Below are 115,343 nucleotides of genomic sequence, written 5' to 3'. Positions count from 1 at the left end.
GGTAGTTGCCGGCAAATTCCACCGAACGCGTTTGCAGCACTTTGGAACCCAGCGAAGCCAGTTCCAGCATTTCTTCAAAGGTGATGGTCTTCAGGCGGCGCGCCTCGGAGACCACGCGCGGGTCGGTCGTGTAGACGCCGTCGACGTCCGTGAAGATCAGGCATTCGGCCGCCTTCATGGCGGCGGCGATCGCCACTGCCGAGGTGTCCGAACCGCCGCGGCCCAGGGTCGCGATGTTGTCGTGTTCGTCAACGCCCTGGAAACCGGTAATGATGACAATCTTGCCCGCATCGAGGTCGCGTTTGACTTTTTCGTCATCGATCGACTGGATGCGTGCCTTGGTAAAGGCGGAATCGGTCTTGATCGCGACTTGCCAGCCAGCATAGGATACGGCTTGTTTGCCGATCGCCAGCAGTGCCATCGACAATAGGCCGACGGACACTTGTTCGCCTGTCGAGGCGATCATGTCAAGTTCACGGGGATCGGGTTGATCCATGATTTCCTTGGCCAGTCCAATCAGGCGGTTCGTTTCGCCCGACATGGCGGATGGCACCACCACGATTTGATGCCCAGCGTCGTGCCACTTGGCAACGCGCTTGGCGACATTCTTGATACGGTCAGTCGAGCCCATCGACGTACCGCCATATTTGTGGACGATTAAAGCCATAAGAGTGAAGTTTCCGCTCAAGAAGAATAAAAAAGGAGGGCTTTACTCTACATGCCGCAATGCAAAATAACAAGCTAAAAAGCGCATTAGCTCATACCGATTGCGCATATGGAAATAACCAATCCATGCAGTCCAGCTGGCTTGGGCAGCCGCTTGGCGGCCACCCCGGGAGTGGCCGTGGCGGCTGGCCCTACGCTCAGCAGGAGACCCAGCGCAAGGCGACGCGGGGACGGTCCAGCAGACTCAGGCAATGGCAATCGAGGCCGATACCGGCCGCGAACAGCAATTGTTGCGCCGCACAGACAAGGGGCAGGCGTGCGCGCTCCCAAGCGGGCACGTCAAACGCCTGGTAGTGGTATTTCAAGCTCTTGGTGGGGCGGTTCAAGGCCAGTTTCAGGCGCTCGCCACCCTGGCGGAAGTCTATCGTCAAGGTTTGAGATTGCAGCCAGGCAATATCGATACCTTGCCCGCCCTCTTCCACCGCATCGAAATGCAGCACGCCGCCATACGCGGGAAAGGCCAGGCTGGCCTCGCCTAGCCAGCTAAATTGCTGGCTGGCCTTTTCCAGGCCGGGAATGCCCGCGTCGCTTTTGTCGCGCATGCCGGCCAGGTCATTCAGCTTCGGCGTCAGATACAAACGGTCGCGGTGGCGCCGCACGTGGCATTCGGGATGCGTGACCAGCAATTGCGCATCGGGCCGCGCTTCCAGCAACTGCGCCAGCATTTCCGCCAGCCACGCCGTCGACGGCATGCGCAAGCCGCGCGTGCCGAACCAGTGGCGCAGCAGGTTGTAGCAGCGGTCCGCGCTCAACTCGCGCAATTTCGCCAGCTCGATGCAGTCGCCATCGAGGCACGCCGCCAGATCCTGCGTCGCCAGTTCCGTCAGCAGGCGCTGCGCCGATTGCGCATGCTGGGCGCTGCGGGCAAAGCGTTCCTGGAAACCGGGAAACGCCTGCGCCAGCACGGGCATGACCTGATGCCGCAATGCATTGCGGGCAAAACGGGGATCGTCGTTCGATTCATCGTGGATGTGCGCGATCGCATGTTTTTCCACGTAGCTTTCCAGCTGTTTGCGCGACACGGGCAGCAAGGGGCGCGCCATCACCAGATCCGGGTTGCCCAGCAGCTCGGGCGCGCTGTTGGCGCCATCCATGCCCGACAAGCCCGCCGTGCCGGAGCCGCGCAGCAATTGCAGCAGCACCGTTTCGGCCTGGTCGTCCTGGTGGTGGGCGGTCAGGAGCAGGCGCACGCCGTGCGCGGCGCACAGCTCGCCCAGGGCCGCGTAACGGCGCTTGCGGGCCGCCTCTTCCGTGCCCGTCTTCGCATTCTTTTCCAGGGTGACACGGCGTGCCTCGAAGGCAATGCCCATGCCTTCGCACAATTGTTCACAGTGGGCCAGCCAGGCATCCGCATTCGGGCTCAGGCCGTGATGCACGTGGAAGGCGTGCAAGGCCACGCCATGCTCTTGCGCCCAGGCATGCGCCAGGTGCAGCAGGGCCGAGGAATCGAGGCCGCCGCTAAGGGCGATGCCGACCGTCTCGCCGGCTTGGGGTGCGCAGGCGTCCAGCGCATGGGCAAAGATATCGGCGACGGTGGCGGTTTGTTGCTTTTTCAATCAGGACTCCGGGAATGCAAAGAGGGACAGGCTGCTAAACGGATGATGTCGTTTAGCGGACTGTCCCTGGTGTCGTTTTAACCCAAGACCTTGAAAAGCCGGGGTCAGACCCTGAGGGTCTGACCCCAGACTCTGCCGTTGGGTTTAAATATTACTCGCTCGGCGTCGTTTCCTTGAACTTGCCGTAGCTCAGCAGTTTTTCATGGCGCGCGGCCAGCAAGTCCTTGGTTTTCATGCCGTGGAACTGGCGCAGGGTGTCGGCCAAGGCGCGTTTGAGCAAGGTCGCCATCTGTTTCGGATCGCGGTGGGCGCCGCCCAGCGGTTCGTTGATGATCTTGTCGATCAGGCCCATGGCTTTCAGGCGGTGCGCCGTCAAGCCCAACGCTTCGGCTGCGTCGGAGGCGCGCTCGGCGCTCTTCCACAGGATCGAGGCGCAGCCTTCCGGCGAGATCACGGCATAGGTCGAGTATTGCAGCATCAGCACGGCGTCGCCCACGGCAATGGCCAGTGCGCCGCCGGAACCGCCTTCACCGATGATGGTGGCGATCAGCGGTACTTTCAGTTCGGCCATCACGTACAGGTTGTGGCCGATGGCTTCCGACTGGCCGCGCTCTTCCGCGTCGATGCCGGGGAAGGCGCCTGGCGTGTCAACGAAAGTAAAGATCGGCAGGTTGAACTTTTCAGCCACCTTCATCAGGCGCATGGCCTTGCGGTAGCCTTCCGGCTTCGGCATGCCGAAATTGCGCATGGCGCGCTCTTTCGTGTCGCGGCCCTTCTGGTGGCCGATGACCATGCACGGCTGGCCATTGAAGCGGGCCAGGCCGCCCACGACGGACAGATCGTCCGCGTAGCTGCGGTCGCCATGCAATTCGTGGAAATCGGTAAAGATTTCATTCACGTAATCCATGGTGTAGGGGCGCTGCGGGTGGCGCGCGATCTGCGCCACTTGCCAAGGGGTCAGCTTGGCGTAGATATCTTTGGTCAGCTGCTGGCTCTTCTTGGCCAGGCGGTCGATCTCTTCCGAGATGTCGACGGCCGAATCGTCTTGCACGAAGCGCAACTCTTCGATCTTGGAATCGAGTTCCGCGATCGGCTGTTCAAAATTGAGGAAAGTCGTTTTAGTCATTGTACCTCCAGGTTTTACCGGCCACGGCGCCAGGGCGCGCGGCGTCATCTATGTTTATTTTACCGTACCGGCTGGTGCGCCGGGGGCTGCATCGGGTGCGGCAGGGGCGGCTGCAGGGTCGAGACTGCGCCACAAATACCACGTCGCCACGGTGCGCCACGGTTCCCAATTGGCGGAAACTTCGCGCGCATCGCTGCGGGAAACTGGTTCGCCGGAGAAGTAATTGACGCTGATGCCCTGGATCAAACCGGGGTCGTCGAGCGGCAAGACATTCGGCCGGAGCAGATTAAATATCAAAAACATCTCGGCTGTCCAGCGGCCGATGCCGCGGATCTGCACCAGTTCGGCGATGACGGCTTCGTCATCCATCTGGTCCCACTGGCTCGCGTGCACGCGTTTGGCCTTGAAATGGTCAGCCAGGTCGAGGATGTATTCGGTCTTGCGTTTGGACAAACCACAGGCGGACAGCTGCTCGGCGCCCGCCTTCAGCACTTGCGAGGGCGTGCATTTCGGGCAAGCCAGCAGCAGCTTTTTCCAGGCGGCATCTGCCGCCTTGGGCGTGATCTGCTGCCCCACCAGCGAACGGGCCAGGGTGGTAAACGGGTCGCTATGGCCGACCAGGTGCAGGTCGCCAAATTGCGGGATGAGCTTTTTCATGATGCGGTCGCGCTTCATCAGCTCGATCTTCGCCTCTTCCCAGTAGTGCGGCACCTGGATCACTTGCGCCAAGTCCGTCACCTTGGGGGCTTCCCCGTTTTCCCTGGACGTAGGCATCATGCGCGGCGCCAGTTGGTCGAGCCGTCAGGCTTGTCTTCAAGAATGATGCCCGCCGCCAGCAGTTCGGCGCGAATCTTGTCGGACTGCGCAAAATCGCGCGCCTTTTTCGCCGCGCTGCGCGCCGCGATGGCCGCTTCGATGCCTGCAGCCTCGTCCTGGCCGCCGGCGGCGGCGCCGACGGTTGCTTGCAGGAATTGCTGCGGCGTGCGTTCCAGCAAGCCGAACACGCCCGCCAGGCCCTTCAATTGACGCGCCAGGGCCGGCGACTTGCTCTTGTTCACTTCCGTTGCCAGGTCGAACAGGGCGGCCACGGCCAGGGGCGTGTTGAAATCGTCGTCCATCGCTTCGCGCACGCGCAGGGCATGGGCTTCGCTCCAGTCGATGGCGCTCTCTTCCACCGCCACGTCGGCCAGCGCCGTGTACAAGCGGGTCAGCGACAGGCGCGCGTCATCGAGGTGCACGTCCGAGTAATTCAGGGGGCTGCGGTAGTGCGCGCGCAAGATGAAGAAGCGGATCACTTCGGCATCGAATTTTTGCAGCACTTCGCGGATGGTGAAGAAGTTGCCGAGCGACTTGGACATTTTTTCATTGTCCAGGCGCACGAAACCGTTATGTATCCAGTAATTGACGCTGGTATGGCCGAACGCACCTTCGGACTGGGCGATCTCGTTTTCGTGGTGCGGGAATTGCAAGTCCGCGCCGCCGCCATGGATGTCGAACTGTTCACCAAGCAAGGCGCAGGACATGGCCGAGCACTCGATATGCCAGCCCGGGCGGCCGCGGCCCCACTTCGAATCCCATTTGACTTCTTCCGGTTCCGATTCTTTCGACGACTTCCACAGCACGAAGTCGAGCGGATCGCGCTTGCCCGTGTTCACGTCGACTCTTTCGCCCGCGCGCAGGTCGTCGAGCGACTTGCCCGACAGCTTGCCGTAGTGGGGGAAATTGCGCACGGCATAGTTCACATCGCCATCCGCGCCCTGGTAAGCCAGGTCCTTCGCTTCCAGCTGCTCGATCAGGCGCAGCATCTGCGGCACGTATTCGGTGGCGCGCGGCGTGTGATCGGGCGTCAAGATGCCCAGCGCGGCCGTGTCTTCATCCATGTACTGGGTGAAACGCGTCGTCAGCTGGGAAATCGTCTCGCCGTTTTCCACGGCGCGGCGGATGATCTTGTCGTCGATGTCCGTAATGTTGCGCACATAGGTGACGTCGAAACCGGACGCCTTCAGCCAGCGGTAGATGACGTCGAACGCCATCATCATGCGCGCATGGCCGATATGGCAATAGTCGTAGATGGTCATGCCGCACACGTACATGCGTACCTTGCCCGCTTCCATCGGGACGAATACCTGCTTTTCGCGAGCCAGGGTGTTGTAAATCTTTAGATTGCTCATCGTGCTTTGCAAGTGGAGCGGCCGCCAGCCTGGCAAAACGACAGACAGGCGCGGACACCGGGGGTGCCGCGCCACTGAACTGCCGTGTGCGCCGAAGACTGGTCGACCCGCTATATTGTTGTTCTTGTTTGTTAGAATTAGGGCGTTAGCGGTCAAGTATAACATTGATAAAAACCATACTGGCCCGATATGAATCAGGTTTTTACGATGTTCAACCGAAACTCATTTCTTTAGCACGACAGCAAGTTTAAAGAAAAATAACGATCAAGGACGCCTTCATGCAAGAAATCAAATCGAAACGCCTGTCTTTCCTGGCCCGCTTTTGTACCGTGTTTGCCGGCCTGACCCTGGGCAGCGCCGTCGTGGCAGCCGCTCCGGCGACCGCCCTCGACCCGACGCCGCACGTGGCCCTGAAAACCAGCATGGGCGAGATCGTGCTGGAACTGGACCAGGAAAAAGCGCCGAAAAGCGTGGCCAACTTCCTGCAGTACGTCAACAGCGGTTACTACAAGGGCACGGTGTTTCACCGCGTCATCGACGGCTTCATGATACAGGGCGGCGGCTTCGACAAGAACATGAAGCAGAAAGCCACCAAGGCGCCGATCAAGAATGAAGCGCAAAACGGCTTGCAGAATGTCACTTACAGCATCGCCATGGCGCGCACGGGCGACCCGCATTCGGCCACTGCGCAATTCTTTATCAACGTCAACGACAATGGCGCGCTCGACTATCCTGGCCGCGACGGCTTCGGCTACACGGTGTTCGGCAAAGTCGTCAGTGGCATGGACGTGGTCGACAAGATCAAGGCCGTGCCCGTGGCCGACAAGGGTCCGCACCAGAACGTGCCGGTCACCCCTGTGGTGATCGAATCGGCGACTTTACTCAAGACAGCGCCCGCAAAACTGTAAAATAGCGTTTTTGCGGCCCCGAACGACACGGGCCGTTGAATCATTTATCATCCAATTTATTAAGGATCATCATGACCTCCGTCATCATCACCACCAATCTGGGCAAGATCACCGCTGAACTGGACGCCGAGAAAGCGCCGAAAACGGTTGCCAACTTCCTGGCCTACATGCAAGCCGGTCACTATGACAACACGATTTTCCACCGCGTCATCGACGGCTTCATGATCCAGGGCGGCGGTTTCGAGCCAGGCATGAAACAAAAGCCAGCCGACACCACCGTGGAAAACGAAGCCAAGAACGGCCTGAAAAACGACACGTACACGCTGGCCATGGCCCGCACGTCGGATCCGCATTCGGCATCGGCCCAGTTCTTCATCAACATCAAGAACAACAGCTTCCTCGACTACCCAGGCCAGGACGGCTGGGGCTATGCCGTGTTCGGTAAAGTCACCGAAGGCAAGGAAGTCGTCGACGCCATCCGCGCCGTGAAAACCTCGCGCGCCGGCATGTTCGCCGATGTGCCAGTGACGGATGTGATCATCGAGAAGGTAGAAGCCGCGTAATCAGGCTTCAGCATCATGAAAAACAGGCATTGCAGCGTTTGCGCTTTTCCATGCACATCACTTTTTGGGAGCGTTGAACGATGACAATGCCTGCCGCACTCTTTATTTCCGACCTGCATCTGCAGAGCTCGCACCCGCGCACCAGCGCGGCGTTTCTTTCTTTCCTCGAACACCATGCGCAATATGCGCAAGCGCTGTATCTATTAGGCGACCTGTTCGAGTACTGGGCCGGCGACGATGACCTGGAAGACCCGTTCAATGCGCGCATGACGGCCGCCATCCGCGCCGTCAGCGATGCGGGCGTGCACGTCTACTGGATCGCCGGCAACCGCGATTTTCTCGTCGGCTCCGGCTTTGCGGCCGCCGCCGGCGCTACCCTGCTCAGCGAACCGCATGTGGCCACGCTTGCCGGCCGGCGCGTCGTCTTGCTGCATGGCGACGCCGAATGCACGAAAGACGTACAATACATGGAGTTTCGCGCCATGGTGCGCCAGCCCGCCTGGCAAAAACAGTTCCTGTCCATGCCGCTGGCGCAGCGCAAGGCCATCATCGACGGTTTGCGCCAAAGCAGCCGCGAGCACAATGGCGAAAAGTCCATGGACATCATGGATGTCACGCCCGATTCTGTCGCGCAAGTATTTGCCGAACATGCGAGCACTGTCATGATCCACGGCCACACGCACCGCCCCGCCCTGCACCAGGTCGGCCATACTCTGCGCTACGTCTTGCCCGACTGGGAATGCGATGTGACACCGCCGCAACAGCCGCGCGGCGGCTGGATCGCCATCGATACGCGCGGCAACATCACGCGCCACGACCTGAACGGCGACATCATCGACTAGCTCTGCGCCGACGGCGGCACGGGCGTTTGTCCGATAGCCGCGCCCGCCTGGCCCTGCTGTAATGGCGCCATGCACCCTGTTTACATCGGCACGGCCGGCTGGAGTATTTCCAGCGCCGCCGCCAGCCACTTCCCCCTCGATGGCAGCCATCTGCAGCGCTATGCCCAGGTGCTCAGCTGCGTGGAAATCAACAGTTCCTTCTACCGTTCGCACCAGAGCGCCACCTATGCGCGCTGGGCCGCCAGCGTACCCGACCACTTCCGCTTCAGCGTGAAATTGCCGCGCAGCATCACGCACGAACGGCGCTTGCGCGACTGTGCAGCCGAACTCGATCGTTTTGCGGGAGAAGTGATGCAACTGGGGAATAAACTGGGCTGCGTGCTGGTGCAGATGCCGCCCAGCCTGCGATTCGAAGCGGACGTGGCCTTTGACTTCCTGACTGCGCTACGGCAACGCTTCGACGGCATGCTCGCGTGCGAGGCGCGCCACCCCAGCTGGTTCGAGGCAGGCGCCACCGAGCTATTGAGGATGCAGCGCATCACCCGCGTGCGCGCCGATCCGCCAGCCGGGCAGCCGGGGCCGCACGTGCCGACGACCAGCGTGGCCTACCTGCGCCTGCACGGCAGCCCGAGAATATACTACTCGGACTACCCTGCCGAGTACCTGGCGACGCTGGCCGTCGAATTGCGAACTCAGATGCACCCGGACAGCTGGTGCATCTTCGACAATACGGCGGCCGGGGCCGCCCTGTTCAATGCGCTGGACTTGCAGGCGCGGCTGTCGGACTCATTAGCCGCGCCTGCGCATCGTTCCATTTAAGGCACCGGCATCTGGACGATGGCGCGGGCGGTATAGCCATACAAGGTACCGTTGCCAAAAGCCAGAACCTCCACGATGGGATTGCCCCATGCCAGTTGCGGTGAGGAAATGACCCCGGCCGTATCGATCTTGCGTACGCCATCCTGGCCGCTCAGGTACAGGTTGTCGGCCTTGTCGACGGCCAGACTGGGCATGCCGGCAAAGGACAGGCTGCCCACGCCAGGCCCACCATCGGCATTTTTAGTCGAGTACAAGGTGCCGGCAAACACCGTCACGGTGCCGGAACGATCCGCCTTGAAAATCACCTGATGATAAAAGTCATCAAAATACAAATCACCTTTGCTGTTAAACACCATGCTGTAAGGCAAAACATCTTGCAAGCCGAGATCGCTATCGCCGAAGGAGCGCGTGAGCGTTTCAAAGGACACAAACAAGGAAAATACGCCACCAGGCGGGCGCCGATAAATCCCCCCGCTCAAAGCCTCCGTCCAGGTGACATAGCCATCCTTGTCCACCGCCAGAATATACTGCTGAAGGCCAAAACCGCCTGCCGGCAATGGCTCGACGGTGGACATGATCCCGTCAGCATTGATCTTGCGCAAATTAAAGGAAGGGGAATTCAGCGCCTTGTCCGCCACATACACGGCGCCATCCGCACCACAAGCGATCGCCACGGGGCCGGCCATGGTCGCGCTGAGCCGCGCCCCATCGTCGATGCCGGCGCGGCCGGCAATCCCCGCATAGACATCCAGCTTGCCGTTCGGCGCCAGCCGGCGCAGCACTTTGCTGGCCGCATCGAGCAGATAGACATTCCCGGCTGGGTCGCTGCACATGTCCGAGGCCCTGACATTGCCCACGCGGGCGGCGGCGCCCACGCCGTCCGCCGGCCCCATACTGCTCAGCATGAGAGGAATAGTCGCGATCCCGTTGCCGGCATCCACCCTGCTCAAGCGCAGCAGGCTGGCATCGAAGACCAGCATGTTGCCTGCATCCCCGATCGATATCTGGGTCAGGCTTTTCCAGTCGAGATATTTTCCTCCCGCGTCAGGCACCAAGCGCCCCACCACCGTCGTCACCTCGCCAGCGGGCGTCATGCGGCGGATGGCATCGCGGTCGGCCAGTAACAAATTGCCGCTACGCTCAAACACCATGCCGCGCACGCCCCTGAAGCTGGCATTGACGCCCTTGCCGTCATAGCCGGTCGTCATCGCATTTCCGGCAACCAGGGAGGCCACGCCATTATTATCAAGGCGATATATCTTGCTGCCGTTAGTGTTGCTCAAGTAAATGACACCGTTGGCATCGACTGCCATCTGGCCCACTCGTCCTGCGCGCGGCAGGCCATTCGGCTCGGCCAACATGACAATGTAGGAACTGACTACGCCAGCTGGCGTCACACGGCGAACCTGGAGCTGTCCATCGTCGACGAGCAGCAAGTCACCGTTCGGATCCATGACCATGCTGGCGATCACGCCAAACCGGGCTTGCGTCCCCGGCCCATCGGCATGCACAGGCACGCCATCCGGCTCTGCCGGTGTCGCACTGCAATTGGCACGGCGCTTGCCGGCCAGTGTACTGACCACGCCAGCCGGCGTAATTTTCCTTATCTGACCATTGCAGGTGTCGGCCACATACAGGTTCCCCTTGCCGTCGATCACCAGCGGTGCACGGCCCCCCATGTAAAAAGTCGCGCTGGCGGCAGGCCCATCAACGGCGCCAGCCTTGCCTGGCATACCGGCATAGATACTCAGGCTGCCGTCAGGGGCCAGCTTGTGAATCACCTGCGTGGAAGCATCGGCGAAGTAATAATTGCCCGCGCCATCCTGCGCCATGCCATCGACACGCTGGATCCGCTCCTGCACGCCGGCCAGCAGAGTCGGCAGGCAACGCACGGCAAGGCTGCTGACGTCCGCGCTGCCCATGGTGGCCGCGCCTTGCGCGATGCTGCAAGCGAGGCCTGCGGAAGCGCTGTCAACCTTGCCTTCATAACTGGCGCCCGCCGCCAGCTTGCCGGCAAAGCTGAAGGGGCCGTTGGCCGTGACGGTCACTTTATCCGTGCCGTTCGCCAGCACGACACTGGCGCCAGGCAGCAGGCCGCTGACCGTGCCGCCCAGCAAATAGCGCGACGTCTCGACCGGCGCCACGGGTGTCGGTGGCGGCGTGGACGTGCCGCCACCGGAACCTCCGCCACAGGCGCTCAGCAGCGCCAACAGGACGACGCCGCCACCGGCACGCCTGAACAGTTTTTGTACTTCCCCAAAGCAATTTATCATTTCTGCTTTCATGGTTGCGGCGACATGCACGCCAAAAGTTATCAAGTAAGATTTTCAAACACGCAATATTATAGTTTCCTTGTGGATAGAAAAACATGAATATGTTGACATTTTGATTTTCACTGTTATAGTTAACTACAACACCAACTCAATACATCACGGAGCTTCGATGCCTACAGCATTTTTCATGCGCCGCACCGCCCCGCCCTTGTCGGAGCGCATCCCATGAGCGCGGAATGGAATGACAATAGCCCCATCTACCGCCAGCTCAAGGCCAGAGTGGTGGGCATGATGCTCGATGGCGTGCTGCAATCCGGCGACGCCTTGCCTTCGGTGCGCCAGGTGGCGGCCGATTATCAATTGAATCCCATCACGGTCTCGCGCGCCTACCAGGAACTGGTCGACGATGCCCTGGTGGAAAAACGCAGAGGACTCGGCATGTATGTACTGGAAGGCGCCCGCGACAAATTGCTGGCCAGTGAACGCGAACGCTTCCTGCGCGAAGAATGGCCAGCCTTGCTGGAACACATCACGCGCCTGGGCCTCGACCTCGATCAACTGCTGCAAGCGAGCCGCGACGCCGGCGCACACGGAGAGAACGCATGAATGCATTGAACAAGGACAGCGTCATCAGCGCGCGCGGCCTGCGCAAGCAGTATGGCAAGCAGGTGGCCATCAATGGCATCAGCTTCGATATCGCGCCGGGGCGCATCGTCGGCTTGATCGGGCCTAATGGTTCCGGCAAGACCACCACCCTGAAAGCCATCCTGGGCCTGACGGGCTTCGAGGGCGACTTGTCGGTGCTGGGGCGCGATCCCCGCGTGCAGCGCGACGCGCTGATGGAAGACGTCTGCTTCATCGCCGACGTGGCGATTTTGCCGGGCTGGCTGCGCGTGGCCGACGCCATCGATTTCGTTGCCGGCGTGCATCCACGTTTCGACCGCAGCAAGGCCGAACGCTACCTGGCCCACACCAAGCTGTCGCCGAAGATGAAGGTCAAGGCCATGTCGAAAGGCATGGTGGTGCAGTTGCACCTGGCACTGGTGATGGCGATCGACGCCAAACTGCTGGTGCTCGACGAGCCGACCCTGGGCCTGGACATTCTTTACCGCAAGCAGTTCTACCAGAACTTGCTGGAAGACTATTTCGATGAAAACAAGACCATCGTCATCACCACGCACCAGATCGAGGAAGTGGAACACATCCTCAGCGACCTGATGTTCATTCGCGACGGCCAGATCGTGCTCGCGTCGAGCATGGAAGAAGTAGGCGAGCGCTACATCGAGGTGATGGTGGGTCCGCAGCACGTCAATCCGGCGCGCGCCCTGCAGCCGATCAGCGAACGCAGCGTGTTCGGCAAGTCGGTGATGCTGTTCGATGGGGTCGCCCGCACCCAGCTGGCGGCCCTCGGCGAAGTACGCACGCCCAGCCTGGCTGACCTGTTTGTCGCGACCATGAAAGGATCGTACCAATGAGTATTTCCCCTGTAAACAAGATGCAATGGCTGCTCCGGCGCGAGTTGTGGGAACACAAGGGCATGCTGGTGTGGACGCCGGCCCTGATCGGCGTCGTCATGACGGTGCTGGGCTCCCTGATGGCGATAGGCACCATCGCCAAGACCAAGATGCGCACGGCACTCATCGTCAACGGCGAGGAAATTTCCTGGAGTACCGTCTTCAATACGCGCTCCTTCGGTCCGCGCCGCACGGAAATCATCGACGCCGTCGCCAACAACTATACGTACGCGGCCGCGCCGCTGTTCCTGGCGCTGGGTTTCCTCGTGTTTTTCTATTGCCTGAGCGCCCTGCACGACGACCGCCGCGACCGCAGCGTGCTGTTCTGGAAGTCGCTGCCCATCTCGGATGCGCAGACGGTGCTGTCGAAAGCGGCCGTCGCCCTGCTGGTCGCGCCGCTGATCGTGACCGCCGCCGCCAGCCTGACGTCGCTGGCCCTGATCCTGATCCTCAGCGGCGTGCTGGCGGCCAACGGCATCCACGTGTTTGCCGAACTGCTGGCCACCCCGGGCCTGTACCTGGGACCGCTGCGCGTGTTCGGCTTGCTGCCCGTGTATTGCCTGTGGGCCTTGCCGACCGTCGGCTGGCTGCTGATGGTGTCGAGCTGGGCCAGGTCGAAAGTCTTCCTGTGGGCCGTCGGCGTGCCGCTGCTGCTGCTCATCCTGACAGTCTGGGCAGGCAAGCTGACGCAGACGGAAAGCGGCGTCGAGTGGATACAGATGAATGTCATCGGACGCGCCCTGCTGGGCACCCTCCCCGGCAGCTGGTATCTGTTCGAGCCGGAACTGCTGCCGCGCATGCACGCCCTGGCGGAAGGGAGTTCGCACATGACACGCATCGATGTGTTCAGCAATTCCTGGTCCAGCCTGGCCTTGCCTGCCGTCTGGCTGGGCGCGGCGGCAGGTGCGGCGCTGATTTACGCCGCCATCCGCCTGCGCCGCTGGCGCGAAGAAGGCTGACAGCGCACTGTCTCTTCCCCTAAAAACGCCCCGCCCGTCGGGGCGTTTTGCATTTTCCGCCCCATTCAAGTCAATGAAACAATAACTACTTTACTGATAGTTATTATGAAAAATCCTCTTCATTCAATACCGGCTATCCGATCGATAGCAATAAATCGATATGATAATTACAAATAATTATTTCTATCGTATTTTATTCCCAATCACATTTGATAATCACCACACAAAAAAGCAACAACTAGCAATTCGATAGCGATATGTTTTTTGAATAAAAGACGCAGAAACACTGGCGCATGTTGGCGAATTCAGCCGGAAAGCTCCATTTCGTGACAATTCGTGATGTTTTGGGAAAGCAAAGCTTGACAGAATAGAGTCATGAAAAATGATCAAAATGAAATTGAAAGTTTCAAAATTGAAACTATCATCAGAGTGGAAGCAGATAGGTATCGCCTGTAAATACCGCATTCCGCGAGTGAATGTCAGCCGGCAATCCAGTTGCAATAGAAACAAAATACAAAAAGATGACGCCATATGAAACAACTATAAAAATGGCATTTTTATAGTTTCTGAATAAATGTTCTGTTGTGCCAGCGTTTTTTTGCCAGTTATGTTTTACTTGCCATTATCGACATCGGTAACACCCAAGTTCGACCACGGCCCAAGCCTCGCCGGAGCAAGCAAGGAATCGAATCAGATTATTGATTTTTTATTATTTTAGAAAATTGAACGAGTACATAACCTTTTCCGGAGACTTCCAAATGGCCACCACCCAAAATCCAGCCCAAGTTCCCGTCAATGCCGAAGGCGCAGTCGCCAGGATCACGACGCCGGCAAAAAAAGCCGTCAATCCAAAAGACGGCGAGCGCAAGCAGTATGACGAAGACGAACTGATCAAAGGGGCCGATGCCAGCGCGACCATGCCGCCTGAAAATGTCGTGGAAGTCACGGGAAGCGCCGAGAGCGGCAATGCCGCCGCCCTGGGCACGGCCGCGGCGCTGGCTGCGGCAGCCGCCCTGGCAGCCGGCGGCAGTGGTGCGGCGGCCGGTCAGGCGGGCAACGGCGGCGCCGATTCCGGCACGCCGCAAAGCGACAACAACGGTGGCGCCGCTGGCGCCGGCGCCGGGGCGGCCGGCATCCCCAGCGGCAGTGTGGTCGATGTCGCCGGGGCTTCGGCTGGCGCGGGTGCAGGTGCCGGCGCTACAGGCGGGCTGGGCGGACTTGGCGTGCTGGGCGCGCTCGGCGGCCTTGGCCTGGTTGCCGCCGCGGCAGGCGGTGGCGGAGGCGGTGGCGCTGCGGCCGGCGGCTCCGGCACCGGTGGCACGGGCGGTACCGGTGGTGGCACCGGCGGTGGCACGGGCACCGGCGGCACTGGCGGCGGTACGGGCACTGGCGGCACCGGCGGTGGCACGGGGACAGGAGGTACAGGCGGTACCGGTGGCACGGGCGGCTCGACCGGCGGTGGCACCGGCAATCAATCCACCACCACCGTCGTCACCGACGCAGCCATACTGGCCGCCGCCGCGGCTGTCGCCGCCGCCAGCAATGCTTTGGCCGATGACGCCGCCGCCGCCGCGGCAGCGGCCACGGCAGCAGCTTCGCTGGCAGCGGCGAATGCCGCCATCCTGGCCGACCAACTGGCGGCGCAGGCCGCCGCTGCGGCGGCGGCAGCTTTGCTCGCCGCCAATACCGCCACCAGCGACGACACGCTGGCGGCCAGCACGGCGGCCGTCGTCCCCGGCGCGCAAGCGGCCGCTGGCGCCGCCACGGATGACGACAGCGCGGCCGCCGCCGCTGCCGCCACCGCCGCCATATCCCTTGCCGCCACCACCTCGGCCCAAAATGCCGATGCGGCCGCCGCCACGGCCGCCGCCAACGCCGCCGCCGCGCACGCCGCTGCCGATGCGGCGCAAACGCAAGCGGACCAGACCAACGCCCCGGCGCTGCAAGCCGTCGCCGATGCCGCCGACGTGGTCGCCGCCGCGGCCAACACCCAGGCAGCGCTGACCGATGCGGCAGCCCTTGGCGTCATCGCGGCCAACGATGCCGCCGCCGCTGCCGCCGCCACGGCGCTGGCCAATGCCACGGACGCCGCCGCGCTGGACCTGGCGGCAACGGCCGCCGCCAACGCCGCCGTCGCCGCAGGCATCCAGGCCAGCTTTACCGATGCCGACGCCCTGGCCCTCATCTCGGATGCGGATGCCGCCGCGTCTGCCGCCGCGACCGAACTGGCCGATGTGACCGATGCCGCCGCCCTGGCCGCCGCCGCCAGCGCCGCCGCCACGGCCGCCGCCGATGCGGCGACAGCGGCCAATGCCAGCGACGCCACGGCACTGGGCATCGCCGCCACCGCCGCCGCGAACGCAGCCACCGCCGCCGCCACCCAAGCGGGGCTGACCGACGCCGTCACCTTGAGCATGGCAGCCGATGCCGCCGCCGGCGTTGCCGCCCAGGACGCCACCATCGCCAACGCCACCGACGCCGTCGCCCTGCAAGCGGCAGCCAATGCCGCCGCGACAAACGCCGCCAATGCCCAGACACAAGCGAACATGACGGACGCGCCCACCCTGGGCCTGATCGCCGATGCCGCCACCCTGGCATCGGACGCCGCGCAACTCCAGGCCGGCCTGACGGATGCGGCCGCGCTGGCCCTGATTTCCGATGCCGATGCCGCCACGGCGGCCGCCGCCGCCCTGGCCGCCAGTAGCGATGCCGCCGCGCTCGACGCGGCCGCTGCCCTTGCCGCCACGGTGGCGGCGAATGCCGTCGTCACGGCCAGCCTGAGCGACGCGGCCGCCCTGCAAATCACGGCCGATGCAGCCGCCAGCACAGCCGCCAGCGCCGCCACGCAAGCGGCATTGACGGACGCGGCCGCCCTGCAAGTGATTTCCGACGCCGATGCCGCCGCCGCGCTGACGGCGCAAACGACGGCCAACCAGACGGATGCGGCCGCCCTGGCCGCTGCCGACGCAGCCGCCGCCAGCGATGCCGCGAATGCGCAAACAGTGGCTGACCAGACCGATGTCGTCGCCCTGCAGCAAGCGGCCGACCAGGCCGATGCCGATGCCGATGCGGCGAATGCGCAAGCCAGCCTGCTGGACGTCAATGTCGCGCTCAATGCCTTCAATCTCGCCAACCTCGCCGCCCTGGCCGCCAACGTCACGGCTGGCCAAACCAGCGTGCTCGACCTGACGGCCACCGTCAATAGCTTGCAGCTCGGCGCCGATAACGCCGATATCACTGCCGCCCTGTTCGATGCCACCATTCTTGCCGGCATCTCCACCGCCGATGCGCTGACGGCCACCGGCCTGCAAGCCATCGCCGCCGCGACCGATGCCGATGCACTCATCGCCACGGCGGCATCTGCCGTCTCGGCGGCGGAAATAGCCGCCGGGCTGGGCGGGGTCGACATCTCGGCCGTCAGCGCGGCTGCCGCGGCGCAGGCCACCGCCACTGCCGCAGCCGCCACTGCCGCATTGACCGATGCCGGCGCGCTGGGCCTCGTTTCCACCACCGACGCCGCCGCTGAACTTGCCGCCCAGACCGCCGTCAACACGCTGAGCGCTGCCAATACCTTGGCACAAGCGGCAGCCACGGCTGCGCAAAACACGGCCAACCTGACCGACGCCGTGGCCCTGGGCCTCGTCTCGACGGCCGCCGACGCGGCCGCGGGCCTGGCCTTGACGACGGCTGGCCAGACCGATGCCACCGCGCTGAGCCTCATCTCGAATGCCGATGCGCTGGTCGCCTCCTCGGCAGCCAGCCTGGCGGCGCTGACGGACGCCACGGCGCTGGGCCTGATCTCGACCGCCGATGCCACCGTGGCCGCCACCCTGCAGACAACGGCCAACCTGACGGATGCCGCCGCACTGGGCCTGCTCGCCACGGCCGCCGCAGCCGCCGCCAATACGGCGACGAATGTTGCCAACCTGACCGATGCGGTGGCCCTGGGCACGCTCTCGACCGCTGCCACCACGGCCGCCAATACGGCTGCCGCCACCGCCGCGCTGACCGACGCCACGGCCCTGGGCCTGGTCGCCACGGCCGACGCGGCTGCCGCTGCCGCCCTGCAAACGACGGCCAACCTGACCGACGCCGTGGCGCTGGGCCTCGTGTCGACGGCCGCCAACACGGCCGCCAGCACCGCTGCCGCCGTTGCCGGCCTGACCGACGCCGTGGCGCTGGGCACCGTCTCGACAGCCGCCACGGCCGCCGCCAACACGGCAGCGGCCACGGCCGCCCTGACCGATGCCGTCGCCCTGGGCCTGGTAGCGACCGTCGATGCGGCCGCCGCCACCGCGGCGCAAACGACGGCCAACCTGACGGACGCCGTCGCCCTGGGCCTGGCAGCGACAGTCAATGCCACCGCCTCCACGGCCGCCGCCGCCGTCGCCGGCCTCACCGACGCCGTCCTGCTGGGGACGGCCCACACGCTCAACGTCACGGCCGCCACCGTGGCGGCCACCAAGGCCGCCTTGACGGATGCCGCCGCCATGACCACCGTCGCCAACAACGATGCCGCGAATGCCGCTTCCCTGGCCGCTTATTCGCAGGCCCATCCTTTCGATGTGGCGGCAGCGCTGGCGGCCACCCTCGCCGCCACCACGGCATCCTTGTCGCTCGCCGCCGCGCAATCGGCGCAGGCCGATGACGCGGCTGCCGCCTCGACAGCAGCCACGGCGGCGGCATCCCTGACCGCCCTGAACAATGCGCTGGCGGCCGACAGTGCCGCCACCGCCGCTGCCACCCTGGCCCTGACCTCGCAAGCTGCGGCCACAGCAGCGGCGCTCGACGACACGCTCGCCGCCACCGCCGCCGGCGTGGCTGCCACCTCGCTGGCAGCGGCCCAGGCTGCGCAAGCGGCCGATGCCGCCGCCGCCGCGACAGCCGCGACGGCCGCCAATGCCCTGGCCGCCCTGAATGCGGCCCTGCAAGCGGATGCGAATGCGGCCGCCACGGCCGCTGCCGCCATCACGGCGAGTGCGGCCACCGCTGCCGCCGTCGCCGACGATCTGGCCGCTGCGACAGCCGCCACTGTCGCCAACGTCTCGCAAGCGGCCGCGCAAGCGGCGCAACTGGCCGACAATGCCGCCGCCAGCGCCGCCACCATCGCCGCCAACGCGCTCGCGTCCCTGAATGCAGCCCTGGCCGACGACGCGGCAGCCGCTGCGGCTGTGCTGAACTCCACCAATGCCACGGCCGCCGCGGTTGCCGCCGCCACCGCCGACACGGCCGCCGCGGCCGCCGCCGCCGTGGCAGCCATCTCGGCCGCCGCCACGCAGCATGCGCAGGCGGACGATATCGCCGCTGCCACCGCCGCCCTCACGGCGTCCATCTCGCTGGCAGCCACCCAGGCCGCACAGGCCGCCGATCTCGCCGTCGGCACGACCGCGGCAGCGGCAGCGAGCGCGCTGGCCGCATTGAACCAGGCCCTGAACGACGACAGCCTCGCCGCGGCGGCAGCCACGGCGGCGGCCAACGCGCAAACGGCACTGAATAACGCCACGACGGCACTCAACGCGGCGATATTGACGGCCAGCGCCTCGCTCGCGGCCGCCAATGCCGCCGCGGCCGACGACGCCACGGCGGCAAGCACGGCGGCGGCCGCCGCAGCGGCACAGCTCCTTGCCAATGCGGCCTTGCTGGCCGATACCGACCTGGCCTTGCTCGCCACGGCGGCCAACAACGCATTGAAGGCCGCCAGCCTGGCCCTGGCCGCCGACGATGCCGCCGACGATGCCGCGCACACGGCCGCGCTCTCGGCGGCCGCCACCCTGGCGGCGCAACTGGCCGATACGGCAGCCCTGAACGCCCATGCCGCACTCAACGCGGCCATCGCCAACCTGACCGCCGCCGTGACGGCCGATGTCAACGCCACGGATGCCGACAATGACAAGACGCTGAAACTGAACCTCCTGCTCGCCGCCCAAGGTGCGGCCGATGACGCGGCCCAGGCCAATGCCAATGCGGCTGCCGCCCATGCGGCGCTGGCGGCAGCCCAGGCCGACGACACGGCGGCCGCCACCGCTGCCGCCAATGCGGTTGCCGCGCATGCGGCGGCCGTCGCCGCGCAAAACGCCGATGCCGCCGCGGCAGCGGCAGCGGCGCAAGCGGCCACCTCGATGGCCAACACGCTCAATGCCCAGGCCGACGACGCCACGGCGGCAGCGGCCGCCACGGCCGCCGCCAATGCGCAACTGGCGCTGGACGCCGCCATCGCCGCCGACGCCAACGTCGCCGCCACCGCGGCCGCAGCCGCAGCCGCCCAGCTGGCGGCGCAAAACGCGCACGACGCCGATGTCGCGGCAGCGGCAGCGGCCGTTGCCGCCGCCATCACCCTGGCAGCCACGCAGGCGGCGCAGGCCGACGACGCGGCAGCCGCACTGGCAGCGGCCAACGCCGCCAACGCCCAGGCGGCGCACAACGCCGCCGTCGCCGACGACCAGGCCGCCGCGGATGCCGCCGCCACCGCAGCGCTGGCGCAAGCGGCTGCCACCGCAGCGGCAGCGGCCGATGCCGCCGCCACCGCCAGCGCCGCCGCAGCGGCGGCATCGCTGCTCGCCGCACAGGCGGCGCAGGCCGACGACACGGCCGCCAACCAGGCAGCGGCCAATGCCGCCGCCGCCGCCGCCGCGCATACGGCCGCCATCGCCGCCGATGCCCTGGCCGTCAGTACGGCAACCGCGGCAGCGAGCGCACTGGCTGCCGCCACGGCAGCGCAGAACGACGACGACGCTGCCGCGGCCGCAGCCGCCCAGGCAGCCTCCTCGCTGGCCGACACGCAGCAGGCACAGGCCGACGATGCGGCGGCGGCAGCCGCCACGGTCAATGCCAATACTGCGATCGCAGCGGCAGCGGCGGCCCATGCGGCCGATGCGGCCGCGCCGCTGGCGCAGGCGCAGGCCGCCGCCTCCCTGCTGGCCCTGCAAGCGGCGCAAGCCGACGATGCGGCCGCCGCCAGCGCGGCCGCTGCGGCGGCGCAAGCGCACGCCAATGCGAATGCCGCGCAGGCGGACGACGCGGCAGCGGCCCAGGCCAATGCCGACGCGCAGGCTGCCGACGTGGTCCTGGCACAAGCGAACGCCCTCGCCGCGCAGACCGACGCCAGCGCCCTGGCCGTGGTGTCGAATGCGGACGCCGCCGCTGCCGCCGCCGCGCAGGCGCTGGCCGACCAGACCGATGCCGTGGCACTCACCCAGGCTGCCGATGCGGCGGCGGCAGCGGCGCTGGCGGCGGCGCAGACGGCCGCCCTGACGGACGCCAATGCCCTGCACCTGGCAGCCGATGCGGCGGCCGCCGCCGCCGTGCAGGCGCAGGCGCAGGCAGACCTGACGGACGCCAGCTCGCTGACGGTGGCGGCGAATGCCGATGCCGCCGCGGCGGCGGCGGCGCAGGCGCAAGCGGACCTGACGGACGCGAGCCAGCTGTTCGTGCTGAGCCAGAATGCCCTGCACAACCCGCTGACGGTAGCCGACTTCAGCACCGGTCTGCCGGCCGCCGGCGGCGACGTGATCGACATGTCGGCCATCGCCGACCTGACGGCTGCCGTGGCCGTGGGCGTCAACCTGAGCACGGACTTTGGCAACGACAACCTGTTCATCTTCGACGGCACGTCCGTGTCGATCGGCGCGGCGGCCAGCGCTATCGCGGCCGACAGCAGCGTCTTGTCGGGCCAGGGCTACATCGTCATCGCCGATGCGCAAAACAGCGGCGCCGTGACGGTGTATCACTCGAGTGACCTGAGCAACGCCAACGCCATCGACACGGCGCTGGTGCTGCTGAGCGGGGTGAACATCACGCAACTGACGGCGGCCAACTTCGTCGTCTGAAGCCGGGCACCCACGCCAGGCGCCGCGCCTGGCACGGCGGCGGGAGCGCAACGCAACACGGCGCGCTCCCGCCACACCTAGAAATGCGTCAGGCCTGGTGCCGGAAAAATACGGGATGAGATTACGCGGTTTCCCAGCATTGTCTTCACTGCCACGCATCGCGGCCCTGCTGGCGGCCGTGGCCATGGCATCGGTATCGTCTTTCGCCGGCGCCCAGGGCGCCACCGCCTGGAGCTTCGACCAGGTCTTGCAGCAGGCGCTGCAAAACCATCCCGCCGTGCAGGGCAGGCGCTCGGCGCAGGCGGCCGCGCGCGCCGAACTCGATGGCGCGCAATGGCAGCGCTATCCCAGCCTGTCGGCGGAAGTGCCCACCGGTTCGCAGGAAACGGGCGGCGTGGTGCGCATCGAGCAGCCGCTGTGGAGCGGCGGGCGCATCGACGCCGGCATCGATGCGGCCGGCAGCCGGGTCGACGCGGCCGGCGCCGCCATCGAGGAAGAACGCCTGAGCCTCTCGCTGCGCGTGATCGCCGCCTACACGGAAGCGCTGCGCCAGACGGCGCGCGTGCGCTCGGCGGAAGGGGGACTGGCCGAGCACCAGCGCCTGCTGGACATGATCAAGCGCCGCGTGGCGCAGTCGGTCAGCTCGCAAACGGACCAGCGTCTGGCCGAATCGCGCGCCTACCAGGCGGCCAACGACGTATCGAATGCGCGCCAGGCGCTGGAAAACGCGCTGGCGCAGCTGTCGCAACTGGCCGGCAAACCCGTGCGCCTCGTCAGCGCCGCAGGCATCGGCGTGGGCGAACCGCTGCCCGACGCCAGCCTGGATCGGGTCATGCGCCAAGCCATCGACTACTCCCCTACCCTGCACCGCCTCGAGTTCGAGGCGCAGGCAGCCGATTCCGACATCACCCTGCAGCGCTCGGCCTACATGCCGAAAGTGGTGCTGCGCATGGAAAAGCCCACGGGCGGCGGCATCAATGCCGACAACCGCACGCGCGCCATGCTGGTGCTGCAGGCGCAGCCGGGCGCCGGCCTGTCGGCCAAGGCCGGCGTGGATGCCGCCGTGGCCCGGCGCGAAGGCGCGCGCGCCGCGCACGATGTGGCCGAACGCGAGGTGCGCGAGCGTTTCACCCTGGACTGGAACGAGGCCGAGGCGAGCCGCCAGCGCCTGGGCAACGCGGGCGAAGCCAGCACCACATCGACGCAGGTATTCGAATCGTATGCGCGCCAGTACGTGATCGGCCGCAAGAGCTGGAACGACGTGCTCAATGCCGTGCGCGAAGCGACCCAGGCGCAGTTTTCGCTGGAAGACACGCGCGCGCAGGCGATTGCCGCCAGCCTGCGCCTGGCAGCGCAAACGGGCACCCTGGCCGGGCGCACTGCGCCGGCCGGCATGATGCGCGCGAATTGACACCGACATGATGCACACAGGAGACAGCGTGGATACCTCCATCAAACATGGCTTGCTGACACTCGTCGAGCGCGCCGCCCGCCTGACGGGCCAGCACGTGCCTGCCGCGCGCCTGGCCGACCTGCAGCGCCAGCTCGATGACATCGACGACAACGGCGCGCCCAGCGCGGTACTGACCACGATCTGGCAGGCGGCCGGTCTGGAAGGCGCGGCGCGCCCGCTGCACGAGCCGACGCCGGGCGAGCTGCCGTTCGCCGTCTACAGCGCCAGCACGGGCTGGGGCTTGCTGCAGTCGCGCGGCGCCGACGGCGCCTGGCGCGGCGAAGGCATCGATGGGCGCGCCTTGCAACTGGCGACACTGGCTGGCCTGGCTTGCGTGGGCCTGCCGCGCCGCAGCGAAAAAAGCGGCGCCCGCCCCGGCGCCCTGGGGCTGGTGCGCAACGCCCTGTGGCTGAAGAAAAGCGTGTTTGTCGACGCCGTGCTGGCCACCGCGCTGGTGACCCTGCTGACCATGGCCACCTCGCTGTTTTCCATGCAGGTGTACGACCGCGTGATCCCGAACCAGAGCTTCAGCACCCTGTGGGTGCTGGTGGTGGGCGTGGCCCTGTCGATCGGCCTGGAATTCATCCTCAAGCAGGTCCGCAGCCGCATCGTCGACCACTCGTGCAATGACGTCGACCATGAATTGTCCGAGTGGTTTTTCCAGCGCATGCTGGGCATCCGCATGGAGGCGCGTCCCGCTTCCGTCGGCACCCTGGCGGCGCAGGTAAAAGGTTTTGAAATGGTGCGCGGCGTGCTGACGTCGACCTCGCTGTTCGTGCTCACGGACGTGCCCTTCGCGGTGATTTTTCTCGCCATGATCACCATCATCGGCGGCTGGCTGGTGGTGGTGCCGCTGGTGGCCCTGCCGCTGGCCCTCGTGTGCGGCCTGATGTTCCAGCGCGCCATCGAGAGCCATACGCGCAAGAACCTCAACGCCAGCAACCGCAAGGCGGGCTTGCTGGTGGAAGCCGTCGATGGCGTCGAAACCCTCAAGGGCAGCAGCGCGGAATGGATGATGCAGGCGCGCTGGGCCGAACTGGTGGCAGAGAGCAGCCACGCGGAGCAGAATATCCGCGACTATGCGGCCCTGTCGCAAAACATCACGGCCGCCTTCCAGCAGCTGACCAACGTGGCGCTGATCTCCATGGGCGCGTGGTTCGTGGCGGAAAACCAGATGACCATGGGCGCCCTGATGGCGTGCACCATCATCAGCAACCGCGCCCTGATGCCCATCGTGCAACTGCCCGCCGTGATGGTGCAGTGGGCGCATGCGCGCGCCTCCATCGACGGCCTGGAACAGGTCATCAGCCTGCCCAACGAAGCGGACAACGCGCAGTTCGCGCTGACGCCGCGCAGCCTCGATACGGGCTTGCGCTTCGAACGCATCCGCTTTACGTATGGCGGCGCGCAAAAGGTGGCGCTGGAAGTGGAAAGCCTGGCCATCCGCCCCGGCGAACGGGTCGGCCTGGTGGGCGCCATCGGCTCGGGCAAGAGCACCCTGCTGAAACTGGCCTCGGGCCTGTACCAGCCGGCCGAGGGCAAGGCCTACCTGGGCGACGTCGACATGGCCCTGCTGGCGCCGGCCGTGGTGCGCGAAATGGTCGGCTATCTGCCGCAGGAAACGCGGCTGTTCAGCGGCACCCTGCGCGACAACCTGCTGTTGGGACTGGCCGACCCGGGCGAGGAAGCGATCCTGGCGGCGGCCAAGCGCACGGGATTGATCGAACTGATACTGGGCCAGCCACGGGGGCTGGCGCTGGGCATCACCGAGGGCGGGCGCGGCGTGTCGGGCGGCCAGCGGCAATTGATCGCCGTCACGCGTTTGCTGCTGGCCAAGCCGCGCATCTGGCTGCTCGATGAACCGACGGGCGCCATGGATGCGAAGACGGAAGCGCGCATCGTCGGCCTGCTGGGCGAACTGGCGGCCGAAGGCGTGACCATGGTCGCCACCACGCACAAGAACGCCCTCTTGCCCCTGCTCGACCGCCTGGTGGTGCTGCAGGCGGGAAGAGTACTGCTCGACGGTCCGCGCGATGCCGTGCTGGCCAAGCTGTCGGGCAAGCCGCAGGCCGTGCCCAGTTCCGCAACCGCGCCGGTGGCGCAAGGAGCCGTCGCATGAAGCTGGCCAGGGTCGAAGCGAAAGAGGAAGCGAAACGGGGCCGCGTGCTGATCTGGAGCTGCACGGCGGCGCTGGCCGGTGTCATCGCCTGGGCTTCGTGGGCGGAGCTGGACCAGGTCACGCGCGCCAACGGCCAGGTCATTGCCAGCTCGCGCAACCAGATCATCCAGGTGGCCGATGGCGGCGTGCTGGCCGAGCTGCGCGTGCATGAAGGCAGCGTCGTGAAAAAGGGAGCATTGCTGGCGCGCTTCGACCGCACGCGGGCCGAAACGAGCTACCTGGAAAGCACGGCCAAGGCGGCCGGTTTGAAGGCGGCCGTGGCACGCCTGCAAGCCGAGGTGTTTGGCGGCGCGCCGAAGTTCCCGCCCGAACTGCAGGCGTTCCCGGAATTTCGCGCCAACCAACTGGCCCTGTTCAGCAAGCGCCAGGGCGCCGTGCAGGCGGAAGTGAGCTCGCTGGAAAGCGCCATGAAGCTGATCAAGGAAGAGCTGGAAATGAATCTGCCGCTGCTGCAAACGGGAGATGTGAGCCGCGCCGAGGTGCTGAAACTGCGGCGGCAAGTGGTCGACATCCAGGCGCAGATCACCAACCGGCGCAACAAATACCTGCAGGACAGCCAGACGGACTTGGTAAAAGCCCAGGAAGACCTGGCCGGCGTGCTGCAGACGGTGACGCAGCGCAAGGAGCAGCTGGGCTCGACGGATATCTACGCGCCCACGGACGGCATCGTGCGCAACGTGCGCCTCACTACCCTGGGCGGCGTGGCCAAGCCGGGCGAGGAAATCCTGCAAATCGTGCCGACGGACGATGACCTGATCATCGAAGCGAAAGTCAAACCGGCCGACATCGCCTTCATCAAGCCCGGCCTGCCCACGGCCGTGAAACTCGACGCCTACGACTACGGCATCTACGGGCGCCTGCGCGGCACCGTCAGCTACATCAGCGCGGACACCTTAAGTGAGGACAACAAGGGCAACGAGCAGCCCTACTACCGCGTGCAGATCAAGACCAGCGGGCGCAATCTGATGGGCAAGAATGGCGAACCGATCCTGATCCAGCCCGGCATGACGGCCACCGTGGAAATCAACACGGGCCGCAAGACGGTCTTGCGCTACCTGACGAAACCGATCACCAAGACGTTCTCGGAATCGATGGGAGAGCGGTAAGCTGGCGGGCTGTTAACCGGCAGGCTTCAGGCGGCCAATAACGCTGGCCACCTTGGCCGTGATCATGTCGACCGCGGGGCCATTCGCGCCATGCGGCAAGATGACATCGGCATTGCGCTTGGTCGGCTCGATGAATTGCTTGTGCATCGGACGCACGGTTTCCAGATACTGCTCGATGACGCTTTCCACCGAGCGGCCGCGCTCCGTGATGTCGCGTTGCATGCGGCGGATGAAGCGCACGTCGGAGGCCGTGTCGACAAAAATCTTCAGCGACATCATGTCGCGCAAGTTCTCGTCATACAGGGCAAACAGGCCTTCGATGACGATCACCGGCGCCGGCTTGACGGGTATGGTCCGGCTGGAGCGATTGTGCAGCGTGAAGTCGTACTCGGGCATCTCGATCGCTTCGCCATTGCGCAAGGCCTGGATGTGCTGCACCAGCAATGGCCACTCGAACGCCTGCGGATGGTCGTAATTCTGCTGGCGCCGGACTTCAGGGGAAAGATGGGTTTGGTCGCAGTAGTAGTCGTCCTGCATCACGACCGAGACCATGTCGGCGCCAAAGGACGCCAGCACTTGTTGGGATACGGTGGACTTGCCACTGCCGCTTCCGCCAGCGACACCAATAACAAACGGTTGGAAGGAAATAGTATTCATGCCGAATGATACCGGAAACATGAGCGGACTGACAGGGAGCGGCTGCAAAGCCGGGCCTGTCACGCGCCATGCACCAGCCGCGCATACAGCTCGGCCACCCGCTCTGCCGTGATGCCGTCGCGCTGTTCGATGGCCAGCGGATGCTCCGTCGGCTCCAGCTCGATGGATGGGCGCACGCCATCGTCGCGCAGGTGGACGCGGGTTTTCAGGTTCAGGGTATCCGGGTACACGGGCAGCTGCGTGCTGAGCCAGCCGAAGAAGGGGCCGATGTGCGCCCGCTGCGCGTCATTGAAGCAGGCATCCCAGGAGTCGAAGCTCTCGCCGCTCAGTGACACCCACACGCCCCAGCTGAACGGCTCATCCGAGCCATGCACGGGGATGTCGATGGTGGCGCGCACGAAACAGTGTTCTTCGTCGACGATGCAGGCGTCGCTGTCGAGCTGGCAGCGCGCTTCGCGCTCTGCGGGCGCCATCTGCTCATACAGCCACGGCGCATCGGCGCCGAAGCTGGGCATGCCCGTGTGGGTTTCGCCGCAGGAGCGGCACAGGAAGGAAAAAGTCATGCGTGCAGTGACGTTATTCGAACTGCTTGCGGAATGCCTCGAACTGCGCCGCCAGGCCATCGAAGTCGCTGCGCAATTGCAGCACTTCCTGTTCCAGCTGAGCGACACGGCTGCCCTGCTGCGGCGCGCTGACGGCACCCGCAAAACCGGCCGCCGTCTCGATCTGCGCCAGCGCCTCTTCACCGCCGAGCAAGTGTCCGTAGCGCGGTTCCTTGGCGCCAGGAGCGACGGCCAGCTTGGCCACCAGCGGCGGGTATTTGTCGATCAAAAATTGCAGGCCGGATTCCACTTCCGCCACGGACTTGAATTCATGTACGCGGCCGCTGCGGCTGCGGATCTCGCCCGCCGTCTGCAAGCCGCGCAGCATCAATATGGTCAGGATGGCCAGCTTGTCCTGTTCCAGCGACCACTTGATGCGCATGCGGTGTTCATACTTGGCGACCCGCGCGCCCGCCTGCGTGATGCCGTTGACGAACTTGCGCTGCATCAGCCGCTGCAGCACGTCGTAGACGGTTTCCTCGGACAGGGCCATGACGGGGTCGCGGCTCGATAGCTGGTTGCAGCCGTTCGTCAGCGCGTTGAGCGACAGCGGATAGCTGTCCGGCGTCAGCGCTTCCTTTTCGGCCAGCACGGCCAGCACGCGGATCTCGAAGGGGTCGAGCAGATTCGGATTGTCAGTGCTTTTTTCTGCTGCGTTTTCAGCTATGTTTGCGTCTGTAGTCATGCCTGTATCCTTAATCAACCAGCTTGTTCATTTGCTCGGAATCGAATTTATCACACTCGGGCACAGCCTGGCAGCAGATACCGGCCGCCTTCAGCGTGGCGAGGATGGTTTCGATGCGCTGTTCCTGCGCCACGGCATGCGTGATCAAGCCTTGCAGGGCTTTCGACAGCGGATCGTCGCCGTTGGGCGTGACGCCATACGCGGCGAACAGGTGGGCCGTGCTGCCCTCGCGCAGGGCGCTGACATCCTTTTGCACGATGTGCGCGGGGTTGCCGACGGCCGTCGCGCCGGACGGCACGGGTTTCAACAGCACGGCGTTCGAACCCACCTTGGCGTACTCGCCCACCGTGAAGCTGCCCAGCACCTGCGCGCCGGCGCCGACGATGACGCCGCGCTCCAGGGTCGGATGGCGCTTGGCGCCGCTGTGCAGCGAGGTGCCGCCCAAAGTAACGCCCTGGTAGATGGTGCAGTCGTCGCCGACGACGGCCGTCTCGCCGATCACCACGCCGAAGCCGTGGTCGATGAAGACGCGCCGGCCGATGACGGCACCCGGATGGATCTCGATGCCCGTGATGATGCGGGCGATATACGAAATGAAGCGCCCCACCCACTTCATGCGCCGCGTCCAGCACCAGTGCGCCCAGCCATGCATGACGATGGCGTGCAAGCCCGGATAACAGGTCAGCACCTCCCAGCCATTGCGGGCGGCCGGGTCACGTTCGATGATGCTGTTGATGTCTTCGCGCAGGTGGTGGAACATAATGACAATGGATAAGGTGGAACGCAAATGGTAGCGTATTCGGAGGGGGAGTGCTGGAGGGGCTGACGTCGAGAGGCTCCTCAACGGCAAGCTGGGGTCAGACCCGACGGGTCTGACCCCAAGTGACGCTAGCTTATGCTTCTAAAGCAATCCGCTGGCGGCGCGCTTCGTAGAGACAGACACCGGAAGCGACCGACACGTTCAGACTCTCGACGGAGCCGAACATCGGGATGCTGACGAGGATGTCGCAGGTGTCGCGCGTCAAGCGGCGCATGCCTTCGCCTTCGGAACCCATGACGAGAGCCGTCGGGCCCGTGAAATCGGCTTCGTACAAGCCTTTTTCGCCGTCGTCCGAGGTGCCGATCAGCCAGATGCCGCGATCCTTCAATTCACGCATGGTGCGCGCCAGATTCGTCACGGTGATGTACGGGACGGTTTCGGCGGCGCCGCTGGCGACCTTGGCGGCCGTGGTATTAAGACCCACGGCGCGGTCCTTCGGCACGATGACGGCATGTGCGCCGACGCCGTCGGCCACGCGCAGGCAGGCGCCCAGGTTGTGCGGGTCGGTGATGCCGTCGAGAATCAACAGCAGCGGCGGGCCATCGATGGCGTCCAGCAGCTCATCGAGATTGCGCGCCAGCGACAGTTGCGACGCAAACGCGATCACGCCCTGATGGCGGCGCGTGCCGACGATTTTATCGAGACGCGACGAATCGACGGGCATGACGCGCACGTTGGCAGCCTTGGCGGCGGCGATCATGTCCTTCATGCGGCCGTCGACGCGGCTGGCATCGACGAAAATTTCTTCCACGGACGACGCTTCATGACGCAGACGCGAGGTGACGGCGTGGAAGCCGAAAATCATTTTATTCTTCATTTGTTATCGTTTCTTTTATCGCTTGTTCTTGCTTGATTTTGATACAGTTTTTGCTGCACGTGGTGCCGCCGCAGCGGGTGCCACGGCTGGTTTCTTGCTGCGCTTCGGCGCGGCGGCCTTGGGGGCTTCCTTCAGCGCTGCCTTGGCTGCAGGCTTGGCTTGCGCCTTGGCGCCATTGGAACGGCCGCCGGAACCCTTGCCGGGTTTGCCACCGTTGTTGCCGCCGGTGTTGACGCTGGCTTTGATCTCGTGGCGCTGCTCGGTCGCGGGACCGGGCTTGACCATCGATTTCTTTTCGCCCTTGCGCTTGCCGCCAGCTTGCTTGGCTGGCGCTTCTTCGCCCGCCAGTTCCGCATCGGTGACCAAGCGCAGGTCGATCTTGCGCGTTTCCAGGTCGACACGTGCCACTTGCACCGTCAGACGGTCGGTCAATTGATAACGCTTGCCCGTGCGTTCGCCGCGCAATTCATGGCGCGCATCGTCGTACTGGAAGTAATCGGTGCCCAGCTCGGTGACGTGCACCAGGCCTTCGACAAACAGGGTGTCGAGTTGCACGAACACGCCGAAGGTGGTCACGCCGGTGATCGTGCCGGTGAACTCCTCGCCCAGTTTGTCTTGCATGAAGTAGCACTTCAGCCAGGCTTCGACGTCGCGCGACGCTTCGTCGGCACGGCGCTCGTTGGCCGAGCAATGCACGCCCAGCGCGTCCCAGATCGTCAGATCCGTCTTCTTCGGCTTGCCGTCGGCCTTGTCCTTGGCCTGCTGCTTGCGCGTGGCGTTCGACACGTTCGTGTTCAGCACGGTCTTCTCGGACAACTTCGGCTCGTATTTCTTGCCTTGCAAAATGGCCTTGATGGCGCGGTGCGTCAGCAGGTCGGGATAGCGGCGGATCGGGCTGGTGAAGTGGGCATATGCCTCGTACGCCAGGCCGAAGTGGCCGATATTGTCCGGGCTGTAGACGGCTTGCTGCATCGAGCGCAGCAACATCGTTTGCAGCAGGGCCGCGTCGGGACGCTGCTTGATCTGCTGCATCAGGGTCTGGTAATCGGATGCCGATGGCGTGTCGCCGCCCGTCAGGTTCAGGCCGACTTGCTTGAGGAAGGTGCGCACTTGCGTGAGCTTTTCCTTGGTCGGGCTGGCGTGGATGCGGTAGGTGCCTGGATGCTTATTACGCAGCAACAGATCGGCCGCGCAGACGTTGGCCGCCAGCATGCACTCTTCGATGATCTTGTGCGCTTCGTTGCGCGTGCGGGGGATGATCTTTTCGATCTTGCCAGCCGTATTGCAGACGATATAGGTTTCCGTCGTCTCGAAATCGATGGCGCCCCGCTCCGTGCGCGCTTTCAGCAAGGCGCGGTAGACGGCTTCCAGATTCTGCAGGTGCGGCAGGATGTCCGCGCGGCGTGCCGCTTCGGGGCCCTTGGTGTTGCCCAGCACGGCAGCGACTTCGTCATACGTGAGACGCGCGGCCGAATGGATCACGGCCGGGTAGAACTGGTACGCCTTCAGCTCGCCCTTGTCGCTGACGACGGCGTCGCAGACGAGGGTCAAACGGTCGACGGCCGGGTTCAGCGAGCACAAACCATTCGACAGTTTTTCCGGCAGCATCGGGATCACGCGGCGCGGGAAGTAGACGGACGTGCTGCGTTCGAGCGCATCGGCATCGAGCGCGTCGTTCGGTTTCACGTAATGGCTGACGTCGGCAATCGCCACGATCAGGCGGAAGCAGTTGGCGCGGCCGATCTTGACGGGTTCGCAATACACGGCATCGTCGAAATCGCGCGCGTCCTCGCCATCGATGGTAACGAGCGGCACGTCGCGCAGGTCGACACGGTCTTTCAGGTCGGCGGCGCGCACTTCGAACGGCAGCTTTTCAGCTTGCTTGAGGGCAGCGGCGGAAAAGATGTGCGGCACGTTGAATTTGCGCACGGCAATTTCAATTTCCATGCCGGGATCATCGAGCGCACCGAGCACTTCGACGATCTTGCCGACCGGCTGCTTGAAGCGCATCGGTTGCTCGGTCAGTTCGACGCTGACGATCTGGCCGGCTTTTGCCTTGCCGACCGAACCGGTGACGAGGATGTCCTGGCCGATGCGCTGGTCTTCCGGCGCCACGACCCAGGTGCCGTTTTCATGGATCAAACGGCCGATGACGTGGGTATTGGCGCGGTAGGTGACTTCGACGATCGTGCCTTCAGGGCGGCCGCGGCGGTCCGTGCCGACGATGCGGGCCATGACCTTGTCGCCATGCAGTACTTTCTGCATTTCTTTCTCGGGCAGGAACAGGTCGGCGCTGGCGTCGTCGGGAATGACGAAGCCGAAGCCATCGCGGTGGCTGGTGACGCGACCGGCGACAAGCGCGCTCTGGTCGGCCAGACTGAAAACACCGCTGGCGTCAGACTTGAGCTGGCCGTCGCGCTCCATCGCCTTCAGGCGACGGACCAGGACATCCATGGAATCGGCATGCACTTGCAGCGTTTTCCCGAGAGACTGCGGGTCGAGAGGCGCGTTGACGCTGCGGAATATGCCGAGAATGTCCTCCCGGCTGGGGATGGTGTGGGTATTTTGGCTCAAAAGTATTTCTATAGTTGTTATTGACAGTGATCAAACGGAAGACAAAGACCGATGACATCACCGTCAATATTGACACGGTGATGTCCGGTAGTGTACCGGAGGACGCCTTGGTTTGCCTAACGGACAGCGTAGCGGAAACCGAACAAGTGCCCCGCCGATGAAAAAAAGGAGAAAAGCTGCGCAATGCATTTGACTTCGGCAAATATTGCTCTATAATCTCGGTCTCTTGCAGCGACAAACCTTCACGGGAATGCAGTTGCAGGAAAGCGGTACAGGGTTGATGTGCAGTATGGAGCGAAAGCTCATCTGGCGCAAAACTCTTCAAGTCGCTATAATAGCAGAATTGTTGTGAAGTTATTTTTCAACAAGTAGTAATAGCAGCATCAGTGCCCACGTGGCGGAATTGGTAGACGCGCATGGTTCAGGTCCATGTGCCTTCGGGTGTAGGGGTTCGAGTCCCTTCGTGGGCACCATTACCTAATTCGCAAAAAGGCCGCAAACTTTCACGAGTTTGCGGCTTTTTTCATTTCCGCAGCAAAAAGCACCCTCCCCCCAGGCAGCCGGATCACCTGACACGCGTACGGACGGAAAGCTGCGGAAAAGCGCTGAAAAAAGAGGCAGATCCAGCCATTTTTCATAGGGAACAGCCCTTTTCAGACGAAAAAACATGTTTCTTGAAGAAAAGTGCAAAATGTTGATTGACCGAATGCGCGCCAGCCCTTATGATTTTGTCCTCGCTGCAGAACACGCAGCGACAAGCAGCAAGCAGTAACAATGCCCACGTGGCGGAATTGGTAGACGCGCATGGTTCAGGTCCATGTGCCTTCGGGTGTAGGGGTTCGAGTCCCTTCGTGGGCACCACCAGCAACAAGTTGTTCATTGTTGTGATCCGCAGTACAGTAGTAAGATAGCAGCAACAAGCAGCACAATGCCCACGTGGCGGAATTGGTAGACGCGCATGGTTCAGGTCCATGTGCCTTCGGGTGTAGGGGTTCGAGTCCCTTCGTGGGCACCACCAGCAACGGGTTGTTTTCGTTGTAGTCCGCAGTACAGTAGTGAGATATCGTTGTAAGCAGCATCAGTGCCCACGTGGCGGAATTGGTAGACGCGCATGGTTCAGGTCCATGTGCCTTCGGGTGTAGGGGTTCGAGTCCCTTCGTGGGCACCATTACCTAATTCGCAAAAAAGCCGCAAACTTTCACGAGTTTGCGGCTTTTTTCATTTCCGGATGCCGTGCTGCCACGGCATCCTCCCTCCCCTTACTTCGCCAGCGCCACCTTCACGGCGTCAAGCAGGCTCGTCGTCGGACGGCCGATCAGCGCGCTCAATTGCTTGCCATGGTCTTCCAGGCCGCCCTTGGCCGTGCCCGCATCGGAATCAGCCAGCAGGTCGGCAAAGCCTTCCGGCACACCCACGCCCACCAGCGCCGCCTTGAAGTCCGCCTGCGGCAAATCCTTGTACACAATCGGCTTGCCCGACTGGCGCGCCACTTCGGCCGCATATTCCGCCAGGGTAAAGCCCTGGTCGCCCGCCAGTTCATAGATGGCTTGCGGTTTATCCGCTGTCAGCACGGCAGCGGCGGCGGCAGCGTAATCAAGACGCGCGGCCGACGAGAAACGCCCGTCTTGCGCCGCGCCCAGCACGACGCCATGCTCGAGCACGGGCGCCAGGTGTTCCGTATGGTTTTCCAGGTACCAGCCGTTGCGCAGGAAACTGTAAGGCAGGCCGGATGCGCGAATCGCCGCTTCCGTGATCACGTGCTCGGCGGCCAGGCCCAGCGGCGACGTGTCGGCGCGCAAGACGCTGGTGTAGGCCAGCAGGGCCACGCCGGCCCGCTTGGCCGCATCGATGACGTTCTGGTGCTGCTGCGCGCGCTGACCCACTTCGCTCGACGAAATCAGCAGGATTTTCGTCGCGCCCTTGAATGCCGCATCGAGGCTGGCGCCATCGTTGTAATCGGCCTGGCGCACTTGCACGCCCTGCGCGGCCAGATTGCCGGCCTTGGCCGGATTGCGCACGGCGGCGATGATGCTGGCTGCGGGGACGGACTTGAGCAGGCTGGCGATGACGTGCTGGCCCAGATTGCCTGTGGCGCCGGTGACGACGATCATGATTTCTCCTTGGTACGTGGGTGGTAAAACCCTATAATAGGACTATTACTTACTTATTGTAAGTACGTACCTTTTGGTAAGTATGAGTGAAATCTCAATTAACAAGGCCAACTATCATGTCCACAGACACTCCCGGCGCCAGCCTGCGCGCCGCCCTCGCCCGGCAAACCCAGGGCGCGCACCTGCTGGCGGCCGCCTGCCCGTCGCGCGCCGTGCTCAGCCATCTCACCAGCCGCTGGGCCGTGCTGGTGCTGGTACTGCTGCTGAGCGGCACCCGGCGCTTCAGCGAACTGCGCCGCGAAGTGGGCGGCGTCAGCGAAAAAATGCTGGCGCAAACCCTGGAAGCGCTGGCTGGCGACGGCTTCGTGCTGCGCCAGGCGTATCTGGTGATCCCGCCCAAGGTGGAATACAGCCTCACGCCGCTGGGACGCGAGGCGGCCGAACGCCTGGCCGTGCTGGTCGACTGGATCGAGGATAATTACCCGCGCATCGAGCAGGCGCGCGCCGATCTGGCGCCGCAGGCCGCACAAAACGCCGCCTGAACGAGTGCTGCGACCCTTGCTTTTGGTCATCAAGAATTATCGTTTACTCCTACTTGCCTTGATGTAATACTAGGCCCATGAAACGCGTAAGGGCGCGATACCATGAATCAGTTGATTTCTTCCATCACCGACCGGGCCAATGTGCTGCTGGTCAGCAATTCGCCGAACGAAGTGCGCGAACTGCTGTATGTGCTGGACCGGCATAACCTGGGCACGGGACTGGCGGGCGATATCGACGAGGGCGTGGAACTGGCGGCCGGCGGCACGGACCTGATCCTGCTTGACGCGGCCCTGGCGGGCTCGAATATCGGCGCCACCTGCATGCGCCTGCGCAATGCGGGTGGACGCCACAGCGTGCCCCTGCTGCTGATGTCGGCCACCCCCAGCGCCGAGGAGCAGGGCCGCAGCGTGGGCGCCGGCGCCAGCGACTACATCAAGATGCCCTTCAATGCACGCGACGTGGCGGAAAAAATCCTCATGGAACTGGCGCTGCACAGGGCCGAGGCGCCCGCGCCGCATGCCGTCACACCGCCGCGCCCCCTGCATCCGCAAACGCTGGAAGTCAATTACCACTCCATCCTGGCCGGTTCGCCCGACGCCGTGCTGCTGTTCGATATCGACAACGGCCTGCTGATCGACGCCAACCACCTGGCCGAGGAACTGTTCGGCATGCCGCTGGCCGAGCTGCTGCAAGGCGGCATGGAACCGCTGTTCCCCAGGCATCAGGGCGATGGCCGCGCCTCGCCGCAACTGCTGGAAGAAAAGATCCGCGATACCTTGCAAGGCAAGATCGTCGTCTTCCGCGCCAGCTGCTGCCACCGCGACAACCACCCGATCGCCTGCGAAATCCGCCTGATGCGATTGTCCGTGCCGGGCCGCCAGCTGGTGCATGCGCGCATCATCGACTTGACCGAACGCAACCTCGCCGAAGCCATGCGCTCGGGCCAGAGCGCCCTGCTGGAAATGGTCGCCAAGGGCGCACCTTTGACCCCCACCCTGAACCACTTGCTGCTCTTGATCGAAGGCCAGTCGCGCGGCGTGCTCTGTTCCATCATGCTGCTCGACGACGACGGCGTCCACATGCACAGCGCGGCCGGGCCCAGCCTGCCGCCCGAGTACATGGCCCTGCTCGAAGGCGTGGCCATCGGCGACGGCGTGGGTTCCTGCGGCACGGCCATGTTCCTGCGCCAACCGGTGGTCGTCACCGACATCATGCACGACCCGCTGTGGGCGCCCTACCGCGAGCTGGCCGCGCCGTTCGGCTTGCGCGCCTGCTGGTCGCGTCCCATCTTCAGCCAGGATGGCGCCGTGCTCGGCTCGTTTGCCATGTACTACCGCGAAGTGCGCAAGCCAGACGCGCGCGACCTGGAACTGATCGACACGGCGACCGACCTGGCCGGCATCGCGATTGGCCGCATGCGACACGAACGCGAACTGCAGCGCCACCGCGCCCACCTGGAAGACCTGGTGGCCGAACGCACGGCAGCGCTGACGCTGGCCAAGGAACACTCGGAGCAAACGAACCTGGAACTGGCCGCCGCGCTGGAAAACCTGTCCATCACGCAGGAAGAACTGGTGCGCCGCGACAAGCTGGCCGCGCTCGGCGCGCTGGTGGCCGGCATCGCGCATGAACTCAATACGCCGATCGGCAACGGCCTGGTGGTGGCCACCACCATGGCCGAACGCACGCGTGAAATCCAGGCCAGCTTCCTCGACGGCTTGCGCCGCTCCGAACTGGGGGCCTACCTGACGCAAGCCAGCGAGGCGGACGCCATCATGCTGCGCAACCTGCAGCGCGCCGCCGACCTCGTGTCGAGCTTCAAGCAGATCGCCGTCGACCGCGCCAGCTCGCAGCGCCGCCACTTCCTGCTGCGCCAGTTCGTCGCCGAGCTGATGCTGCCCCTGTCCACGCAGCTCAAGGCCGCCGGCTTGACGCTGACGCAGGACGTGCCCGAGGGCCTGGCCATGGACAGCTATCCCGGTCCGCTGGGCCAGGTGCTGAGCAACCTGCTGGAAAACTGCCTGCGCCACGCCTTCGAGGGCCGCAGCGGCGGCACCATTCACATCAGGGCGCGTGGCAGCGACGACGGCAAGACGATCACCATGTCCATCGCCGACACGGGCGTGGGCATCGCCGCCGACGACCTCGTGCACGTCTACGACCCCTTCTTCACGACCAAGCTCGGTTCCGGCGGTTCGGGCCTGGGCCTGCATGTGGCGCACAACATCGTCACGGGCGTGCTGGGCGGCCATATCGACGCCACCAGCAGCACCGGCGATGGCAGCGGCACCACCTTCACCCTGCAGCTGCCCGCCGCCGCGCCGCAAGCGCCCGCCCCCTGAATGGCAAGCGCGCTACAATGCCCGCAAGCATTTCTTTCGGAGCACCCATGAAATACCTGACCGCCGCCGCCCTGCTGGCAGTTTGCGCCTGCGCAATGGCCGGACCCGCCCCCTGGTACAAATGGCGCAGCAAGATCGACGGCACCCTGTCGTGCGCCCAATCGACCTTGGGATTTGGCTGGGAACTGGCCTCGGGACCGTACAAAGATAGCCGTTGCGAAAAACCGGCGCTTGTTAAATAATGGGGCCATGACCACACGGGGCACCGGCTTGAGATCAAGCGATGGCATTGCGGCGTCGAAAGAGTATGGAACGATAAGAACGTATCTATTCAAACCGAGGAGACCACATGTTTACGAATCCCGAACAATTCGCAACGGCCACCAAGGCCCTGTTTGAATTCCAGCTGATGACCTTCAACACCCTCACCTCCAAGGCAGTGCAAGGCGTGGAACAGGTATTGGCACTGAACATGGCCACCGCCAGGTCCGGCATCGAGGATGGCATCGCCGCCGGCAAGGAAATCAGCCAGGCCAAGGATCCGAAGGCCGCCATGGCCGCCGCCGCCGCCCAGTTGCAACCGGGCGTGGCCGGCGCGAAAGCATATAAACAGCAGCTCGACGACATCATCAAGGAAATCCACACGGAATTCACCACGGCCGCCGAAGCCCATGTGGCCGAAGCGAAAAGCAATCTGAGCGCCCTGATCTACGACGTCACGAAAAATGTACCGCCAGGCTCGGAAAACGCCGTCGCCATCGTCAAGGCCGCCATCGACAACGCCTTCCTCGGTTACGAACAAGTCACCAAGGCCACGAAACAGGCCGTCAAAACAGTGGAAGAGCAGATCGCCAAGGCCAGCGCGCAAGTAGCGCAGGCAACGGAAAAGGTGACGGCCGGCGCTACGGCAACAGCTGAAAAGGCGTCGCCTGCCGCCAAGCCGAAGGCGGCCAAAAAATAAGGTCACTCAATATGGGGTCAGACCCGCCGGGTCTGACCCCAGCCTTTGCTTGGGTTCATCTCACCGGCACAATCCGGTACACGCAGCGCTTTCCCCCCTCCAGCAGATATTCGCTGCGCTCCACCGTGCAATCGCCCCCCAATACCCGTTGAAAGATGGCCAGCTCCGAGCGGCAAAAATTCTGGCACGCCGTGGCGGCTGCGCAAATCGGGCAATGGTTTTCCACCAGCAAGACACTGCCATCGTCCTGCGGCTCGGCATGGGCCATGTAACCTTCGCCATCGCGCGCCCGCGCCAGGCTGTCCACTCGTTGCGCCAAGTCAAGCCGAGGGTCGACCAGCTTGCCGTAGGCCGCTTCACTGCTGCGTTCGCGCGCGCCGATCAATTTATCCAGGCCCTCGTCGCCGAACAGGGTTTTCACTTGCGCGATCAATTCCAGGGTCAGGTCGGCATGCCGGTCGGGAAAGCGCGCGTGGCCTTGCTGCGTCAACTGCCAGCGCCGCGACGGGCGTCCCACCTTGTCGGCCACGTCCTCGAAAGCCACCAGGCCACGCTCGTGCGCCGCTTCCAGCTGGCGCCGCGCGCCCATGGAGGTGATATCGAGCAAGGCCGCCAGTTGCTGCGCCGTCTGCGGCCCGCGCATCTTCAGCAGGAACAGCGTCTGCTCCGACGTGCTCATGCTCATGCTCATGCTCATGCTCATGCTCATGCTCATGCCACCGCCTTCGCGTCAACGGCGCCAGCCAGCTGGCGCCGCCAGGCGACCATGCGCCACGCGGCCCAGGCGGCGGACACGGCGCCCGCGATGAGGATCAGCCGCGTATCGATCAGGGTCAGCACGGAGCCGCTGAGGGCGACGACGATGTTGGCGATGCAAAAGGTGGTGGCCAGCAAGCCCATCACGGCGCCCTGCCCGTGCGCGCTGAAGCGCTCGGCGCACCAGCCCTGTATCACCGTGTTGTACAGCGCATTTGGAATGCCGAACAGTACGATGGCCGCGATACCCACCCAGATATTACCCAATGCCAATATCCCCACGGCCAGCGCCACGCCGCAGGCATACCAGCTGGCGCGCAGCAAGGGCGCATGGCGGCTGGGACCGCCCGCCAGCAAGGACGTGATGGTCATCGTGCCACACAGGCCCACATTCACCCAGGCAATCTCCTGTGCATGGTAATTGGCCGTTTCGACCAGCCACAGCGGATAGAACTCGTAGAAGCTGGCCACGCCGCACGTAAATGCCAGTTGCACGATGAACAGCGTGCGCAGCTCCTCATGGCGCAGCAAGTTGAGCGAATGGCGGTCGCGCGCCACTTGCCACCACGACGTCGTCAATAGCGAAGGCGTTTCGCGCGGCAAGCCGGCGGCTACCAGCACGGCGACGAGCATCAGCGCGGCCGCGGCGATCCAGAACGGCACCGTCACGCCCCAATGCAGGGTCGCGCCCGCCAGGATCGGCCCTACCAGCCAGCCCAGGTAAAACGCGCCGTTCAGCCATGACATGGCGCGCAGGCGCAGCGGCCCCGTCAGCTGGTCGGCCAGCATGGCGCGCGCCACGGCGCCGTTCCCTTCCAGCAAACCCGTGATGAAACGGGCGACGATGAACAGCGGGTAGGACTGGATCACCAGCGCCCAGGCCGTGATGGCGTGACCGATGGCGGCGCCCACGGCAGTGCGCATCAGCAAGGGACGGCGGCCATAACGGTCGGACAAGGGGCCCAGCAAGGCCGAGCCAATCAGCAAGCCCAGCGGATTGATGGTCAGCGCCAGGCCGAACAGCAATTTCGACGGCAAGCCCAGAAAATTATTAAAGGCATTCGGCGCTTCGGCCGCGAACAGGGGCGGCAGGATAGGATATGGCAGCGAGGCGCCGATGGTCGACAACAGCGCCAGCAGGCAAGCGGCGGAAATTAATATGATGTTTTTCATGCAGGCTCGATGGATATAGTCTGGCAAGATTACGTGAGCACGCCACATAAGTAAACTAAAATGTTTATTAATTATGTCCATCACTGCTGCCATGGCGCCAACCGTGCGCGCCATCGCCTCGACTATCATTTGCCCATCACTCACGTTTAACGGGGCAAACATGACACTGTCAGAAATTGAACGGCAACACGGCTTCACCTATCCCGCATTGTATCGGCAGCTGGAGCGCGACGGCATGCTGGCCGTGGGCGAATATGGGCCCGACTGGCATAAGCTGGTCTATCCCACCTTGACGGAGCGGCCCACCCTGCTGTTGCATGCGGACGATTTTGAATTGCTCAACATCGAGGCCGTTGCCGCGGAAGTGGACGCGCTGCTGGATACGGACGATTACCGGCAGATCGACCCCGCCTTCCAGTTCATCCCGTTCGCGCAAACGGGCGCGGGCGACCACTACTGCTTTTTCGCGTCAGGCGAGCAAGACGGCGAGATGCCCATCGTGCTGCTGTGGCATGACGACAATGAAGCCCGGTACCTGGCGAAAAACCTGCAAGATTTCATGGTTCACATGTTGTTGAACAGCATGGCCGACCAGGATACGTACAACGACGTCAGCGACGAGGCATTCAAGGATCAACTGACGAAAACCCTGGGCACGCATGCGCGCTACCTGACGGCGCGGCAAGCCGACGTGCTGCAGGGCCTGCTGGCCCGGGACATCATCGATTACGACGTGGCGTTGCCGAAAGGACGCACGGAGGCGCACCGGGGCTTGCTGACCGATATCGAACTGGCCAGCCTGCGCGCGGAACTGATTCCCTACGAAAAGTTCGACAGCGGTTTTGCCTACAGCGCGGCTGACTGAACATAATTCGCTGGGCAAGCGGCGGCTGAAGGTTTAAACTGTATATAAACACAGTAAAACCCATCACCTTGCATCTTGCCCTATTGCCATCCCCATGTTGAGAGTCCTGGAAAATCCCCTGTACTATCTGGATAATTTCCAGGATGTGCTGAACTGGATAGCCGCGCGTTACGCCGATCTGCTGAGCCCTGAAGAAACGCAATTCATCGCCGCCTTCGGCGCCCTGCCGCAACCATCGCGCGCCCTGTTCGTGCGCCTCGTCATGCGCAAGGGCTGCCTGTTTCGCGCCAGCAAGCTCAATTACCCGGAAATCGGCGACACGCGCGCGGCCGCCCTGCCCTTGCTCGCCACGGGCTGGGTGGAAGCCGATCCTGCCATTTCGCTCGATGAACTGTTCGACCTGCTGCTGAAAGCGGAAATCGCCCAGGCCTTCGACCTCGACGCGCCCCTGAAGGCGGCGCGCAAGGCGGAACAACTGGACGCCTTGCGCGAGCAGCATGGGGAAAATAAAGCGTTTTCCGCCTGGCATCCGGCTTCCACTGATTTGCTGTACCGCATCGGCCTGCAAGCGCTGTGCGACCGCCTGCGCCTGATTTACTTTGGCAATTATCATCAGGACTGGTCGGAATTCGTGCTGTCCGACCTCGGCGTGTACCAATACGAAAAAGTGGAATTCTCGCCGCAGTCACGCGGTTTTCGCACGCGCCAGGATATCGAGCACTATGAAGTGCTGCACCAGTGCCGCGAACGCTACAACGACAGCGCGCCGGCCGACGAGGTGCTGCAGGAACTGGCTGCGCTGCCCTTGTTCGAGGACAACACCTGGCTGGCCAGCCGGCGCGACAAGCTGCGCTTCCAGATCGCCCAGCACCTGGAAAAATGCCAGGACTGGTCGGCAGCCTACCGCGCCTACGCCGATTGCCGCTATCCGGGCGCGCGTGGCCGCGCCATCCGCGTGCTGGAGAAAGATGAGCAGCCGCAAGCGGCCTACGAGCGCCTGACGATCGCCCTGGCCGCGCCGGAAAGCGAAGCGGAACAGCAATTGCTGCTGCGCATGGCCCCCCGTTTGCGGCGCAAGCTGGGCCATGCGAAGCAGGCGGCCGACACAGCCGCCGCCGTGGAACGCATCGACCTGCTGCTGCCCTGCCCGAAACAGGCGTGCTACGTGGAAGGAGTGGTGCAGCAACATCTGATGCAGGACGACGCCCCCGTGTATTACGTGGAAAACACCCTGATCAACTCGCTGTTCGGCCTGCTGTGCTGGCCCGCCATCTTCAAGCCCATGCCGGGCGCCTTCTTTCACCCGTTCCACCGTGGACCAGCCGACTTGCACAGCGCCGATTTTTACCAGCGCCGCAGCGGCGACTTCGCCGCTTGCCTGGCGCAACTGGACGACGGCCGCTACCACGCTGCCATCCGCGCCACGCTTGCCGCCAAGCACGGCATCGTCTCGCCCTTCGTCAGCTGGGGCATACTGGAAGACGGCTTGCTGGACCTGGCGCTGGACTGCATCCCGGCCGCGCACCTGAAGAAGTCGTTCGAGCGCATCTTGCTCGACATCAAAAGCAACCGCAGCGGCTTTCCCGACCTGATCCAGTTCTGGCCTGCGGAACGGCGCTACCGCATGATCGAAGTCAAGGGTCCGGGCGACCGCCTGCAAGACAACCAGCTGCGCTGGATCGCGTATTGTGCCGAGCACGCCATGCCCGTCAGCGTGTGCTACCTGCAATGGCAGGCGGCGGCATGAGCCGCAACACTTACACCATCGCCGTGCGCGCCCTGTGCGAATTCACGGCCAAGGTGGGCGACCTGGACTTGCGTTTGACGCCGTCCCCCACGGCGCAGGAAGGCATGGCGGGCCACGCCACCGTCACGAGCCGGCGCGATGATGATTACCAGCGTGAAATCAGCCTGTGCGGCGACTTCGGCCCGCTGCACGTGCGGGGCCGCGCCGATGGCTACGACCCGGCGCGGCGCCAGCTGGAAGAAATCAAGACCTACCGGGGCGAACTCGACGCGATGCCCGCCAACCACCGCCAGCTGCACTGGGCGCAGGCGCGCATCTACGGCCATCTGCTGTGCCAGCAGCTGAACTTGCCCATGCTGCGCGTGGCGCTCGTGTATTTCGATATCGTGAGCCAGAAGGAAACCGTCATGCACGAGGAATGCACGGCCGAGGCGCTGCGTCTGTTCTTCGAGCAGCATTGCACGCTGTTTCTCGACTGGGCCGAGCAGGAAATGGCGCACCGGGCCAGCCGCGACGCGCAACTCACCAGCATGGCCTTTCCCCATGCGGACTTCCGCCCGGGGCAGCGGCAATTGGCCGAAGCCATGTACAAGGCCAGCAGCCGTGGCTGCGGCTTGCTGGCGCAGGCGCCGACCGGCATCGGCAAGACGGTGGGCAGCCTGTTCCCCATGTTGAAAGCGACGGCCGCGCATGGCCTCGATAAACTATTTTTTCTCGCCGCCAAGGTACCGGGCCGGCAAATGGCGCTCGACGCCTGCGCCATCCTCAAGGACAGCGCCCCGCTGCTGCCGCTGCGCGTGCTGGAACTGAGCGCCAGGAGCAGCGCCTGCGAGCATCCGGACAAGGCGTGCCATGGCGAATCATGTCCGCTGGCCAAGGGATTTTACGACCGCCTGCCGCTGGCACGCGAAGTGGCGCTGGCCAGCGGCTTGATCCTCGACAAGGAAGCCGTGCGCGCCATCGCCTTGCAGCAGGGTATCTGTCCGTATTACTTGGGCATGGAGCTGGCGCGCTGGAGCGACGTCGTCATCGGTGACTACAATTATTACTTCGACCTCAGCGCCATGCTGTACGGCATGACCCTGGCCCACGACTGGAAAGTCAATGTGCTGGTCGACGAAGCGCACAATATGGTGTCGCGCGCGCGCAGCATGTATACCGCCGAACTGGCGCAGATCGACCTGAAAATGCTGCGCAAGTTCGCGCCCGAAGGACTGAAAAAGCCGCTCGACCGCCTCTCGCGCCAGTGGACGGCTTTGCTGAAAGAACAGGATGGCGATTACCACGTGCATCCCGCCTTGCCCGACAAATTCTTTGGCGCCCTGCAAGCGGTGGCGACGGCCATCGGCGACTACATGGCCGAACACGCGGCCGCGCTCGATGAAGACTTGCAGCGTTTCTATTTCGATGTGCTGCTGATCAACCGCCTGGCGGAAAGTTTCGGCGCGCATTCGCTGTTCGACGTCAGCAAAACGGAGACGGGTTCCACCGTCTGCATCCGCAACATCGTGCCCGCGCCGTTTCTCAGGGAACGCTTCGCGGCCAGCCACAGCACGGCCCTGTTTTCCGCCACCCTGAGCCCGTGGAATTACTACAGCGACACCCTGGGCATGCCAGCCAACACGGCCTGGGTCGATGTGGAATCGCCGTTCCAGGCGGAACAATTGTCCGTGCGCGTGGCCGACACCATTTCCACACGCTACCAGCACCGCGCCGCCTCCTTGCTGCCCATCGCCCAGCTGATGGCGAAGCAATACGCTGAAACGCCGGGCAACTACCTGGCCTTCTTCAGCAGTTTTGACTACATGGAAAAGACGGCCCACTTGTTTGCCCAGCATTACCCTGACGTGCCGATCTGGCAGCAGCCGCGCCGCATGGACGACGCTGCCCGCGCGCAATTCCTGGGCCGCTTCGGCCTGGACACGCGCGGCATCGGCTTTGCCGTTTTGGGCGGTGCGTTTGGCGAAGGCATCGACTTGCCCGGCGCGCGCCTGATCGGCGCCTTCATCGCCACCCTCGGTTTGCCGCAGATCAACCCCGTCAACGAGCAGATCCGCCAGCGCATGGGCGACATCTTCGGCGCCGGCTACGACTACACGTATCTGTATCCGGGCATGCAAAAGGTGGTGCAGGCCGCCGGCCGTGTGATCCGCACGCAGTCGGACAAGGGCGTCGTCTACCTGATCGACGACCGTTTTTCGCGCCCGGAAATACGCCAGCTCTTGCCGACGTGGTGGAATGTGCAGCTAGCTACTGGATAAAGCAGCTTCAGGCGTTGCCAGCCCGCTTGCGCGACACGCCGGCTTTCCGCTTTCCTGGGGGCGTCGCAGGCGTAGCAAGTGCACTGTCACGGACATCGGCATCAACTTCCTGGCTGCGCAGAAAATTTTGCAGTTCGATACGCACGCCGTTTTGCGCAACGACCGACATCTCCAATGTCATGCCCAGCGATTGCAAAAAACGGCGCAAGGTCGAGACATAAGTATCGGTACGCTTTTCCAGTTGGGAAACGGCATGCTGTTGAATCCCCAGCTCCTTCGCAACTTCCGCCTGGGTTTTGCCTACTGCCTTGCGGAAATCCGTCAGCGTGGCGGCGTGCGCGATCATTTCGTGCATCTTTTCCTGGGATAGAGCCGCAATTTTTGCCTGCCGCTCGGCCGGCAAACTGTGGATGACGTCGTTCACATTTCTTCCCATGACAAACTCCTGCTCCTGAAATCATCTACTGCCTTTGTCCTGCCTCGCCTTCGCCGCAGCCAGGTTGGTGAGATGTTGCTCATAGCGAGCATTTGCCTTGAATAACAAATCCCTGTAAAACTTGTCCTCATTGACACCTTGCTTGGCCGCCGCAACCAGAATGACCGCCTCACGCCTCGTATCGAAAGCAAAGACCGCGCGCCACACCTCTACCCCGTTATTGGCCTTGAAACGCAGCTCTTTCATGTTCGGGTGTTTAGGATTCTTCAACGTCCCAACGTGAGGACGCCCGGCAGCCGGACCCAGCTTCGACAGCGCATCGGCACTCGCCAGCAATTCATCTTGAACATCTACCGGCAGAGCATCGAATTCCGCATCGAAGTCATCGTGAAACGTGACCGGCCATGTCCTCGGCACATTCACTATCACCTCCAGATGATATCATGCGTAGATGATTATGCATCTACGCCAGCGAAAATGCTAACCCACCAATAATCTGAGCTTCTGATACCCCGCCTTGCTGACGGGTATCCTCGTATCATCGCGCAAGATAGCCACGTGGCTGTCTTTCGTTGCCGCCTCGATGCGGCGGATACCGTCGATATTGAGCAGATACGACCTGTGTACGCGCAGGAACTTGGCGGGATCGAGCTGAGTCTCCAGTTCCGCCAGCGTCTGGCTTTTCAGGTAGGACTTGCCTTCGGAACGGATGCTGATGTAATCGTCCTGCGCCTCGATGTAGTCGATGCGCGCGCTGGCGATCACGTGGACCTTGGCGCCGTCGCGTATCAGCACGCGGTCCAGCGGCGCGCGGCGCGTGGCCGCCTCGCGTGCCAGCGTCAGCACAGTCTCGGGAGTGCTGACGCTGGCGCGCGCATGGGCCAGCGCCTGGTCGAAGCGCTGTTCGCTGAATGGTTTCAGCAGATAGTCCAGAGCATGGCATTCGAACGCTTTCAAGGCATACTGGTCGTAGGCCGTGACAAAGATCAGCTTTGTCTTCGCGCCGATCAATTCGGCCACTTCGAAGCCGTCCAGGCGCGGCATCTGGATGTCGAGAAACACCAGTTCCGGTGCCAGGTCCGCGATGGCCTTGACGGCTTCGAAGCCGTTGGCGCACTCGGCCACGATGTCGATATCGTCATGGCGCGCCAGGTATTCGCGCAACACGCTGCGCGCCAGCAATTCGTCATCAACGATGGCGACCCGCATTCTTGCCTGCATCATGCTTCCTCCGTGTCGCCGGTCTGCGCCGGCATGGAAATCATCACTTCGAAATGGCCGTCGCGCCGGCCCCAGTGCACGCTGGCCTCATGGCCATACGCGCCGGCCAGGCGCTGGCGCACGTTCTCCAGGCCGACGCCATTGCCGCGCTCTGGCCCTTGATCCGCATCCACCGGATTGCGCACGGCGAGCTGCAGCAGGCTGCCCACGCGCCGGGCCTCGATGGCGATCAGGCCGCCTTCCGTCAAGCCGCAGATACCATGCTTGACGGCATTTTCCACCAGCGGCTGTATCAGCATGGGTGGCAGCAGACACGCCAGCGCGGCAGTGTCGAGGCTTTCCGCCACTTGCAGGCGTGCGCCGAAACGCACGTGCTCGATGGCGAGAAAGTGGCGGATCAGCACCAGTTCCTGCTCCACGGTAATGTGCTTGTGCGCTTCCAGGCTCAGGCTCTGGCGAAAGAAACTGGCCAGTTGCACCGTCATCTGGCGCGCACCCTTCGCATCGATAGACGTCAGGGCGCTGATGGAGTTCAGGCTGTTGAACAGGAAATGCGGATCGATCTGCGTGCGCAGCATGCGCAACTGCGCTTCCTGCGCCGTCAGTTGCGCTTCCAGCCCCCGCTGCTCGGCCATCCTGGCGCGCACGAATTCCAGCAACAGATAATGCACGGCGGCAGCCAGGCAATACAGCAGCGCACCGAGGCCGAAGAACAGGGCCAGCAGCGATTGCGTCAGGTTCACGCCCAGCCAGCGCAGCTCCAGCAACAGGCTGACGCTGTTCAAAAATTGCAGCAGGGTGGCCCACAGCAAGCCCGCGAACAGCGCCGCCACGCCCATCACGCCGGCGATGGCGAATGGATGGCGGGCGTGCAAGGGATAGGCGCGGCACAGGTAGTACGCGGAAAAACCCGAACCGATCGCATACACGAGCGTGGCGGGCACCACCAGCACGACGGCATTGAGCCAGGGCGCGTGCGCCACCCTGGCCAGGATGGAAGCCAGGGCCAGGCCCAGCGTGATGCAGACCAGGAACACCACCACGGCGCCACGCCGCTTCGACAAGGGCCCCGACATGCGCGCCTAGTTGCGGATTTCCAGGCCGCCCATGATGGCGTAGCCCGTCACGTACAGGCGCTTGGCCTGGTTCGGCGGCACGATGGTCTTTTCCTCGAAGCCGCCGAGGATGGGCGTGCCCTGCAGCACGACGCTCCAGTCGGGCGGAATCTTGATGGTGACGCCGCCGCACAGGGCGAACACGTTGAGCACGGCTTCGCCTTCGATCGACGCCTGGCGCAAGTCGATTTCGCAGCCGGCCATGATGACATTGATATCGCCGCCCTTGAAGCGCTGCGACGACACGCGCCGCACGTAGCCGCCGAGGATGGCCGTCACTTCGATGATGCTGTCATCGTCCGATTGTCCGCTGGCGCCGGGCGCCGCTGTGGCATCGGCGGCATCCTTGTCGAGCGACACGGCGCCATTTCTGGCCTGGCCGAACGAGTCAGGCGCTGCGGGGCCATCCTGCTGCGCCCCAAAGCGCCGGCGGCGCTGGCGCTGCTGCGCGCCGGGCAAGGATTTCGACACCACGGCCACGCCCAGGCCAATGATCAGCAAGGGCCACAGCAAGTCCCAGTTCATGTAGAAGATACCCATGTGCTTGAGGGTCCAGGCCACGCCCAGCAGCACCAGCATGCCGCCCAATAAATAACCGTTCGCGCTGCGGCTTTGCGACAGTTTCAGCAGGCCAAACACGATCAGCGCCGTGGGCCAGAAGCGGAAGGTATAGCGCACATCGATGAAACCGAGGTTATCGAGCAGAAACAGCAGCCCCAAGCCGATGACGATAACGCCCAGCACGATCTGCGATGGCGAGTGCAGCGGCGGTTTATTTTTCATGCTCGGACTCCCGGTAGGCAATAAAATGTTTGTTCAACAGCGGTTCCAGCACGAGGCCCACGCCCCAGGCGATCAGCAAGGCGGGCCAGCTATTGTAAAAATGCAAGTTCCACAGTTCTTCATACGATAGATACCACCACGCGGCGAAAAAGATCAGCCACAGGCCGCTCAGTACCTGCTTGGCGGACACGGGCGTGAGCAGCTTGTTCAAGCCGAAGACGACCAGTATCACCGGCCAATAATGCCATAGTGAATAGTAATCGTGGAGATAGATCACATCGAGCCGGTCCAGCAGGACGATGGCGCCGATGGCGATCAGCAGCACGCCCCACAGCAGCTGGGTACGGCGGCAATAGGCTGGTTCAGGTTTCACGGTCACCCCTTGAAGTTGGTTGATCGTAAAGATACGCGGATTTCGGGCATGGGGAAACACCGCTTCGGCGAATGGCGGAAAGACAGCGGTGAATGGCGCAACGGTGGAAATGACGGGCAAAAAACAGGCAAAAAAAAGACCGGCTAGGCCGGCCTTGAAGGGGTTCGCAGTCCACACCGCGACCTGGAGTTGCAGTGCACAGCCGCGTGGCGCAGGGCGCAAACGCGAACAGAAATCTGGTGCCGATCCTCGAGGCGACCGGCTGACCTGCTGGAAGATCGAACATGCCGCCAACCTCACGGCAGTGCGTCTCAACCAAGCAGAGACATCATACTCCCGATCGTCAGACAGCACCGTTCGCTAGCGCACACTGATGGAGTTTTGCTGAGCTGCATCAACCCGTGACGGCGTGAAGCATGTCGTTCCCGATCCATGCCAGCACGGACGGTCCCTGCGGCTGCCAGCCCAGCAGCTTGCGCGCCCGCTCGCCGCGCACGCGGCTGTTGGAACCGAGGCCATACGACGCCATCTCGTAACCCCATTCGGCAATCGCCTCGGGCAGCGGCCAGTCCTGCGCGGGGCCCAGGTCCAGCGCGATGGCGATGGCGGCCGTCATGTCGCGGAAAGCCGCTTCGCCCGACTCGACGAAGTAAAAGGTGCCGGCCGGCGACTTTTCCAGCGCCAGCAGATACAGGCTGACGACATCGTCGATATGCACATTGGACCAGATGTTACGGCCCGGCCCCACGTGGCGCACGATGCCGCTCTTGCGCGCCTGTTTCAGCAGGCGTGGCAACTGCACGCTGTCGCGCGGCAAGGCGCCATGGCCGTAGATCAGGGTGTTGCACAACACGCTCGCGCGCACGCCCTGGCTTGCGCTGGCCAGGACTAGGTCGTCGATGGCGACGCGGGCCGCCTTGTCGGCCGTGGGCGCCGGCAGCTTGTCTTCGTAATAGATCTGTTCCGTGCCCTCGCCGCCCGAGGCGTCGCCCACGATGGACGAGCCGCTGGTGTGCAAAAACACTTTGTTGGTGCCGGCCAGCGCTTCAATAATGGCTTCGACGGCGCCCCGGTGGTCGCTGCTGGCCGCATTGATGACGGCGTCCGCCGCCCTCGCCTGCTCGATGATGAGCTCGCGGTCGTTCAAGGTACCGACGATGCCGTGCACGCCGATGGTGCTCAGCTCGGCCACCTGCTCCGGCTTGCGCACGAGGCCCGTGACCTGATGGCCGGCGCTCACGAGGCCCGCCGCGATGGAACTGCCAATAAATCCCGCTGCGCCCGTAACAAATACCTTCATGTCTTGCTCCTTTGTTGGTTCAGATTGCAATCAATCACACCAACAAAGTATGCCCGCTTTCGTCTTTCGCAAAAAGCAGCCACACAGCAAAAGATCTATGACTTGGACGCAACAGTCTTCTGTTTCAGCTGCAGGGCGGCAATGTAGCGGCTTTGGTAAGCAGGGTCTTCCGGCGTCAGCAAGGTGAGCCTGTCGCGCGCGCGGGTGGCGGCCACATAGAAACGGTTTTCTTCTTCCAGCGGGTCGGTCTTGCTGCGCGGGAATTCATCGACGGCCAGATAGGGCAAGATCACGTGGTTGTATTCGAGACCCTTGATCTGGTCGATGCAGGCGATGACCAGCTTGGCCTTGCCGGTCGAGACCGTCACAGCTTCCTCCATCTCGCCCAGCCAGCCGGCAAAGCCGCCCAGCGCCACGCCCGCCTCGCGGCACACGGCAATAAAACCATGCAGGGAACGGGCGACAACCCGCGCCTGTGCCGGGTCGACATAGATGCGGCGTGCCGTCTGTTCCAGCTGCATCAGGCCAAAGATGTGCTGCAGGGCGTCACCGGCCAGGGCGTCGGGGGGCAGCGCGCGCAGGTAATCGACGGCGGCCAGGGTCAGCGCCGCCTTGTCCTGGTTCTGCGACTTGGCCAGCTGGTTCGTCAAAAAGCCTTCCAGCAAGTCGGGATAGTTGGCCACGTCGGCCTTGGCTTGCTGTAATTCCGCGCGCGTAAAAGGGATTTCCGCGAAGGCCACCAGGGCTTCGAGGATTTCACCGCGGCGCGGGCCGCTCTTGATCGCGTGCAAATCCTTGCGGGCGATGGCGACCATGCCGCGCAACATCAGCACTTCCAGGCTCAGCAGATAGCTGTTCATGTCCACCAGCCCATACGCGATGCCGCTCTGGAACAGCGCCGTTTCCACGCGGATGGCCTGGTCGCGGTCGCGCAGCAAGATCGCCGTCGTGCCCGCATGCGCATGTTCGAGCGCGGCGATCAGCTGGGCGCTGCACGCCTGCGGCTGCGTATGCTCGTACTGCAACACTTCGATGTGGGTGGCGCGCGACAGGGCCGACACGCTGGCCTTGTTTTTCAGCACGCCGACAGCCTGCGCCAGCTGCGGACCGTAGCGGTAGGAAGCCGTCAGCGGCAGGCGCTGCAAGGCAGGGAATTCCTGCTCGAAGCGCTGGCGCAGGAAGCGGTGGTCGGCGCCCGACCACGTGTAGATGACTTGATCCTTGTCGCCGGCGCCGCAGAAAAACGCGTTGCCGCGGCGTATCAGCATGGTCAGTAAGCGGAACGACGCTTCGTTCAAATCGTGCAATTCATCGGCCACGATGATCTGGAAGGCCGGCAATTGCTGGCGCAGCGGCTCGTCGCCGTCGAGCATGCGCACGAGGTCGTAGGTGGCGTCGAACGGTGCGCGGAACTGGATGTCGCCCGTGTCGGCGCCGCGCAAGCCTTCGTATTCGCGCAGCCACAGATAATGCGTGCGCGACATGCCCAGCAGCTCCAGGTTATCGTCCAGGGAATTGCTCTCGAAGTCAGGATTTTGAAAGTCCAGGCGCGCCTTGGTGCGCAACTGCAATTTCAAGAATTCGGCAATCGCCCCGTTGGTCGTATTAATTTCCAGCGGGTAACGGTGCGCGTATTTCTCCGATACGACTTCCAGCGCTTCCCAGGCTACCGGGCGCAGCTCTTCATCGCTGCGCATGGATGCCACCTGCATATTTTCCAGCTGCAGCAGCACCTTGCCGGCAAACGCATCGAAAGTGTCGACCGTCAGGCGCTTGACGACACCGAGCGGCACGCCCACTTCCAGCAGGCGCTGGCGCAGGGCCACGCGCGCCGCTTCCGTGAAGACCAGGGCCAACATGCGCTCGGGCGCGCGGCCCCGGTGCAGCGCCTCGGCCAGGCGCAGGGCCAGGGTCGTCGTCTTGGCGGCGCCGGCATTGGCGTCGATCAAGACCACTTTCTTTTGCGCCGTCTGGATGGCGACCTGCTCCGGCGTGGGCGTGATGCGTTTGGGAATGAACTGCGGGGCGTTATCTGTACTCAAGGGTATCCTGAAATAATGTCTGTTCTCGGCGCGCTACCAGGCGCAAGTGCGAAGGCCGGCAAAGATGTCACCCCGTTCGGGCGCATGGAAGGCGCGCATGCGGGCCGAATGCAGGCGCGGCGGCGTGGCGAAGGCGGCGCCGCGCAGCACCTGGTGCTGCATGAAATATGGCGCGGAATATTCGCGCCAGGCATCCACCGCAAAGCCCGGATACGGTTCGAACGGCGTCGCCGTCCACTCCCACACCTGGCCCCAGTGAAAGCGCGGATGGCCGGACAGCGCAGCATACTCCCATTCCGCCTCGGTCGCCAGGCGGCGCCCCACCCAGGCGCAGTACGCCTGCGCTTCATACAGGTTGATGTGACGCACGGCTTCGTTCGGCGGCAAGGTCGTGCGCTGGCCGAAACGCATGGTGCGCCACTGTGTTGCTTCGCGCAGCCAGTACAGGGGCGACGAGCGCTCCTGCTGCATCAGCCAGGCGCTGCCTGCCGCGCTCCAGAACTGGCGGTTCTGGTAGCCGCCGTCGGCGACAAAATCGGCAAACTGGGCGTTTGATACGGCGCAAGCATCGATGGAAAACGGCGGCACATAAACGGCATGGGGCGGTGATTCATTGTCGAAGGCAAACCCGGCCCCGCGCGGCGAGCCCAGTTCGATGCTGCCCCCAGGAAAAGCGATCTCGCCCGCGCCTGGCGGCAAGGCCGGGCTGGCTGCCAGGGATTCCGGCGCTTCCAGGCCCAGCCATTGCAAGCCTGCCAGCATTTCTTCGCCACACAAGTCTTCATGTGCCAAGGCCAGCCGGTATGGCGCCAGGGCGCTGTCGACATTGGCTTCGCGCGAGAGTTTATCGAGCACCCGGTCGAGTACTTCGCGGCAATACGTTTTCACGGCGCCCGGACTGGGCAGTTCCAGCTTCCAGCGCGCGCGGTGCTCGACCATGTTGGCGTCGAACAAGTCGTCGCCGCGCGTCAGCAGGGAGTTATAAATGGCGTCGGCCGGATGGCTGGTAGCGGCTTCGCGCAGGATGAACCACTCGGCAAACCAGGCGATCTGCGCGAGTTGCCACAAGGGCGGAACGAGGCGCGGATGGCGGGGCAAGCCGGCCACCACGTCCAGGCCGGCGCTGACATAACAGTCGAACAGGGAAAGCGTATCCTGGCGCGCGGCCTGCAGCGACTGGGCCAGTTGCTGCGCGCCGGCGTGGCGAAAAGAGGCGTTGATTAAAGTCATGGCCTGATTGTAACGACTTATGCCAACCTTGCACTAGTCGCACAGGAAACATTGGGGGGCCATGCCCCCCAGCCTACTTGACCAGCAGCTCGCCCTGTAGCGGCGTGACGACGGATTTTGGCATGCTGACAATAAAGCTGCTGCCCTTGTCGGCCACGGACTGGATGGCCAGGGTGCCGCCGTGGCGCAGCAGCACGTGCTTGACGATGGCCAGGCCCAGGCCCGTGCCCTGGGTTTCGCGCGAACGGCTCTTGTCGACGCGGTAAAAACGTTCCGTCAGGCGCGAAATATGTTCCTGGCTGATGCCGATGCCCGTATCTTGCGCGATGAATTGCGGTCCGGCCGGGCCATCCTGCCAGCGCAAAGTGATGGTGCCGCCGGCCGGCGTGTAGCGCACGGCGTTCGATGCCAGGTTGCCAAAAGCGCTGTACAGCTCATCGTAGCTGCCCAATACGTCGGGACCGTTGCATTCCATGGTCACTTCATGCTTGCCGGCCGACAGCCCCTTGGCGTCGCGCAAGACTTGCTGCATGAGCTTTTTGGTATCCACGGGCTCGGGGCGCAGCGGGTAGTCGACCGATTCCAGGCGCGACAGGGTCAGCATGTCCTCGATCAGATGCTGCATGCGGTGGCCCTGCTCCGTCATCAGCTTGAGGTGGGCGGCGCGCGTGGCGGCGTCCAGGTCCAGCTCGGCGGAAGCAATTTCCAGGAAGCCGACGATGACCGTCAGCGGCGTGCGCAGTTCGTGCGAGGCGTTGGCGATGAAGTCGCGGCGCATCATTTCGATGCGTTCCGTCTCCGTCACATCGTGCGTGACGAGGATCTGGCGGCGGTTTTCAAATGGAATGATCTGCACGATCAGCTTGCGGTTGCGGAAAGTGATCGTCAGCGGCTGGTCGTAGCGGCCCAGGATGATGTAATCCATGAACTCGGGGCTGCGGATCAGATTCGTCACGCGCATGCCCTTGTCGCGCTCGTGCGTGAGGCCCAGGTGTTTCTCGGCGGCCGGGTTGCACCATTCGAGGAACAGCACGTCGTCCATGATGACGACGCCGTCCGGCAACAGATGCATGGCTTGGCGGAAACGCGCCAGCCATTCCGTCAGCTCGGCCTGGTTTTTCTCGTCGTCGCGGCGCATGCGGTACAGGCGCGCGAAGATGCTGGTCCAGGCGCCCCAGCCGTCGGGCAGCTTGGCGCTTTGCGGATTGTCCAGCCAGTTACTCAGCTGGAACAGATACGACAGCTGCACGAACACCATCATGGCCATCAGCACGAAAGCGATGCCCAGCGCATACGTGGCGCCAAACAGATACCAGACGACGGCCACGCCCAGCAGCGCCAGCACCATGCGCAAGGCGGCCGGTACCCAGAACAGCAATTTCGGATTCATAGAGGCTAGCTTTACTTTTCAGACAACATGTAGCCGACGCTGCGCACCGTCTTGATCAGGCTTTCCGCCTCTTTCAAGGCTTTGCGCAAGCGCAATACGTGGACATCGACCGTGCGTTCCTCGATCACCACATGGTCGCCCCACACCTTGTCAAGCAGCTGGCTGCGCGAAAACACGCGTTCCGGATGGGCCAGCAGGAATTTCAGCAGCTTGTATTCGGCATGGCCGATATCGATCTTCTGTTCATCCATCATCACGGTGCAGCTGACGGGATCCAGCGCCACATTGCCGGCGCGCATGGGCGCCTGCGCGTGTTCCGGACTCTTGCGTCGCAAGAGAGCCTTGGCGCGGGCCAGCAGTTCGCGCGGCGAGAACGGCTTGGTGACGTAATCGTCGGCCCCGCTGTTCAGGCCAGCCAGCTTGTCTTCTTCCATGCTCTTGGCGGTGAGCATGATGACGGGGATGGCGGCGAAATTGCGGTCGGCGCGGATGCGGGACAGCAGGCGCAAGCCCGTCTGGTCCGGCAGCATCCAGTCCAGCAGGATCAGATGCGGCGTGCGGTGCTGGATGAACTCCCAGGCATCGGCAACGTTTTGTACGGAACAGCAATTCCAGCCGGATTCGCGCAACGAATAGGTGACCAGTTCAACGATGGCCGGCTCATCTTCAACAATCAATACCGTGGTTTTATCAGATGCCATAAAGCTTACTCAGGGAGCTCCTCGGAAATGGCGGGAGCAGCCACCTTGGTGTGGCGGATGTCCTTGCCTTCAACCACGTAAATCACGTATTCGGCGATGTTCTTCGCATGGTCGCCGATCCGTTCGATGGCCTTGGCCACCCACAGGGTATCGAGCGCCGCCGAAATCGTGCGCGGGTCTTCCATCATAAAGGTGATCAAGTTGCGCATGATAGACCGAAACTCATGGTCGATGATGGCATCTTGTGCAATTAATTGTAAGGCTTGCTTGCCATCGTTGCGCGCGAACGCGTCCAGCGCGTCGTGCAGCATGTCGGTGGCCGTGTTAGCGATGCCGCGCACCATCTCGTAATGGTTGACGACGCCGTTACCGCGCTTGTGCAGATTCTTCGCCACGCGGGCGATTTTCGTCGCCTCGTCGCCTACGCGCTCGAGGTCGGTAATCACCTTGATGGTGGCCATGATGGTGCGCAAGTCGTTGGCGGCGGGCTGGCGGCGCACGATCAGATGGCTGCAGGCGTCGTCGAGCGACACTTCGAGCTGGTTGACGACGTCGTCTTCGCGCATCACGCGGTCGGCGCGCTCGGCATTGCCGATGCGGAAGCACGTCATCGCGTCGAGGAACTGGGTTTCAACGATGCCGCCCATCAGGAGCACTTTCGAGCGGATCGCTTCGAGTTCGTTGTCGTATTGCTTGGATGAATGTTCGCCTATCATGCTGTCTCTCCGTATTCAGTTGTCTTGTGTATAGCGATGCGGCGCGGATCAGCCGAAGCGGCCCGTGATGTAATCCTGCGTTTCCTTGCGGGCCGGATTCATGAAGATCTGGTCCGTTTCGCCGAATTCCACCAGCTCGCCCAGGTACATATAGGCCGTGTAGTCGGAGCAGCGCGCCGCCTGTTGCATATTGTGCGTCACGATGGCGATCGTGTAATCCTGTTTCAGTTCGCTGATCAGTTCTTCCACTTTCGAGGTCGAGATCGGGTCCAGCGCCGAGGTCGGTTCATCGAGCAGCAAGACGTCCGGCTTGACGGCCACGCCGCGCGCGATGCACAAACGCTGCTGCTGGCCGCCCGACAGCGACAGGCCGCTCTTGCTCAGCTTGTCCTTGACCTCGCCCCACAGCGCCGCCTTTTTCAGGGCCCACTCGACGCGCTCGTCCATTTCGCCCTTCGACAGGTCTTCATACAGGCGCACGCCGAAGGCGATGTTGTCGTAGACGGACATGGGGAACGGCGTCGGCTTCTGAAACACCATGCCGACCTTGGCGCGCAGCATGTTGACGTCCTGGTCCGCGTCGAGCACGTTGCGGCCGCGGTACAGGATCGAGCCTTCCGCGCGCTGGCCCGGATACAGGTCGTACATGCGGTTCAGGGTGCGCAACAGGGTCGACTTGCCGCAACCGGACGGGCCGATGAAGGCCGTGACCTTCTTCTCGTGGATGTCCAGGTTGACGTTATGCAAGCTTTGCGTTTTGCCGTAAAAAAAGTTCAGGCCCGAAATCTCGATGGTTTTTTTCTTTGGTGCCAGGTCTTGTGCTGGATTCATTTGCGTATTCATAGGGGTTCGCTTCGCTCGGTATCTGTTTAATTAGGGACTTTTTGGCTGAACACGGTGCGCGACAGGATATTCAAGGCCAGCACGCTGAAGGTGATCAGCAGTGCACCACCCCAGGCCAGCGAGCGCCAGTTGTCGTACGGGCTCATCGCAAACGATGCGATGACGGACGGCAAGTTGGCCATCGGCGCATTCATGTTGAAGCTTTGGAACTGGTTATTCAGGGCCGTGAACAGCAGCGGCGCCGTTTCGCCGGCGATGCGGGCCAATGCCAGCAGTACGCCGGTGATCACGCCCGCCTTGACGGCGCGCAAGCGCACCAGGGTGGCGACCTTCCAGCGCGGCGCGCCGAGAGCAAACGCGGCTTCGAGCAGGCTGTTCGGTACCAAACGCAGCATATTGTCCGTCGTGCGCACCACCACCGGCACGGCGATCAGGGACAGCGCGATGGCGCCGGCGTAACCGGAGAAGTGTTTGACGTGTGCCACGTACAGCGCATACACGAACAGGCCGATGACGATCGATGGCGCCGACAGCATGATGTCCGTCACAAAACGCGTCACTTGCGCCAGCTTGTTTTCTTCGCCGTATTCGGCCAGGTAGATGCCGGCCAGGATGCCGATCGGGGTGCTGACGACAGTCGCCAGGCCCACCATCAGGGCGCTGCCGACGATGGCATTGATCAAGCCGCCGCCTTCGCTGCCGGGCGCCGGCGTCGTTTGCGTGAACAGATCGACGGACAGGGCGCCGAAGCCCTTGATCACCAGGGTGAACAGGATCCACACGAGCACGGCCAGGCCCAGGGCCATGGCGGCCACCGACAGGGCGATGCCGATGCGGTGCATCAGCAGGCGCTTGCGGTAGACGGGATTCATGGCCGGCTTGACCGGAGCGTCGAGAGTGCTTACTTGGCTCATTTCGTGCCTTCCTTGCGGGACATGCCAGCCAGCATCAGCTTGGCGGCGGATAAGACGATAAAGGTGATGACAAACAAGATCAGGGCCAGCGAGAACAGCGAGGCCACGTGCAGCTCGGATTGCGCTTCGCCAAATTCATTGGCCAGCAGGGAGGTGATGCTGTTACCGGCGGCAAACAGCGACCACGACAGCTTATTCGCGTTACCGATGACGAAGGTCACGGCCATGGTTTCGCCCAGCGCGCGGCCCAGGCCCAGCATGACGCCGCCGACGACGCCGGTCTTGGTGTATGGCAAGACGATCTTGCGCACGACTTCCCAGCGCGTGCAGCCCAGGCCGTATGCGGATTCCTTCAGCACGGCAGGAACGATCTCGAACACGTCGCGCATCACGGAAGCGATGAAAGGGATGATCATGATGGCCAGCACCAGACCGGCCGTCAGCAGGCCGATGCCCATCATGGGGCCACTGAACAGCTGGCCGATGACGGGCACGTTGCCGAGGGTGGCTTTCAGGATGGGCTGGACGTGGTCGGCAAACAGGGGCGCGAAGACGAACAGGCCCCAGATGCCGTAGATGATCGACGGCACGCCGGCCAGCAGTTCGACAGCCGTGCCCAGCGGACGGCGCAGCCAGGCCGGGCAGATTTCCGTGAGGAACAGGGCGATGCCGAAGCTGACGGGAAAGGCGATCAGCAAGGCGATAACGGAGGTCACCAGGGTGCCGATGATGGGGATCAGGGCGCCGTACTGGTCATTGACGGGATCCCATTCCGCGGACACGATGAAATGCAGGCCGAAGGTCTTGAAGGCCGGTATCGATTCCATGATCAGCGAAATGATGATGCCGACCAGGACGATCAGCACCGACAGGGCGAACAGCATCGTCACCTTGTGGAACATGAAATCCTGGAAGCGCTGCTTGCGCATGGTGGAAAGCATTTGCGCGTGACTGATGGAATCGGTCATGGTGCCGCCTGGCATGGGGATCGTGGAAGAGGTAGATTGTGCGCTCATATTGTGCCAGATGTGGGTGGTACTGCCGGTATTGCTGTTTTGAACTCTTGTTTTATCTTGCTTTTTTAGCCAGGACCGTCTGCAAGGGCTTGCGGGCGGTCCTGGCTAACTCCCTGCCCCGCCGTGCTGCTGGCGGGGACAAGGATGGGTACTTATCTGGTCAAGCTATCAAATTAATAGATCGCTTTGCCCGATGCATCTTTCAAATTGGCTTTCCACGACTCTTGCACCAGTTTCACGACCGATGCCGGCATCGGCACGTAGTCCAGTTCAACGGCAGCGGCGCCGCCGTTCTTGTAGGCCCAGTCGAAGAATTTCAGGACTTCTTTGGCCTTGGCTGCGTCAGCCTGAACTTTGTGCATCAGGATGAACGACACGCCGGTGATAGGCCAGCTGTTCTTGCCAGCCTGGTCGGTCAGGACCACGCCGAAGCCTGGGGTTTGCGTCCAAGGTGCCGAAGCGGCTGCTGCCTTGAAGTTTTCGTCGTCAGGCTGCAGGAAGTTGCCGTCCTTGTTTTGCAGCTGGGTGTGCGACATCTTGTTTTTCTTGGCGTAAGCCCACTCGACGTAGCCGATCGAACCCTTGATACGCTGCACGTTGGCGGCGACGCCTTCGTTACCCTTGCCGCCCACGCCCACGGCCCATTTCACAGCCGAGCCAGCGCCGATTTTCGATTTGAATTCCGGGTTGGTTTTCGACAGGAAGTCGGTGAACAGGAAGGACGTGCCCGAACCGTCGGCGCGGTGCACCACGGTGATTTCCGTGTCCGGCAGCTTGACGCCACTGTTCAACGCGGCGATTTCAGGCGCGCTCCACTTGGTGATCTTGCCCAGGTAGATGTCGCCAACGACTTTACCCGTCATTTTCAGCTGGCCTGGGGTTACGCCGTCCAGGTTGACGATGGTGACCACGCCGCCCATGATGGCCGGGAACTGCATCAGGCCCGCTTCTTCCAGCTCTTCCGCCTTCAAAGGCATGTCCGAAGCGCCGAATTCAACAGTCTTGGCCTTGATTTGCTTGATGCCAGCACCGGAACCGACGGACTGGTAATTCAGGCCGTTGCCCGTATTGGCTTTGTACGTCTCGGCCCATTTGGCGTAGATCGGGTACGGGAAGGTTGCGCCAGCACCTGTCATATCTGCCGCCATGACGGAAGCGGAAGAAAATGCCATCGCTGCCGAAGCACCCACGACGATAAATTTGAACATTTGCTTCATTTGCATATCAAGTCCTCAGGGTTGTTAGGGCTCAAAGTCCCGGTTGAATGCTGCGCAGTCTAGCAAGCGAATATGACAGCTTTATGACATGGGTAAAAAATCCTGAAATAATTGCCTACGCCCCGAGGGTGGCCATTTTCGGCATGAAAAATGACAGGACGGGCGACGCTTTATGACAGCTTATGTCACGCTTACGTCATATTTCATGATTACACTCACAACGCGTCATACATGATGAAATACGGCTAGAATTAACTATCTGCAAAGACAAAAGAATATGAAACCTGAACTGCACACGGAAGTGACCAAATCGGGCATCCTGCTTGACCGCGAGCTGTCGCAACTGACTTTCAACCGGCGCGTGATGGCCCAGGCGGAAGACCCGAACATTCCGCTGCTCGAGCGTCTGCGCTACCTGTGCATCGTCAGCAGTAACATGGATGAGTTTTTCGAAGTGCGCGTGGCCAGCCTGCTGGCGGCCGGCAGCATCGGCGGTACGCTGGCCGGCCACCCTGCCCTGGCGGCCAACCTGGAGCGCATCGGCAAGGAATGCCATGCGCTGGTGGAACGCCAGTACGAGATATTAAATAGCGACGTCTTGCCGGCCCTGCGCGAAGCAGGCGTGCATTTGCTGCGCGACAGCGACCGCAACGAGGCGCAGCGCGCGTGGGTCAAGCAATACTTCGACCGCGAAGTGCGCCCCCTGCTGACGCCGATCGGCCTCGACCCGGCCCACCCGTTCCCGCAGGTAGTCAATAAAAGTCTCAATTTCATCGTCTCGCTGAGCGGCAAGGATGCGTTTGGCCGCGGCACGGCGATCGCCATCGTCAAGGCGCCACGCGTCTTGCCGCGCGTCATCAAGCTGCCGGACGAGATTTCGGGCGATGGCGTGTCCTTCTGTTTATTGTCGTCCGTCATCCATGCGCACATTTCCGACTTGTTCGCCGGGCGCGAAGTGATCGCCTATTCGCAATTCCGCGTCACGCGCGACAGCGACCTGTGGGTCGATGAGGATGAAGTCAAGAATCTGCGCCAGGCCCTGAAAGGCGAGCTGGTGGGACGCCAGTTCGGCACCTCGGTGCGCCTGGAAGTGGCGCGCAATTGTCCGCCGGAACTGTCGCAGTTCCTGCTCGACCAGTTCAGCCTGGATCAAAGCCGGCTGTACCGCGTCAACGGCCCCGTGAACCTGGTGCGCCTGTCGGAAATGATCGACCACGTCAAGCAACCGGAGCTGCGCTTCCCGCCGTTCTTCCCCGGCCTCGCGCATAAAGCCATCGGCAACGACATCTTCGCCGCGCTGACCAAACACGACATCCTGCTGCACCACCCGTATCAATCGTTCCAGACGGTGATCGACTTCATCCGCAGCGCCGCCTACGATCCCTCCGTCGTCGCCATCAAGCAGACGATCTACCGCACGGGCATGAATTCGGACTTGATGGAATCCTTGATCACGGCGGCGAAGATGGGCAAGGAAGTGACCGTCATCGTGGAATTGATGGCGCGTTTCGACGAAGAAGCCAATATCAACTGGGCCGACAAGCTCGAGCAAGCCGGTGCGCAGGTCGTGTACGGCGTGGTGGGATTGAAAACCCATGCCAAGGTGGCGCTCGTCATCCGCCGCGAGGAAGGCGCACTGCGCTTCTATGCCCACTTGGGCACCGGCAACTACCACCCCACGACCACCAAGCTGTACACGGATTTTGGCTTGCTGACGGCCAACCAGGATCTGGCCGTGGAAGTCAATGAAGTCTTCATCCACCTGACCAGCCTGACCAAGCCGCACAACCTGAACCATTTGTGGCTGGCGCCGTTCGGCCTGCAAAGCGAGATCATCAAGGCCATCCGCAACGAGGCCAAGATCGCCCGCTCGGGCCGGCGCGGGCGCATCATCGTGAAAGTCAACGCGCTGGTCGACGAATCCGTGATCCGCGCCCTGTATGCGGCCTCGACCGATGGCGTGAAGATCGACCTGATCGTGCGCGGCGCCTGCACCCTGAAGCCGGGCGTGCCGGGCCTGTCGGAAAATATCAAGGTGCGCTCCGTGATCGGCCGTTTCCTCGAACACAGCCGCATTTACTACTTCCGCAACGACCTGGCGCACGATGTCTACCTGGCCAGCGCCGACTGGATGAGCCGCAACCTGTTCCGCAGGGTGGAAGTGGCTTTCCCGGTACTTGACCGGGCGCTGAAACGGCGCGTGATCGCCGAGGGCCTGAACCCGTATTTGAAGGATAATACAAATGCATGGGAACTGGAGCCGACGGGCCATTACGCGCGCCGCAAGCCGCGCGGCAAGCAAACGCCGTTCAGCGCCCAGCAATACCTGATGCATACACTGGGCACGCCGGGCGCGGAGGTCGGCGAATAGGCAATTCTACACAGAGGAGTACAGCATGGATCTCATCTTGTGGCGACACGCAGAAGCCGAGCCGGGCGTTCCCGACCTCGAACGCGCCCTGACCGTCAAAGGCCAGAAACAGGCGCGCCGCATGGGCGAATGGCTGGCCTCGCAACTACCGGAAAATTGCCGTATCCTCGTCAGCCCCGCCCTGCGCACCCTGCAAACGGCGGAAGCGCTGGGGCGCAAGTTCAAGCTGATGCCTGAACTGGCGCCCGGCGCCGAGGCGGAAGATATCCTCAAGGCGGCCAACTGGCCCGGCGGCAAGGAAACCGTGCTCATCGTCGGCCACCAGCCCACGCTGGGCCAGGCGGCCGCCCTGCTATTGACGGGCGAGGAGCAGGAATGGGAAATGCGCAAGGCCAGCGCGTGGTGGTTTTCGCAGCGCGAGCCGGGCGACCCGATCAGCGTCTACTTAAAAGCCGTGATGGCGCATGACCTTGTGGTGAAATAAGGGAAATGCGCAAAAAGTGCGCTGGGACAAATACTGGCAGAAATTACAACACGGCAGCCTTGTAAAGCGCTGCCGATCTGCTAGAGTTTAATTGCATCAACTACGTGCTGGAGCACCGCTCTGGCACATTGAGCAACCCAGCGGACAGCCGTCCAACGGCGGCTGAAAGACCATGTTAACCTTCCTCGTTTTTCTCTTCATCGCCATCTTCGCCGCCATCATCGGCTTCGTCGCCTTTGAACTGGTCGAAGAAATGCGCGGCAGTCACCACAAGCTGATGGACCGCTACCACGAGTAGTGTTCACCTCGGCAATATCGCATGGCGCCAGCGACGGCATATCTCCGTCCCTCGCGCCATCCTTGTATTTACACTCCCGTCTTACACTCCCGTTTTGAACTTCGTATAGATGCGCGTCATCAGGCGGCGGATATCGGCCGTGGTCGCTTCCGGCGCGGCCATGCGCTGCTTGTCGGCGTCCGACAGGAAGATCGCCTTGTTCTCGCCTATGTCCTTGCGCACATACTTGATGCTGGCCGGATTCGGATTCGCGTAGAAGACCTTGTTGCTCAGGCTGGCATGCACTTGCGGGCGCAAAATGTAGTTGATGAACAGGTGCGCATTGGTCGGGTGCGGCGCGTCGGCGGGAATCGCCATGGTGTCGAACATCAGGGCCGCCGTCTTCGGCACCAGCACCTGGATCACGTTGCCGTTCTTCGCATCGATGGCGCGCTGGCGGGCGATATTGATGTCGCCAGACCAGCCCAGCGCCACACAGACGGAACCGTTGGCCATGTCATTGATGTAGCCGGACGAGCTGAACAGGGTCACGTAGGGACGGATCGCCTGCAGCACCTTGCCCGCTTCCTGGTAATCGGAGGCCGTTTTCGAGTACGCGGGCTTGCCCAGGTATTGCAGCGCGGCCGGCAGCACTTCGGACGGCGAGTCGAGGAAGGACACGCCGCACGATTTCAGCTTGGCCGCATATTTCGGGTCGAAGATCAGGTCCCACGCGTTGTCGGGCATGGCCATGCCGCCCAGCGCGGCCTTGACCTTGTTGACGTTGATGCCCACCGTCGTGTAGCCCCACAGCCAGTCGACCAGGTAATCGTTGTTCGGGTCGATCTTCGACAGCTTGGCCTGCAGGTTCGGGTCCAGGTTGCCCAGGTTCGTCAGCTTGCTCTTGTCGAGTTTACGCAGCAAGCCCGCATCGATCTGCAGGCGCGCCCACTGGGCCGTCGGCACGACGATGTCGTAACCGGACTTGCCCGCCACCAGTTTCGCATTGAGGATTTCGTTATTGTCGAAAACGTCGTAGCGCACCTTGATGCCCGTTTCCTTCTCAAAATTCTTGATCGTATCGTCGCCGATATAGTCGGACCAGTTATAGATGTTCAGGACTTTCTCTTCCTGAGCCTGAGCTTGCGCAGACAAGGCCAGTGCGGCCGCCGCCAAGGCCAGTCCCACTCCAATGCGCCGCCCTGCTTGCCATGTGTTTGCCATCGTACCGCCTCCGGAATTAGTCAGAAAATAGTGACGATGATAGCAAGAAGGGCGGCATCAGGTCTAGCCTGATACCGCCCTGCTTTCACCGCTGGGGTCAGACCCTCAACACCGCCAACGCAAAATTCAGCGCTGACAATGACGGGGGTCTGACCCCGGCCTTTGCGACATTACACCTTATCCAGCCCCACCTGCGCGCCCGTAAACACCAGGTTGCCGTTCTGGGCGTCGATGCGGATCTCGTCTTTCGGGCCAAACTTGCCTTCCAGGATCAGCTTCGACAGCGGATTTTCGATCTGCTGCTGGATCGCCCGTTTCAGCGGACGGGCGCCATACACCGGGTCGTAGCCCGCTTCGGCGATTTGCTGCAATGCCGCGTCCGTCAAGCTCAGCTGCATATCCATGCGCGCCAGGCGTTCTTCGAGGATTTTCAGCTGGATCTTCGCGATCGCGCCGATGTTTTTCTCGTCGAGGCCGTGGAACACGACGATTTCGTCGATGCGGTTGACGAACTCGGGACGGAAGTGCGAGCGTACCTCGGCCATCACGGCCAGCTTCACGACACCGGGATCATCGCTATCCATGGCCTGGATTTTATGCGAACCCAGGTTCGAGGTCATGATGATGACGGTATTCTTGAAGTCCACCGTGCGGCCCTGGCCGTCCGTCATGCGTCCATCGTCGAGCACTTGCAGCAGCACGTTGAAGACGTCGGCATGCGCCTTTTCCACTTCGTCGAGCAGGATCACGCTGTACGGCTTGCGGCGCACGGCTTCCGTCAGGTAGCCGCCCTCGTCGTAGCCCACGTAGCCCGGTGGCGCACCGATCAATCGGGCCACGGAATGCTTCTCCATGAACTCGCTCATGTCGATGCGTATCATCGATTCTTCCGTATCGAACAGGAAGGTCGCCAGCGCCTTGCTCAGCTCCGTCTTGCCGACGCCCGTCGGTCCCAGGAACATGAAGGAACCATATGGACGGTTCGGATCGCTCAAGCCGGCGCGCGAGCGGCGGATGGCGTCTGCCACGGCCGTGATCGCTTCATCCTGGCCCACGACGCGCTCATGCAGCTTCTCTTCGATGTGCAGCAGCTTGTCGCGCTCGCCCTGCATCATGCGCGACACGGGAATACCCGTCGCGCGCGACACCACTTCGGCGATTTCCTCGGCGCCCACTTCCGTGCGCAGCAGTTTCGGCTGGTCGGGATCGAGTTTCGGGATGCCGCTGTCTGCCTGCTTGAGCTGGGCTTCCAGCTGCGGCAGCTTGCCGTACTGCAGCTCCGACACTTTCTGCCAGTTGCTCTCGCGCGTGGCCTGCTCCATCTGCAGCTTGACTTGTTCGATCTCTTCCTTGATGTGCGTACTGCCCTGCACCACGGCTTTTTCCGCCTTCAGGATTTCCTCGAAGTCATTGTATTCGCGCTGCAGCTTGACGATCTCTTCCTCGATCAGGCCCAGGCGGCGCAACGATGCCTCGTCTTTTTCCTTCTTGACGGCTTCGCGCTCGATTTTCAGCTGGATCAGACGGCGTTCCAGCTTGTCCATCACCTCCGGCTTCGAGTCGATCTCGATCTTGATCTTCGCCGCCGCTTCATCGATCAGGTCGATCGCCTTGTCCGGCAAAAAACGGTCCGTGATGTAGCGGTGCGACAGCTCGGCAGCGGCGATGATGGCAGCATCCGTAATTTCCACCTTGTGGTGCAACGCATATTTATCCTGCAAGCCGCGCAGGATGGCGATCGTCGCCTCCACGGTCGGCTCGTCGACGAGCACTTTCTGGAAGCGGCGCTCCAGCGCGGCATCCTTCTCGATGTACTTGCGGTACTCGTCAAGCGTGGTGGCGCCCACGCAGTGCAGCTCGCCGCGCGCCAGCGCCGGTTTGAGCATATTGCCGGCATCCATCGCGCCGTCGGCCTTGCCCGCGCCCACCATGGTGTGCATCTCGTCGATGAAGACGATGGTTTGCCCTTCATCCATGGCCAGTTCCTTGAGCACGGACTTCAGGCGCTCTTCGAACTCGCCGCGGAACTTGGCACCGGCAACCAGGGCGGCCATGTCCAGCGCCAGCACGCGCTTGCCTTTCAGGGACTCGGGCACTTCGCCATTGACGATGCGCTGCGCCAGGCCTTCGACGATGGCCGTCTTGCCCACGCCCGGTTCGCCGATCAGCACGGGATTGTTCTTGCTGCGGCGCTGCAGGATCTGGATGGTGCGGCGGATTTCATCGTCGCGGCCGATGACGGGGTCGAGCTTGCCCTTGCGCGCCCGCTCCGTCAGGTCCAGGGTGTATTTTTTCAGGGCTTCGCGCTGGCCTTCGGCTTCTTGCGAGTCGACCTTGTTGCCGCCGCGCACAGCCTCGATGGCCGCTTCCAGGGCCTTGCGGGTCAGGCCGTTTTCGCGCGCCAGCTTGCCGCAGTCGGACTTGTCCTCCGTCATGGCCAGCAAGACCATTTCGCTGGACACGAACTGGTCGCCCGCCTTTTGCGCTTCCTTGTCGGCCAGGTTCAGCAAGGCCACGAATTCGCGGCTGACCTGCACGTCGCCGCCCGTGCCCGACACTTTCGGCAAGCGTTCGAGGGACGCGCCCAGGGCCTTGGACAGGCCGCCCACGTTGACGCCGGCCCGCTGCAACAGCGAGCGGGCGCCGCCGTCGTCCTGGTTCAACAGGGCCGTCAGCAAATGGACTGGTTCGATATAGGGGTTGTCGTTACCCACGGCCAAGCTTTGCGCATCGGCCAGGGCTTCCTGTAATTTGGTAGTGAGTTTGTCTTGTCGCATGAAAAGCGCTCCCGGTTAATTAGTTGTTAACCAAATTGGGGTGAGGCAGTACTTTTCAAGCATACACAAAGCAGAAAACCGATGCTTTTGGACAAAAGCTAGGGTGCGGGGCGCGTACGATTCAGATGGCGCTTGCTTTTACGGCCCACTTGTCCAGCGCCGTCTCATCGCTGTCGCGCGCATCAACCCAGCGCGCCCCTTCCGGCGTGTCTTCCTTCTTCCAGAATGGCGCTTCCGTCTTCAGGTAGTCGATGATGAACTCGCAGGCGGCAAACGCCTCGCCCCGGTGTGCGGACGAGACCGCCACCAGCACGATCTGCTCCTGTGGCAGCAGCGGCCCCACGCGGTGAATCACCAGCGCGCCAGACAAGGGCCAGCGTTCCCGCGCCTGCTCGACGATGGCGACGATGGACTTTTCCGTCATGCCCGGATAGTGTTCGAGCTCCATGGCGGCCACGTCCAGCCCTTCGTTCATGTCGCGCACCGTGCCGACGAAGCCGACGACGGCGCCCACCTTGGGGTTGCCTGCACGCAATTGTGCGATTTCTTGACTCAAGTCAAAATCAGCTTGCTGGATGCGGACGCTGGTACTCATTTGGCATGGCCTCCAATGCGACGCAGCAAGGTTTCGATGCGGCTGGCCGTGCGCGCATCGGTGGCGGCGGCAATCGCGCACAACTGCATCAGCTGCGACGCTTGCGTGAGCGGCTTCTGGCCTGATTTGAGCGACGATTGCAGCACTTCCACCTGCATTTTCAGGCGGTCACGGGCAAATTCGGCGCCGCTGTCGACGCCGGCGACGATTTCCAGGCGCAAGACTTCCTCGAGCAAGCGCTCCTGGTTCGATTGCAATTGCTGCACGTAAGCGGCGCTGCCTTCGCCCAGCGCGGCCTGGGCCGCGGCAAAGCGCTGCTGCAGGCCGCGTTCGTACTGGGCGTCGAGCGGCGGCAAGGCGCTCCAGCGCTCGCTCCACGCTTGCGCGTCGGTGGCGGCACCGGCGTCAAGCAGCGCCGCTTCCAGCGATTGCACCAGGCGCAGCTTGTCGCGCAGGGCATTGGCTTGCGCCGCACCGGCCCGTTCGGCGATGGCGTCCGCCTGCGCTTGCACGCCGGCCACGGCCGCCTGGTAGCGCTGCTCGATCTTCGCTTCGCTGGCGCGCGGCACGGGGCCCGTGGCGTTCCAGGCGGCGCGCGTGTCGCGCAGCAAGTGGTTGATGAAGGCGGAGCGGCTCTTGTCGTCACCCTCGGGCACGACGGCCGTTTCCAGCGCGGCGCACAGCGCTTCGCGCGCATGCAGGTGTTCGCGGCGTTCGTGGTCGGCCGCGTGGGCCGTTTCCTTGCGTCGGGCGAAGATGTCGTCGCAGGCGGCGCGGAAACGCTGCCACAGCGCCTGCTCCGCGCGGCGCTCCAGCGGCAGGGCTTTCGCCAGTTCCTGCCATTTATCCTGCAAGGCTTTCAGCATGTCGACCGTGTTGCGCTCGGATGGCTTGAGCAAGCCCACTTCGACGATCAATTGTTCGCGACGCGCCGTCTCGATCTGGCGCTGGGTATCGAGCGGCTTCGACAGGGCGTCCAGCGCGGCGCCGAACTCCGTATCCAGGCGTTTCTTTTCCTTGCGGTCGATGGTGCCCAGGCGCGTCCACGCCTGGCGCAAGCGCTGCGAGGCGGAAGCAACGTGTTTCCAGTCGGTGCTTTCCTCGGCCGCCAGGGCCGCCGTTTCCGCGATCAGTTCCTGCGCCTTGGCCGCATTGCCGTGGCGCTCTTCGGCCAATTGCTTGAAATGCTGGGCCGCCGGCGCATACGCCACGCTGCAGGCCGCGTCGAAACGCTCCCACAGGGACTTCGGCGCCGGGCCGGACAGGGTGTCGAGCGACTTCCAGCGCTCGCGCAGGCTGCCCACTTTCTTGGCCAGCTCGGCCATTGGGAGTTGCTGCGCCGGCAATTCCTCGCCCGCCTTGACCAGTTCCTCGCGCGAGACGTTGCCGCCCCAGCGCGCCCAGTCGGCCAGGCGCTTGAACTCTCCGCGCACATGGGCCAGGCGATCCGCTTGCGCCGGCGTCAATCGGCCGTGCTTGGTGTCGCGCAAGGTCTTGTCATGCTCGGAAGCCACGTGCAACAAGCCATCCTGCAGGGCCGCTTCCATGGCGTCAAGCACTTTGAAGAATTGCTCCGTCGCTTCTTTCGACACGGGCGCGTGCTCCTGGCGCGGCTTGCGCAGCACAGGTACAGGCTCGGCATGGGCCGCTGCGGCCTCTGGCGCCGCCGACTGCACGGGCGCCGGCGCGCTGGCCAGCAGGGCCGCAAATTGCTGCTGCAGGCTGTCGGACAGACTGGATTCGGGCAGGCGCGGCAGGGCTTGCCACGCGCGTTTCAAGACATCGACGTCGAGGCTGGCGGCGTCTTGCGCCTGCCATTCGGCCAGCGCGGCCTGGCGCGCGTCGAACACGGCCTGGTGTTGCTGCAGCGCCTGCAGGGCGGACTGCGCCTGCTCGCGCGCCTGGCTGAAATCGCTTTCCAGGTGTTTCGGCAAGGAAGCGCGCTCAGGCGATTGCGCATGCCGCGCATGGTCCGCATCGAGACGGGCCAGCGCCTGCGCCAGCTCGCCGGCGGACTGGCCATTGCTGGCCAGCGCGCGCATGGCACCCACGGCGTCGATCACGGCGCGCTGCAGCAGCACTTGCGCTTCCAGGCGGGCGGCCAGCGCGGCGCGCGCGGCGGCAAACGCCATCGCCAGCTCGGGCGTAGCCTTGATGACTTGCCATTGGCGGTCCAGCTCGGCTACCTGGTTCGGGCTCAGTTTTTCATCGTTCAACAGGCGCTGGGCCGTGTCGATGCTGGCCTGGGCGCGCTGCGTCTCGGCCGCCTGGTGGCGGATCAGGTCGATGCGGCCCTGCATCAGCTTGGCCACGCGGCGGTCCGTGTTGCGCATGGCGTGGTGGACTTTTTCCAGCAAAGGCAAGGCATGAACGTGTTCGGCCGCGATCAGACGGGCATCGGCAAATTCGCTGGACAGGATGAAATCGGCAGCTGCGGCTTCGTCGCCGGCCACGGCATGGGCACGCGCAACCTGTTCAGCGCGGCGCGATGCGCTCTGCGCCGAGGCGGCGGCCTGTTCTGCCACGACAGGATCGGGTGCGGCAGTCTTGCTGGCAGAACGCTTGAAGAGAAATTCGAACATGACGGGTTTCGCGTGGATCAAAACCACCATCATAACAAAGCCCCGGGTATTGCATCGGACAGGACTGAACAAGTTATCAAATGAATAAAGCGAATCTTTCCCTATATCTTTTCCCTATGACGGCGCGCCAGTGATCATCATAAAAAAGCCCCCGGCAGATAGCGCCTGGCGGGGTGTGCGCTTGCTACCCACTCAAGCCTGCGCGCGCAGCGGCTGTGGCGGCACGGGGAGCGTGAAAGCGGCGCCATCCGCTGCCGTTTCAGCGCTGCCGCCGGCTGCCTGCAAGGGCGCTGGCAAAACAAAGGGCAGCACTTGCGCCTTGCCACGGCGCGCTTCCTGCGCGCGCGCATCGTGGGCGAGGAACTGGTAGGCGATGGCAAACCACGCTTCGCCGACGATGACCTTGCGCGCCAGCGCGAACAGCTCGCGCTCTTCCTTTTCCAGGCGCTGCAGCAAGGCCGCGCAAAAGGCGTCGATGGCGGCGCACAGCTGCCCGGCCTGCAATTCGGAATGGTCGATGGCGGCGCCCGCGCGCTGCTGCACCACATTGATGCTTTCCAGCGCCGCATGGTTCAAGCCATTGAGCTCATTGAGCAAGCCGTCGGCATGCGGTGCGGCCTGGCGGATGGCGGGGATCAGATACATCTCCACCTTGCGCCAGTAGCCCCCCTGGTACAGCCGGTTCAGCCAGTCGCCCGCATATTGCAGTTGCGCCAGGCTGAGCTGGCTCTGATGGCGCAGCTGCACATGCATGTACTTCTGAAAAGCCAGCAAGCTCAAGCGGATGCTGGCCTGTTCCACCGACAGAGAAACCAATATATATGTTGCCGTAAGCATGCACTCACTCCCGAAAACGCGCTGGATGTCTCATCCTGGAAGTGAAAGTGTAAAGACTACCGACAGGGGTGGGCTTGATCCTGCACAAACCCGCGGCGGGCCAGCCGCGCTTTCTTTTACGGCGTGCGCAAGCCGATATGCAGGTTCACGACGCCAGGCTCTTCCGACGGCGTGACTTCGCCGCCAAAGCTTTTCACCAGCCGCTGCATGCCCTTGTTGCGCGCCATGGCCTCGCCCACCAGCGCCTCCGTGCCGCGGCTGCGGAAATAATCGACGAGCTTTTCAAACAGGATATGCCCCAGCCCCTTGCCCTTCAGGGCCGAGCGCACGGCGATGGCGAAATCGGCGTGGATATTGTCCGGGTCGGCCACGGCGCGCACCACGCCCAGGGTTTCCGGCTTGCCGTCCGGCCCCGTGTGCGTGGCGATGAAGGCCATGGCGCGGTCGTAATCGATCTGCGTCAGGCGCGCCAGTTGCGACACGGGCAGCTCGCGCATGGACGTGAAGAAGCGCAGGCGCACGTCGTCCGGGTCCAGCGCATGGAACAGCTCCATGTGCTGCGGCGCGTCCTCGGGACGGATGGGGCGCAGCAGAATCGACTGGTCCATCCACGTCACCTGCTCTTCCAGTTCCTGCGGATACGGGCGGATGGCCAGGCGGTCGCGCTGCTGGCCCGGCTGCAAACGGATGCGCGCGTCGAGGGCGATCACGCCGTCCGCGTCGGCCACCAGCGGGTTGATGTCCAGTTCGGCCAGCTCGCCGATGTCGGCCACCAGTTCGGCCACCTGGATCAGGGTGTAGCAGATGGCGTCGATGTCGGCCGGCGGCTGGTTGCGGTAGCCGGCCAGCAGTTTCGACACGCGCGTGCGCGCCAGCATGTCGCGCGCCAGCACCATGTTCAGCGGCGGCAGGCCGATGGCGTGATCGGCCGTCACTTCCACGGCGATGCCGCCCTGCCCCACCAGTATCACGGGGCCAAAAGCGGCGTCGGTGGTGACGCCGACAATCAGTTCATGCGATTGCGGCCGGCGCGCCATCTGCTGCACGGTAAAACCGTCGATCAGCGCGTCGGGACGCATGCGCCGCACGCGCTTGAGCATGGCGGCGGCGGCCGTGCGCAGGATGTCGGGCGTGTCGAGGTCGAGCGCCACGCCGCCCACGTCGGATTTGTGGGCGATGTCGGGCGAATGGATTTTCAGCGCGACGGGATAGCCGATGTCCGCCGCCACGGCCAGCGCTTCTTCCACGTCGGCCGCCATGCGCGTGGTGGCGACGGGAATGCCGTAGGCGGCCAAAATCTCTTTCGAGCGGCATTCACCGAGCACCGTCTGGCCGGCCGCCAGCGCGGCGGCGACGATTTCGCGCACCCTGGCGCGGCGCGGCGTGGCCGACATGGGCAGCTGCGCCGGCACCTGCATCAGGGTTTCCTGGTTGCGCCGGTACTGCACGATCTGCATGAAGCCATGCACGGCCTTTTCCGGCGTGTCGTAGGTGGGAATGCCGGCCCGGTTGAAGACCTGGCGCGCGGGCGCCACGGTGGTGCCGCCCAAGAGGCAAGACAGCACCGTGCGCGAGGTCGCCTTGATCAGCGGCGTGACGGCTTCGGCGATGTCGATCGACGACACCATGGCCGTGGGCGCATGCAGCAGCAGCAAGGCGTCCGCCTGCGGCTCGTCGAGCAAGGGCTTGATGGCGTCGGCATAGCGCTGCACTGCCGCGTCGCCGGGCAAGCCGACGGGGTTGTCGTGCGACCAGCCCCGTGGCAGCGCCTTTTCCAGCGCGATGACGGTATCGGGCGACAGTTCGGCCAGCTTGCCGCCGCTGCTCACCAGCGCATCGGTGGCCATCACGCCCAGGCCGCCGCCGTTGCACAAAATAGCCAGGCGCTCGCCGCGTTGCGAGCGGATGTGCGTGAGGGTTTCCACGGCGTCGAACAGTTCTTCGGCCGAATACACGCGCAGCATGCCGGCGCGGCGGATGGCCGCGTCGTACACGGCGTCGGAACCGGCCAGCGCGCCCGTATGCCAGGCCGCCATGGCCGCGCCTTCCGCCTCGCGCCCCGCTTTCAGGACGATGACGGGTTTGCTGCGCGCGGCGGCCCGCGCCGCCGACATGAATTTGCGCGCCGCCTGGATGTCTTCCATGTACAGCAGGATGGCGGCCGTGTCGATGTCGCCGGCCAGGTAATCGAGCAGGTCGCCGAAATCGATGTCGTAGCTGGCGCCCAGCGAAATGAACTTGGAAAAGCCCACGCCGTGCGCATTGGCCCAGTCGAGCACGCCCGACACCAGCGCCCCCGATTGCGAGACGAAGGCGATCTTGCCGCTGGTCGCGCCGACATGGGCGAAGCTGGCGTTCAAGCCCAGTTTCGGCACCAGCAGCCCCATGCTGTTGGGGCCGAGGATGCGCAGCAGGTGCGGCTTGGCCGCCTTCAGCATGGCCAGGCGCAGCGACTGCTCGCGCACGGGATCGAGGCCCGACGTCATGACGATGGCCGCGCGCGTGCCCAGCGCGCCCAGTTCGCGGATCAGCGCCGTGATGGTGGCAGGCGGCGTACAGATGATGGCCAGGTCCGGCGCCTTGGGCAAGTGCGCCAGCTTGCGGTAGCATTTCAGGCCCATCAGCTCGTCATACTTGGGATTCACGGGCCAGATTTCCCCTTGGTAGCCGCCGCCCAGCAGGTTGTACAGGGCGATGGCGCCCAGCTTGCGCTCGCGCGCCGTGGCGCCGATCAGGGCCACCGAGGCCGGCTTGAACAGCTTGTCGAGATTACGGATGCTCATGTTCTGGCCTCATGGATTGCCGGAGTGGCTTGCTTGGTAACGCCCCAGTGTAAAGGATGCGTTGCCAAAAAAATTTGACCTTGCGATGCGTTTCACAAAAAACCATGCGCCTACCAGCGCGAGCGGTGGCTTTCCGTCACCCCGGCCAATTGCGCCACGATGCGCTTGGGCGACTCCGCGCTGGCGCGCACCCAGCCGCTGAACGTGCCGATCGGCTGGATGTAGCGGCTGGCGGCGATCCACAGGTTTTTATCCTCGCGCCGCGCGCCTTCCGGCTTGAAGTGCAGGTCCAGCAGATCGTCGTCCGTCCACACATGCCACGGCGCCAGCGGATTGTCGGGATTGAAATCGAAATGCGCGCGGCCCAGCGGATACAGCTGGCCATCGAGCCACAGCGCGTTTTCATGCGCGCCGAAATAGCCGGCCTGCAGATTGAAACCCAGGTCCAGGCTGTGCGCCGAGGCCCAGCGCCATTCCGTCTCGCGCGCCAGCAAGCCGTTCGAATAATCGAAGCTGGCCACGCCGTCATCGAGGCTGTAGCCCATGGCGCCGCAGCGCACGGTGCCCCACAAGGGCAGGCCGCCCGACTTTTGCGTCGCATGCACGCTGCCGCCCTCGCCCACGGGGCCCACGGCCAGCAAGGTGGGCGCCACGGGCGGGCCGCATTCCGCATCGATGCCGAAATGGCCGCAATCGAGCCGCAAACGGTAGCGCTGCTGCGGCAGGGCCTCGATGGAGATCACTTGCGAAAGGAAGCGAAAACGGCTGCTGGCGCCCGCGTGCGGCGCGACAGTAGCGGACAGGCCCGGCACGCCATCCTGCGAAAAAGCCGCCACGATCTTGCCCTTGTGGCGGTCGAAGGCATACGCGAAGGCCGTGCTGGTCCAGCCCAGGTCGACGATGGCCACGCCGCAAAACAGAGTGGGCGTGGACAGGGCCACGTAATGCCAGCGCTTGTGGTGGAACAGCCGCCAGAGGGCGCCGCGTGCATGCGGCGGCGCCAGCGCGGCATAGTCGAAGGCGTCCAGTTGGCCCGTGTAGCGGCCGAAGCGGGGCTGGCCGTCGGCGTTGAGCAGGTGGGAAGGAGCAGCTGGCAGCGTCATGCGGCCTGCCTTGCGGCAGCGCCGCCGTCGTGCAGCGCCTCGGCCAGCTGCTGGCCAAATAGCGCCGGCTGCGCCTGCGCAATATCAATATCGGGACAGGCATGCCAGAGCGCCAGGCGCCGCACGGCGCCTGCCACGTCCTGCACCAGGCGGGCACTGAGGCGCACGCCCACTTCCAGCGCCAGCGACTTGATCTCGAAGCGCCCCTGCGCGCGGTGCGCCTTGGCGTCCAGCCGTCCCACCAGCGCGCCACGCCGCAAGATCGGCAAGGTGAAGTAGCCATAGCGGCGTTTTTCAGCGGGCGTGTAGCATTCGAGCCGGTAGTCAAAGCCGAACAGTTCCAGCGCGCGGCGCCGGTCCCACACGACGGGATCAAACGGCGACAAGATCGTCGTCAGGGTGGGCGCCAGCTTGCCGGCCGCCGCGTCGCGCAGCAACTCCCCATGTTCCGCATGCACGTAGACGGCGTCAACCCAGCCATCGACCGTGCAGCGCAGCAGCGCGCCCTCGTCCACCAGCGCCTGCAAATCGTGCACCAGGCTGGCACGCGACTGCTTGGTGCGGAAGTAGTCGCTGATCCAGCTGGCGCGCGCCAGTCCCAGCGCCTTCACGCTGGCCAGCAGCAGGCGGCGGCGCACCTGTTCTTCCGGCGGCAGCAAGCCGTCGTGCCAACCCCGCAAGACGCGTTCGGCCAGGTCGTAATAGCGCTGGAAATTATGGCGCTTGGCGATCATCAGCACGCCCGAGGTAAACAAGACTTCCAGCGAGCGCTTTTCCGGTTTCCAGCTCCACCAGCCGCCCGCCTGGCCATCCGTGCGCTCGAAGTCCGCCGAGCGCGCGGCGCCGTTCACGCGGATATGTTCGAGCACGGAGGCCACGGCATCGCCCTGTTCGGCCATCCATTTGACGGAGTATTTCCAGCCCATGGCGGCCGGGTCCAGCATGCGGTGGCGGTACAAGCCATAGTCTTCGATGGGCACGAAGCACGCTTCATGCGCCCAGTATTCGAACAGCGCGCCCTCGGCCAGCAATTGCTCCAGCCACGGCTGCGGATAGTCGCCCAGCCGGCTCCACAGCACCAGGTAAGGGCTGCGCGCGACCACGTGGATGGTGTCGATCTGCAGCACGCCCATCTGGCGGATGGCGGCCAGCACGTCGGCCTTGACGGCCTTCTTGCGGCGCGCCTGCAGCAAGCCCTGCGCGGCCAGGTGCAAGGCGCGCGCGGCGGGCAGCGAGAGCGGCGCGAGTATCGGTGTGGCGGGCGGAATCGGCAAGGTCAGTTCTTCCTCAAAAAAGGGACGCGCAGTCGGCAGGCATTTCAGGAAGATACCGCATTCCCGTCGCGCGCCACGCATTTCTTCCTGAATTTTATTCATGCCATCGCCCATTCTTATTCATCTTGCGCACCAGCATAGTGCAAAAAACCCGGACGACATGAACAGTTGACGACAAGTCCACGAGACTTCTTGACATGCCTCATGCGCTTCTATAACTTAAGAAAATTATTGCCATACGGCAATTAAAACTGCTCCCCCATCTTTGCCCGCCATGCCCCTCCTTGCCGCCCCTGGCCGCAAGGCGCTGCCGTGACGCTGCAGCATGCGCAACACCATTGACGGGGATGCGGAGACGGCCAGTCTGACCAATCTTGCATAATCAATAAAAACAAGGAAGATAGCATGCACACATCCCTGCTTCGGCCCCTGCAGCACCAAACCGGCTTTATCCACTTTTCCATGCGGCGCTTGCCGCTGGCCCTGGCCCTGCTGCTGGCCGCGTGCGGCGGTGGTGGCGGTGGCGGCGACAACCCGGCCACGCCCGCCATGGCGCAGCGCCTGCTGGCGCAAACATCGGCGGAAACGGCGCTGACGCCCGTCGTCGCCACGGCCAGTTCGGCGGAACGGGGCGATCTGTCAGCCAGCGCCGCGATCGACCGCAACGACAGCACGCGCTGGGGCAGCGGCTTTAGCGACAACGAATATCTGACCCTCGATTTCGGCACTTCGCAGCGCATCACCCGCGTGCATATCGCCTGGGAAAACGCGCACGCCAGCGCCTACCTGCTGCAGGTATCGGACGACAATACGCACTGGACCACCATCCAGAACGTCAGCGACAGCAAGGGCGGCATCGAGGACCTCACGGGATTCGACGCGCAAGGACGCTATCTGCGCATGCAGGGCGTGAAACGCGCGGGCCAGTACGGTTACTCCATCTTTGAAATCCAGGCATTTTCGGGTACGCCCGTCCTGCCGCCCGTGACGCCGCCCGTCACCGAACCGCCCCCGGTCACCATCGATCCGGGCCAGCCCGGCGTGGAGATCCGCCCCGTGGCCGCCACTTCCTCACCCGTGGAAAACAACGGCATGTCGGCCGCCATGGCGATCGACGGCAAGACGGGCACGCGCTGGGCCAGCAAGTTCGAGGACGGCGCCTGGATACAGTTCGACTTCGGCGCGAAGACGCCCGTCGGCTACATGAAACTGCTGTGGGAAAACGCGTACGGCAAGCAGTACGCGCTGCAGGTATCCGACGACGGGCAACACTGGTCGCAAGTGCGCTATGTCAGCAATGGCCGCGGCGGCATGGAGGAATTCTTCAACCTGGGCATCCATGCCCGCTACATCCGCCTGCAGGGCGTGGCGCGCGCCACGCAGTATGGCTACTCGCTGCTGGAAGTGAGCTTCAAGACGCCGGGCAGCGACAACAGCCTGCCGTCCACCACCACCTCGGCGCTGAAATTCCCCGCCAACGGCACCGGCTGGACACCGCTGCCGGCGGCCGCCCAGCCACTGGAAAGCCTGCAATTCACCCTGGCCGACGGCACCCTGGTGACGCGCTTCGGCGCGCGCGGCCTGGCGCGCCATGGCCGCGAGCGGGGCGAGGAATGGAATGAGATCGGCTACGGCCCGAATGAAACGGTCGATCCCGCCACGGGCCTGCCGCAAGACAAGGGACCGGGCAATTACCTCACCTTCGTGCCGCAGTACTTCAAGAACCGCACCTGGGGCGTGGAAATCATCGACAACAGCAAGGTACGCGGCGTTACCAAGCCCACCTTGATCGTCAACCAGTACACCACCGTCGATTTCCTGTCCGGCGGCGTGGCCTTCTTCCGCGGCTTCGACCGCCCTGGCGTAACGGGCTACGGCTGGATGTCGCCTGGCGAACTGGTGGACCGCAACGTCCCCGTCTGCAAGCCGACGGCCTACCCGGCCAACGACAGACTGACGAACGCCAACGGCATCAATGGCGCCTGTACCCTCTTGATCAAGGAATACCCGGGCCATGGCGGCCTCGATGCCGCCGGCATGCCGAACGGCGCGGACGTCAAGGCGCGCGCGCTGACGGCGGGCGACATCATCGAAGTCTCGCCATCGATGTTTTCCACCACCGCCTCGATGGCATCGAAAGGCGATGATGGCGGCATCCGCTACTACTCGTACGAATGGACCTATGTGGTGGGCGCGGGCCTGCGGCCGTGGTACGGCGTGCAGCCGCGCCTCAATGGCGTGCCGCTGCCGGAAGAAACGCTGTCCGGCGGCCTCGGTTCCGTGTCATATAACTACTCGGACAACGCCCTGTTCATGTTCCAGCAGCCGCACAACAATATCGGCATGCAGAACATGCAGCGCTTCGTCGAAGGCCGCCGCCTGGTGCACACGAACTTCACCACCGGCGAGCATAACGAAGGCGGCAACGACCGCTACGCGCCCGCCGTCGGCCTGCAGGGACAGCGCTACGGGCAGTCGGCCTGCATCGCCTGCCACGTCAACAATGGCCGCAGCCCCGCGCCGATGGCCGTGAATCAGCGCCTCGACACGATGGCCGTGCGCGTCGCCAGCCTGAATGCGGCGGGACAGCAGGTGCCGCACCCGCAATACGGCACGGCGATCCAGATGAATGCAGTCTCGCCGTCCGGCGTGCCGCAAAACTGGGGCAACAGCGTCAGCGTGGGCGGTTTTACGGCACGCAAGACCACCCTGGCCGATGGCACGCAGGTCGAACTGCGCAAACCAACGCTGGCCTTCGAAGGCCCCGTGCCGCAAGTCGTCTCGCTGCGCGCGGCGCCGCCGATGATAGGCACGGGCTTGCTGGAAGCCGTGCCGGAAGCCGACATCCTGGCGCGCGCCCGCAGCACGCCGGATGCCGACGGCGTCAAGGGCCTGCCCAACTATGTGTATGAACCAGAGACGGGCGCCGTGCGCCTGGGACGCTTCGGCTGGAAGGCATCGAAAGCCACCTTGCGCCACCAGGCCGCCGACGCGCTGCTGCTGGACATGGCCGTCACTTCTCCCGTGTACCGCAACCGCGCCTGCATGGCCGGACCGGTGGCTTGTGCGGCGGGCGGCGCCCAGCCCGGCATCTCGGAAGCGGACCTGCAGTCGATCACGCAATACCTGGCACTGGTGGCCATACCGGCCCAGCGCAGCATCGCCAGCGGTTTCCCGAAAGGCGTGGCACCGATCGAGGAACTCAAGGTCGACCCGCAGCAGGTTGCCGCCGGTTCGAAGCTGTTCCAGGGCATGCGCTGCGCCGCCTGCCACACGGTGGAAATGAAGACGGGCGCGGGCCACCTGTTTGCAGAGTTACGCAACCAGACCATCCGTCCCTACACCGACCTGCTGCTGCACGACATGGGCCCCGAACTGGCCGACACCTTCACGGAAGGTCTGGCGCAAGGCAGCATGTGGCGCACGGCGCCCTTGTGGGGTATCGGCTACACGGAAAAAGTCATGGGCAATGGCGGCAAGGCTGGTTACCTGCACGACGGCCGCGCGCGCAACCTGACGGAAGCGATCCTGTGGCATGGCGGCGAAGGGACTAAAGCGCGCCAGCGTTTCGAGAACCTGTCGAAGACGGACCGCGATGCGCTGCTGGCTTTCCTGAAGTCGCTGTAAGCGTTTGAAGAGCGGCTGGTGCTGCTGTCATGGAAACATGACCGTCACCGCCAGCCCCCGCCCCTGCAAGCCGGCGCCAAGAACAATCTGCGCGCCATGCCGTTCGGCGATGCGGCGCACGATGGACAATCCCAGGCCGCTGCCGGGCAGCTGTCCGCCGCCCAGGCGCACGAAGCGTTCGAACACGCGCTCATGCAATTCCTCGGCGACGCCCGGCCCCGTATCGGCCACGCGCAGGTAGCTGCGCCCCGCTTCCACGCCGCAGCTGACGGCCACAAAGCCCGGCGCCGGCGTATAGCGCAGCGCATTCTCGACCAGGTTGCGCAGCAATATCTGCAGGCTGCCCGCATGCAGCGCGCACGGCGCCGGCGCAAGGTTCACGGCCAGCGACAGCCCGTATGGCGCGGCCAGCGCCTGCCACTGCGCGGCCTGCCGAGACAGAAGCTCGGCCAGGTCGCCCGGCGCCAGCGCTGTCTCCGCCTGCGACTGCGGATCGAGCTGCGCCAGCGCCAGCAACTGGTTGACGAGGCGCGTGGCGCGCTCCACGCTGGCGCCCAGGGCGGCGATGAATTCCTCGCGCTCGTCCGCGCTGCGGGCCCGCTGCAGCACTTGCAGATTGGTCTTGATGGCGGCCAGCGGCGTGCGCAGCTCGTGCGCCGCATCGGCCGTGAAGCGCTGCTCGTTGTCGCGGCTTTGCCGCACCCTGCCGAACAGGCGGTTTATTTCCAGCAGCAGCGGATGCAGCTCGGCGGGCGCGCCAGCGAGCCTGACGTCGGCCAGTTCATCAGGCGTGCGCGCCGACACTTCATCGGCGGATGCCTGCAGCACGCGAAACACGCGGTGGATGCTCCACCAGATGGCAATCGTGGCCAGCGCCACCAGCAGCAGGCCGAACACGGCGATGCGGTAAAAGAAGCCGCGGCTGATGTCGTCGCGGTGGCTGGTCGGCTCGGCCACCAGCAGTTGCAGGCTGCGCTGCGGGTCCCACAGCGAAAACAATCGCCAGCGCTGGCCGGCTATGCTGGTCCACGACAGACCGTCCGGCGCGCTGCGCGACAGGGCGATGTCGGTCGCCGCATCGTTGCGGTACAGCACGCGCTGCTGCGCGTCGCGCACCTTGAACAGCAAATACTGGTGGGGATTCGGCTGGCCGCGCAGCGGCAGGTCGATCGGTCCCGTCAAGCCGTGTTGGCGCGCATCCTTTTCCACCAGCGACAGCAGCAAATGGCCCGTCTCGATCAGCGACTGGTCGAACAACTCCTGGCTTTCGCGGCGCGCTTCCACGTAGACGATGGCGGCGCTGCCCACCCACAGGGCCAGGGTCAGGCCCAGCAGCACGGCCAGCAAGGTACGCCGCAAAGACCAGGTTTTCACCTTGTCGCCAGCCGTTAAGAATCTCTTAAGAACTTCTGCGCAAGATCCGGAGCGAAATATTTTTTGGGTAGCCATGGGCGCAATTGTAAATGATTCTTATTGCGTCAATGATTCCCATTAGCTTGCACGAGCAACATCAACCGATAACTCATCCACCATCAGGAGTTTGCATGTCCAACAACCCCCGCCGCGCGCGCCTGCCGCGTCCCACCACCCTGGCCCTGGCCTTGGCCGCCCTGTCCTGCCTGCCGGCGCACGCCCAGACTGGCGCGCCGGCCAGCATGCCCGAAGTGGTGGTGTCCGCCTCCGGCTTCGAGCAGGACATCAAGCAGGCGCCGGCATCGATCACGGTGCTGACGCGCCAGGAACTGTCGAAGGAGCGCTTCGGCAACCTGACGCAGGCACTGGAAAGCGTGGAAGGCATCGACGTGGGCGCGGCGGGCGACAAGACGGGCGGCATGAACATCAGCATCCGCGGCATGCCCAGCGACTACACCCTGGTGCTGATCGACGGGCGCCGCCAGAACGCGGCCGGCAACGTCACACCGAACGGCTTCGGCGGCACGCAGACGAGCTTCATGCCGCCGCTGGCCGCCATCGAGCGCATCGAGATCATCCGCGGCCCCATGTCGACCCTGTACGGCTCGGACGCCATGGGCGGCGTGATCAACATCATCACGCGCAAGGTAGGCAAGCAGTGGATGGGTTCTATCTCGGCTGACTACACCGTGCAGGAAGAATCCGATTTCGGCGACGTGAAAAGCGGCCGCTTCTACCTGAGCGGCCCCATCGCCACCGACCTGCTGGGCCTGTCGCTGCGCGGCAGCAAGCAGCGCCGCGATGCGGCCAACATCCGCTACAACGACGCGGCCGGTGGGGAAAATGTGCCGGGCATGGGCGCCAACCCCGTGCGCGCGGACATTGAAAACTTTGGCGCGCGCCTGGCCTTCACGCCAAACCGCTACCACACCGTCATCCTCGACGCGGACGCGGGCCGCCAGACCTACGACAATTCGAAGAAGCAGCTGGGCACCCTGGGCTTGCAAGGCGGCTACGGTCCCGAGCAGAAATACAACCGCGACCAGTGGACCCTGTCGCACACGGGCCGCTTCGGCTTCGGCACGCTGGATAGCAGCTATATGGTGAACAAGACGGAAACTCTGGGCCGCACGATTCCGCCGGGCACGCCAGGCGCCGTCGCCGGCAGCGCACGCACGCTGGAAGTGGAAAGCCAGGTGTTCGACACCAAGCTGGTCATGCCTTTGGGCAAGCACATGGCGACCGTCGGCGCGCAATGGTGGAAGGCGGAAATGACGGATGGCGTGGCGCCGAAGACATTCGAATTCACGCAAAAAGCCTTGTTCGTGGAAGACGAATGGCAAGTGCTGGAGAATCTCGCCCTGACCTTCGGCGCCCGTTATGACGATCACAGCATCTTCGGCGGCCAGACCAGCCCCCGTGCCTATGCCGTGTGGAACGCAACGCCACGCTGGATCGTCAAGGGCGGCGTCAGCAAGGGCTACAAGACGCCGCGCGTGGAGCAACTGTCGCCAGGCATCAACGGTTTTGGCGGCCAAGGCACGATTCCCCTCGTCGGCAGCCCGAACCTGAAGCCGGAAACGAGCACGACAACGGAGATCGGCGCCTACTTCGACAACCTGGCCGGCTGGACGGCCAGCGGCTCCCTGTTCAACAATGAGTTCAAGGACAAGATCACGACGGGTACGGGCCTCGTCAATTGCGATTATCGCCCTTCGCCCAACCGTCCCGGCTGCGTCAGCTTCGGCAACTGGCCCAACGTCGATGCGTTTGGCCAGTCCGTCAACGTGGATGAGGCCGTCACGCGCGGCGTCGAGCTGAACACGCGCTTCCCGCTGAGCAAGACCTTGTCGGCCAGCGCCAACTACACGTACACGGAAAGCGAACAGAAGAGCGGCAGCAACGCGGGCAAGCCCCTGAGCGACACGCCGAAGCACGCCGTCAACGCACGCTTGAGCTGGGATATCTCGCGCGAATGGAACGGCTGGCTGCGCGCCGAATACCGCAGCGAGCGCGTCCGCGATCCGGGCACCTCGGCTTCCACGCGCGCCGCCAAGGCCGCGCTGGGCGACTACAAGGGCTACACCATGCTGCACCTGGGCACCAGCTACCAGCTGAACAAACGCGTGACATTGAACGCGGCCGTGTACAACTTGCTCAACAAGGACTTCATCGACTACCAGCCGTACCGTGGTTCATCGGCGCCGACCTTGACCTACGCCAACCGCTATGTCAACAGCCTGGATGGACGCCGCCTGTGGTTGTCGGCCACCGTCGATTTCTAATCAAGCGGGCGGCCTACGAGCCGCCCGTTTTTTTCGTCAAGCAGCTTTAGGCTTGTCGATGCAATAACCGATCGCATGCACGGTGCGTATCAGGTCCCGTCCCAGCTTCTTGCGCAGGTGGTGGATGTGCACTTGCACGGCATTGCTTTCCACCTCGCCGCCCCAGCTGTACAGGTTTTTCTCCAGCTGTTCCCGGCTCAGCACCCGGCCGCCGTGTTCCAGCAGCAGTTGCAGGATGCGAAATTCCTTCACCGTCAGCAGCACGGGCAAGCCCCCTTGCTTCACTTGCCGGTCGGCGATATCGAGCACCAGGTCGCCGTGCACGAGATTTTCGCGCAGGCGGCCGGCGGCGCGGCGGCAGGCGCTGCGGATGCGCGCGGCCAGTTCGTCGAGGTCAAACGGTTTCACGATGAAGTCGTCGGCGCCCGCGTCGAGGCCGGCGATGCGCTCGCCCACCGTGTCGCGCGCCGTGACGACCAGCACGGCGCCGCTGTAGCCGTTATCGCGCAGCACGCCCAGCGCCTGCATGCCGTCCTGCCCCGGCAAGCCCAGGTCGAGCAAAATGCAGCCGTAGTCGTGCAGACGCACAGCCGTGTGCGCGTGTTCGGCGCTCGTGACCCAGTCGACGGCATGGCCGCCCTGTTCCAGGCCGATTTGCGTGGCGCGGCCCAGCTGCGGGTCGTCTTCGGTCAGCAAGATGCGCATGGGGAAAGCGGCGCGGCCCGCTCAGTCCTTTTTCTTGATCAGGCCCGCCAGCGCGGCAAACGGATTGTGCGTGGCCGGCGCCACCTCGGCCGACAGCAGGCCGGCGCCACGGTCCGCTTCCAGGTAGCGCGAGTGCTCATTGTCGTGGCAATACAGGCACAGCAGTTCCCAGTTGCTTCCATCGGGCGGATTGTTGTCATGGTTGTGGTCGCGGTGGTGCACGGTCAGCTGCTGCACGTTGGCGCGTGTAAATTCGCGCATGCAGCGGCCGCACACCCACGGGTACATCTTCAGCGAGCGCTCGCGGTAGCCGCTCTCGCGCTGGTCGGCGGCGCGGCGCGCTTCGGCCACGATCTTGTCCAGCCGTGCCGCATCGGGCTTTTTACTCTGCATGACAACTTTCGATATGGGAGGTAGAAGCGCCCATTTTAATGAGGATGGGGGCGCAATTGTACTTTTTCTGCCACGCCGCCAGCCCGTGTCGCCGCCGGCGTGCTTTTTTTAGCGTGCGCGGCACCACAATTACTTGATTTAACGCAAAATAAGCCCAGCGACAGACCGCGAACAGACGATGGGCATGGCGGCGACGGGCTTATGCGCAAGGCAGCCGATTTCGGCTATCATGCGCGCCACGCCGCCCCTCCCTTTTTCCATGAATCTAGCCTGCAAGCGCCCGTGATAGCGATAACGAGACCCCTGCAACGCCTTGCCCGCCGCCTGTACCGCATCAGTCTGGTGCCCCTGTTCGCGCTCATCCTGCTGCTGGCGCTGTGGGCGGCCGTCTTTTACCAGGTGGGCCAGGAGCGGGCCAGCGCCGTGCGCGACGCCGTCGCCGTCAGCCAGTCGCTGGCGCGTACCCTGGCCGACCATACCAGTTTCACCCTGCGCCAGACGGACCACGCCACACAGCTGTTCAAGCTCAAATACGAGGAAACGGGCGGCGGCCTGCGCCTGAATGAATTCACGCGCCGCCAGGGCCTGCTCGACAGCGTGCTGCCATCGAAGCTGGAACTGCCGATCGCCCTCATCGACGCGCACGGCAATGTGCTCGACAGCGCACACGCCTATCTGCCGGAAAACCTGGCCACGCAGCCTTTTTTCAGGGCACTGGCCGCCAATGCGTCCGACACGGCCCTGGTCGACACCCCCATGCTCGACGCGGACGGCAAGCGCTGGACCATCCGCCTGGCGCGCCGCCTGAACGATGCGCGGGGCCGCTTCGCCGGCGCCATCGTCATCCACGTCGACCCCACGTATTTCGTCGACGACTACGACCGCCTGAACCTCGATGAACAGGGCGCGCTGATGCTGGTGGCGCGCGACAGCGGCCTGACGGTGGGGCGCATCGGCGAACAATTGATACTCAGCGACCGCATCGACTTCCGCATGCCGGGACCGCCGCAGCACGCCGCCGAGGAACTGCTGATCGAGCCGCCCGTCGATGCGACGCAGCGCATCTACAGCTACCACGAGCTGCCGCGCTACCCGCTGCTGGCCGTGGTGGGCGTGAGCCGCACCGTCGCCCTGGCGCGCTTCGAACACCGCCGCCTCGTGTATGTGGGCGCGCTGCTCGCCGCCAGCGTGCTCATTGCCGGCTTCACGGCCCTGCTGATGCGCCAGAGCGCGCGCCTGCGCCGCAGCATCCGCCAGGCCACGGAAACGCAAGCCTTGCTGCGCGCGGCGCACCAGGGCAGCCTCGATGCCGTGCTGCTGCTGAAAGCCTGGCGCTCCGCGCCGGGCAAGCCGGTGGAAGACTTCACCTTTGCCGACATCAACGAGCGGGCCGCCGACATGCTGGGCAAGCCACGCTCCGAGCTGCTGGGCCAGCGCGTGCTGCCGCTGATGCCGCTGCTGCGCGGCGAGCGTTTCTTCAAGCGCTTCGTACTGGTGATGGAAACGGGCCAGCCGCTGGAAGATGAATTCGAGCTGCCGCTGGCCTCGGGCGGCACGCGCTGGCTGCGCCACCAGGTGGTGCCGATCACCGACGGCGTGGCCGTCACCTCGCGCGACATCAGCGCGCGCAAACACGACGAACTGGCGCTGCAGGACAACCGCAGCTTCCTGCAGTCGCTGATCGACCATTTGCCCGTGCTGGTCTACGTGAAAAGCGCGCGCCCGGAAAATTTCGGCCAGATGGAAGTGTGGAACAAGGCGGCCGAGGACATCACCGGCCACCTGGCCGCCGACGTCATCGGCAAGACGGATTGCCAGGCCTTCCCGCCCGACTTCGGCCTGCACGATGCCGAGGATGACCGCGCCATTCTGGCCGAGCGCGGCGTCATCGACCATACGGAAAAGCCGCTGCGCCTGCCCGATGGCAGCCTGCGCTACCTGCACGCCGTCTCCGTGCCCGTGTTCGACGAGCGCCAGCAGATCGAACATATCCTCGGCATCGCCGAAGACATCTCGCAGCGCCGCCAGCAGGAGCTGGAACTGCGGCAGAAACAGGCCGAACTGGCCGCCGTCAACGACGCCTCGCCGCTCGGCCTCGTGCGCCTGGACCGCCAGCGCCGCTGCACCTACGTCAACCGCACCTTCGAATCGATCACGGGCCTGCCGCGCGCGGCCGCCTTGGGCGCCGGCTGGACCAGCGCCCTGCACCCGGACGACTATCCGCTGATGCACGTGGCGCTGGAACAGCTCACGCGCAGCCATGCGCCGTTCCAGTCCACCCTGCGCTGCCTGCAGCGCGATGGCAGGCTGGTGTGGGTTTCCGTCAAAATCGCCCCCATCCTCATCGACGGCCAGATCGAGGGCTACGTGGGAACCCTGGACGACATCACCACCTTGCGCGAATCGGAAGTGGCGCTGCTGGAAAGCGAAGCGCGCCTGCGCACCATCGCCGACACCTTGCCGGCCATGATCGCCTACATCGACGCCGACCAGGTCTACCGCTTCCTGAACATCGCCTACGAACGCGAATTCGGCCTGACGGGCCGGCTGGTGCTGGGCAAGAGCGTGCGCGATACGGTGGGCGAAGCGCGCTACGGCACCGTGGCGCCGTATATCGAAAGAGTGCTGGCCGGCGAAACGTTGAGCTTCGAGGAAGAAGATGACAAGGAGGGCATCGAGCGCTGCATGGAAGTGATCTACATCCCGCAGATCGGCGAAGACAAGCTGCAGGTGGTGGGCTTTCACGTGATGCGCCAGGATATCACCGTGCAAAAGCGCGAAAAACAGCGCCTGCTGAAACTGGCCCAGGTCGACGCGCTGACGGGCTTGTCGAACCGCGCCGGCTTCCAGCAAAAACTCAGCGACGCCATGCACGCGAGCCGCCAGCAGCAGCACCTGATGGCCGTCATGTACATGGATATCGACCGCTTCAAGCCCGTCAACGACACGCACGGCCACGGCACCGGCGACGCCCTGCTGCGCGCCTTCGCCCAGCGCCTGACGCAGACCATGCGCGCCACCGACATCATCGCCCGCCTGGGCGGCGACGAATTCACCATCATCATGGAACAGATCACCCGGCCCGACGACGCGGCAGTGCTGGCGGAAAAAATCGTCGCCGCCATGCAGCAGCCTTTCGAACTCGATGGCATCACCGTGCGCATTTCCGCCAGCATCGGCCTGGCCTTCTACCGCGACGAAGACATTTCGCCCGCCGTACTGCTGCAGCGGGCCGACGTGCTGCTGTACAAGGCCAAGCAGGATGGGCGCAATACATACAGAGCCGGCGCCTTGACGGCTTGATATAGCCGCTGGCGCATGCCGTCATTCCTGCTATATTGGCGCCTGTCTCCCCTACCCTTGCCACACCATGCGCCTGCTGCACACTTCCGACTGGCATCTGGGCCAGACCCTGCACAATTTTGAAAGGGGCTACGAACACCAGCGCTTCCTCGACTGGCTGCTCGACACGCTCGTCGCCGAACAGGTCGACGTGCTGCTGGTGGCGGGCGACGTGTTCGACAACGCCAACCCGTCGGCCGCCTCACAAAAGCAGCTATATGTCTTCCTGCAGCAGGCGCGCGCGCGCCTGCCCGCGCTGCAGCTGGTCGTCGTCGCCGGCAACCACGATTCGGCGGGGCGGCTGGAAGCGCCCGGCCCCCTGCTGGCCGCGCATGGCACGCACGTGATCGGCCATCTGCTGCGCGACGAGGCAGGCAATATCGACCTGGAACGCCTGCTGCTGGCGCTCGCCGGCAGCGACGGGCAAGTGCAGGCCTGGTGCCTGGCCGTGCCCTTTTTGCGCCCCGGCGACGTGCCGAAACTGCCGGCCGGCGATACGCAGGACGCCTATCTGGGCGGCATCGCCCTGCTGTACCGGCAATTGACGGACCTGGCGCTGGCGCGCCGCCAGCCCGGCCAAGCCATCATCGCCATGGGCCACTGCCACATGGTGGGCGGCGAAATGTCGAACGATTCCGAACGCCGCATCGTCATCGGTGGCACGGAGATGCTGCCGTCGGGGATTTTTGATACCGCCATCGCGTATGCGGCGCTGGGCCATTTGCACAAGGCGCAGGCCGTGGGCAGCCAGGAGCACATCCGCTACTGCGGCAGCCCGATTCCCCTGTCCTTCGCGGAGGTGAACTACCGCCACCAGGTGCTGTGCCTCGACATCGATGGCGACGCTTTGCAGTCCGTGCGCGCCATCGAAGTGCCGCGCGCCGTGCCCCTGCTGCGCGTGCCTGCCACGCCGGCGCCCATCAACGAGGTACTGGCGCAGCTGGCCGCCCTCGACGTGCCCGCCGCGCCAGCCGAAGCGCAGCCTTTCCTGGAAGTGCGCGTGCGCCTCGATGCGCCGGAACCGGGCCTGCGCACACGCATCGAAACGGCGCTCGACGGCAAGCCCGTGCGCCTGGCGAAGATCGAAACGTCGAGCACCGCGCGCAGCAGCGCGCCCGAAAACCTGACACTCGACCAGTTGGCCCAGCTGCAGCCCGACGACATCTTCCGCCGCCTGTACCTGCAAAAATACGGCAAGGAAGCGCCGCCCGAACAACTGTCCGCCCTGGCCGAACTGCTGCTGCCCGGCGCGTGAGCGCAACTGAAGAACCATGAAAATCCTGAAAATCAGCGGCAAGAACCTGGCCTCGCTGGCCGGCGAATTTGAAGTCGACTTCCAGCAGGAACCGCTGGCGTCATCCGGCCTGTTCGCCATCAGCGGTCCCACGGGCGCGGGCAAGAGCACCCTGCTCGACGCCCTGTGCCTGGCCCTGTACGACGCCACGCCGCGTTTGCTGAAAGTGCTGGGACGGGGCAGCGCCCTGCCCGACGTGGGCAAGGAAACCGTCAACGCCCAGGATACGCGCACCCTGCTGCGCCGCGGCACGCCGGACGGTTACGCGCAAGTGGACTTCGTCGGCAACGACGGAGCAAGCTACCGCGCGCGCTGGAGCGTGCGCCGCTCGCGCACCAAGGCGGAGGGGGCGCTGCAGGCGACCGCCATGAGCTTGCACCAGCTGCCCGCGCTGCAGCCCATCGGCGGCACCAAGACGGAAGTCAAGGAAGAAATCGAAAAGCGCATCGGCCTGTCGTTCGACCAGTTTACGCGCGCGGTGCTGCTGGCGCAGAACGAGTTTTCCACCTTCCTCAAGACGGAAGACAATGAACGGGGCGAGTTGCTGGAAACCCTGACCGGCAGCAGCATCTATACCGACATTTCCATGCGCGCCTTCGAGCGGGCGAAAAAGGAAAAGCAGGTCCTCGAACGCCTGGGCGAAAAGCTGGCCGACCAGCGGCCGCTGTCGCCGGAAGAACGGGCCGAGACGGCAACCTTGGGCGAGGCGGCCGAAGCCACCCTGCACACCATCGACTTGCGCAAGGCCGTACTGGAACTGCAGCAGCGCTGGCACCAGGAGACGCACAAGCTGCAAAGCCAGATAACAGTGGCGCAGGAAGTGCTCGATGGCGCGGATGCCGAACGGGCCGCCGCCGAAGAGCGCCGCGCAGCGCTGGCGCAGTGGGAATTGCTGCAGCCGGCGCGGCCCCTGATCGACGGCGTGGCGCGCCTGGCCGGCGAGATCGCCAGCACCGGCGCCGCGCTGGAAGCGTCGCGCCTGCAGGCCGCACAAGCCGTGGCCAGCGAGACGCAGCTGGCGCAGGCCGTGCAGCTGGCGGCGGCGGACTTGCTGGCCAGGGAAGCGGCGCTGCGCGATGCGGCACCCCTGCTCGACCAGGCCAAGGCGCTCGACGCAGGCATTGCGGCACACTTGCCCGCGCATGAGCAGGCAAAGCAAGCGGCGCAAGGTGCCGACCAGGCCAACGAGGCGGCGCGCGCCGCGCTGTACACGCTGCAGCAGCGCCAGCAGACCGCGCAGGCGGAACAGGAAGCGGGCCGCCAGTGGCTGACATCGCACCAGCAGTGGCAGGCGCTGGCGCAATCGTGGCAGTTGTGGGATCAATTGTTTGCCCAGGCCGGGCAAGCGGCCGCGCAAGCCGATGCGGCCGACGCCAGCATGGCAGCATCGGCGCGCCAGGTGCGCCAGGCCCTTGACGCCACACAGGCGGCGCAAACGGCGCTGGACAGTGCCGCGGCCGTCCTGACGCTGCGCGATACCGAGCGGCGCGAGGCGCTGGCGGCCATGCAAGCCATCGATGGCCAGGGGCTGCAGGAACAGCGCGGCCAGCTGGAGGCACACGCGCGCATGTTGAGCAGCGCGGAAAAAACCTGGAGCGAACTGGCGCGCCAGCAGCAGGCGCTGGCGCACTGGCAAGCGAGGGCAGCCCAGCTGACGCAGGCCGCTCAAACGGAAAGCACGGCACTGGCGGTGGAAGCGGCGCAAACGGCGCTGCTGGAAGCGCGCCTGGCGCAGGCGGAAAAATCCTTGAAGGGCGCCGAAGCGGCATGCGCAGTCAGCGTCGAGCAGTTGCGGGCCAATTTGCAGGACGAGCAGCCCTGCCCTGTCTGCGGTGCGCTGGAACACCCATATATCCACGCTGGCCACGTCGACGAGGCCTTGCAGGCGATGCTGGCCAGCTTGCAGGATGAGGTGCTGGCTTGCCGCACGCAGGCGCGCGGCAATCTGGAACGGCTGGCCACGCACAAGGCGGCACTGGCCGCCCATCTGCACGAACAGGCGCAGACGGCGGAAGAACTATCTGCACTGCCGTCCATCATCGACAGCCTGAATGCACAGTGGCAGCCGCATGCCGACATCTTGCCGCTGCCGCAGGAAGACCAGCGCGCGGACTGGTTCGCGCAGCAACTGGCGGCCAATGCGGCAGGCTTGCAGGCGCTGGCGCAGCAGGAAGCGGCGCTGCGCCAGGCCAGTACACTGCGCGAGCAGGCGCAGGCGGCGCATGAACTGGCGTCCAGCGAGCACGCGCGCTGCACCAGCACCGTCGCCGAGGCGCAAGCGCGGCTGGCCCAGCTGCAGGCGCAGCAAGCGGGCAACGCCGACAAGGGCGAGACGGCGCGCGCCGCGCTCGATGCCTTGCTGGCGCAGCTCGATGCCGCGTTTGACGACGTGGAAGGCGCCGAAGGCTGGAAAGACAACTGGCGTGCCGGTCCGGCCGCCTTCCGCGCGGCGCGGGAATCGGAAAGCCGGCAATGGCTGAAACAGCAAACGGACCAGGACCAGCGCGGCCACGCGCTGGCGACCCTGGCCGCGCAACTGGAAGCGGCGCTGCTGGCCGCCGGCAAGGCGCAGCACACGGCGCAGGAAGCCCACGCCGCCTTTGCGGCCGCCGATAAACAGCGCACGGCCCTGCAAACGCGGCGCAGCGCGCTATGGCAGGGCCAGAGCGTGGCCGAGGTCGAGCGCAGCCTGACAGACGCCATCGCGCAGGCCAAAGAACATCTGGCGCAGCAGCAAACGGCGGCGCAGTCGGCCAGCCAGCAGCGCACGCGCCTCGATGAAGCGTGCGCGCAGCTGTCGCAGCGCCTGGCCGCCTTGCGGGAACAGGAACACGGCGCCACCGCCGCCCTGCACGACTGGCTGCAGCAGTTCCAGCAGCGTCACGCCGGCCACGCGCCCGCCACGCTCGACGCGCTGCGCGCGCGCCTGGCCATCGCGCCGGACGCCATGCGCGCCGAACGCGACGCCCTGCAAGTGATCGCCGACCGCCACACGGCTGCCGTTTCCGTGCTGGCCGAACGCCGGCAGCAGCTGGCGATGCACGTGCAACAGCCGCCGGAGGCGCTGGAAATGGACGTGGCCGTGCTGCAGGCCGCGCTCGACGCGCTGCTGCAGGAACGCCAGGCGGCGAACCAGGAAGCGACGCGCTTGCGCCTGGCCATCGCGCAGGACGACGCACGGCGCCACAGCGCGCAAGCGATGCTGGCGCAAATCGAGGCGCAAGCCGTCATCGAGCGGCGCTGGGCCAGCCTGAATGAATTGATCGGCTCGGCCGACGGCAAGAAATTCCGCAACTACGCGCAGCAATTCACGCTGGAAGTGCTGCTCGGCTATGCCAACGCGCACCTGAACCACCTGGCGCGCCGCTATCAGCTGGAACGCATCGACAACCCGAACAATCCGTCGCTGGGCCTGATGGTGCGCGACCAGGACATGGGCGGCGAGCTGCGCTCCGTGCACTCGCTGTCGGGCGGCGAATCGTTCCTCGTTTCGCTGGCCCTGGCGCTGGGCCTGGCCTCGCTGTCCTCGAACCGCGTGCGCGTGGAGTCGCTGTTCATCGACGAAGGCTTCGGCAGCCTGGACACGGAAACCCTGCGCGTGGCCATGGATGCGCTCGACGGCCTGCAAGCGATGGGCCGCAAGGTGGGCGTCATCTCGCACGTGCAGGAAATGACGGAGCGCATCGCCACCCGCATCCTCGTGCAGCCGGGGTCTGGCGGTAAGAGCGTGGTGACGGTGCGCTGAGAACACCTGTCAAAACCTACTGCGCGTCGCGGTTCGCGGTTTCCGATGCTCACTGTGCATTCGCACAGTTCCGCGTCTCAACCACAACCCACTTCCGCTCGCTACGGTTTTGTCAGGCGTTGTAAACCACTAACGGCTGGCCGGCTCCCGGCACAGCCTGAGCATATCCCAGCCCAGTTCGCGGCGGATCTGCTCGGGGTCGGGCGGCGGCCGGCGCTGTTCCAGCTCCGCTTTCAGCCACTTCCTGACCAGCTCCTTGGCGGGCTGTGCAGGCTTTTCCTTGTCATGCTTGTCCATGGTGCTACCTCTTCAATGGCGGTCAGACGACCTCCTATATACGCTCAACGTCATGACGCGGATTCAGTTGACGTACGCGTGGCGCAGATGCAACAACGTGTAACGATGACCGGAGTGCGTTAAAATCGCCGCCTTCGCGTAGATGAACTCTACGCCCCGCAACAGTTCAAGGAAACCCATGAAAGCCGCCCGCAGCCTCACCTTCAAGTGCGTAAAATGTCACAAATCCATGCAGGTCTACCTGCAAAAAGTCTCCGCCTGCTCGCATATCCAGCCATACCAGGGCATTTGCGCATGCGGCGAACTCAAGCGCCATGCCACGGGCCAGGCCGATGCCGTCAAGTCTTACCTGGAGTCGGCGGACGGTAGCTGGTCGCACCACCACTAATGGTTAAAGAATGGGCGTAGAACGCCGTTAATAACGGTACTTCGCTCATTGAGAAACCGCCATGTCCCAGCTACCCGCCCTTGCCAGCCGTCAACCCGCCTCGAATACGCTGGCTGGCCAGCAGCCGTCCCGCACGGGCAGCGGCGCCACGGGGTTGGCAGGCTCGTCCCTGATGCAGCGCACGGCGCAAGACGTGGTGGCGCTGTCGAAAAATGGCCTGGACCTGTCGGCCAAGGGACTGTCGCAACGCACCGATGCGCTGGGCAACGCCACCGTCGACGTGGCGCAGGATTTTCTGAACAACATGACGCGCCAGCTATTTGGCGACGGCGCCACTGTCTCCTTCGATTCGGTCGACCTGCAAGCCGGGTCCAGCTTCAGCAGTGGCAGCGCCAGCGTCTCGGGCGCGGGCGGCAGCAGCCGCGCGGCAGCCTTCAGCCTCGATGAAAACGCCCATTTCATCGGCAAGGGCAAGATCACGACGGCCGATGGCCAGACCTTCGACTTCGAAGTGGAAGTGCAATATCAATCGAACATCAGCGCGGGCATGCTTGAGCAAACGCAGAATGCCGCCGAGGAAGCAGGCTCCGCCGATGACACAAACCTGCCCGCGAAAGAGTTGCCGGCCACGCACTTCGGCGGCAATCTGCACGACCTGTTCAAGCTGCTGGGCCAGCAATTGCAAAGCAACATTTTTAACAGCAACGCCGATGGCGCCAGCGCCAGCGGCAAGGATGGCGACCTGGCGGGCAGCCTGAGCTTGCGTTTGCTCAAGCTGGTGCAGCCGGATACAGCGGTCGACGCCGCCAAGGAAGAGCAGGCGCGCGCCCGTGCGCTGGCGCTGGCCTATGGCACGGACACGGCAAACAGCACGGCCAGCAACGTATAATGGAAGACGGCCTGCGCAGGCGACCATGCCGCGCGCCCCCTTCTATCGATTGAATCCCATGTCCGACACTTCTTCACCTACCGTTCATCCGCAGATCCACTGGAGCGAAAACGGCGCCGAGCATTCGGCCCGCTGGCGCTCGGAAAGCGGCATGCCGCCGCCCAAGCGCGTCGTCATCGCCGATGACCGCACGACGGCCGACCAGGCTTACCGCCTGGCCTGCGAAGGCACGGCCATGCTGTGGCGCGGCGACTTCCAGAACGCGCGCCAGCTGCTGCAGGCGCTGGCGCGGCGCGCCGACCACAAGAACGACAAGCCGAGCAAAAAGGCCAAGGCCGCCAAACTGGCCAAGCCGGAACCGTCCGCCACGGAAGCGTTTCACTTGCACCGCCAAGCCCAGTCGCAGCGCGCCCGCACCTTGGCCATGCTGCTGCTGCCTTTTGATGCCGACTACACGATTCCGCTGCGCCGCGCGCCGGACGTGAAACTGGCCTGCAATGAAGCGTATGGCCGCGGCGAAGAAGCGTTCGTCGCCTCGCTGCGCGAACTGCTGGGCCTGATCGGCGCGCACGAATGGCGCCGCACGGGCGTGGAACTGCCGGCCCTGGGCCAGCGCATCCACCCGCATTACGGCGTGTTCGCGCCGATCCGCGGCGAATACGTGGGTCTGGTGATGGAAGCGCCGCTGCCCGCGCGCGCCAAGCTGGCCTTCGACATCGGCACCGGCACGGGCGTGCTGGCCGCCGTGCTGGCGCAGCGCGGCGTCCAGCGCATCGTCGCCACCGACCAGGACCCGCGCGCCCTGTCCTGCGCGCGCGAAAACCTGGCCCGCCTCGATGTGATCGACAAGGTCGAGGTGGTGCAGGCCGACCTGTTCCCTGCCGGCCGCGCCCCGCTCGTCGTGTGCAATCCGCCATGGCTGCCGGCCCGCCCAAGCTCGCCGATCGAATACGCCGTCTACGATCCGGACAGCCGCATGCTGCGCGGCTTCCTCGCCGGTCTGGCCGACCACCTGGAGCCGGGCGGCGAAGGCTGGCTGATTTTGTCGGACCTGGCCGAGCACCTGGGCCTGCGCCCGCGCGCGCAATTGCTGGAATGGATCACGCAAGCGGGCTTGAAAGTCATCGACCGCCTGGACGTGAAACCCACGCACCCGCGCGCGCAGGATGCCACGGACAGCCTGCATGCGGCCCGCTCGCAGGAAATCACCTCGCTGTGGCGCCTGGCGGCGGCGTAATCGAGGATCTGAAAGCCGGCCATTGCGCATTGCAGCAAACCCCGCTATAATTCGCCTGCGGGGTGGAGCAGTCTGGCAGCTCGTCGGGCTCATAACCCGAAGGTCACAGGTTCAAATCCTGTCCCCGCAACCAACATATAAAAGCCGCTGATTCCTGCAAGGGGATCGGCGGCTTTTTCCATTGCGGCGCAGCATGCCCATGCCCCTCCTGCACACCAAATGCCCCCGCTTGCAATGCGCTCTTTCGCAATGCAACAAACTGGTATATAATTCGCCTGCGGGGTGGAGCAGTCTGGCAGCTCGTCGGGCTCATAACCCGAAGGTCACAGGTTCAAATCCTGTCCCCGCAACCAATACATAAAAACCGCTGACTCCTGCAAGGGATTCAGCGGTTTTTTCATTTCAGGCCGGGCCAGTACTTTTACACGGCGACGCTGGCCCTGATCTGCCTGGCCGCCGCGTGCAGGCTGGCCGCTACTCTTTCCAGCTTGTCGGCGCCCGCCGTTTCGGCCAGCGCGGCAAAGGCGCTGATATGGAACGTCGCCACCATCGCTGGCGACACTTCCAGCTCCAGCGCCGTCTTGCTCAATTCCGTCGACGCTTCAAGATAGGGCTCGCTGCCCGCCTCGAACGCCTGCTTGGTTTCCAGCAATTCCTGGCCGCCTTCGGCCTTGGCAAGGCAAGCGTCGACCTTTTGCTGGAAGGCCGGCAAGGTGTCGCGCACGGGGCCGGGTTCAGGCGCCGCTTCGGGTTCCACTGGCGCAGGCGCGGCTGCGGCCGGCTTGTCCGCCGCCGGCATGTCGCGCATAGTCAGCCAGCGCTCGACGGCGAGGAAATCGGCAAACGGCTCGGCCACCTTGGGATTCATCAGCCAGACTTCGCCCGTGCGCCAGTCGATCCGGGCGCCGCGCTCATTTCTCGCCAACAGGATATCCTTGCCGCCATCGGGATTCGACACCCGGCCGATGTCGAGCCAGTTCATCAGTTCCGCCTGGCGCGACATCGCGTTGACCCGGTGAAAAAAGGCCAACCATAAGAATCTGGCGACCAGGAGAACCAGGGCACCGCCAACCATCCACATCATTTTTCGCTCCGCACCACATCGACAAGCCGCATTTTCTCACATGAAAGCTTGCGCCAAGGAAACTTTTACATCTGCCGTGCGCAGGCGCAAATCCGGCACCGCACACGAGCCGGGCTTGCAGTCGCATTTCAGCAACGCCGTGTTTTCCTGATTGCCTGGCGCGCGCCGCTGCGCTATTATGAGAACAATTCTCATTTAGATTAAGCCGCATTCCACCCGCCATGCTGTCCGCCCCTTCCCCGTCGTCCGATTTCCAGGCCCTGTATGCCGAGCATCATTCCTGGCTGCTGCACTGGCTGAAGCGCCGCCTGCACGATGCGGGGCTGGCCGGCGACCTGGCGCAAGATACCTTCATCAAGATTTTCGTCGCGCGCAGCAGCGCCGGGATCGCGCAGCCGCGCCCCTTCCTGGCCACCATCGCCAAGCGCCTGCTGGCCAACCACTGCCGGCGCGAAGCGCTCGAACGGGCCTACCTCGACGCCCTGCTGCACCAGCCGCAAGCGAGCACGCCGTCGCCGGAAGCGATGTCCCTCCTGCTCGAATCGCTGCAACTGGTCGACCGCGCACTGGACCAGCTGTCCGCCAAGGCCAAGGCCGCTTTTTTGCTGGCCCACCTGGACGGCATGACCTACGCCGAGATCGCGGCCGAACTGGACACCACCACGCATTCCGTCAAAAAATACCTGAGCAAGGCCAATCTGCTGTGCTTTTTTGCCGTGCCCGATTTTGCCGCATCCTGACATGCGCGGCGCCACCGTCTACGCACAGGGCCAGCCCATCGACCTGGCCATCGCCATGCAGGCGGCCGAATGGCTGGCCACCCTGATGAGCGGCGAAACCACGCCGGCGGAAAAAACGGCCTGGCACGAGTGGCGCCAGGCGCACCCCGACCATGAACGGGCGTGGAAACACATCGAAAGCGTCAGCGGCGGCTTGCGCGAACTCGATGCGCAGGCCAGCCGCAAGGCGTTGACACAGCGCTCCCGCCCTGCCTCGACCATCTCGCGCCGCCGCAGCCTGCAGTTGCTGGCGTGGGCAGCCACCATCGGCCTCACGGGCTGGTTCGGCGCGCGCTCGGACTCTGCGCCCGTCCTTGCCCGCGCCGCGCTGGCCGACCTGTCCACGGGCGTGGGCGAACGCCGCGAGCTGACCCTGCCCGACGGCAGCCGTCTGCACCTGAACAGCGGCAGCGCCGTCAACATCCGCTACACGGGCACGCGGCGCCTGCTGCAACTGGTGCAGGGCGAAGTGTTCATCGCCACGGCCCGCGAAACGGGCCGCCCTTACCGCCCCTTCCTCGTCGAAACGGCGCAAGGCCAGGCGCAGGCGCTGGGCACGCGCTACTCGGTGCGCCAGGCCGATGGCAGCACGCTGGTCGCCGTCGAGGAAGGCGCCGTCCGGCTGATGCCGCGCCATGGCGACGCCAGTCCCGTGCTCCGCGCGGGCCAGGGCGGCGGCATGACGGCGCACGATGCCCTGCCCGCGCACGCCGTCTCGCCCGACATCTGGGCCTGGCGCCAGGGTTTGCTGCTGGCCGACGCCATGCCGCTGCGCGACTTCCTGCATGAACTGAGCCGCTACCGCCACGGCTTGCTGGGCTGCGACGACGCCGTCGCCGGCCTGCGCATCTCCGGCGTCTTCCCCCTGGCCGACCTGGACGCCGTGCTGCTGTCGCTGCCCGATTCGTTGCCGGTGGACGTGCGCCTGCGCACGCGCTACTGGGTGCAGGTGGAAGCGCGCCCGCAGCGCTGACTATGTATTTTGATGCCAGCACAAAAAAAGTACCCGCTTTCGTTTCTCGCGTGACCTGTGTAGGCAACGTTCTTTTTGACGACTACACCACAAGGTAACCATGTCTCTTGCCATTCATTCCCAGCCGCGCATCAAGCGCATGGCGCATGCCATTCAACTCGTCTTCATCGGTTCGGCCCTGCTGCTGAACGCCCAGGCGCCAGCCCTGGCGCAGGAAAGCGCCGCAGCGCCAGCCACCAGTCAGGATTTCCAGGTACCGGCCGGCGACCTGGCCACGGCGCTGCGCCAGGTCGCCAGCCAGTCGCGGGTCATTCTCAGCTTCACGCCGGAGCAGACGCGCGGCAAGACGTCGGCCGGCTTGAGCGGCCGCCACGACGTGCTGGCCGCCCTGAACGGCGTGCTGCGCGGCACGGGCCTGAAGGCCGAGCGCAGCGCCAACGGCAGCTTTGTCCTGCGTCCGGCCGATGCGGCGGCCGGTGGCGAAGCGCTGTCGATGATGCCGGAAGTGTCGGTCAAGGCGCAGCAGGATGCGACGGAAGGCTCGGGCGCGTATGTCTCCACCCTGCCGATCGCCACGGCCACGCCGCTGGGCCTGTCCGTAAAGGAAACGCCGCAATCGGTCAGCGTCATCACGCAGCAGCGCATGCAGGACCAGGGCTTGAGCACGATTGCGCAAGTGATGGCGCAAACGCCGGGCATCACGCTGTATTCGCTGGGCAGCGAACGCACGGGCTTTACTTCGCGCGGCTATTCGATCAGCAATTACCAGCTCGATGGCGTCAGCACGCACTCGGAAACCATGGGCCTCAATGCGATACCGTCGCAAAGCCTGGCCGACATGGCGCTATACGACCGCATCGAAGTGCTGCGCGGCGCCTCGGGCCTGATGACGGGTGCGGGCGATGCCTCGGGCGCCATCAACATGGTGCGCAAGAAGCCGACGGCGCAGTTCCAGGCGTCCGTCGAAGGCGAGCTGGGTTCCCACGATGAGCGGCGCGCCATGGCCGACATCGCGGGTCCGCTGAACGAGGCAGGCACCGTGCGCGGCCGCCTGGTGACGGTGTACGAGGAAGGCGACAGCATCGTCGACGGCTACAACCGCGACAAGAAAGTGGTCTACGGCGTGGTCGAGGCGGATCTGTCCGCCGACACGAAGCTGACGGCGGGCGTCACGCACCAGCGCAAGCGCACGAATGGATCGTTGTCCTACCTGGGCTTTCCCCTGTTCTACAGCAACGGCGCCAGGACGGACCTGCCGCGCTCGTTCAGCCCGGCGGCCAAATCGAACCGCTTCGACACCAATTCGACCGACCTCTTCGCCACTGTGGAACACGCGCTGGCAAACGACTGGAAGCTGAAAATATCGGCCAACCGCGTGCAGTCGTCGCAGGAAGAGCGCGCCGTCTACCTGAACGTCAGTGGCGGCTTGCCCGACCAGGCCACGGGCGATGGCCTGCGCTTGAACGCCGACTACCGCGACTACCAGCTCCAGATCAACAGCGTGGATGTCAATGTGCGCGGACCGTTCAGCGCATTCGGCCGCCAGCACGAACTGGTGCTGGGCATGGACTACAGCGAATTTCAAAGCACGACGGATGCCCGTTTCGACAAAAGCATCGAGCGCACGCCCGCCAACCTGTACCGCTGGAATCGCACGGCGACGCCCGTGTTTGGCGGCACCTATGGCACCAACGACAGCACGCGCCGCCAGGCCAGCGTGTATGCCGCCACGCGCCTCCACCTCTCCGAGCGCCTGAAATTGATCGCCGGGGCAAAAGTGCTGCGCTACGACGAAAATTACATCTCGAACACGCCTGCCGAGTCCTATTACAACGCGGCGCCAGCCTCGGACAGCCGCGTCGTCACGCCGTATGGCGGCCTGGTGTTCGACATCGACGGCACGCACAGCGCCTACGCCAGCTACTCCACCATCCATCAGCCGCAAGCATCGCAGGACCGCTATGGCCAGCTGCTGGCGCCGCGCGAAGGCAAGACCCTGGAAGCGGGCGTCAAGAGCGGCTGGCTCGATGGGCGCCTGAACACGGCCGCCGCGCTGTACCAGATCCGCCAGAACAACCTGGCCGAGTCGGATCCAGGCTACTACGTGCCTGGCACCCAAAATTTCGCCAGCCGCGCCATCAAGGGCGCCAAAACCCAGGGCGTGGACCTGGAAGCGACGGGCGCCCTGACGCCGGACTGGAACATCTCGGCCTCGTGGTCGTACAGCCAGACGGAAAACAATGAAGGCAAGGCCATCCTGGGCACCTTCCCGCGCCACCTGGTGAAACTGTGGACCACTTACCGCCTGCCCGGCGAGCTGCATCGCCTGACGGTGGGCGGCGGCATGAACTGGCAGAGCCGCGTGTATTCCGACATCGACGCATGGCAGATCAAGAGTACCCTGCACTGGGAACAGAAGGCCTACTCGGTGGCCAGCCTGATGGCGCGCTACGACGTCAACGACAAGCTGTCGGCCACCGTCAACGTGTCCAACCTGTTCGACAAGCAGTACACGGCCTCGATCTCGGACTGGTGGTACTCGGGCATGTATGGCCCGGCGCGCAAGGTGGCATTAAGCGTGCGCTATCAATTCTAGGCCGGGCTGAATATTTCACATTGGCGCAGGGCCGGTGATACAATTTTCCCGCTTCACGGGCGTTGCCGGCCATTGCCGTCAACGCCCGTGCCCATAGAGACACCCAAGGAGAATGTGTGAAGGACCTCGCCCCCGCCCTGCCAGCCGATCCGGCCGACCAACCCGCCAATCCCTCGCGCCGGCGCATTTTCCAGGCCGCTTCCGCAGTCGGCCTGGCCGCCAGCCTGCCGGCCCTGGCCGACGCCGCGCCAGCAAAAAAGACCATCGCCAAGGGTTCGCTCGACGCGAAACTCAAGACGCACGTCAAGAACGTGGTCGTGATCTACCTGGAAAACCGCAGCTTCAACAACCTGTTCGCCAACTTCCCCGGCACCAGCGCGCCCCTGTCCGCCGTCACGGCAGAACAGGCGCAGCAGCTGGACCGCGACGGCAAGCCGCTGGCCACCCTGCCGAAGATCTGGGGCGGCCTCGTGCCGAACCAGCAAAATATCGGCGGCACCGATTACCTGATCAAGGAAGAGCAGATTTCCGGCCTGCCGAACGCGCCCTACAAATTGAGCGACGCAGCCGGCAAGCCCCTGCCCGAGAGCATCATCACGCGCGACCTCGTGCACCGCTTCTATAACAACCAGATGCAGATCAACGGCGGCAAGAACGACGGCTTTGCCGCGTGGGCCGACAGCGGCGGCCTGGTGATGGGCCACTACGGCGAAACGTCGAAAAACCTGAACCTGTGGCAAATCGCCGAGCAGTACACGCTGTGCGACAACTTCTTCATGGCGGCCTTCGGCGGCTCCTACATGAACCACCAGTTCCTGGTGACGGGGCGCGCCAACGAATACTTCAATGCGCTTGATACGGCGGCGAAGAAAAAGATCGCCGTGCTGTCCGACGGCCCGCAAGGCGTGCGCCTGGCGATCTCGCCCGACTGCCCCGCCTCCGCGCTGGACGGCAAACCGAAATACGTGAACGACGGCGCCCTCACGCCGGACGGCTACGCCGTCAACACCATGGCGCCGCCCTACCAGCCAAGCTACATCCGGCCCGCGTTTGACGGCGACCCGCTGCATGCCGATCCGGCTGACGCGAATACCCTGCCGCCGCAAACCTACGACACCATCGGCGACCTGCTGTCGCGCAAGGGCGTCAGCTGGGCGTGGTATGGCGGCGGCTGGCAAGCGGCGCTCGACCACAAGGGCGGCGGCAGCAAGCCGAACTTCCAGTTCCACCACCAGCCGCTGAACTACTTCAAGCAGTTCGCGCCCGGCACGGCCGCGCGCACCGAGCACCTGCGCGATGGCGGCACGGGCGACAGCCCCATCTCGAACAAATTCCTCGCCGCCGCCGTGGCGGGCAAGCTGCCGGCCGTGACCTTCTACAAGCCGCAGGGCAATCTGAACCTGCACGCCGGGTACTCGGATATCGAGTCGGGCGACCAGCACGTGGCCAACGTCATCCAGCATCTGAAGGAATCGCCGCAGTGGAAAGACATGATCGTGGTGATCACGTTCGATGAAAACGGCGGCTGGTGGGACCACGTGGCGCCGCCAAAAGGCGACCGCTGGGGTCCGGGCACGCGCATTCCCGCCATCGTCGTCTCGCCGTACGCGAAGAAAGGCGCCGTCGACCACAGTTTTTATGACACGACGTCGATCCTGCGCCTGATCACGCGCCTGCACGACCTGCCGCTGCTCGAAGGCCTGAAAGTGCGCAATGACGCATTCGCGTCCCGTGGCGCGCTGCCGCCGGGTGACCTGACGGGCGCTCTGAGCTTCCGCTAAGCCACCCACAATGCGGCACGCCTGTGATACACTGCGTGCCGCACTTAAATCCGCAGGACAAGTTTTCCTGCAGGTTGTCCCAACAATGAGCCCGACTCCAGTAGCCGGGCTTTTGTTTTGTGGATGAAGTTAAAGCGTATAGACATAGGCGGGCAGCACCTTGCCCGCCCCCTGGCTTTCGCAGGCCAGGGACAGAGGTTAGCAAATGAGAGATAAAAAAGACAACGCCACCATCGACTTGCCCGGCTTCGGCCCGCCGCCAGCGCACGAGGCCCAAGAGCCGGCGCCTGAGCCGCAGCGCCGCGCGCGCGCGCGCAAGGTGGCTTTGAAGCAGGTGCAGCTCGAATTGCTGGAGCCGACCGATGCCTCAGGCCTGCCCGTGTGGACGCGCGACGCCGGCCTTGATCTCACCGGTTTGCCCATCTGGGCGCCCGACAATTAGTATCCATGCCGGCGGCCGTTTGCCGCCAGCTTCCACACCACCATCCGCACAAGGGCGTAGAACGCCTGTAGACTGTGCCCATCCACCCGCTTTTTACCGGTTCCCGCCCCTATGAACACCACCACTGCCACTACCACTTCCTTTTCCAGCCTGCCGCTGACGCCCGCCTTTTTGGCCAACCTCGATTCGCTCGGCTACCACGAGATGACCACCATCCAGGCGCAAAGCCTGCCGGCGGTGCTCGATGGCCGCGACCTGATCGCCCAGGCGAAAACGGGCAGCGGCAAGACGGCCGCCTTCGGCATCGGCATCCTGCACAAGCTCAATCCGGCCTGGTTTGCCGTGCAGGGCCTGGTGCTATGCCCCACGCGCGAACTGGCAGACCAGGTGGCCAATGAGCTGCGCCGTCTGGCCCGCGCGGCCGGCAACATCAAGATCCTGACCCTCACGGGCGGCGCGCCGATGCGCCCGCAAATCGCCTCGCTGGAACACGGCGCCCACATCGTCGTCGGCACGCCGGGCCGTTTGCGCGACCACCTGGGCCGCGGCACCATCAACCTGAACCACGTGCAAACCCTGGTGCTCGATGAAGCGGACCGCATGACGGACATGGGCTTTTACGAGGAAATCGCCGGCATCGTCAGCGCCTGCCCGGCGCGCCGCCAGACCTTGCTGTTCTCGGCCACGTATCCGGAAGACATCCGCCGCGCCACGGCGTCGTTCCTCGTCAATCCGCTGGAAGTGACGGTCGAGGCGCAGCACGACAACGACAAGATCGAACAGCGCTTCTATGAAATCGGCTTCGACGAGCGCAATGGCGCCGTCGGCAAGCTGTTGAAACACTTCAAGCCGGAATCCACGCTGGCCTTCTGCAACACCAAGGTGCATTGCCGCGAACTGGCCGACGAACTGCGCCAGCAAGGCTTTTCCGCGCTGGCCCTGTACGGCGAGCTGGAACAGCGCGAGCGCGATGAAATCCTCGTGCTGTTCGCCAACCGCAGCTGCTCCGTGCTGGTCGCCACCGACGTCGCCGCGCGCGGCCTCGATATTTCCGACCTGGGCGCCGTGATCAACGTCGACGTGTCGAAGGACACGGAAGTGCACATCCACCGCATCGGCCGCACGGGCCGCGGCAGCAAGAAGGGCCTGGCCCTGTCGCTGTGCGCGCCGAACGAGAAAAAATGGGTCAAGCTGATCGAGCAATACCAGAACAGCGCCGCCGAATGGCACGACCTGAAGGAACTGGCGGAAGATGACGGCATGGAGGCGCTGCCGGCGCCGATGGTCACCCTGTGCATCATGGGCGGCAAGAAGGACAAGCTGCGCCCGGGCGACTTGCTGGGCGCGCTGACGGGCGACGCCGGCCTCACCAAGGAACAAGTGGGCAAGATCAACGTGTTCGAGTTCATGACCTACGTGGCGCTGGACCGCAAGGTGGCCGAAGCGGCCTTCAAGCGCCTCAACGCGGGCAATACCCTGGGGCGCGACTTCGGCAACATCAAGGGCCGCAGCTTCAAGATGCGCTTTATCGAGGCGTAAGCACCTGCAAGGCACGCAGGGCCGCCATGGCCCTGCGTCCCGGATAGTCTTCCCACACGGGATACTGCCGGCGGTAGTAGCAGTTCCAGTAGCTGATGGCGCGCCGCTCCAGGGTGGCCACATAGGCGGGATTGTCCCGCAGGTAGCGTGCCAGCGCCTGCGTATTCCAGGCCGGCAGCGCCGCGCCAATTACCTCGATAATCTCCAGCACGTATTCGCCGCACAGGTGCACGACGAAGGGCACCGTCCACGCCCGCTCCTGCAGCAGCAACTGCCTCAAACACGCTTCGCGCACATGGCCGTCATGGTGGCGCGCGCCCAGGCACAGGGCGAGCACGCCCGCGTCGCCGGGCAGCCGCGTGCAGGCCAGCAAGCGCTCGCGGTCGTAATACGTGCGCGTCGGAATCAGCAAGGCCTGTCCATCCTGGCGCACGGCAAATGGCGGATGTGCGGGGCGGCTCCCCAGCGCGGGCAGCAGCTGCGCCACGGCGCCGGCCAGCGCGGCCGGAAAGGCATCCGCTTCAGCCATCGCCAGCTTCCTTGCACACCTTGCGCACGCCCAGCGCAGGCATGTCGACCTTTTCAAAGATCACATTCGAATACCATGCGGCAGGATCGCCTTCGGTGGGCTTGCCCAGCGAGATATAAAAGCCGCCATGCGTGAACAGCGCCGTGGTTTCCTTGCCAGGCCTGGCGGCTTGCAGGAAGCCGGGCCAGGCCGCCTTGTCGACGGGCGTAAAACGCGCGGCCAGCAGCGCCAGCAAACGCGCATGCGTGGCCGGCGCATACGGGAACAGGTACAGGTATTCGACCAGTTCGCCGCCGTCCGCCAGGCGCGTGACGGCGGATGTCGCCGCATCCACGGCTTCCTTGCCCGCGCCAAAACGACAGAGCACCCCGCCGCTGTAGGCGAAATCGATGACGGTCGCCGGCGCGCACGCCTGCCGTTCGCGGTCGACGCCGACGGGCGGCAGCGCGCGCACTTGCGCCAGCAGCGTGTCGCCGGAGGTGGCCAGCGCGGGAAAGCCCGGACACTCGCTGGCCGCCTGCGCGCAGGAAAAGGACAGGCAACAACTCAATAGCAGCAAACCACGCTTCACGGCATCTCCCGCGTTTATAAGGCGGCCATTATGCATGGCCGCCACAGATACGGCCACACGCTCACAGGGGACGCGCCTGCTGGCCCTGCGGCGTATCGTCGATGTCATAGCCGGCCGCACGCGCCAGTGCGCGCAAGCGGTCCGCCTCGGCCCACTGGCGCTGCGCGCGGGCGATGGCCCGTTCCGCCATCCATGCCTGCACCGGCTGCGGCACTTCCACCTGCGCCGGCTGCCAGGCCAGCAGATCGAGTCCCAGGGCCGCATCGAAACGGGCCATGGTGGCCTTTTTGACGGCATCCGGCAGCTCGCTTTTCAACAGTTCCCAGGCCATGGCCAGGGCGCGTGGAAAGTTCAGGTCATCGTTGATCTGCGCCGCGAAGCGCGCCAGCCATGCAAGATCAGGAGCGGCCTCACTATCCGCCTGGCCCAGCCCATGTACGCTGACCCGCAGGCGCGCCAGGCCGCTGCTGGCGGCACGCAGGGCTTCGTCCGTGAAATTGAGGCTGCTGCGGTAATGGGCGCCCAGGCACAGGTAGCGGTAGGCCAGCGGATCGACGCCCTGCGCCACCAGGCTTTGCAAACGCAAAAAGTCGCCCGAGGATTTCGACATCTTCGCGTCCTGTGTTTTCAGGAAGGCGCCGTGCAGCCAGAAGTTGGCCAGGCGCGTGCCGTGGCGCGCTTCCGTTTGCGCGATCTCGTTGCTGTGGTGGACGGCCACGTGGTCTTCGCCGCCGCAATGGATGTCGAAATACGCGCCCAGATGCTTTTCCGCCATGGCCGAGCATTCGATATGCCAGCCGGGGAAACCCAGGCCCCACGGGCTGTCCCACTCCATTTGCCGCTGTCCCGGCACGCCGCTGAACTTCCACAGCGCGAAGTCGCAGATGTCGCGCTTTTCTCCCAGGTCCACCCTTTTCCCCGCCTGCAGGCCGTCGCGGTTCAGTCGCGCCAGTTTTCCATAGCTGTCCTGGCGCGTCGTGTCGAAATAGATGCCGTCGTCCGTGCGGTAAGTGTAGCCCTTCGCTTCCAGGTCGAGGATGAAGGCGATCTGCTCGGCGATGTGGTCGGTGGCGCGGCACCAGACGGTGGGCGGCAGGATATTCAGCGCGTGCAGGTCATCCTCGAACGCGCGCGTGAATTCAGCGGCGATATCCCAGGCCGACTTGCCGCTGCGGGCGCTGCGCGCCTCGATCTTGTCGTCGCCGCTGTCCGCATCCGACGTCAGATGGCCGACGTCCGTGATGTTCATCACGTGGCGCACCTGCAAGCCGTTGAATTCGAGCGCGCGGCGCAAGCCGTCGACGAACAGATAGGTGCGCAGGTTGCCGATGTGCGCGTAATCGTAGACGGTGGGACCGCAGGCATACAGGCCCGCCTGGCCCGGGGCGATGGTCTCGAAGGGCCGCAGGCTGCGGCTATACGTGTCGTACAAATGAAGTGTCATGCGGGACTTTCATGAGCGTTGCGGAAAAAGAAAATGGCCACAGGTTTTTCAACGCTGTGGCCATCGGAATGAGGAGTAAAAATTTAACGGCGCCGGGCCGCATCCTCGCGAAGCCAGGTACACGGACACAGCGCAGCGGCGGCGCGGTATGCAAGGACTGGATGGAGGATGGAAGAGATCATGGAGACAATATCGCATGCGCGCGGGCGGGCCGTCAAGCCCTCCCGCGGCGCCAGCTTATTTTTTCGCCTGCTCGATATGCGGCAGCAGCACCGTCAACATGCCCAGCAGCGGCAGGTAGGAGCAGATTTTGTACACATAGGCGATGCCTGCCACGTCGGCCAGGTGGCCCATGGCGGCGGCCGCGATGCCGGACACGCCGAACATCAGGCCAAAGAAAATCCCCGCGATCATGCCCACCTTGCCCGGCACCAGTTCCTGCGCGAAGACGACGATGGCGGAAAATGCGGACGAAATCACGAAGCCGATGATCACCGTCAGCACGGCCGTCCAGAACAGGTCGACGTAGGGCAGCAGCAGGGTAAACGGCGCCGCACCCAGGATGGAAATCCAGATCACGCGCTTGCGGCCGATGCGGTCGCCGATGGGGCCGCCCATGAAGGTGCCGGCCGCCACGGCGGCGAGGAACAGGAACAAATACAGCTGGGCATCGCTGAGCGACAAGTGGAATTTGTCGATCAGGTAAAACGTGTAATAGCTCGACAGGCTGGCCATGTAGATGTACTTCGAAAACACCAGCAGGGCCAGCACGCCCAGCGCGCCAATCACCTTGTTGCGCGACAAGTTCGGTCCAAGGCCGCCCGTCTTCGGCTTGAAGCTGGCCAGGTGGCCGCTGTACCAGTGGCTGACCTTGTACAGCACGCCGATGGCCAGCGCGGCCAGCAAACTGAACCAGGCGACATTGCCGTGGCCACGATTGACGATGACGGCGGCCGCCAGCAGCGGCCCCAGCGCGGAACCGATGTTGCCGCCCACCTGGAACAGCGACTGGGCAAAGCCGTAGCGTCCGCCCGAGGCCATGCGCGCCACGCGCGACGCTTCCGGGTGGAAGGTCGACGAGCCGACGCCGATCAGGCCAGCGGCGATCAGCAGAGTCGGAAAGGTCGACACGACGGACAGCATCAACACGCCGGCCAGGGTAAAGCACATGCCGACGGGCAACAGGAATGGCAGCGGACGGCGGTCCGTGTACAAGCCGATCCAGGGCTGCAACAGCGATGCCGTGCACTGGAACGTCAGGGTAATGAGGCCGACCTGGGTAAAACTGAGTGAAAACTCGGCTTTCAGCATCGGATAAATCGACGGCAATAATGCCTGGATCAAGTCATTGAGCAAATGCACGAAGGCGACGGCGCCCAGGATGTGCATGGCCAGACCGGATTGTTGTTGGGAACGATGAAGCGAAGGAGCCGCCGGCACGGACTTGGCCAATGCTGGGGCAGTTGTGGTTGTGTGCATGTGTCATCCGCAATAATCGGGCACGGCGGGCGGCCCGGCAAAGAAGCCAGTATAGTATGGTCACTGAACTGATAACTTCCAATAATCGTCGCCCAAGTGACAACCGAGAGACAAGCCAACACCCCACATGTACACCCAGCAACCCGCCCAGACCCATCCCGACGGCGTGCCGTTCAGCCGCAGCACCAGCTCGCACGATTACCAGCACGTGCCGCGCCCCGTGACGGCCATGTCCAGGCAATATGCGGCCGGCGACTACACGGCGCCGCACAGCCACGTGCGGGCGCAGCTGCTGTATGCGACGGAAGGCGTGATGCGCGTGTCCACCGAACACGGCGTGTGGATCTTGCCGCCGCGGCGCGCCCTGCTGATCCCCGTGGGCGTCGTGCATGAAGTCCACATCTTGAGCGAACTGAGCATGCGCACCGTGTACATCGATGCGCAAGTGGCGGCCCCGTATGGCGACGATTGCAAGGTGCTGGAAGTGAGCCGGCTGTTGCGCGAGCTGATCCTGGCCTTGCTGGCCGAACCGGTCGAATATGCGCTGGCGGGGCGCGGCGACTGGCTGGCGCACCTGATCCTGTCGGAACTGGCAGCGGCCGATACCGTACCCCTCGCCATCCCCTGGCCGCGCGACCGGCGCCTGGTGGCCGTCTGCTCGGCCATCATGAGCGCGCCCGGCAGCCGGCGCAGCATCGAAGAGTGGGCGCAGGATGCGGGCGCCAGCGCGCGCACCCTGATCCGTTTATTCCCCAAGGAGACGGGCTTGCACTACCGCCAATGGCTGCAGCAAGTCCACCTGGCCGAGGCCTTCTGCCGCCTGGACCGGGGCGAAGGCGTGGCGGCCATCGCCTATGCGCTGGGCTACGCCAGCCCCAGCGCCTTCAGCGCCATGTTCCGCCGCATCCTGGGCCGCACGCCGCAACACTACCTGAGCGAGTGGCGCGCCGCCGACTAAACGAAAAAAGCAGCCCGCAGGATGCTTTCGTCAAGTGGTTTGCCGGCAATTGTCAATTGTCGGCTTACGCCCTGCGGGCTAAGCCGACCTACGACGATGTCGGCGTACCGGGCAAGGCGCCAATGATGGGCGCCGCGTAGGTCGGCTTAGCGTGGCAACGCCGCGCGTAAGCCGACAAGCTGCGTTGCCGGCATTGTCGGCTTACGCCCTGCGGGCTAAACTGGCCTACTCTTTTTCGCCCGCAATCAGGCGGTAAGCCAGCGCGCCCAGCAAGGCACCGATGATCGGTGCCAGCCAGAACAGCCACAGCTGGCTGGTGGCCCAGTCGCCCACATACAGGGCCACGCCCGTGCTGCGGGCAGGGTTGACGGAAGTATTCGTGACGGGAATGCTGATCAGGTGGATCAGCGTCAGCGCCAGGCCGATCGGCAGCGGGGCGAAGCCGGCCGGCGCGCGCTTGTCGGTGGCGCCCAGGATGACGATCAGGAAGAACATCGTCAGCACGATTTCAATGACCAGCGCCGACAGCATCGAATAGCCGCCCGGCGAGTGGGCGCCGAAACCGTTCGAGGCAAAGCCCTTGCTGACATCGAAGCCGGCCTGGCCGCTGGCGATCACGTACAGCACGCCGCCAGCGACGATGGCGCCCAGCACTTGCGCGATGATGTACGGCAAAAGTTTATTGGCGGGAAAACGGCCGCCGGCCCACAAGCCGATCGAGACGGCAGGATTCAGGTGGCAGCCCGAGATGTGGCCGATGGCGTAAGCCATGGTCAGCACCGTCAAGCCAAACGCCAGCGCCACGCCGACAAAACCGATGCCGAGGCCGGGAAAAGCGGCGGCCAGCACGGCGCTGCCGCAACCGCCCAGGACCAGCCAGAACGTGCCGAGAAATTCGGCGCCATATTGTTTCATGATGTATTCCTTTAAATAGTCGAGAAAACGTACCAGGGGACGACCAGACAGACCGCTCATTGAGCTCGCCCTCACCGCATGGCGATGGCAAAGCAAAACACCAGCAAAGTACGGCTACGCAATCGCAGCACAGCGCGCATAATGACATGTTGTCATTATCAAGGCAATATTAATCTCATGCAACAATAGTAATGGTTATCCTGGAATCAACTATTAATTTAATAACCATTATGGCGCGGGGCGGCGCATGTATTTGTGCGGCGCCTCCAGTGGCGCAAAACCAAAGCCCGCATACAGGCCATGCGCATCATCGGTCCCCAGCATCCAGGCGACCTCGCGCAAGCGCTCGTCGCCGAGCACGGCGGCCACCATCTGCTTGCCATAGCCCCGCCCCTGGTATGGCGGCAGCACGAACACGTCGCGCAGGTAGGCAAAATCCGTGTAGTCGGTGATGACCCTGGCGAACGCCACTTGCTGGCCACCCACGTAGCCACCGAAGCACAGGGCATTGGCGATCCCCTTGCGCACGGTTTCAATCGCCACGCCGCGCTTCCAGTACGACTGCTCGCTCAGGTAGCGGTGGATCATGGGCACGTCCAGGTCGCCGCGCTCGCTGGAAATGTGTAGTGGCGCGTGCATCAGTTCTTGTACAGCAAGTCGGCCTCAGCGATGCTGGGCTCGCCGAAATACACGGTGCGCAGTTCGCCCTTGGCATCGCTGCCCATGTACACGCCCGTCATGCTGCGCTGGGCCGGATCGTACAGAATAGAATAGCGGTGGCCGCAATTGTGCGGCTCGCAAACACTGCTCAGCAGACGCGCCTTGCCGTCGATCTCGACGGGCTTGAGCGGACTGGCCACGCCATCGGGCACCCAGCGCTGCCGCTTCAGGCCGGCCTTTTTCAGGCCGATATTGAAAGCCTTGCGAAAGGCGTAGTCAGACTTGTAAACATCGGGGAAATACGGGCAGGCAGGGCCGCCGTCGCAGCTTTGCGCCTGCTCGATCAGCGACAGTTTGGGCGTACGCGCTTGCGCAGGCATGGCAGCCAGCGTCACGGCGGCGCCAAGGAACAGGGGTAAGAGCAAACGTGCGGACATGCAATCTCCTAAAAGCATCCAATAATGGGTGCAGCATAGCAGAATGGCATGCTTGCGCAGCGGCCTCAGGGAGAACAGCGGATGCCGACCACCCCGTTGACCTTGCCTTCCGCCCAGCCCGTCTCGCGCCAGCGGTACACGCCGGGCGCGACGATGATCAACTGCCATTCCACCAGCTTGCCAGCGGCATTGACACGGGTTTCATTGTCATAGCGCAACGTCAAGCTATGCTCCGTTTCCGCCACCACGGTCGCGGCGAAGCGGTTGGTTTCACCCAACTTGCTTTTCCACGTCCGGTCATTAAAGATCGCCAGCCGCTGATGATCGTCAGACAACTGCATGCGCGTAAAGTGCCGCGCTTCTTCGCACACACTATTCGTATTCACGCTGTCGGACCAGCTGCCAGACAATTGCGTGGCGTCGAAAGGAGTCGGGGTGGCGGCCACGGCCGCGCTCAGCAGCAAGATTGCAAGCATAATTTATCGCAAGAAAACGAAAAGAATCATCATGGCAGGCGCAGCGCCAGGGTAATGCTCGACGGCAGCGCCGGCGTGCGCCGGTGCAAGGTCGCCTGCTCGTAGGCGTACGCCATCGCAATGAGCTGCATGTCACCGTGGGCAGGACCGATGAAGGACAAACCGACCGGCGCGCCGCCGGCCACGCCGGCCGGCACCGTGATATGCGGCAAGGCCGACGGCGCCTGCGCCACGCCATGACAGGTAGGCCCCACCAGCGCATCGAACCCATGCGAGCACAGCAACGCTTCGATGCCGCCAGGCACGGGCGCGGCCGGGATCTCGATCAGTTGCGCGCCCTGTTCGCGCAACGCCAGCAGCGCCTGCCCGATCACGGCATCGGTCCCGGCACACTGGCCGAACAGGCTGCGCGCCACGCCGATGCGGCGCCCATGCAAACCGGCAGTATCGAGCACCACACCATCGGCCAGGCGCTCGCCGCTCAAGGCTGCGAGCAGCCAGGCCGCCTCACGCACGCTGGGCGCCATCGGTCCGGCCGTGGCTGGCTCACCGCCCTGCCCCGCGGCAGTCCTGCCCGTGGGCTTGATGGCGACCAGGCCGCAGTTTGAAGCAGGCGCGACGATGGAGCCGTCCGCCGCGCTGTCGACGGCCAGGATGGTCAGCCCGGCCCAGCTGGCAGTGGCATGCGGCACGCTGACGGCGGCCCACTGGCGCAAATTGCTTTTGCCGATGATGACGGCGCCGGCCGCGCGCAGGCGCGCCGCCACGAAGGAATCGCAGCCGGCATGCGTGGCCAGCGGTGACTGCGTGCGCGTCTTCATGCGGTCGCCCGTGGCGATATTGTCGCGCAAGACGACGGGAATGCCATGCAAGGGACCGCGCACCTTGTGCACTTGCCGTTCCCGGTCCATTTCCAGGGCAATTTTCAGCGCATCGGGATTGATTTCAATGCCGGGATAGGCGCGCGCGCCGATGCTGCACAGGGAGCGGATACGCCCCAGGTACTGCGACGTCAGCGCATGGGAACTGAGTTTGCCTGCCTGCATCATCTGCTGTTGCGGCAAGACGCCCGCATCGAGCAGATGGGCCATGGGACTGGCGGGCGCCGTGGCACGGGCCAATACGGGACGCGACGCGCCACCGCGTAACATCTGACTGCGCTGCATGGTATCTCCAGGAAACTTCAATGTTTCTACCGCAATAATGTTCTAGCCATAGCATAGCAGTCCTTGCAACACAATTGTTGTTGAAGGGAATTATTTTTTAAGCAAAAAAAACGCTGCCCGAAGGCAGCGTTTCTTGATGATTTGGCACTGGGGCAAATCAGTTGCGTACAACACGCTTGTATTCGTTGGTACGGGTGTCGATTTCGATGACGTCGTCCTGTGCCACGAACAGCGGCACTTGCACGGTGTGGCGATGTGCGTCGATGGCGTTTTCGATCTTGGCTTCTTTCAGGACGTTGCCCGAGGTGTTGCCCTTGACCGCTGGCTCCGAGTACACCACTTGACGGGCGATGGTCGTAGGCAGTTCAACGGAGATCGCTTTGCCGTCGTAGAAAATGGCTTCGCATTCCATGCCATCTTTCAGGTAGTTCAGCGCTTCGCCCAGGTTTTCTTCTTCGATTTCGTACTGGTTGTACTCGGTGTCCATGAACACGAACAGCGGGTCGGCGAAGTACGAATACGTCACTGGCTTTTTATCCAGAACAACAACGTCGAACTTGTCGTCGCCGCGGAACACGTTTTCCATCGGGGTGTTCGTCAGAAGATTTTTCATCTTCCATTTGTAGGTGAAGCCCGTGCGGCTCGAACCGTTGACATCAGAACGCAACACGATCATTGGCTTGCTGTCGACCATGATGATATTGCCAACACGAATTTCTTTTGCGGGTTTCATAGGAATGTACGTAAAAAGTGGGTTGCATGAAGACCATCTGCCGCCTGTGCGCCATCAGCGCCGCAAGCTTGCGTTTGATCGGTTAAAAATACGTTAGAAATAACCGGGCATTTTACCTTAATTTTTGGCAAGCGCCTATCTCGTCGCGCCAGCGAACGCCAGCAGCTTACTTGCCAGATCGCCATTAGCCTGCATCTGCCGCTGCCAGGCCTGCGCGCGCGCCCGGATGCGCGGCAGATCGGCCTGCAATGCGGGCCACAGCCGCGTCCATGGCGAGGCATCCGCGCTGGCGCCATTCCAGGCCAGCGCCGCTTGCACCAGGCTGTCGATGGCGCCGTCCGCGTCCATCGCATAGCGCTGCAGGAAGGCGCGCAATTTCACGTGATGCAAGTTTTCATCCTGCACATAGATATGCCAGAGAAACGGCTGGCCGGCCCATTGCGCGCGCACGAAGGAATCTTCGCCGCGCACGAGGTTGACGTCGCAAGCCCACAGCAGGCGGTCGTAATCGTCTTGCGGCACGAACGGCAGCACGCGCACGGTGAGCGCGCCGCGCGTGCGCGCCGCGCCGGCCTTCGCCGCATCGTCGCCGATAAACGCCTGAACGGCATCGAACGCGACGCCTTC

The 115,343-nt window shown here is 64.0% G+C and carries 91 protein-coding genes and 6 tRNA genes (1 of these 97 running past the window's edge); 42 read left to right on the top strand and 55 right to left on the bottom strand.

Annotation, left to right across the window (positions count from 1 at the left end):
• The 5 genes from FG13_RS00490 to cysS (FG13_RS00470) all read right to left on the bottom strand — a co-directional run.
• A protein-coding gene (locus tag FG13_RS00490) for an aspartate kinase (protein WP_035817435.1) crosses the window boundary here: on the bottom strand, positions 1-667 show its 5' portion. Its footprint begins 581 nt before the window's first position; the window shows 667 of its 1,248 coding nt (coding positions 1-667); the start codon lies at positions 665-667; its stop codon lies beyond the left edge, outside the window.
• A 196-nt stretch (positions 668-863) separates the two neighbouring features.
• Positions 864-2,282 (bottom strand): tRNA lysidine(34) synthetase TilS, encoded by a 1,419-nt coding sequence (tilS, locus tag FG13_RS00485; protein WP_035817433.1) that lies wholly within the window; start codon positions 2,280-2,282, stop codon positions 864-866.
• Positions 2,283-2,433: 151 nt separating this feature from the next.
• Entirely contained in the window at positions 2,434-3,408 is a 975-nt protein-coding gene (locus FG13_RS00480; protein WP_034756951.1) for an acetyl-CoA carboxylase carboxyltransferase subunit alpha, read from the bottom strand.
• 54 nt (positions 3,409-3,462) lie between these two features.
• Entirely contained in the window at positions 3,463-4,182 is a 720-nt protein-coding gene (locus FG13_RS00475; protein ID WP_051959529.1) for a DNA-3-methyladenine glycosylase family protein, read from the bottom strand.
• Positions 4,182-5,579, bottom strand: coding sequence for a cysteine--tRNA ligase (cysS, locus tag FG13_RS00470; RefSeq protein ID WP_035817431.1), 1,398 nt, complete (start codon positions 5,577-5,579; stop codon positions 4,182-4,184). Before cysS (FG13_RS00470) ends, FG13_RS00475 begins: the two co-directional genes overlap by 1 nt.
• A 278-nt stretch (positions 5,580-5,857) precedes the next feature.
• Between cysS (FG13_RS00470) and FG13_RS00465 the strand changes: the two genes are divergently transcribed.
• The 4 genes from FG13_RS00465 (at position 5,858) to FG13_RS00450 (ending at position 8,711) form a co-directional block, all read left to right on the top strand.
• Positions 5,858-6,487 carry a peptidylprolyl isomerase gene (locus FG13_RS00465; RefSeq protein WP_176390933.1) on the top strand — a complete coding sequence of 210 codons (630 nt, stop codon included), beginning with the start codon at positions 5,858-5,860 and terminating at the stop codon, positions 6,485-6,487.
• A gap of 71 nt (positions 6,488-6,558) precedes the next feature.
• Complete coding sequence (locus tag FG13_RS00460; RefSeq protein ID WP_035817428.1) at positions 6,559-7,050, top strand: peptidylprolyl isomerase; 492 nt, start codon at positions 6,559-6,561, stop codon at positions 7,048-7,050.
• A gap of 86 nt (positions 7,051-7,136) precedes the next feature.
• Positions 7,137-7,892, top strand: coding sequence for a UDP-2,3-diacylglucosamine diphosphatase (locus FG13_RS00455; RefSeq protein WP_081922345.1), 756 nt, complete (start codon positions 7,137-7,139; stop codon positions 7,890-7,892).
• 69 nt (positions 7,893-7,961) lie between these two features.
• Positions 7,962-8,711, top strand: coding sequence for a DUF72 domain-containing protein (locus tag FG13_RS00450; RefSeq protein ID WP_035817422.1), 750 nt, complete (start codon positions 7,962-7,964; stop codon positions 8,709-8,711).
• Here the strand turns inward: FG13_RS00450 and FG13_RS00445 are convergent.
• Positions 8,708-10,984 (bottom strand): hypothetical protein, encoded by a 2,277-nt coding sequence (locus tag FG13_RS00445; RefSeq protein WP_035817419.1) that lies wholly within the window; start codon positions 10,982-10,984, stop codon positions 8,708-8,710. The two genes, FG13_RS00450 and FG13_RS00445, sit on opposite strands and share 4 nt — an antisense overlap.
• A 225-nt stretch (positions 10,985-11,209) precedes the next feature.
• Here FG13_RS00445 and FG13_RS00440 point away from each other — a divergent pair, with 225 nt between their 5' ends.
• The 7 genes from FG13_RS00440 to FG13_RS00395 all read left to right on the top strand — a co-directional run bounded on the left by FG13_RS00440 (position 11,210) and on the right by FG13_RS00395 (position 26,021).
• Complete coding sequence (locus tag FG13_RS00440; protein WP_034784016.1) at positions 11,210-11,590, top strand: GntR family transcriptional regulator; 381 nt, start codon at positions 11,210-11,212, stop codon at positions 11,588-11,590.
• Complete coding sequence (locus FG13_RS00435) at positions 11,587-12,459, top strand: ABC transporter ATP-binding protein (protein ID WP_035817414.1); 873 nt, start codon at positions 11,587-11,589, stop codon at positions 12,457-12,459. Before FG13_RS00440 ends, FG13_RS00435 begins: the two co-directional genes overlap by 4 nt.
• Positions 12,456-13,457 (top strand): hypothetical protein, encoded by a 1,002-nt coding sequence (locus FG13_RS00430; protein ID WP_035817410.1) that lies wholly within the window; start codon positions 12,456-12,458, stop codon positions 13,455-13,457. Before FG13_RS00435 ends, FG13_RS00430 begins: the two co-directional genes overlap by 4 nt.
• A 758-nt stretch (positions 13,458-14,215) precedes the next feature.
• Positions 14,216-21,283 carry a hypothetical protein gene (locus FG13_RS30330; RefSeq protein ID WP_051958261.1) on the top strand — a complete coding sequence of 2,356 codons (7,068 nt, stop codon included), beginning with the start codon at positions 14,216-14,218 and terminating at the stop codon, positions 21,281-21,283.
• A 139-nt stretch (positions 21,284-21,422) separates the two neighbouring features.
• On the top strand, positions 21,423-22,694 hold the full coding sequence (locus FG13_RS00405) for a TolC family protein (protein ID WP_051958260.1): 1,272 nt from the start codon (positions 21,423-21,425) through the stop codon (positions 22,692-22,694).
• A 28-nt stretch (positions 22,695-22,722) separates the two neighbouring features.
• Positions 22,723-24,855: an ATP-binding cassette domain-containing protein gene (locus tag FG13_RS00400; RefSeq protein ID WP_200880235.1), complete on the top strand. Its 2,133-nt coding sequence runs from the start codon at positions 22,723-22,725 to the stop codon at positions 24,853-24,855.
• Positions 24,852-26,021 carry an HlyD family type I secretion periplasmic adaptor subunit gene (locus FG13_RS00395; protein ID WP_035817408.1) on the top strand — a complete coding sequence of 390 codons (1,170 nt, stop codon included), beginning with the start codon at positions 24,852-24,854 and terminating at the stop codon, positions 26,019-26,021. Before FG13_RS00400 ends, FG13_RS00395 begins: the two co-directional genes overlap by 4 nt.
• Before the next feature lie 12 nt (positions 26,022-26,033).
• Here the strand turns inward: FG13_RS00395 and udk are convergent, their stop codons facing one another.
• The 6 genes from udk to rnr all read right to left on the bottom strand — a co-directional run bounded on the left by udk (position 26,034) and on the right by rnr (position 32,176).
• Positions 26,034-26,678: a uridine kinase gene (udk, locus tag FG13_RS00390; protein WP_034756921.1), complete on the bottom strand. Its 645-nt coding sequence runs from the start codon at positions 26,676-26,678 to the stop codon at positions 26,034-26,036.
• A gap of 59 nt (positions 26,679-26,737) precedes the next feature.
• Positions 26,738-27,241, bottom strand: a complete 504-nt coding sequence (locus tag FG13_RS00385) for a DUF2199 domain-containing protein (protein WP_035817407.1) — start codon at positions 27,239-27,241, stop codon at positions 26,738-26,740.
• 13 nt (positions 27,242-27,254) lie between these two features.
• The gene (locus FG13_RS00380) at positions 27,255-27,965 is read right to left on the bottom strand and encodes a YceH family protein (RefSeq protein WP_051958258.1); all 711 of its coding nucleotides are present in this window, start codon (positions 27,963-27,965) and stop codon (positions 27,255-27,257) included.
• 10 nt (positions 27,966-27,975) lie between these two features.
• On the bottom strand, positions 27,976-28,725 hold the full coding sequence (gene cysE, locus FG13_RS00375) for a serine O-acetyltransferase (RefSeq protein ID WP_035817403.1): 750 nt from the start codon (positions 28,723-28,725) through the stop codon (positions 27,976-27,978).
• Positions 28,726-28,858: 133 nt separating this feature from the next.
• The gene (gene rlmB / locus FG13_RS00370; RefSeq protein WP_035817400.1) at positions 28,859-29,602 is read right to left on the bottom strand and encodes a 23S rRNA (guanosine(2251)-2'-O)-methyltransferase RlmB; all 744 of its coding nucleotides are present in this window, start codon (positions 29,600-29,602) and stop codon (positions 28,859-28,861) included.
• A gap of 15 nt (positions 29,603-29,617) precedes the next feature.
• A complete protein-coding gene (gene rnr / locus FG13_RS00365; protein WP_035817397.1) occupies positions 29,618-32,176 on the bottom strand; it encodes a ribonuclease R in 2,559 nt (852 codons plus the stop codon).
• 388 nt (positions 32,177-32,564) lie between these two features.
• Here rnr and FG13_RS00360 point away from each other — a divergent pair.
• The 4 genes from FG13_RS00360 to FG13_RS00345 all read left to right on the top strand — a co-directional run bounded on the left by FG13_RS00360 (position 32,565) and on the right by FG13_RS00345 (position 33,344).
• Positions 32,565-32,649: transfer RNA gene (locus FG13_RS00360), tRNA-Leu, on the top strand.
• Between the two features lie 303 nt (positions 32,650-32,952).
• Positions 32,953-33,037 (top strand) — tRNA-Leu (locus tag FG13_RS00355).
• 69 nt (positions 33,038-33,106) lie between these two features.
• A tRNA-Leu gene (locus FG13_RS00350) sits at positions 33,107-33,191 on the top strand.
• 68 nt (positions 33,192-33,259) lie between these two features.
• Positions 33,260-33,344 (top strand) — tRNA-Leu (locus FG13_RS00345).
• Between the two features lie 91 nt (positions 33,345-33,435).
• Here FG13_RS00345 and FG13_RS00340 read toward each other — a convergent pair.
• Positions 33,436-34,287, bottom strand: coding sequence for an SDR family oxidoreductase (locus tag FG13_RS00340; RefSeq protein WP_035817395.1), 852 nt, complete (start codon positions 34,285-34,287; stop codon positions 33,436-33,438).
• Between the two features lie 116 nt (positions 34,288-34,403).
• On the opposite strand from FG13_RS00340, the gene FG13_RS00335 reads away from it, so the two are divergent.
• The 4 genes from FG13_RS00335 (at position 34,404) to phaP (ending at position 38,133) form a co-directional block, all read left to right on the top strand.
• Positions 34,404-34,829: a winged helix-turn-helix transcriptional regulator gene (locus tag FG13_RS00335; RefSeq protein ID WP_035817393.1), complete on the top strand. Its 426-nt coding sequence runs from the start codon at positions 34,404-34,406 to the stop codon at positions 34,827-34,829.
• Between the two features lie 102 nt (positions 34,830-34,931).
• Entirely contained in the window at positions 34,932-37,172 is a 2,241-nt protein-coding gene (locus FG13_RS00330) for an ATP-binding protein (RefSeq protein ID WP_035817389.1), read from the top strand.
• A 47-nt stretch (positions 37,173-37,219) separates the two neighbouring features.
• Positions 37,220-37,414 carry a hypothetical protein gene (locus FG13_RS00325; protein ID WP_035817380.1) on the top strand — a complete coding sequence of 65 codons (195 nt, stop codon included), beginning with the start codon at positions 37,220-37,222 and terminating at the stop codon, positions 37,412-37,414.
• 107 nt (positions 37,415-37,521) lie between these two features.
• Complete coding sequence (gene phaP, locus FG13_RS00320) at positions 37,522-38,133, top strand: TIGR01841 family phasin (RefSeq protein ID WP_035817377.1); 612 nt, start codon at positions 37,522-37,524, stop codon at positions 38,131-38,133.
• A gap of 55 nt (positions 38,134-38,188) precedes the next feature.
• On the opposite strand, the gene FG13_RS00315 is transcribed toward phaP, so the two are convergent.
• Both FG13_RS00315 and FG13_RS00310 read right to left on the bottom strand, forming a co-directional pair.
• Entirely contained in the window at positions 38,189-38,812 is a 624-nt protein-coding gene (locus tag FG13_RS00315) for a helix-turn-helix transcriptional regulator (protein WP_035826664.1), read from the bottom strand.
• 32 nt (positions 38,813-38,844) lie between these two features.
• Positions 38,845-40,062, bottom strand: coding sequence for an MFS transporter (locus FG13_RS00310; protein WP_035817375.1), 1,218 nt, complete (start codon positions 40,060-40,062; stop codon positions 38,845-38,847).
• Between the two features lie 160 nt (positions 40,063-40,222).
• On the opposite strand from FG13_RS00310, the gene FG13_RS00305 reads away from it, so the two are divergent.
• From FG13_RS00305 to FG13_RS00295, 3 genes are all read left to right on the top strand, one after another.
• Complete coding sequence (locus FG13_RS00305) at positions 40,223-40,927, top strand: SMI1/KNR4 family protein (RefSeq protein ID WP_035817373.1); 705 nt, start codon at positions 40,223-40,225, stop codon at positions 40,925-40,927.
• 94 nt (positions 40,928-41,021) lie between these two features.
• Complete coding sequence (locus FG13_RS00300) at positions 41,022-42,674, top strand: VRR-NUC domain-containing protein (RefSeq protein ID WP_035817370.1); 1,653 nt, start codon at positions 41,022-41,024, stop codon at positions 42,672-42,674.
• Positions 42,671-44,935 carry an ATP-dependent DNA helicase gene (locus FG13_RS00295; protein ID WP_035826662.1) on the top strand — a complete coding sequence of 755 codons (2,265 nt, stop codon included), beginning with the start codon at positions 42,671-42,673 and terminating at the stop codon, positions 44,933-44,935. The genes FG13_RS00300 and FG13_RS00295 overlap by 4 nt, the downstream gene beginning before the upstream one ends.
• Positions 44,936-44,942: 7 nt before the next feature.
• Here the strand turns inward: FG13_RS00295 and FG13_RS28595 are convergent, their stop codons facing one another.
• From FG13_RS28595 to pstS, 16 genes are all read right to left on the bottom strand, one after another.
• A complete protein-coding gene (locus FG13_RS28595) occupies positions 44,943-45,359 on the bottom strand; it encodes an XRE family transcriptional regulator (protein WP_161784128.1) in 417 nt (138 codons plus the stop codon).
• A 33-nt stretch (positions 45,360-45,392) separates the two neighbouring features.
• Positions 45,393-45,794 carry a type II toxin-antitoxin system RelE/ParE family toxin gene (locus FG13_RS00285; RefSeq protein WP_235211638.1) on the bottom strand — a complete coding sequence of 134 codons (402 nt, stop codon included), beginning with the start codon at positions 45,792-45,794 and terminating at the stop codon, positions 45,393-45,395.
• Positions 45,795-45,851: 57 nt separating this feature from the next.
• On the bottom strand, positions 45,852-46,580 hold the full coding sequence (locus tag FG13_RS00280) for a LytR/AlgR family response regulator transcription factor (RefSeq protein WP_035817368.1): 729 nt from the start codon (positions 46,578-46,580) through the stop codon (positions 45,852-45,854).
• A gap of 11 nt (positions 46,581-46,591) precedes the next feature.
• The gene (locus tag FG13_RS00275) at positions 46,592-47,668 is read right to left on the bottom strand and encodes a sensor histidine kinase (RefSeq protein ID WP_035817366.1); all 1,077 of its coding nucleotides are present in this window, start codon (positions 47,666-47,668) and stop codon (positions 46,592-46,594) included.
• 6 nt (positions 47,669-47,674) lie between these two features.
• The gene (locus FG13_RS00270) at positions 47,675-48,490 is read right to left on the bottom strand and encodes a LiaI-LiaF-like domain-containing protein (protein WP_035817364.1); all 816 of its coding nucleotides are present in this window, start codon (positions 48,488-48,490) and stop codon (positions 47,675-47,677) included.
• Complete coding sequence (locus tag FG13_RS00265) at positions 48,480-48,863, bottom strand: LiaI-LiaF-like domain-containing protein (RefSeq protein WP_035826655.1); 384 nt, start codon at positions 48,861-48,863, stop codon at positions 48,480-48,482. The genes FG13_RS00270 and FG13_RS00265 overlap by 11 nt, the downstream gene beginning before the upstream one ends.
• Before the next feature lie 394 nt (positions 48,864-49,257).
• Entirely contained in the window at positions 49,258-50,163 is a 906-nt protein-coding gene (locus tag FG13_RS00260; protein ID WP_035817363.1) for an NAD-dependent epimerase/dehydratase family protein, read from the bottom strand.
• A 95-nt stretch (positions 50,164-50,258) separates the two neighbouring features.
• On the bottom strand, positions 50,259-52,205 hold the full coding sequence (locus tag FG13_RS00255) for a UvrD-helicase domain-containing protein (RefSeq protein ID WP_035817360.1): 1,947 nt from the start codon (positions 52,203-52,205) through the stop codon (positions 50,259-50,261).
• A gap of 33 nt (positions 52,206-52,238) precedes the next feature.
• Positions 52,239-53,435: a selenoneine synthase SenA gene (senA, locus tag FG13_RS00250; protein WP_235211637.1), complete on the bottom strand. Its 1,197-nt coding sequence runs from the start codon at positions 53,433-53,435 to the stop codon at positions 52,239-52,241.
• A gap of 73 nt (positions 53,436-53,508) precedes the next feature.
• Positions 53,509-54,825: a phosphate regulon sensor histidine kinase PhoR gene (gene phoR, locus FG13_RS00245; protein WP_035817357.1), complete on the bottom strand. Its 1,317-nt coding sequence runs from the start codon at positions 54,823-54,825 to the stop codon at positions 53,509-53,511.
• An 11-nt stretch (positions 54,826-54,836) separates the two neighbouring features.
• The gene (locus tag FG13_RS00240; RefSeq protein ID WP_034755074.1) at positions 54,837-55,526 is read right to left on the bottom strand and encodes a response regulator; all 690 of its coding nucleotides are present in this window, start codon (positions 55,524-55,526) and stop codon (positions 54,837-54,839) included.
• A 5-nt stretch (positions 55,527-55,531) separates the two neighbouring features.
• The gene (phoU, locus tag FG13_RS00235) at positions 55,532-56,242 is read right to left on the bottom strand and encodes a phosphate signaling complex protein PhoU (RefSeq protein WP_034755071.1); all 711 of its coding nucleotides are present in this window, start codon (positions 56,240-56,242) and stop codon (positions 55,532-55,534) included.
• 48 nt (positions 56,243-56,290) lie between these two features.
• Positions 56,291-57,073 (bottom strand): phosphate ABC transporter ATP-binding protein PstB, encoded by a 783-nt coding sequence (gene pstB, locus FG13_RS00230; RefSeq protein WP_010396817.1) that lies wholly within the window; start codon positions 57,071-57,073, stop codon positions 56,291-56,293.
• Positions 57,074-57,111: 38 nt separating this feature from the next.
• On the bottom strand, positions 57,112-57,999 hold the full coding sequence (gene pstA, locus FG13_RS00225) for a phosphate ABC transporter permease PstA (RefSeq protein ID WP_035817352.1): 888 nt from the start codon (positions 57,997-57,999) through the stop codon (positions 57,112-57,114).
• On the bottom strand, positions 57,996-58,967 hold the full coding sequence (gene pstC, locus FG13_RS00220; RefSeq protein WP_225240714.1) for a phosphate ABC transporter permease subunit PstC: 972 nt from the start codon (positions 58,965-58,967) through the stop codon (positions 57,996-57,998). The genes pstA and pstC overlap by 4 nt, the downstream gene beginning before the upstream one ends.
• Before the next feature lie 221 nt (positions 58,968-59,188).
• Positions 59,189-60,223, bottom strand: a complete 1,035-nt coding sequence (gene pstS / locus FG13_RS00215) for a phosphate ABC transporter substrate-binding protein PstS (protein WP_425269235.1) — start codon at positions 60,221-60,223, stop codon at positions 59,189-59,191.
• Positions 60,224-60,509: 286 nt separating this feature from the next.
• Here pstS and ppk1 point away from each other — a divergent pair, with 286 nt between their 5' ends.
• The 3 genes from ppk1 to FG13_RS31045 all read left to right on the top strand — a co-directional run bounded on the left by ppk1 (position 60,510) and on the right by FG13_RS31045 (position 63,385).
• Positions 60,510-62,603 (top strand): polyphosphate kinase 1, encoded by a 2,094-nt coding sequence (ppk1, locus tag FG13_RS00210; protein ID WP_035817348.1) that lies wholly within the window; start codon positions 60,510-60,512, stop codon positions 62,601-62,603.
• Between the two features lie 25 nt (positions 62,604-62,628).
• Positions 62,629-63,087: a phosphohistidine phosphatase SixA gene (gene sixA / locus FG13_RS00205; RefSeq protein WP_035817346.1), complete on the top strand. Its 459-nt coding sequence runs from the start codon at positions 62,629-62,631 to the stop codon at positions 63,085-63,087.
• Between the two features lie 172 nt (positions 63,088-63,259).
• Complete coding sequence (locus FG13_RS31045) at positions 63,260-63,385, top strand: hypothetical protein (protein ID WP_255206302.1); 126 nt, start codon at positions 63,260-63,262, stop codon at positions 63,383-63,385.
• Between the two features lie 81 nt (positions 63,386-63,466).
• On the opposite strand, the gene FG13_RS00200 is transcribed toward FG13_RS31045, so the two are convergent.
• The 8 genes from FG13_RS00200 to FG13_RS00165 form a co-directional block, all read right to left on the bottom strand.
• On the bottom strand, positions 63,467-64,588 hold the full coding sequence (locus FG13_RS00200; RefSeq protein ID WP_035817344.1) for a polyamine ABC transporter substrate-binding protein: 1,122 nt from the start codon (positions 64,586-64,588) through the stop codon (positions 63,467-63,469).
• Positions 64,589-64,758: 170 nt separating this feature from the next.
• The gene (clpB, locus tag FG13_RS00195) at positions 64,759-67,365 is read right to left on the bottom strand and encodes an ATP-dependent chaperone ClpB (RefSeq protein WP_035817343.1); all 2,607 of its coding nucleotides are present in this window, start codon (positions 67,363-67,365) and stop codon (positions 64,759-64,761) included.
• Positions 67,366-67,486: 121 nt separating this feature from the next.
• Positions 67,487-67,960: a molybdopterin synthase catalytic subunit MoaE gene (gene moaE, locus FG13_RS00190; protein WP_035817341.1), complete on the bottom strand. Its 474-nt coding sequence runs from the start codon at positions 67,958-67,960 to the stop codon at positions 67,487-67,489.
• Complete coding sequence (locus tag FG13_RS00185; RefSeq protein ID WP_235211636.1) at positions 67,957-70,575, bottom strand: DUF349 domain-containing protein; 2,619 nt, start codon at positions 70,573-70,575, stop codon at positions 67,957-67,959. Before FG13_RS00185 ends, moaE begins: the two co-directional genes overlap by 4 nt.
• 159 nt (positions 70,576-70,734) lie before the next feature.
• On the bottom strand, positions 70,735-71,379 hold the full coding sequence (locus FG13_RS00180; RefSeq protein WP_152598637.1) for a hypothetical protein: 645 nt from the start codon (positions 71,377-71,379) through the stop codon (positions 70,735-70,737).
• Positions 71,380-71,495: 116 nt separating this feature from the next.
• Positions 71,496-74,162, bottom strand: coding sequence for a bifunctional acetate--CoA ligase family protein/GNAT family N-acetyltransferase (locus FG13_RS00175; RefSeq protein WP_035817339.1), 2,667 nt, complete (start codon positions 74,160-74,162; stop codon positions 71,496-71,498).
• Between the two features lie 110 nt (positions 74,163-74,272).
• Entirely contained in the window at positions 74,273-75,265 is a 993-nt protein-coding gene (locus tag FG13_RS00170) for a DUF2804 domain-containing protein (RefSeq protein ID WP_035817338.1), read from the bottom strand.
• Positions 75,262-76,641 (bottom strand): winged helix-turn-helix domain-containing protein, encoded by a 1,380-nt coding sequence (locus FG13_RS00165; RefSeq protein ID WP_235211635.1) that lies wholly within the window; start codon positions 76,639-76,641, stop codon positions 75,262-75,264. The genes FG13_RS00170 and FG13_RS00165 overlap by 4 nt, the downstream gene beginning before the upstream one ends.
• Before the next feature lie 303 nt (positions 76,642-76,944).
• Between FG13_RS00165 and FG13_RS00160 the strand changes: the two genes are divergently transcribed.
• The gene (locus tag FG13_RS00160) at positions 76,945-80,166 is read left to right on the top strand and encodes a di-heme oxidoredictase family protein (protein WP_402720818.1); all 3,222 of its coding nucleotides are present in this window, start codon (positions 76,945-76,947) and stop codon (positions 80,164-80,166) included.
• Between the two features lie 27 nt (positions 80,167-80,193).
• On the opposite strand, the gene FG13_RS00155 is transcribed toward FG13_RS00160, so the two are convergent.
• Positions 80,194-81,540, bottom strand: a complete 1,347-nt coding sequence (locus FG13_RS00155; protein WP_035817336.1) for a sensor histidine kinase — start codon at positions 81,538-81,540, stop codon at positions 80,194-80,196.
• Positions 81,541-81,710: 170 nt separating this feature from the next.
• On the opposite strand from FG13_RS00155, the gene FG13_RS00150 reads away from it, so the two are divergent.
• The gene (locus tag FG13_RS00150; protein WP_035817333.1) at positions 81,711-83,864 is read left to right on the top strand and encodes a TonB-dependent receptor domain-containing protein; all 2,154 of its coding nucleotides are present in this window, start codon (positions 81,711-81,713) and stop codon (positions 83,862-83,864) included.
• Positions 83,865-83,900: 36 nt separating this feature from the next.
• Here FG13_RS00150 and FG13_RS00145 read toward each other — a convergent pair whose 3' ends face one another.
• Both FG13_RS00145 and FG13_RS00140 read right to left on the bottom strand, forming a co-directional pair.
• Positions 83,901-84,569, bottom strand: a complete 669-nt coding sequence (locus tag FG13_RS00145; protein ID WP_035817332.1) for a response regulator — start codon at positions 84,567-84,569, stop codon at positions 83,901-83,903.
• Between the two features lie 21 nt (positions 84,570-84,590).
• Positions 84,591-84,962, bottom strand: a complete 372-nt coding sequence (locus tag FG13_RS00140) for a YajD family HNH nuclease (RefSeq protein ID WP_034755042.1) — start codon at positions 84,960-84,962, stop codon at positions 84,591-84,593.
• A 282-nt stretch (positions 84,963-85,244) separates the two neighbouring features.
• Between FG13_RS00140 and FG13_RS00135 the strand changes: the two genes are divergently transcribed.
• The 3 genes from FG13_RS00135 to FG13_RS00125 all read left to right on the top strand — a co-directional run bounded on the left by FG13_RS00135 (position 85,245) and on the right by FG13_RS00125 (position 93,343).
• A complete protein-coding gene (locus FG13_RS00135) occupies positions 85,245-88,265 on the top strand; it encodes a PAS domain-containing protein (RefSeq protein ID WP_235211634.1) in 3,021 nt (1,006 codons plus the stop codon).
• Positions 88,266-88,332: 67 nt separating this feature from the next.
• Positions 88,333-89,559: an exonuclease SbcCD subunit D C-terminal domain-containing protein gene (locus FG13_RS00130; protein WP_035817328.1), complete on the top strand. Its 1,227-nt coding sequence runs from the start codon at positions 88,333-88,335 to the stop codon at positions 89,557-89,559.
• A 16-nt stretch (positions 89,560-89,575) separates the two neighbouring features.
• A complete protein-coding gene (locus tag FG13_RS00125; RefSeq protein ID WP_035817325.1) occupies positions 89,576-93,343 on the top strand; it encodes an AAA family ATPase in 3,768 nt (1,255 codons plus the stop codon).
• Positions 93,344-93,472: 129 nt separating this feature from the next.
• On the opposite strand, the gene FG13_RS30575 is transcribed toward FG13_RS00125, so the two are convergent.
• Positions 93,473-93,640, bottom strand: coding sequence for a hypothetical protein (locus FG13_RS30575; protein WP_166449232.1), 168 nt, complete (start codon positions 93,638-93,640; stop codon positions 93,473-93,475).
• Between the two features lie 178 nt (positions 93,641-93,818).
• Between FG13_RS30575 and FG13_RS00120 the strand changes: the two genes are divergently transcribed.
• From FG13_RS00120 to FG13_RS00100, 5 genes are all read left to right on the top strand, one after another.
• Positions 93,819-94,028 (top strand): hypothetical protein, encoded by a 210-nt coding sequence (locus FG13_RS00120; protein ID WP_034755039.1) that lies wholly within the window; start codon positions 93,819-93,821, stop codon positions 94,026-94,028.
• Between the two features lie 61 nt (positions 94,029-94,089).
• Entirely contained in the window at positions 94,090-94,917 is an 828-nt protein-coding gene (locus FG13_RS00115; RefSeq protein ID WP_051958253.1) for a hypothetical protein, read from the top strand.
• Positions 94,918-94,975: 58 nt separating this feature from the next.
• Entirely contained in the window at positions 94,976-96,154 is a 1,179-nt protein-coding gene (locus FG13_RS00110; protein ID WP_035817322.1) for a methyltransferase, read from the top strand.
• A 56-nt stretch (positions 96,155-96,210) separates the two neighbouring features.
• Positions 96,211-96,287 (top strand) — tRNA-Met (locus FG13_RS00105).
• A gap of 143 nt (positions 96,288-96,430) precedes the next feature.
• Positions 96,431-96,507: transfer RNA gene (locus tag FG13_RS00100), tRNA-Met, on the top strand.
• 68 nt (positions 96,508-96,575) lie between these two features.
• On the opposite strand, the gene FG13_RS00095 is transcribed toward FG13_RS00100, so the two are convergent.
• Positions 96,576-97,184, bottom strand: a complete 609-nt coding sequence (locus tag FG13_RS00095; RefSeq protein ID WP_152598636.1) for a hypothetical protein — start codon at positions 97,182-97,184, stop codon at positions 96,576-96,578.
• 275 nt (positions 97,185-97,459) lie between these two features.
• Here FG13_RS00095 and FG13_RS00090 point away from each other — a divergent pair, with 275 nt between their 5' ends.
• The 6 genes from FG13_RS00090 to dbpA all read left to right on the top strand — a co-directional run bounded on the left by FG13_RS00090 (position 97,460) and on the right by dbpA (position 105,348).
• Complete coding sequence (locus tag FG13_RS00090) at positions 97,460-97,978, top strand: sigma-70 family RNA polymerase sigma factor (RefSeq protein ID WP_035817319.1); 519 nt, start codon at positions 97,460-97,462, stop codon at positions 97,976-97,978.
• Position 97,979: 1 nt separating this feature from the next.
• A complete protein-coding gene (locus tag FG13_RS00085; protein ID WP_035817317.1) occupies positions 97,980-98,990 on the top strand; it encodes a FecR domain-containing protein in 1,011 nt (336 codons plus the stop codon).
• A gap of 100 nt (positions 98,991-99,090) precedes the next feature.
• Entirely contained in the window at positions 99,091-101,586 is a 2,496-nt protein-coding gene (locus FG13_RS00080; RefSeq protein WP_035817314.1) for a TonB-dependent siderophore receptor, read from the top strand.
• Between the two features lie 116 nt (positions 101,587-101,702).
• Positions 101,703-103,367 carry an acid phosphatase gene (locus FG13_RS00075; protein ID WP_051958251.1) on the top strand — a complete coding sequence of 555 codons (1,665 nt, stop codon included), beginning with the start codon at positions 101,703-101,705 and terminating at the stop codon, positions 103,365-103,367.
• 205 nt (positions 103,368-103,572) lie between these two features.
• On the top strand, positions 103,573-103,809 hold the full coding sequence (locus tag FG13_RS00070) for a hypothetical protein (protein ID WP_035817310.1): 237 nt from the start codon (positions 103,573-103,575) through the stop codon (positions 103,807-103,809).
• 111 nt (positions 103,810-103,920) lie between these two features.
• Entirely contained in the window at positions 103,921-105,348 is a 1,428-nt protein-coding gene (dbpA, locus tag FG13_RS00065) for an ATP-dependent RNA helicase DbpA (RefSeq protein WP_035817307.1), read from the top strand.
• On the opposite strand, the gene FG13_RS00060 is transcribed toward dbpA, so the two are convergent.
• The 4 genes from FG13_RS00060 to FG13_RS00045 form a co-directional block, all read right to left on the bottom strand.
• Positions 105,335-105,877, bottom strand: coding sequence for a hypothetical protein (locus FG13_RS00060; RefSeq protein WP_051958249.1), 543 nt, complete (start codon positions 105,875-105,877; stop codon positions 105,335-105,337). The genes dbpA and FG13_RS00060 overlap by 14 nt on opposite strands.
• Positions 105,870-106,448 (bottom strand): hypothetical protein, encoded by a 579-nt coding sequence (locus tag FG13_RS00055; RefSeq protein WP_035817306.1) that lies wholly within the window; start codon positions 106,446-106,448, stop codon positions 105,870-105,872. Before FG13_RS00055 ends, FG13_RS00060 begins: the two co-directional genes overlap by 8 nt.
• Before the next feature lie 61 nt (positions 106,449-106,509).
• The gene (cysS, locus tag FG13_RS00050) at positions 106,510-107,892 is read right to left on the bottom strand and encodes a cysteine--tRNA ligase (RefSeq protein WP_035817305.1); all 1,383 of its coding nucleotides are present in this window, start codon (positions 107,890-107,892) and stop codon (positions 106,510-106,512) included.
• Between the two features lie 237 nt (positions 107,893-108,129).
• Entirely contained in the window at positions 108,130-109,371 is a 1,242-nt protein-coding gene (locus tag FG13_RS00045) for an MFS transporter (protein WP_081922339.1), read from the bottom strand.
• 127 nt (positions 109,372-109,498) lie between these two features.
• Between FG13_RS00045 and FG13_RS00040 the strand changes: the two genes are divergently transcribed.
• Positions 109,499-110,329, top strand: coding sequence for an AraC family transcriptional regulator (locus tag FG13_RS00040; protein ID WP_051958247.1), 831 nt, complete (start codon positions 109,499-109,501; stop codon positions 110,327-110,329).
• Positions 110,330-110,554: 225 nt separating this feature from the next.
• On the opposite strand, the gene aqpZ is transcribed toward FG13_RS00040, so the two are convergent.
• The 7 genes from aqpZ to earP form a co-directional block, all read right to left on the bottom strand.
• Complete coding sequence (gene aqpZ, locus FG13_RS00035) at positions 110,555-111,244, bottom strand: aquaporin Z (RefSeq protein ID WP_035817302.1); 690 nt, start codon at positions 111,242-111,244, stop codon at positions 110,555-110,557.
• A 228-nt stretch (positions 111,245-111,472) separates the two neighbouring features.
• Positions 111,473-111,883, bottom strand: a complete 411-nt coding sequence (locus FG13_RS00030) for a GNAT family N-acetyltransferase (protein ID WP_035817301.1) — start codon at positions 111,881-111,883, stop codon at positions 111,473-111,475.
• Positions 111,883-112,341 (bottom strand): Ivy family c-type lysozyme inhibitor, encoded by a 459-nt coding sequence (locus tag FG13_RS00025; RefSeq protein WP_035817294.1) that lies wholly within the window; start codon positions 112,339-112,341, stop codon positions 111,883-111,885. Before FG13_RS00025 ends, FG13_RS00030 begins: the two co-directional genes overlap by 1 nt.
• Before the next feature lie 65 nt (positions 112,342-112,406).
• Positions 112,407-112,817, bottom strand: coding sequence for a hypothetical protein (locus FG13_RS00020; RefSeq protein ID WP_035817293.1), 411 nt, complete (start codon positions 112,815-112,817; stop codon positions 112,407-112,409).
• A gap of 29 nt (positions 112,818-112,846) precedes the next feature.
• Positions 112,847-113,983, bottom strand: coding sequence for an amidase family protein (locus FG13_RS00015; RefSeq protein WP_051958244.1), 1,137 nt, complete (start codon positions 113,981-113,983; stop codon positions 112,847-112,849).
• 157 nt (positions 113,984-114,140) lie between these two features.
• On the bottom strand, positions 114,141-114,716 hold the full coding sequence (locus FG13_RS00010) for an elongation factor P (protein ID WP_034758247.1): 576 nt from the start codon (positions 114,714-114,716) through the stop codon (positions 114,141-114,143).
• 135 nt (positions 114,717-114,851) lie between these two features.
• Positions 114,852-115,343: elongation factor P maturation arginine rhamnosyltransferase EarP (gene earP, locus FG13_RS00005; RefSeq protein WP_035817292.1), on the bottom strand; the 492-nt coding region annotated here is incomplete at its 5' end.

This window comes from Janthinobacterium sp. RA13 (assembly GCF_000745325.1).
Taxonomy (GTDB): domain Bacteria; phylum Pseudomonadota; class Gammaproteobacteria; order Burkholderiales; family Burkholderiaceae_D; genus Janthinobacterium; species Janthinobacterium rivuli.
The sequence above is the reverse complement of the archived record's forward strand: the minus strand, read 5'-3'. Positions and strand labels throughout refer to the sequence as shown.

What these genes read in the sequence shown, in the direction of transcription:
- FG13_RS00175 (WP_035817339.1), bottom strand. Translation starts at nt 74,162, where the DNA reads ATGAGCATCCGTAATCTCGACAAGCTGTTCAAGCCGGCCTCGGTGGCC.
- FG13_RS00260 (WP_035817363.1), bottom strand. Translation starts at nt 50,163, where the DNA reads ATGAAGGTATTTGTTACGGGCGCAGCGGGATTTATTGGCAGTTCCATC.
- FG13_RS00025 (WP_035817294.1), bottom strand. Translation starts at nt 112,341, where the DNA reads ATGTCCGCACGTTTGCTCTTACCCCTGTTCCTTGGCGCCGCCGTGACG.
- FG13_RS00270 (WP_035817364.1), bottom strand. Translation starts at nt 48,490, where the DNA reads ATGAAAAATAAACCGCCGCTGCACTCGCCATCGCAGATCGTGCTGGGC.
- FG13_RS00310 (WP_035817375.1), bottom strand. Translation starts at nt 40,062, where the DNA reads ATGAAAAACATCATATTAATTTCCGCCGCTTGCCTGCTGGCGCTGTTG.
- FG13_RS00385 (WP_035817407.1), bottom strand. Translation starts at nt 27,241, where the DNA reads ATGACTTTTTCCTTCCTGTGCCGCTCCTGCGGCGAAACCCACACGGGC.
- FG13_RS00475 (WP_051959529.1), bottom strand. Translation starts at nt 4,182, where the DNA reads ATGCCTACGTCCAGGGAAAACGGGGAAGCCCCCAAGGTGACGGACTTG.
- phoR (WP_035817357.1), bottom strand. Translation starts at nt 54,825, where the DNA reads ATGAATCCGAAATTGCTGTTCTGGGTACCGGCCGCCTTGCGCATGGTG.
- FG13_RS00090 (WP_035817319.1), top strand. Translation starts at nt 97,460, where the DNA reads ATGCTGTCCGCCCCTTCCCCGTCGTCCGATTTCCAGGCCCTGTATGCC.
- senA (WP_235211637.1), bottom strand. Translation starts at nt 53,435, where the DNA reads ATGACTTTAATCAACGCCTCTTTTCGCCACGCCGGCGCGCAGCAACTG.
- FG13_RS00240 (WP_034755074.1), bottom strand. Translation starts at nt 55,526, where the DNA reads ATGGCATCTGATAAAACCACGGTATTGATTGTTGAAGATGAGCCGGCC.
- phoU (WP_034755071.1), bottom strand. Translation starts at nt 56,242, where the DNA reads ATGATAGGCGAACATTCATCCAAGCAATACGACAACGAACTCGAAGCG.
- sixA (WP_035817346.1), top strand. Translation starts at nt 62,629, where the DNA reads ATGGATCTCATCTTGTGGCGACACGCAGAAGCCGAGCCGGGCGTTCCC.
- cysS (WP_035817305.1), bottom strand. Translation starts at nt 107,892, where the DNA reads ATGACACTTCATTTGTACGACACGTATAGCCGCAGCCTGCGGCCCTTC.
- pstS (WP_425269235.1), bottom strand. Translation starts at nt 60,223, where the DNA reads ATGTTCAAATTTATCGTCGTGGGTGCTTCGGCAGCGATGGCATTTTCT.
- FG13_RS00030 (WP_035817301.1), bottom strand. Translation starts at nt 111,883, where the DNA reads ATGCACGCGCCACTACACATTTCCAGCGAGCGCGGCGACCTGGACGTG.
- ppk1 (WP_035817348.1), top strand. Translation starts at nt 60,510, where the DNA reads ATGAAACCTGAACTGCACACGGAAGTGACCAAATCGGGCATCCTGCTT.
- FG13_RS00170 (WP_035817338.1), bottom strand. Translation starts at nt 75,265, where the DNA reads ATGACGCTGCCAGCTGCTCCTTCCCACCTGCTCAACGCCGACGGCCAG.
- FG13_RS00140 (WP_034755042.1), bottom strand. Translation starts at nt 84,962, where the DNA reads ATGCAGAGTAAAAAGCCCGATGCGGCACGGCTGGACAAGATCGTGGCC.
- phaP (WP_035817377.1), top strand. Translation starts at nt 37,522, where the DNA reads ATGTTTACGAATCCCGAACAATTCGCAACGGCCACCAAGGCCCTGTTT.
- FG13_RS00450 (WP_035817422.1), top strand. Translation starts at nt 7,962, where the DNA reads ATGCACCCTGTTTACATCGGCACGGCCGGCTGGAGTATTTCCAGCGCC.
- clpB (WP_035817343.1), bottom strand. Translation starts at nt 67,365, where the DNA reads ATGCGACAAGACAAACTCACTACCAAATTACAGGAAGCCCTGGCCGAT.
- FG13_RS00325 (WP_035817380.1), top strand. Translation starts at nt 37,220, where the DNA reads ATGAAATACCTGACCGCCGCCGCCCTGCTGGCAGTTTGCGCCTGCGCA.
- FG13_RS00455 (WP_081922345.1), top strand. Translation starts at nt 7,137, where the DNA reads ATGCCTGCCGCACTCTTTATTTCCGACCTGCATCTGCAGAGCTCGCAC.
- udk (WP_034756921.1), bottom strand. Translation starts at nt 26,678, where the DNA reads ATGAATACTATTTCCTTCCAACCGTTTGTTATTGGTGTCGCTGGCGGA.
- FG13_RS00085 (WP_035817317.1), top strand. Translation starts at nt 97,980, where the DNA reads ATGCGCGGCGCCACCGTCTACGCACAGGGCCAGCCCATCGACCTGGCC.
- FG13_RS00430 (WP_035817410.1), top strand. Translation starts at nt 12,456, where the DNA reads ATGAGTATTTCCCCTGTAAACAAGATGCAATGGCTGCTCCGGCGCGAG.
- pstC (WP_225240714.1), bottom strand. Translation starts at nt 58,967, where the DNA reads ATGACCGATTCCATCAGTCACGCGCAAATGCTTTCCACCATGCGCAAG.
- FG13_RS00070 (WP_035817310.1), top strand. Translation starts at nt 103,573, where the DNA reads ATGAGAGATAAAAAAGACAACGCCACCATCGACTTGCCCGGCTTCGGC.
- FG13_RS00280 (WP_035817368.1), bottom strand. Translation starts at nt 46,580, where the DNA reads ATGCGGGTCGCCATCGTTGATGACGAATTGCTGGCGCGCAGCGTGTTG.
- FG13_RS00435 (WP_035817414.1), top strand. Translation starts at nt 11,587, where the DNA reads ATGAATGCATTGAACAAGGACAGCGTCATCAGCGCGCGCGGCCTGCGC.
- aqpZ (WP_035817302.1), bottom strand. Translation starts at nt 111,244, where the DNA reads ATGAAACAATATGGCGCCGAATTTCTCGGCACGTTCTGGCTGGTCCTG.
- FG13_RS00480 (WP_034756951.1), bottom strand. Translation starts at nt 3,408, where the DNA reads ATGACTAAAACGACTTTCCTCAATTTTGAACAGCCGATCGCGGAACTC.
- FG13_RS00115 (WP_051958253.1), top strand. Translation starts at nt 94,090, where the DNA reads ATGTCCCAGCTACCCGCCCTTGCCAGCCGTCAACCCGCCTCGAATACG.
- FG13_RS00275 (WP_035817366.1), bottom strand. Translation starts at nt 47,668, where the DNA reads ATGTCGGGGCCCTTGTCGAAGCGGCGTGGCGCCGTGGTGGTGTTCCTG.
- FG13_RS00330 (WP_035817389.1), top strand. Translation starts at nt 34,932, where the DNA reads ATGAATCAGTTGATTTCTTCCATCACCGACCGGGCCAATGTGCTGCTG.
- cysE (WP_035817403.1), bottom strand. Translation starts at nt 28,725, where the DNA reads ATGTTCCACCACCTGCGCGAAGACATCAACAGCATCATCGAACGTGAC.
- moaE (WP_035817341.1), bottom strand. Translation starts at nt 67,960, where the DNA reads ATGAGTACCAGCGTCCGCATCCAGCAAGCTGATTTTGACTTGAGTCAA.
- FG13_RS00010 (WP_034758247.1), bottom strand. Translation starts at nt 114,716, where the DNA reads ATGAAACCCGCAAAAGAAATTCGTGTTGGCAATATCATCATGGTCGAC.
- FG13_RS00460 (WP_035817428.1), top strand. Translation starts at nt 6,559, where the DNA reads ATGACCTCCGTCATCATCACCACCAATCTGGGCAAGATCACCGCTGAA.
- FG13_RS00300 (WP_035817370.1), top strand. Translation starts at nt 41,022, where the DNA reads ATGTTGAGAGTCCTGGAAAATCCCCTGTACTATCTGGATAATTTCCAG.
- FG13_RS00200 (WP_035817344.1), bottom strand. Translation starts at nt 64,588, where the DNA reads ATGGCAAACACATGGCAAGCAGGGCGGCGCATTGGAGTGGGACTGGCC.
- FG13_RS00160 (WP_402720818.1), top strand. Translation starts at nt 76,945, where the DNA reads ATGCACACATCCCTGCTTCGGCCCCTGCAGCACCAAACCGGCTTTATC.
- cysS (WP_035817431.1), bottom strand. Translation starts at nt 5,579, where the DNA reads ATGAGCAATCTAAAGATTTACAACACCCTGGCTCGCGAAAAGCAGGTA.
- FG13_RS00305 (WP_035817373.1), top strand. Translation starts at nt 40,223, where the DNA reads ATGACACTGTCAGAAATTGAACGGCAACACGGCTTCACCTATCCCGCA.
- dbpA (WP_035817307.1), top strand. Translation starts at nt 103,921, where the DNA reads ATGAACACCACCACTGCCACTACCACTTCCTTTTCCAGCCTGCCGCTG.
- pstB (WP_010396817.1), bottom strand. Translation starts at nt 57,073, where the DNA reads ATGAATCCAGCACAAGACCTGGCACCAAAGAAAAAAACCATCGAGATT.
- rlmB (WP_035817400.1), bottom strand. Translation starts at nt 29,602, where the DNA reads ATGAAGAATAAAATGATTTTCGGCTTCCACGCCGTCACCTCGCGTCTG.
- FG13_RS00110 (WP_035817322.1), top strand. Translation starts at nt 94,976, where the DNA reads ATGTCCGACACTTCTTCACCTACCGTTCATCCGCAGATCCACTGGAGC.
- FG13_RS00445 (WP_035817419.1), bottom strand. Translation starts at nt 10,984, where the DNA reads ATGATAAATTGCTTTGGGGAAGTACAAAAACTGTTCAGGCGTGCCGGT.
- FG13_RS00395 (WP_035817408.1), top strand. Translation starts at nt 24,852, where the DNA reads ATGAAGCTGGCCAGGGTCGAAGCGAAAGAGGAAGCGAAACGGGGCCGC.
- FG13_RS00340 (WP_035817395.1), bottom strand. Translation starts at nt 34,287, where the DNA reads ATGATCGTCGTCACCGGCGCCACAGGCAATCTGGGCCAGCACGTCATC.
- FG13_RS00150 (WP_035817333.1), top strand. Translation starts at nt 81,711, where the DNA reads ATGTCCAACAACCCCCGCCGCGCGCGCCTGCCGCGTCCCACCACCCTG.
- FG13_RS00465 (WP_176390933.1), top strand. Translation starts at nt 5,858, where the DNA reads ATGCAAGAAATCAAATCGAAACGCCTGTCTTTCCTGGCCCGCTTTTGT.
- FG13_RS00125 (WP_035817325.1), top strand. Translation starts at nt 89,576, where the DNA reads ATGAAAATCCTGAAAATCAGCGGCAAGAACCTGGCCTCGCTGGCCGGC.
- FG13_RS00295 (WP_035826662.1), top strand. Translation starts at nt 42,671, where the DNA reads ATGAGCCGCAACACTTACACCATCGCCGTGCGCGCCCTGTGCGAATTC.
- FG13_RS00335 (WP_035817393.1), top strand. Translation starts at nt 34,404, where the DNA reads ATGTCCACAGACACTCCCGGCGCCAGCCTGCGCGCCGCCCTCGCCCGG.
- FG13_RS30575 (WP_166449232.1), bottom strand. Translation starts at nt 93,640, where the DNA reads ATGGACAAGCATGACAAGGAAAAGCCTGCACAGCCCGCCAAGGAGCTG.
- FG13_RS00120 (WP_034755039.1), top strand. Translation starts at nt 93,819, where the DNA reads ATGAAAGCCGCCCGCAGCCTCACCTTCAAGTGCGTAAAATGTCACAAA.
- FG13_RS00145 (WP_035817332.1), bottom strand. Translation starts at nt 84,569, where the DNA reads ATGCGCATCTTGCTGACCGAAGACGACCCGCAGCTGGGCCGCGCCACG.
- FG13_RS00045 (WP_081922339.1), bottom strand. Translation starts at nt 109,371, where the DNA reads ATGCACACAACCACAACTGCCCCAGCATTGGCCAAGTCCGTGCCGGCG.
- FG13_RS00315 (WP_035826664.1), bottom strand. Translation starts at nt 38,812, where the DNA reads ATGAGCACGTCGGAGCAGACGCTGTTCCTGCTGAAGATGCGCGGGCCG.
- FG13_RS30330 (WP_051958261.1), top strand. Translation starts at nt 14,216, where the DNA reads ATGGCCACCACCCAAAATCCAGCCCAAGTTCCCGTCAATGCCGAAGGC.
- FG13_RS00080 (WP_035817314.1), top strand. Translation starts at nt 99,091, where the DNA reads ATGTCTCTTGCCATTCATTCCCAGCCGCGCATCAAGCGCATGGCGCAT.
- FG13_RS31045 (WP_255206302.1), top strand. Translation starts at nt 63,260, where the DNA reads ATGTTAACCTTCCTCGTTTTTCTCTTCATCGCCATCTTCGCCGCCATC.
- FG13_RS00380 (WP_051958258.1), bottom strand. Translation starts at nt 27,965, where the DNA reads ATGACTACAGACGCAAACATAGCTGAAAACGCAGCAGAAAAAAGCACT.
- pstA (WP_035817352.1), bottom strand. Translation starts at nt 57,999, where the DNA reads ATGAGCCAAGTAAGCACTCTCGACGCTCCGGTCAAGCCGGCCATGAAT.
- FG13_RS00165 (WP_235211635.1), bottom strand. Translation starts at nt 76,641, where the DNA reads ATGAATAAAATTCAGGAAGAAATGCGTGGCGCGCGACGGGAATGCGGT.
- FG13_RS00130 (WP_035817328.1), top strand. Translation starts at nt 88,333, where the DNA reads ATGCGCCTGCTGCACACTTCCGACTGGCATCTGGGCCAGACCCTGCAC.
- FG13_RS00060 (WP_051958249.1), bottom strand. Translation starts at nt 105,877, where the DNA reads ATGGCTGAAGCGGATGCCTTTCCGGCCGCGCTGGCCGGCGCCGTGGCG.
- FG13_RS00020 (WP_035817293.1), bottom strand. Translation starts at nt 112,817, where the DNA reads ATGCTTGCAATCTTGCTGCTGAGCGCGGCCGTGGCCGCCACCCCGACT.
- FG13_RS00180 (WP_152598637.1), bottom strand. Translation starts at nt 71,379, where the DNA reads ATGCTTACGGCAACATATATATTGGTTTCTCTGTCGGTGGAACAGGCC.
- FG13_RS00185 (WP_235211636.1), bottom strand. Translation starts at nt 70,575, where the DNA reads ATGATGGTGGTTTTGATCCACGCGAAACCCGTCATGTTCGAATTTCTC.
- FG13_RS00440 (WP_034784016.1), top strand. Translation starts at nt 11,210, where the DNA reads ATGAGCGCGGAATGGAATGACAATAGCCCCATCTACCGCCAGCTCAAG.
- FG13_RS00040 (WP_051958247.1), top strand. Translation starts at nt 109,499, where the DNA reads ATGTACACCCAGCAACCCGCCCAGACCCATCCCGACGGCGTGCCGTTC.
- FG13_RS00015 (WP_051958244.1), bottom strand. Translation starts at nt 113,983, where the DNA reads ATGCAGCGCAGTCAGATGTTACGCGGTGGCGCGTCGCGTCCCGTATTG.